Here is a 115,343-nt window from a genome sequence, read left to right as displayed (position 1 = left end):
TTGGTGAGATAATTAATATTATGAAAGCCACAGAATATCCAGGCCAACGATTGGCGAGCGGAGGTGGAGTATCGGGTTCTCGCATTATCGCTCATATATTACCATTTTTTACAACAACGCAATTCGCGACGTTTCTGCCTAACTCGAATGAATGCGAAGTCGCGGTTGTGTCCACTCTCATACCTTTGATTTTCCTCTGTTTTGTTAACCTTGCTAAAGCTATTGATTACGTAAGGGGGAATGTAAAAAACGTAATTATAGCCATCATTGGACTATCGATGATGTTTTCATGGATGGTCTTTCCTATACCTGCGGAGTACGGGCGTCTTCTAATGTGGACGAATGTGCCTGGGACCAGAATGGTTTGGGGTTTTGGACTTTTCCTGACCATTTATTTGGTCGTTTTATCGTCCACTATTGGTTTTTCGTTCTCTTGGCTGCGGTTTTCGGCTTTCTGCGCCATTTTGATAGGGGCGTGGTTGGCGTCAAAGATTGGCTTTGCAATGACGAGTTCTGTTTACGAGGTCACGCCGCTTCGCGCACTCAAACGCAGCTGGTTCGATTGGATAGCAATTGTTCCGTTTGGCATTATCGGCGTTTTAATAATGAGCAAAATGAGGCTGGCAAAAAAGCCGGAGGTTGCTCTGTTTGTAGGAGCGACACTATCTGGATTAGTAACGTTCGGTACGTTCAACCCGTTACAGCAGGCTTATCCGATCTTTAATCTACCTAACTCAGACTTTCTGGCAAAACTGCGTGCAGATGCGAAGACTAATCCAAATGGCTGGGCAGTTGTGCCAGGTGTGTATGGAGCGACGATCAATGGTGCAGGCATTCCAGCCATAAATCACGTTCTACTGTCGCCACAACAAAAGTTTTTTAAACGCTTTTTCAGTGACTTAGACGATACTGCGTTCAATCACGCTTTCAATAGATATGAACATGTGGTTCCCAAAGAGGGGCTCTCTCAACCACACGTCCCACAAAATGACGTAGTATTGGTACCACTACAACGGTTCACTCGGAGCGTCGAGAAGCCTTAACCGGCTTCTCGAAGTGGCAAATCGGCTAAATAGGTAAGCCATAAGGCTTACAATTGAATCCGCAAGTGGCGTTATAATATAATCCTTGGCGATTTAAAATCGCGGTGGCCAAGCCAACGAAAAGTCAGACTGATCCAGCGCTAGATTGGGATTGTAGGACGGATCTTTCCAGGTATCGGTATTCCAGATTTCTTTCATATATTGGACTTCTGACATAAATCGTCTTTTTTTCTCGGGCGCGTCATCTAATCCGCGGGTTGCTGATTCATGATGGTATAGCTCTGCAAAAGGCGTCCAAATATTTCGATATCCCGCAGATTGAACTTTAAGGCAGAAGTCGACGTCGTTGAATGCAACGGCCAAATTCACTTCATCAAGGCCGCCAACCTCATTGTAAATGTCCTTGCGAATGACGAGACAGGCTGCAGTCACTGCGCTCAGGGTTTGGATCAAGCTTGCGCGTCCAAAGTAACCAAGCTCGGTCCGCTTAATTCGGGAGTGTGCATGCCCAGCGACTCCTCCTAAGCCAACAATGACGCCTCCATGCTGAAGGGTGTCATCTGGATACCAGAGTTTCGCTCCAACAGCACCAACGCCCGGTTGAGATGCGATGCTTAACATCTCGGATAGCCAATTTGGCGAAATGACCTCTATGTCATTGTTAAGGAGGCCGACATACTGACCTTTGGCTTGTTCCACCGCAGCATTATTTAGTGCGGAATAGTTGAACGGGCGCTCGTCACGCAGAACTCTAATCCGCTTGTCATCTTTGATCGCTGCGAAATAAGCAAGTGTATCGGGATCGTCGGAGTTATTGTCGACGATGATAATTTCATAGTTGGTGTAGGTGGTTTTCTCGACAATGCTATTAATGCACTGCTTGATGAGAGAAAGTCCGTTGCGGGTTGGTATGATCAAACTGACCAGCGGCATATCATTTGGTAGTGCATAGTGGGTTCGATACATGCCAAAATCCAGCAATTCAGCTCTGGCGGCAACACCAGTTCGCTCGAAATGGTCATCGAGTGTCTTTTGCCCCGCAAGCAGAGCATAATTCTTGTTGCTGCCCGCCTGCGCAGTGCTGTCCGAGTGGCTTCTCCAATGGTAAAGGATTCTCGGGACGTGGACGATCTGTTCAGGGCTAAGCGTCTCAATCACTCGCATGGCTAGATCATAGTCTTGCGACCCTTCAAAACCTTCACGAAAGCCGCCTATCCGCTGTACTAGGTCTCTCTGATAGGCGCCTAAATGACTGACCATATTATGCGATAGGAAAAGGTCCGGATTCCAGTCGGATTTGAAATAGGGATCAAAACGCCTGCCAGTTTCATCAATCTTGTCTTCATCGGAATAAATAATCCGAGCTTTGGGGTTGGAATTGATCGTATAGGCAATATGATACAGAGCGTCTTCTGGAAGAAGATCGTCTTGATCCATCAGTGCCAACCAATCGCCTGTGGCGCTTTCCATGGCACTGTTTGAAGCTGCTGAAATATGTCCGTTTTTTTCCCGAAAGATGACGTGGATACGTTGGTCACTTTTCTGAAGAGCTTCCAATTCTCGTCTGACGTCGGGATTGGGTGAGCAGTCATCTGCGATGCATAGCTCCCAATTGGGATAAAGCTGTTTCCGTATGGAATCGACTGCTTCTCGCAGCCAATCCAAATTGGCATTATACACCGGCATAATGATGGAAATTGTGGGTTTCACCAGCATGCTGTCGATGCTTTTACCAATCCTGTCTCGATCAGATTGATCCAGCGAACCGTATAAGCGTATCCATTCGAAATAATCATTTCTATCGACGATTTTTCCGTCCAAGGAAACCTGCACCTGGTTTCCAGGGACATTGGCGCGGCGCCAACGTCGCTTGAGACCGGAAAGCCCCTCGGTTTTGTACGTATCCAGCGCCTTGGAAGTAATGGCTTTGAAGCCTCCAGCACGGCTAATGATACTGGGCAGAGTTCGCATTACATGTGCCGTCCGTCGGCTTTGGTGGCCAACGTATCGGTAGGGCGCAGTTAGCTGCCAACTTCTCGATGAGAGCAAATCTTCATATTTTTGGCGCTCCTGTTCGATTTGTTCCTGAAGTGCGTTCCTTTCACTCTCAGATCTCATTAGACCAGCTTTAGCTTCATCAGAGATGGCTTTTTGTTTTTGATGCTCTCGGTTTAAATCGTCATATTGTCTGTCGCGCATCGCAGAAATGCTTTTCACTTCATCGGAATTCTTGCGCTGGATTGACTTAACGAGCTCCAGTGCACTGCTGCGGAGTTTTTTCGTTTCGTCAGCAGTGAGGCCGGCTTGTTCGGTCGCACTATTAAAATCCTTTGCTGTTGTATCAGCATTGAAAAAGACAGAATTTAATTTACCAAGACGTGCGTAAAGCTCTTGGATCAAAAGCTTGTCTTTTGGATTGGCATTGTTGATATCAGACAGAAGTTCAGGAGCCTTCGCTCCTACCATCAGAACACCAAGCCCGTTGCCGTGAGAGAATTCAAACGCTGGGTACTGCGCTTCTAACTCTTTCCAAAATTTCCAGACGCCAAAATCAGAACGCTGAACGCGTGTGTCGTGAAAAAGCACGACTCCGCGATCAGACAATGAGCTTTTCCAAGTCTCAAAATCTTCTGCTACGTCCTCATATCTATGCCGACCATCAATATGTAGTAAATCTACTGATCCGTCTTTAAATTGTGGCCTGGCATCATCAAATCTGGACCGTATCATGACTCCAATGTCAGGATATTGGGCTTGGAGTTCACTCTTCAGTGAATCATGGATTTGAGATGAGTAAAATCCAGCGTGCTCGTCCCCTTCCCAGGTGTCAATCGCGTAGATTTGTGTTTTCAATCCAGTAGCCTTGGCGGCTTGACACATAGAAAGAAACGAAAATCCGTTGTGGGTGCCGAGTTCGACGGCGCTTCGTGGCTTCAAAATATCTATTAGCCAAAATACAAAAGGAGCGTGTTCTAACCATGCAGAAAGGCGAATATGCTCAGACGGCATGAGCGATTTAGAGTTTAAGTACATAACGCCCCTATGTGCGAGTGGTGAAGTCACGTTGAAAAGTATCGCTACAATGTTGAAAAAAGTAAGTGTCTATTTTTAGACCAAGTGAATGCCGTGATCTTTATAAAATTTTAAACCAGATCGCAAAAATTGCCATATATGCCAATGGCCTTTTTTTGCCGCGTGGCCGCCCATATGGACGATTTCGACGCTGGGAACGTACGCTATCTTTGTGATGCGGCTTGTTCTCACGGACAAATCGAAATCCTCGAAATAGAGGAAATACCCGGGATCAAAACCACCCGTCTTCACGAGTACATCACGACGAAACAGCATAAAGCACCCGCTCACGATCGGTGGATTCCAAAATAAATCGTTCTGGGTTTCCATGCGCATCTCGTAGCGCTGCAATCTGTTATCGAAAAAACTCTGAATGCTTTTCGGCGCAAAACCACGGAGCAGGAGATCAAAAACCGCAGGGTAACGTTTGCACAGATACTGACGTTTGCCGTCTGGCCAGAAGGCGCGCGGTGAAAGCAGTCCACAATCGGGGTGTGTCTGCATGAAGTCGATGGCATTGCGTAGGGCTAGATGGTCCATCTGAATGTCGGGATTAAGGATGAGATGAAACTCGCCCATATCCGATAGAGCCAGATTGTGCGCGCGACCGAAGCCGACATTACCTTGCCCATGAAAAACACGCGTCGGCCAGCCTGGGAGCTGCTCTTCAACAATTGCAGAGACGCTATCTTGGCTCGAATTGTCGATGATAGTGATAACAACGGATGTTGGATCGAAGGGGGCTAAAGCATCTGCAAGCGCTGCAAGCGTGGCGCGAAACTCGTTTAAATCCGGGTTGAATGTCACGATTGAAATCGTGAGCATCTGGGTTTTATTCAAGTCTTGCCGGGCAGCGGTTTCTATCAAGGCGTTACTTTCGACCCATTCGGTTGATGACGCCGTGCCACAGACCCAGCGTCATCATTTTCGCGTGGCGCATTCCATGCGGGACAAAAAAGGTGAAAAAGAGATACTGGCGAATTAGGCGCCAGAGAAGCACAATTTTCCACGAAAAAGACAGCCATGGCCGGCGGCAAAGCCAGACGGCATTGCGGAAATGATAGTAATGTCTGAGAGGGCTATGAACGGGGATACGTCGACCACGGAACTTTATCCACTGGTCTCCAAGCGTGTGTTCCATTTTGGCATCGAAAACGCCGAAACAGTAGTAGCCTTTTTCGCGTGCGCGCAAACCCCATTCGATATCGACGTAATCGATGAACATGCCTTCGTCCATGAGGCCGACGGCGTCGAAGCTTTCTATCGGCGTTAGGCAGCCGGAGGCGATGAGGAAGTCGGTTTCCACAAACGCATCAAGGGGCTGCCGTTCGCGACGCTTCAGCTTCAGCCCATCCAGATATACGAAGGCTGCGGCCTCTCCTTGCCGGACATCGATGTAAGACGGTCCGACACCCGCTACGCGAATGCCTTTTGCAGCCAGTGTTTTCGCCACGTTCACAAGCTCGGCCACCATGTTCTGGGCAGGAATGCTGTCTTGATCAAGAAGAAGTACGTAGTCAGAGCCAATTGCTTTGGCGCGTTCGATGCCGACATTTTGCGCCTTTGCGATGCCGAAATTCTCACCGAGTGAAACCAGTTCAATGTCGGGCTGATCTTTCAAAATGAGCGCGAGATTGTCGTCGGATCCGTTGTCTACGACAATGAGGTGGCCTAATTGAGGAGTGACAGCGCCGATTAACTTCTTTAACGCTTCGATATCGGGATTGAATGTGACAATAATCCCGGTCACTCGAGTTGTAGTATTATCGCATTTTTGACAATCAATAATCATGAATGTTGTTCGTTCGTCGCTCGCTATTCAAGGCAGCATAATGGTTCGGTATTCCAAAAAAAACTTGCCTACAAGCTTCTTTGCGTATTCCGTCGCCAAATCATGGTCAAAGTGCTAGGGCAATAGCCAGCATTCCAATGTTGTTAAGGGAAGTTACATGAAGGGCATTATTCTGGCCGGAGGAAGCGGCACACGGCTATATCCTCTCACAATAGCCGTTTCTAAACAAATCCTTCCGATCTACGACAAGCCAATGATCTATTATCCGCTGAGCGTTCTCATGCTCGCGGGGATTCAGGATATTCTGATCATCTCAACACCGCAGGATCTGCCGCTTTTCCAGAAGCTCTTGGGCGATGGCAGCGAGTTCGGCGTGAACTTCTCCTATGCCGAACAGCCGCATCCTAACGGTCTGGCCGAAGCCTTCATCATCGGACGCGAGTTCATCGGCAATGACAGTGTCGCGATGATTCTCGGCGATAATATCTATTTCGGTGATGGCCTGTCCAAGCTCTGCGAGATTTCGGCAACCGCGACCAAGGGCGGCACCGTCTTCGCCTATCACGTCGATGACCCTGAGCGCTATGGCGTCGTGGATTTCGATAAGGCGACGGGCAAGGCCCTTTCGATTGAAGAAAAGCCTGCAAAGCCGAAGTCGCACTGGGCGGTTACCGGGCTTTATTTCTACGACAATCAGGTTGTCGATATCGCCCGTTCGATCAAGCCGTCAGAACGCGGTGAGCTGGAGATCACGACGGTCAATAATATCTATCTCGAGCGCGGTGAACTGAATGTGCAGCAGCTCGGACGCGGATATGCCTGGCTTGACACCGGCACGCATGACAGTCTGCACGAAGCATCGTCGTTCGTGCGCACCATCGAGAAGCGCCAGGGAATCAAGATTGCCTGCCCCGAGGAAATCGGCCTGGAAAAGGGCTGGATTTCGGGCGACGCCGTGTTGGAACGCGCTGGCAAACTGGGTAAAACCGAATATGCGGCCTATTTGCGCCGCCGTGTAAACGAACTGGGAAATCAATAATGGAAGTCCGCTCGCTTGGTCTTGATGGAGTGTTCGAAATCATCCCGCGTAAATTCGGTGATGATCGCGGCTTCTTCTCGGAAACCTACAATGCCAAGTCATTTGCCGAGGCCGGGATTGATCTGCAATTTGTGCAGGACAACCACTCTTTTTCGGCAGCGAAGGGCGTGGTTCGTGGTCTTCACTACCAGTTGCCGACGCGTGCGCAGGACAAGCTTGTCCGTGTGATTCGCGGGGCGATCCTGGACGTCGCTGTCGATATCCGCAAAAGCTCGCCGACATTCGGTAAGTGGGTCGCGCTGGAAGTTTCCGCCGAAAAGTGGAACCAGATTCTGGTGCCCAAGGGCTTCGCGCATGGTTTCATGACGCTCGTTGAGAACACCGAGGTCATCTACAAGGTTACGGATTACTATTCGCCGGAGCATGATCGCTCGATCCGCTTCGACGACCCGGCTATCGGTATTGAATGGCCGCTTCCTTCTTCGGGCGTCCAGCTTTCCGACAAGGATCAGAAAGCGCCGCTTTTCGCCGATGCAGAAGTTTTTGCTTGAGGAATGATATGAATATTCTCGTCACTGGCGGTGCAGGCTTCATCGGTTCGGCTGTATGCCGTCATCTGGCTGCCGATCCGAAGGTCAATGTTCTCAATCTCGACAAGCTGACCTATGCGGGCAATCTCGCATCGCTGCGTCAGATCGAAAACCATCCGAACTATAGTTTCCTGCAGGCCGATATCTGCGACGACAATCTCATTCTCGATACGCTGCGTTCGAATGATGTCGATATCGTCATGCATCTGGCCGCTGAAAGCCATGTCGACCGTTCCATTGATGGCCCGGCGGCGTTCATCGAAACCAATATCATCGGTACGTTCCGCCTGCTCAATGCGGCTCTCGCCTATTGGCGCGAACTGCCGGAACCGCGCAAGTCGAACTTCCGCTTCCACCACATCTCGACCGATGAAGTGTTCGGCGACTTGCCGTTCGACAGCGGCATTTTCACGGAAGAAACGCCCTATAAGCCGTCGTCGCCCTATTCGGCATCGAAGGCTTCCTCCGATCATCTGGTCCGCGCATGGCACGAAACCTATGGTTTGCCGGTGGTTCTCTCGAATTGCTCGAACAATTACGGGCCATTCCATTTCCCGGAAAAGCTCATTCCGCTTGTCATTTTGAACGCGCTCGATGAAAAGCCGCTGCCGGTTTACGGGGCAGGGGCGAATGTGCGCGACTGGCTCTATGTCGAAGATCACGCCCGCGCGCTGGCTTTGGTGGCGACGACCGGTAAAATCGGCGAAAGCTACAATATTGGCGGACGCTCGGAACGCACCAATCTCAATGTCGTGGAAACGATCTGCGCCATTCTCGACAAGAAGCGTCCGCGCGCCAATGGCAAGAAATACGGTAACCTGATTACATTTGTAACGGATCGCCCGGGTCATGATCGCCGTTACGCCATTGATGCCTCGAAGATCGAGCGTGACCTTGGATGGACCCCGCAAGAAACCTTCGAAACCGGCCTTGAGAAGACCATTCAATGGTATCTCGACAATGGCTGGTGGTGGGAGCCGATCCGCAGCGGCACTTATGCCGGTGAGCGTCTGGGCGGCGGTCAAGCCAAAGCAGGTGCGACCAAAGCAGGTGCGACCAAAGCAGGTGCAGTATGAAGATCGTCGTCACCGGGCGGGAAGGGCAGGTCGTTCAGAGCCTTCTGGAAAAGGCCGCAGAGCGCCCGGATCTTGAAGTGATTGCGTTGGGACGGCCGGAACTTGATCTGACCAACCCCGAAACGATCCGCAAGGCGATTGTCGATGCCAAGCCGGATGCCGTCGTTTCGGCTGCTGCCTATACGGCTGTGGATCAGGCTGAGGATGAGCCGGAAATCGCCTTGGCGGTGAATGCGGCTGGTGCTGCTGCCGTCGCCGAAGCTGCGAAGGCATGCGGTGCGCCCGTCATTCATCTGTCGACGGATTATGTTTTCGCCGGCGATAGCGATAGGCCCTATGTGGAGACTGATCCAACTGGCCCTCGCAGTGTCTATGGCAGTTCCAAGCTTGAAGGCGAAAGGCTGGTTGCCGGGGCTAATCCGCAGCATATCATCCTGCGCACGGCCTGGGTTTACAGCCCGTTTGGCAAGAATTTCGTCAAGACGATGCTGCGCCTTGCTGAAACCCGCGACGGCCTGTCGGTTGTGTCCGACCAGTGGGGCAATCCGACTTCCGCGCTCGATATTGCTGAAGCGGTCATCCGCGTGGCGGATCATCTGGCGGCAAAGCCGGATTTTGCTGGCTATGGCGTCTATCATCTTGTTGGTACGGGCGACATCAACTGGAGCGGTTTTGCGCGCGGGATTTTCGCTGAAAGCGCGAAACATGACGGCCCGACCGCAGAAGTGACGGATATTGCCACCGCAGACTATCCCACAAAGGCGGCGCGCCCTGCCAATTCGCGCCTTTCCACGGAGAAGTTCAGCACAACATTTGGCTGGTCCATGCCGCATTGGCAGGCTTCGCTGGCGGATGTCGTGGCGCGTCTGTCGTAATCAATTAAGTCTGAATTTGAGAAACGCGGTGCGGTTGATGTCCGTCACCGCGTTTTTTGCTTTGCGCAAATATGTTCCCTGCCTTATGCCTTAAACACTGACTGAACTGTTAGTGCACAATCACCCGAAAGGTGAAAGCTTTTCGGGCGCGACAGTGTGGTTTGAGTTCAGTGATAGGCATGCGGTCTGGAGTGCCGCGTACAACACCGGTGAGGAGCATTAAACGTGAGCAGCAATGAAACTTTTGCCTCGGGAACATTTGTCGGGCGAGCATGGAGCCCGACGGCCAAGGGGCCGGTTCTGGTGACTTTGCGCGAAGGGCGCGTCATCGACATTACCACCAAAGCTGCACCGACAATGCGCGACCTGCTTGAACTTGACGATGCGCTGGCTCATGTACGCGCAACCGCCGGACAGGATATCGGTTCGCTCGAAACGCTTTTTGCAGGCAAACCCGGCAATGACAGCACCCTGCACCTTCTGGCGCCGAACGATCTGCAGTCGATCAAGGCTTGCGGCGTGACCTTCGCCCGCTCCATGATCGAACGCGTGATCGAGGAACGCGCTGCCGGCAATCCCGATCTTGCTTTGAAAATCCGCGAACGCGTGGGTGCAATCATTGGCGACAGCCTGCGCAACCTCAAGGCAGGCTCGGAAGAGGCGGCCCGGGTCAAGGCGGCACTGATCGAAGAAGGCGTCTGGTCGCAGTATCTCGAAGTCGGTATCGGCCCCGATGCGGAAGTCTTCACCAAGAGCCAGCCCATGTCGGCGGTCGGCCATGGCGCCGAGGTTGGCCTGCATCCGATTTCCACCTGGAACAATCCCGAGCCGGAAGTGGTGCTGGCGGTCAACAGCCAGGGCCAGGTCAAGGGCGCGACGCTTGGCAATGACGTGAACCTGCGTGACGTTGAAGGCCGTTCAGCCCTGCTGCTCGGCAAGGCCAAGGACAACAATGCGTCCTGTTCGGTTGGCCCGTTCATCCGCCTGTTCGACGAAACCTATTCGATGGAAGATGTGCGCTCGGCGGAACTGGCGCTGAAGGTCGAAGGACCGGATGGCTATGTTCTCAACGGCCGCAGCACCATGAAGGAAATCAGCCGTGATCCGCTGGATCTGGTTGCGCAGACCATCGGCAAGCACCATCAGTATCCAGATGGTTTCGTGCTGTTCATGGGAACTTTGTTTGCGCCGGTCGAAGACCGTGACACGCCGGGGCAGGGCTTTACGCACAAGATCGGCGATGTGGTCACCATCTCCAACCCGCAGCTTGGAGCGCTGACCAACACTGTGCGCTTGTCGACTGAATGCAGCCCGTGGCGGTTCGGCTCGTCGCATCTGATGCGCAATCTCGCATCGCGCGGCCTGATTTGATTTTATCGATATGCGCGGCGGGTAAGACGCCGCGCATATAGCCCTTAGTAAGGGCTGTCGACCTTGCCCATCTCAACATAGACGGTCTTGATCTGGCTGTAATGCGCAAGGGCTGCAACGCCGTTTTCGCGCCCGATTCCGGATTGCTTGTAACCGCCGAACGGCACTTCCACCGGCGTCAGATTATAGGCATTGATCCAGCAGGTGCCTGCCTTGATCTGGCCGATAACGCGGTGACCGCGCGCGATGTCGGCGGTGAATACGCCTGCCGCCAGACCGAATTCGGTATCATTGGCCCGTGCGATGACTTCATCCTCATCCGAAAATTCCAGAACGCTCATCACGGGTCCGAAGATCTCTTCGCGAGCGATGGTCATGGCGTCGGTCACGTCAGTAAAGACGGTCGGTTCGATGAAGTAACCCTTGTCGAAGCCCTGTAGCTTGGGAATGCCACCGCCGCAGGCAAGCGTTGCACCTTCGGCCTTGCCCTTTTCGATATAGGAAAGAACCTTGTCGCGTTGGGCGCTGTTGACGAGTGGCCCCATCTGGGTGGCCTCATCCAGCGGGTCACCGATACGAATCTTGCGGGTGCGTTCGACCAATCGTTCGACAAAACGCTCGCGGACCTTCTTATGCACGAAGACGCGGGTACCGTTGGAGCAGACCTGACCGGTCGAATAGAAATTGCCGAGCATCGCACCGCCGATGGCGCTTTCGAGATCGGCATCGTCGAACACGATTATGGGCGACTTGCCGCCCAGCTCCATCGTCACATGCTTCAGATGTTCGCCTGCCTGCGCCATAATGCGCTTGCCGGTCGGAACCGAGCCCGTGAGCGAAACCTTGGCTGTCTGGCGATGGTTGACGAGGGCCGCACCCACATCACCGAAACCCTGAACGACATTGAAGAGGCCGTCGGGCAGCCCAGCTTCCTGATAGGCTTCCGCCAGAGCAAGGGCCGAGAGCGGCGTATTCTCTGAAGGCTTGAAGATGAAGGCGTTGCCCATGGCGAGCGCCGGAGCGGATTTCCATGCGGCGATCTGGATCGGGTAGTTCCAAGCGCCGATGCCAACGCAGATGCCCAGCGCTTCGCGGCGGGTATAGGCGAAGGAACCGCCCAGTTCCACGAATTCACCGTTGAAGCCGGAAATGATGCCGCCGAAGAACTCCAGGGCATCGGCAGCAGAGGCTGCATCCGCAACCAGCGTTTCCTGAAGCGCCTTGCCGGTATCGAGCGTTTCGAGCTTGGAGAGCTTCTTGTTCTTCTCGCGCAGGATTTCGGCGGTGCGGCGCAGAATGCGGCCCCGTTCGACAGGCTTCAGCGCCGCCCATGCTTCCTGCGCCTTCATCGCCGCCGCATAGGCAGCTTCGATCACGCTTGGCGTGGCGGAATAAAGCTTGGCAATTTCTTCGCCGGTCGCCGGATAAATGACGGGAAGCGGCTTGCCAGCCTTGTCTTCCACAAACGAGCCGCCAATGAAGTGCGAGGCTTTGGGTTGTGCTTTCATGGTGTATTCCTTCGAAACTAGGGCAGTAAGGCAGTATGTTTTAAGAGCAGGGAACACGACCTAACATATTGCCCTATTGCCTTACTGCCTTATTGCCCTGGACCGCCTCAGCGGTCCGAAACCTGCCAGCGCGGATTGATCCACGGCTCCTGATTGGAGCGTGCAAGCGGTGTGCGGCCAAGGATATGATCGGACGCCTTTTCGCCGACCATGATCGATGGCCCGTTGAGATTGCCATTTGGGATACGCGGGAAGATGGATGAATCCGCCACGCGCAAGCCATCGACGCCGATCACCCGGCATTCAGGATCAACCACCGCAAACGGATCGTCAACCGCGCCCATCTTGACTGTTCCGCACGGATGGAACGCGCTTTCGACATGCTCGCGGATGAAATTGTCGATTTCATCATCGGTCTGCACTTTCGCACCGGGCTGGATTTCCGCGCCGCGGTAGGGGTCGAAGGCCGCTTGCCCGAAGATCTCGCGGGTCAGCCGCACGCAGTGGCGGAAATCCGCCCAGTCGTCTTCATGAGACATATAGTTGAATTTGATGACAGGCTTTTCACGAGGATTGGCCGTGCGCAATGTCACGCTGCCACGCGACTTGGAACGCATCGGGCCGACATGGGCTTGAAACCCGTGGGATTGTGCTGCCGCCTTGCCGTCATAGCGGATCGCCACCGGCAGGAAGTGGTACTGAATATCAGGATATTCTACGCCCGCTTTCGAGCGCACGAAGGCTGCGGATTCGAAATGGTTGGTCGCGCCGTCACCGGTTTTGAAGAACAGCCATTCGGCCCCGATCTTTGCTTTCGAAAACAGGTTCAGCTTGGAATAAAGCGTGATGGGTTGGGTGCATTCCTGCTGGATATAGACTTCCAGATGGTCCTGAAGGTTCTGGCCCACGCCGGGACGATCAGCCACCACTTCAATCCCGTGCTCCTTGAGATGCGCCGCCGGGCCAATGCCGGACAACATCAACAGCTTCGGCGAGTTGATCGAGGAAGCAGCAATAATGACCTCGCGACGCGCGCGAATGGTCGAGAAGCTGCGCCCCGATTCGATCTCCACACCGACAGCACGTTTGCCTTCAAGGACGATCTTGCGCGCCAGCCCTTTGACGAGCTGCACATTCGGGCGTTTCAGGGCCGGTTTCAGATAGGCATTGGCGGCGGACCAACGACGACCATTATAGATCGTCTGCTCCATGGGGCCGAAGCCTTCCTGCTTCTCGCCGTTATAATCTTGGGTCACTTCGAACCCGGCTTCATGGCCTGCTTCGACGAAGGCGTGAAACAGCGGATTGTCGCGCTTGCCCCGCTGGACATGCAACGGCCCGTTGGTTCCGCGCCAGCCTTCCTGCCCACCTTGCGCGTTTTCCATGCGCTTGAAATAGGGGAGCACATCGGCATAGGCCCAGCCTTGCGCGCCGCTTTCCGACCAGAAGTCGTAATCGCGCGCATGGCCGCGCACATAGACCATGCCGTTGATCGAGGACGAGCCGCCAAGCACCTTGCCACGTGGCGTGACAAGGCTGCGCCCGCCAATATGCGGTTCAGGCTCGGTGGAAAAACCCCAGTCGTAGGTTTCCATATTCATCGGAAAGGAGAGGGCGGCGGGCATCTGGATCAAAGGTCCGACATCCGGCACGCCATATTCAATGACGATCACCGAATAACGCCCGTCTTCCGACAGGCGATAGGCCATGGCCGAACCGGCGGAGCCTGAGCCGATGATGACGAAATCCGCTTCCATACTCATGTCTCCACCGAAAGCTGAATAGAAATATAATCTTCCACCAATGTGACGGCGGATTGGGCATCGGGCGCGTCAGCGCCGAGCGCATGGCGAATGTAAAGCCCGTCGATCATCGCGCCCGCACCTTCGGCGATGCGGTGTGCCCGATCCCGCCCCGTGAGCTGCTCCAGCGCAAAGACCAGATTGGAATGCAGGCGGCGCGCATAAATGCGCAAAAGCCGCCGCGTGTCCTCCGACTGCTGGGCGTGGACATAGAAAGTCAGCCAGGCGGCGATGGTTTCCTGCGTGAACTGCGAGGCCGAAAAATTGACGGCGATGATGGCCGCGATCCGCTCGCGCGGCGTCTCGGTCTGCTTCACCGCCTCATTGAGATCATGACCCAGTTCACGCAGCAAATGGCGCATCGTGGCAAGAATGAGCTTGTCCTTGCCGCCGAAATAATGATGCGCCAGCGCAGGCGAGACACCCGCTTCATGGGCGATCTGCGCAACGGTCACGTCCAGCGAACCGCGCTGTCCGATGGTGCGTATCGCAGCGTCAATCAGTTCGCGCCGCCGCAAAGGTTCCATCCCGATCTTCGGCATTGTCTCAATCCCTGTCCGGTTTTCAGGTCTGTTGCTGCCATTTTATCTTTGATTGACTCATCAATCAATAAAAACTCCGGCCTGTGGGAAATGGGGTTTGAATGCTTAAGCTTGAGCGGGGAGAAGGCTTGCGGGGGCGCTATGTGCCGCTTACATTCATCAAATGAGCAGAGCTTTTACAAAAGAACAGGATGATGCGCCGACCGATCTCGGTGAACGTCCGGTCAGTCCGCACCGCAATCTCGTTACGCCGACCGGCCTGAAGATGATGGATGATGAGATTGCGCGTCTTCAGCGCGAGCTGGCGGAAGCGAACGTCGCCGCTGAGCGCTCGGCTATCGCGCGTATCTCGCGTGACCTGCGCTACTGGACGGTGCGCCGCGAAACGGCGGAGCTGTCCGTGCCGGATGCCGATAGCGACGTGGTGCGGTTTGGTATGACGGTAGAGCTGGAAAATCTGGACGACGGCCAAACCCGCATCTGGACGATTGTCGGCGAAGACGAAGCCGACCCATCGAACGGAAAGATTTCGCATGTCGCGCCGGTCGCCATCATGCTGTTCGGCAAACCGGCTGGTGATGTGTTGAAGATTAACGGCAAGGATTGGGAAATCGTGTCGCTGAAAGCCCAGGCTTAGCCTTCCAGCGCCACGCTATGATCGCGGAAGAATGCAGCAGCACCGCTTTCGTCGATTTCACTGGTTGACACCATTAGAACCAGTTGAATCACATCTTCTTGCTCGGCCTCAAGGCTGTAGCCGTTGAAATAGAGAAACAAGTCCGCTGCGGCGAGGCCTGTTCGTTTGTTGCCGTCTATAAACGGATGATTTTTCAGTAAGCCAAACAGATATGCCGCTGCCAGATCGAAGAGATCGGGCGTGCCATAGGCTTCTTTTTGAAGTGGACGGGCGAGTGCAGAATCCAGCAAGCCAGAATCCCGTATGCCCGCCGCACCGCCATGCAAGCGCAGCTGCTCCTGATGCAGCGCCTCGATAAAAGACCGCGAATGAAAATCAATCATTTCGCGAGGACGCGATAGGCCGTTTCGTACTTCTTCATCCGCTCGCGTGCGACCTGCATCTTTTTCTCAAAGACATCCGGATCATCTGCGCTGCGCGTCAGTTTCAGACCGTTCTCGTCTTCGATCAGAACGAGCGTATCTCCCGCTCTCAAATTAAGCCGGTCGAGTACTTCCTTGGGCAGGATCACGCCTTCGGAATTGCCGATCTTGCGCAAAGTGACGTTCATGGCTTTTCTCCTATGTTATAACCAATGATATAACATGGTTGCGCCCTTGTCGAGCTGGCCGCTTACAGCCACCCCTTGCGGCGGAAATAATAGAGCGGCAACAGGGCCGAGGCGATCATCAGTCCGAGCGCCATCGGATAGCCCCAGGGCGACGTCAGTTCCGGCATGAAGGAAAAGTTCATGCCGTAGATGGAAGCCACCAGCGTTGGCGGCATGAAGCCCACGGCGGCCACCGAGAAGATCTTGATGATGGCGTTCTGCTCCACGGAAATCAGTCCGACGATGGTGTCGAGCAGGAAGGTGACTTTGTTGGATAGAAAATCCACATAGGCGGTCAGCGATTGCATGTCGCGCTCAAGCGACTTGATCCAGGAGCGCGTTTCCTTCTTGCCGGTGGCGGGATTGCTGGTCGCTGATAGATAGACCAGCATGCGGCTGATGCCTGCAAGACTTTCACGCATGCGCGACAGAAACGTTCCCTGACCACCGATCTGGGTCAGGATGTGCCGGAAATCCTGCGTCGTCATCGGCCGTGCCTTTGGCTGGCGGCGATAGATGGAATGCGATGCGGCGTCGATTTTACCTGCCACGCCTTCCAGAATATCCGCCAGGCGGTTGGTGGTGGCTTCGGTGATGCCGAGCATGATCGAAAGCCCGGTGCATTTGGCGGAAATCAGCCCGTTGCCCGGCTTGGTGGAACGCAGAATATAGGTCGTGAAGGATTTGGGGTCCGCATAGCGCACAGTGATCAGGCGCGAACCGTGCAGAATAAACGTCACCGGCGCGAGTTCGCGATGGTCGAGATCGACCGCATGCAGAATAGGCACGGTGAGATACTGCGCGCCATTCTCCATATAGAAGCGGCTGGATTCCTCGATTTCCGTCATGTCTTCACGAGTGGGTATGGAGATACCCGTCCACGCTTCGACAATGTGATCTTCATTGACGCCGGGTGTTGAGAGGTCGATCCAGATCACGTTGTCCGGCAATGGCGTGCCCGGTTCGACTTCCGTTTTTTCGAGATGGTCACCGGAAAGGCTATAGAGCGTGATCATGCTGGCACCTGCTGGCTGCGTATGAAAATCCAATCTGCGCGAGAATTCTTAGAGCATTTTGAAGCCAATTGAAAACATTTGCCTGCACACAAATGTGGGATTGGCGCCGGACTGTGGCTTTCACAGCAGCAGGATATCCCCGTCTGTTGACAGTTCCATCCGCCTCCTCTAATTCATCAAGTCATCCGATGAATTTGGAGCGCCTATGAAGACGGTTTCCCGCAAAAGCCTGACGGAAGCGGCGACGCAATCCATTCGTTCCGAAATCACCTCGGGGCGCTGGGCTGTGGGCGAGCAATTGCCGAATGAAGCCCAGCTTTCGGCGCGGCTTGGCGTCAGTCGCGGCACGGTGCGCGAGGCCGTCAGGGCGCTGGTGGCGCAAGGCATGCTGGAGACGCGCCAAGGCTCGGGCACCTATGTCCGCTCGAAGACGGACACGGCGCGCAGCCTCAATCGCATACGCCATACGAGCCTGCGCGACAGGCTTGAAATGCGCGCTGCGCTGGAAGTGGAGGCCGCACGCCTTGCCGCGCAGCGCGTCACGCCGCAGACGATTGCTCATCTCGAAGCCGTGCTGACCACACGGGGATTGCGCGAAGATACCGACCGGACGACATTCGTTGAGCGCGATTTTGCATTTCATGAAGCCATCGCTGCCGCTTCCGGCAATCATGCGCTGATTGAGGTCTATGGCTTCTTTTCTGCGTCGATCCGCGAATCCATTGAAGCCACGCTTGATGGCGAGTTGCCGGAGCCGGACTTTGAGGCGCATCGGCAGATCATCGAAGCCATTGCCACCGGCGACCCGGACAAGGCCAGCGCGACGGTTCGTCGTTTTCTGGCGCCCCTGATTGAAGAACTGGAAAGGTTGCTCGCATCATGAGCCGCATAAACGCCGTGCCGCCCACAGCACGGGAGGAACACACCATGACATCTCAGGCAGAGCAGCCAGAACCGCTTGTCGACGCTGAAGCGGATAGTGTGCCGCCGCCATCCGTGCCGCAAACGCCGAGCAAGGCCACGCGCATCCTGCTGGGGTTGAGTCTTGTGCTCATTGCCGCCAATTTGCGTCCGGTTTTTTCCAGCGTTTCGGTGCTTCTGCCGGAAATCATCGATGGTACCGGCATGTCATCGCTCGCCGCAGGCGTGCTGACCACATTGCCGGTTGTCTGCCTTGGCGCATTTGCTCCCTTCGCGCCGCGTCTCGCACAACGTTTCGGCGCTGAGCGCGTACTTCTGGCGGTGCTCGTGGTCTTGACCATCGGTACGGCGCTGCGTGGTGTCGGATCTTTCTGGTCGCTCTATATGGGCGCGACACTTGCCGGCGCGGCGATTGCCATGGGCAATGTGCTGCTGCCGGGTGTGGTGAAACGGGACTTTCCAAAAACCGCCGCGATCATGACCGGCCTTTACACTATGGCGCTTTGCGGCGGGGCGGCTTCCGCGGCTGGCTTCACGATCCCCATCAAGAACATGCTCGGCGGTTCGTGGAATCTTGCTCTGGCGTTCTGGGCGGTTCCGGCTGTGCTGGTGCTCGTGCTATGGCTGCCGCAGGCGCTGCGCAGCAAGCACAATGTCGCGCATTCGGGTTTCCGCGTCGTCGGTCTGTGGAACGACGCGCTTGCCTGGCAGGTGACGCTGTTCATGGGGCTGCAATCGTCGACGGCCTATATCGTATTCGGCTGGCTCGCGCCAATCCTGCGTGAACGGGGCATGAGCCCGGCTGCGGCGGGCGGTCTGGTGTCGTTTTCGATCATGGCGCAGGTCGTGACATGCCTGTTGATACCGTCGATTGCCGTGCGTCAGAAAAGCCAGAGCTTCATCAATGTGTTCCTCTGCGCCTGCGCATCGCTTGCGCTGATCGGCTTTCTCTATCTGCCGGAATGGAGTTTCTGGCTTCTGGCCATCATTCAGGGGATCGGGCAGGGTGGGTTGATCGCTGCTGCTATGATGGTGATCGTGCTGCGGTCGCCGGATTCGCACACGGCGGCGCATCTGTCCGGTATGGCGCAATGCGTCGGCTATATTCTCGCGGCAATCGGCCCGCTGCTGGTTGGCGTGATTCACAGTGCCACGGGGAGCTTCGCCGCCTGCGGTCTGTTCTTTGTGATTCTTTGGATCGGGGCCAGCATCAATGGCTGGCTGTCGGGGCGCGCCCTCCATGTCGGGGCGAGAACCATACACAAAGACGCATAGAGCGCATCCCGAAAAGTGTGAAACGTCTCCGCAGGAAAATCAGTCCACTGGACTGATTTCTGATCCTGCTTCGATCAGAAAAGATGCGCGTTAAAACAAAGAATTAGAGCGCCGATCTGATCCAATCAGATCGAAACGCGCTCTAAACAAAAACCCCGGCCGTCGAGCCGGGGTCTTTCGTTGCGAAATGTATTCGCTCAGATGAACTGACCGAGACCCGGGATCGAGCCGATCACGGCATCGACCGGTGCGTCGCCAGCCTTTTCCTTGGCGAAACGGATGGTTTCCTTGGCAACGCCGGAAATTTCACCCATGCCGAGGCCAGCGCCCATGAGCTGCGAGCCGAGGCCCATCACGCCGCCCATCAGGTTGGAAAGGAAACCGCCGCCCTTGACCTGTGCAACGGCTTCGGCAGCACCCGGGATAGCGGCGAGAAGCTGCTGAACCTGATCCGCCGGACCTTCTTTCTGAAGGAATGCGAGGATCATGCCGACAGACTTTTCCGCCGTCGCGGCATCGATGCCGACATTCGAGGTGATACGTGCGATCAGTTCTTCCATGGAAACTCTCCCAAAAATCTTACGTTTACGTAATATGCATTCTCGCTATCGCTTTGCAAGCAGGTCCGGATCAAAATTATAGGGAATTTTTTCAGCGCTTATGACAGCAAAAATGGTTCTCTATCCGCAGCGTGGGCTTTATCGTTGTCGCATGACGGGACGGCGGCTATATCTGACAAGAGTGCGGCTCTGGATGTGCCGGTCGAAATAAGGAGCAAATCGCCTGATGACTGCTGACGACGCTATTTTTCTTGGCGCAAGCCGCAAGCCTGACGATTCCTACCAGCAGCCGGAATATCTGGCGCTGAAATATGGCAACAGGCACGGTCTGGTCACCGGCGCGACGGGTACGGGTAAGACCGTGACCCTTCAGGTGCTGGCGGAGAGTTTTTCCGCTGCTGGCGTTCCGGTCTTCTGCGCAGACATCAAGGGCGATCTATCCGGCATTGCCGCAATTGGCCTCGAGAATGACGGCCTGACCAAGCGGGCCGAGGAAATCAAGCTCGATCCTTATCAGCTGCGCGCATCGCCGGTTATTTTCTGGGATATTTTTGGCGAGCAGGGCCACCCGGTTCGCGCCACCATTTCGGAAATGGGGCCGTTGCTGCTGTCGCGTCTCATGAACCTGACGGAAGCGCAGGAAGGCGTGTTGAACATCGCATTCCGCCTGTCCGACGAAGAGGGGCTTTTGCTGCTTGATCTCAAGGATCTTCAGGCAATCCTCAAGGAAATGGCGGAGCGTTCCGCCGAGCTTTCGGGTAAATACGGCAACGTCAACAAGGCGTCGGTCGGCGCAGTGCAGCGGTCGTTGCTGGTGCTGGAACAACAGGGCGGCGCGAAGTTCTTCGGCGAACCGGCTTTGACCATTGCCGACCTGATGCGCACGACGACGGACGGGCGCGGTGTGGTCAGCGTGCTTGCCGCCGACAAGCTGATGATGAGCCCGCGTCTTTATTCGACTTTCCTGCTCTGGCTGATGTCGGAACTGTTCGAGGCGCTGCCGGAAGTGGGCGACCCGGACAAGCCGAAGCTCGTCTTCTTCTTCGATGAAGCGCATCTTCTGTTTGATGAAGCGCCCAAGGCGCTGGTCGATCGTGTCGAACAGGTTGTTCGCCTCATCCGTTCCAAGGGCGTTGGCGTCTATTTCGTCACGCAGAACCCACTCGATGTGCCGGAAACCGTTCTGGCGCAGCTCGGCAATCGCGTGCAGCATGCTCTGCGCGCCTATACGCCGCGCGAGACCAATGCGGTGAAAACCGCCGCCGATACGTTCCGTCCCAATCCAGACTTCAAGACGTTCGATGCAATCACCAATCTGGCGACAGGTGAGGCGTTGGTCTCGACCTTGCAGGCCAAAGGCGTGCCGTCCATGGTGCAGCGGACATTGATCCGCCCGCCATCGTCACGCATCGGCCCGCTGACGCCGGAAGAGCGCGCCAAGATCATTGCCGCAAGCCCGGTCTCTGGCCAGTATGATACAGTTGTGGATCGCGACTCCGCATTCGAAATGCTGGCGCGCAAGGCGCAGAATGCAACGGCAGAGCAGCAGAAGACCAAGCAGGAGGAAGAAGGCGGCGGCGGTATGCTGGGCGATCTCCTCGGCACGGCACTCGGTACTGGCAAGCGCTCCAGTCGTCAGACCGTCGCGGAAACGGCCATGAAGTCCGTCGTGCGCTCGGTTGGCAATTCGCTGGGTCGCGCATTGGTGCGTGGCATTCTCGGCAGTTTCAAGAAATAAGGGAGTAGGGGAATAGGGGAGTAAGGCAGTAGTGCTGCTCCCCATTCCTTCGCGCTGGTGTTCCGAAAGAGCCGAGCGAATCCACCCAATAATGGGTTATTCGACATTGCTAATGTCGATTTACGGCAGAGATTTTTCTGCCTAATGTCCGCCTGCCCAATCTTGGGCGGGGCGGGATAACACTATGAAACTATTGAAAATTGCAGGCATGGCGTCAGCCGTGCTGCTGACGCTTGCCGGCGTTTCGAAGGCCGATGATCTGGTCTTCAAGCTGAAGAACGGCACCAATTCCACATTGACCCATTTTTATACGTCGCCGGTTGGCGTCAACAATTGGGAAGGTGAGGTTTTCGGCGATCAGGTTCTGGAGCCGGGCGAAACCATCGAAATCACCATCGCTGACGGTCGCCGCGTTTGCAAATACGACATGCGGTTCGAATTTCAGGATAGTGACGACCTCGACACCACCACCGACACGCAAGATTTGTGCGAACTCGGTTCCTATACGATCGAGGAATAGTTTAATTTAGGCGGGGGCGCCGCGGCTGGGTCGAAAGACCCAGCCGCTTTTTTATGTGTCGAAGAGTTTTTTGGCCGCGCCGTGCATGCCCTTGCTGATCGCCGCAAATTTGAGTGCTTGCCACTGGCGGTAATCCTGCACGAGCGTGGCGGAGATCCAGCAATCGCCGCGATTGCCGGGGCGTTCCCAGCCGATCAGCCCGGCATCGCGCGCCCGCGCCAGAATGCGCGCCGTATTGCTCTGCGACATGCGATAGCGCGTCGATATGCCGTTGGAAGTGACTTTGCCGATCCACGCCCGGTCGCCGGAGAATGTCCATGGCGCGCGGGATGCAACATCGTGCAAAATGTTGTTGCCGGATTCCGAATGGGTGAAATTCGCAATGCTGGGCTGCGGGCGGCACCAGTCGCTGTTGTGCAGCACATCGCGCGTCATGATCGGTTGGGCATATCTCAGCATATCGGGATGGCGGAGCATGAGTACCGCCCGGTTGCCGTTATCCATCCGGTCGATTGCGATGAGATGGGTGGTTAGCCACAGGCGGATCAGCTCTTCCGTGGTAGTGCAGGCGCGAAAGAGATTTTGCCTGCGATCCCGGGTCGGGAGCGGTTCGATGAAATTGTAGTGCCGGGTTACCTGAAGAAAGGCCAGCGTGGTGTTCTTGCTGGCAATCGGCGTCCCTTTCAGGAAGTTCAGCAGATTGGTTGGCGAGATCGCCGGATTGCGCGGATCGGTCTGATGCTCGAAATGAATGGCGAAGGTCGCCTGGCTCAAAAGCCATTTCTGCATATCTGAAAGATAACGTACCTCGCGCGGTAACTGGCCGGTAATGGCTAGAAGCTCACTGGCGGTCGTTTGCAGGCAATCGTGAAAGCGCTCGTTCCGGACAAGGTCCGCAGGATCGAATATGGCCGGTATGTCGGTATCGGTGAGAGCGACAGTTGCTGTATGCATGATGATAAACTTGCATCAGGTGGAGTTTATTGCCGCTAATATATTTCCCCGTTCTGAACAAGGTGAAAACGCGTGGGATCGCAAGTCTTTCTGGCGCAGCCTGCTTAAAAGAAAACCCCGGAGCAGCGGATGCTCCGGGGTTTTCGATAGGAATTCTCTCGTCCGTCTTCGTCTTACATGACGAGGATCGGCGACTTCGGCGGCACGCGATCATAAAGATCGATGATATCCTGATTGAGGAAGCGCACGCAGCCCGACGAAACTGCCTTGCCGATGGACCACCATTCCGGATTGCCGTGCAGGCGATAGAGCGTGTCCTTGCCGTCCTGGAAGATATAGAGCGCACGGGCGCCGAGCGGATTCTTGAGGCCTGGAGCCATGCCGCCATTGGCAGCGCTGTACTGGACCAGTTCCGGCTGGCGGGCGACCATTTCATCCGGCGGCGTCCAGCGCGGCCACTGGCGCTTGTACTGGATCACAGCGCGACCGGACCATGCAAAGCCTTCGCGGCCGATGCCGACGCCATAGCGCAGCGCCTGGCCGTTATCGAGCACGAGATAGCAGAAGCGGTTGGCAGTATCGATGACCAGAGTGCCGGGCGTTTCGCCGGTAGGGTCCTGCACGACCTGACGCAGATAGCGCTTGTCCATCTTCTGGATCGGAATTGCCGGAAGCTGAAAGCCGCCGTCATTGACGGAGGCATACATCTGCTCCCAGCCGCCATAGGACGAATCCACATTGGCCTGGGGCGTCCTGTTGATCGGGTTGCCGGACGCATCGACATCGATGATGGGAACATTCTGTCCCAACTGGGCGCAACCGGCGAGACCGGCAGCCGCAGTGGCAGTCATTGCCGTCAGGAAAGAGCGGCGGGTGAGGGTCGTTTGCATAAGAAAACCAGACTAGTGACGGGAGGGTTATGAATACAACAATCAGGGTTAACGAAGTGCGACCAAACCAGATGTGGTAGAGGCGCCATGGGGGAAGGCACTGACTTGGACGGTGTTTTTCGCCAAGCATCGAGTTTCGACTGATCGGAAAACGCCCTAGAAATGTGGCGTCGAGCCGGTCTGAATACGGCCTAAACGTGGCGAAAAGCCACCCGCAGGGCGCGTGTTGCAGCCACGACACAATTTTGCGGGCAATCAGTCTGTTTGACTGTAGCCGGATAATTCAAATTTTAGTGAAATGCTCAATTAGTTTTGCGCGGCTGTCCGCGCGTTCAGTCGAGAAGCTGGAGACTCGGTAAAATGAGGGCAGGCGGGAACGCCCGATACTCGTCCGGCTGGTTGGACCGATTGACCCAGACGCCGCGCATGCCGAACTTGACCGCGCCTGCCACATCCCAGCGATTGGAAGACTGGAAGGAAATTGCGGAAGGATAGAGCCGCCATTGCATGGTGATCAGCTCATAGGCTGAAGGCGACGTCTTGTATTTGCGCACGACATCGACGGAGATCACGTCATCCAGCAGAACGTCGAGTGCAGCCGACTTCACGGCGGCTTCCAGCATGGCTGGCGAGCCGTTGGACAGGATGGCAAGCCGCGATCCGCGATCCTTGAGGTGCTTCAGCGCGGCAGGGACTTCCGGATAGCAGTCGAGTTTCCAGTAAGCGTCGAGCAGCTCGTTGCGCAGCGACGGATCGACGGACGGATAGCGCGCAAAGGCGAAATCGAGAGACTCTTCCGTCAACTTCCAGAAGTCGCTGTAAGCGCCCATCAGGCTCAACACCCAGGAATACTCAAGCTGCTTGGCGCGCCAGAGTTCGGAAAAGGCGCGTCCATCGGGGCCAGCCTTGTCCGCATGCCGCCGAACTGCCGAATGGACATCGAACAATGTGCCATAGGCATCGAAGACATAGGAACTAATTGGGCCGGACACGGTTACTCCTTTACCGATGCGGTGATGCGGAAATTCTCAATGGGGTTCATCCTACTGTGATTTCAATAATATTTCATTGCCGCTCACGCGGTTGGGGCCTATGTAGAGTCCGCACGCAATTTTTCGGGTAGGCAACACATTGCCCGCCGCGCGATGAGAGATAAAGAGGAGAGTTTCCAATGGCTTTCGAACTGCCCGCCCTTCCATATGACTATGAAGCACTTGCACCGTTCATGTCGCGCGAGACGCTTGAACTGCACCATGACAAGCACCATCAGGCTTATGTCACCAACGGCAACAAGCTGCTCGAAGGTTCCGGCCTCGAAGGCAAGAGCCTGGAAGACGTAGTCAAGGAAAGCTACGGCAAGAATCAGGGCCTCTTCAACAATGCTGGCCAGCACTACAACCACATCCATTTCTGGAAGTGGATGAAGAAGGGCGGCGGCGGCACGAAGCTGCCGGGCAAGCTTGAAAAGGCAATCGAATCCGATCTCGGCGGCTACGCCAAGTTCCGTGAAGATTTCATCGCAGCTGGCGTCGGTCAGTTCGGCTCGGGCTGGGCATGGCTCTCGGTCAAGAACGGTAAACTGGAAATCTCCAAGACCCCGAACGGCGAAAACCCGCTGGTTCACGGTGCAAAGCCGATCCTCGGCGTGGATGTGTGGGAACACTCCTACTATGTCGATTACCGCAACCTGCGTCCGAAGTATCTCGAAGCTTTCGTCGACAGCCTGATCAACTGGGACTACGTTCTGGAAATGTACGAACAGGCATAATGCCAAGGCATTGATGTTATCAGATGAGCCCCGCTTCGGCGGGGCTTTTTCTTTTTCAGATTTTGAAATAGTTATGAGTAATATATTGGTTAGACCTAATTATTATATAAAAATATTAGAGATATGGAAAAATTTATTTGTAAATAAACATTGGGAGTTCTTTATTTTGAATAAGATTTTGGCATTTGCATGCATTATTGCTTCGCTTGCGGCGAGCCCTTCTTACGCCTGCGTCATGATGGGAATGTCCGACGGTGGTGGAAGCTGTCTGAAAGATTGCGAGGATCATGCAACTTGGGTGTGGCTTTGCCGGATTGGGCAATCAGCGCCACAGCCAGTCCCTGAAAATAAATAATCGACGCTGAGGTGCGGGGGGCATCTTGGCATAAAAGTATAGATGGGCACTCCGTTTCGGCGGAGTGTCTTTAAGAATAGTAATTAACTCATGTTTTTCACGTTATCGTGATGAAAATGTATAAATCTCCGTAAAGAACACGTTTTACTTTCCGCAAGCGCGATATGTTCGGTCCGATCATTGCAATGACAGGAATTGTATCGGATATTTGGCCAAGGGATGAGTTTTGTTCACTTAAATGCGGAGGACTACATGCGTATGTTTTTTCTTACGGTTGGTTCTGCGGCAGTTCTCGTCGCCAATATGGGGCTGGCTCAGGCCGATGCGATTGCTGATCGTCAGGCTATCATGAAAGATTTGGGCCGTTCGGTGGGTGCAATCGCACCGGTCGTCAAAGGTGAGAAGCCGTTTGATGCTGTTGCTGTTTTGACTGCGCTCGAAAAGATCGACGCCGACGCCAAGAAGCTGGATGTCGATACGCTGTTCCCTGCTGGTTCGGATAAGGGCGATACGGAAGCGTCGCCGAAAATCTGGGAAAAAAAGGACGATTTCGTCAAGCATGTCGAGAAGTTCCGCGCCGATGCCGCAGCTGCTGTGGCTGCCAAGCCGCAGGATGTCGATGCGCTGAAAACGGCGTTCCAGCAGGTTGCCGCCAATTGCGGTTCCTGCCATCAGGCCTTCCGCGTCAAGAAAAACTGATAGGCTTCGATAAAATCGGCAGTTTCGTTTGATAGTGAAACTGCCGCAATGGAATGGGTAGGATGGTCCGCAAACTGGCATATGCCGCGGGCGCTGTGCTTGTCATCGGCGCTGCCGCCTTCTGGATTCTGACCACGCCGCAAAAGGTGGATAGCGCGGTTCTGGCTTCAGTGAAGCCCGGCGATGCTGTCAAAGGCGAGCAGGTTTTCTGGGCGGGCGGTTGCGCATCCTGTCACGCTGCGCCGGGCGCTGCGGGCGATGCGCGCAAGGTGCTTGCGGGCGGCCACGAGCTGGTCTCGGATTTTGGCACTTTCATCGTACCGAATATCTCGCCTTCCGAGCAGGGGATCGGCACCTGGACCATTCAGGATTTTGCCAATGCGATGCTGAAAGGCGTGGGCAAGCAGGGCGAGCATCTCTACCCTTCTTTTCCTTACACATCCTATATCCGAATGAAGCCCCAGGACGTGGCCGATCTCTATGCCTATATGAAAACACTGCCGCCATCGGATAATGTGGCGGCACCCCACAAACTTGGCTTTCCGTTCAACATCCGTCGCAGCCTCGGTTTCTGGAAGCATCTCTATTTGTCGGATACCCCAGCCGTTGCTATCGCCGACGCATCGGACCTCGTGAAGCGCGGCCAATATCTGACCGAGGCGCTCGGACATTGTGGCGAATGCCATACGCCGCGCAATATCATTGGCGGGTTGCAAACCGGCCAATGGCTGGCGGGCGCATTGTCGGCAGAGACGGGCAGCGATGGCAAAAAGAGCGTCGTGCCGAATATCACAACGGGCGAGGGCGGCATCAGCGACTGGAGCGAAAAAGACATCGCCTATGCGCTGCAGAGCGGCTTCACGCCTGACTTCGATTCGCTTGGCGGATCAATGACCGACGTGGTGTCCAATATGGCGCATCTGACCGAAGCCGATCGCAATGCAATCGCGGCCTATCTGAAAGCCATTCCCCCGCACGCGAATGGCTATCAAGCTCAATAGCCGAGTTTAAGCGGTCTTTATTTCTTCCAGCTCCAGTTCTTCGATCATGGTCTGTCGCATGACGAACTTCTGGATTTTTCCGGTAACGGTCATGGGGAATTGATCGACAAAGCGGATATGCGCCGGAATCTTGTAATGGGCGATCCGCTGCTGGCAGAAGCTGACCAGTTCCGCTTCATTCAGGCGTCCATCCTGACTGAGTTTGACCCAGGCGCAGATGACTTCACCGAACCGGCGGTCAGGGATGCCGAAAATCTGCACATCGCTGATCGCTGGATGGGTGAACAGGAACTCTTCAATCTCGCGCGGATAGATGTTCTCGCCACCGCGAATAATCAGATCCTTGATGCGCCCGACTATGTTGCAATAGCCTTCTGCGTCGATGGTGGCGAGATCGCCTGTATGCATCCAGCCTGCGTCGTCGACAGCGCCAGCCGAGCTTTGCGGATCGTTCCAGTAGCCGCGCATGACACTGTAGCCCCGCGTCAACAGCTCGCCCTTTTCGCCACGTGGCACAATCCGGCCATCCGCATCGACAATCTTGACTTCGAGATGCGGGTGAATGCGGCCAACAGTTGAAACACGCCGTTCCAGCGGGTCGTCGGTCGAACTCTGGAAACTGACGGGGCTCGTTTCCGTCATGCCATAAGCGATGGTGATTTCGCTCTGGTGCATTTCGCTGATCACCCGGCGCATGACTTCGACCGGGCAGGGCGATCCGGCCATGATGCCGGTGCGCAGGCTCTGGAGATCGAACTTTGCGAATTCCGGATGATCCAGCATGGCGATGAACATGGTTGGCACGCCATGCAGCCCGGTGCACTGCTCATCTTGCACAGTCTGCAACGTCAGAAGCGGATCGAAACTGTCATTTGGGATGACCATGCAGGCGGCATGGGTCATGCAGGCAAGATTGCCGAGCACCATGCCGAAGCAATGATAGAACGGCACCGGAATGCACAGCCGGTCCTGTTCGGTCAGGCGCATCGCCTCGCCGACAAAGAAGCCGTTGTTGAGAATATTGTGGTGGGAGAGGGTGGCACCCTTGGGGCTGCCCGTGGTGCCGCTGGTAAACTGGATATTGATCGGGTCGTCGAATTGCAGGTCTTCCGAGAGCTGTTGCAGTTCGTCCCGCGCCGCCTCATCACCCGCAGCGGCGACTGCATCGAAATTCATCATGCCATCGGTCTGTTCGTCGCCAAAGCGGATCACGCAGCGTAAGGCTGGCAGGCGCGCTGACACCAGATGGCCGGGTCGGGCGCTATCCAGTTCTGGCACGATAGAGCGCAATATATCGAGATAATTGCTGGTCTTGAGCGATGGCGCGAGGATGAGTGCCGAGCATTCGACCTTGGCAAGCACATATTCCAGTTCATGCGCCCGGTAGGCGGGATTGATATTGACGAGGATCAGGCCCGCTTTGGCCGTGGAAAATTGCGTCAGTATCCATTCGAGATTGTTCGGGGACCAGATGCCAACCCGCTCGCCGGGACGCAGGCCGATGGCGAGAAGACCTGCCGCAAGGGCGTCAACGCGGGCGTTCAGTTCTTCATAGGTCAGGCGGATATTCTGGTGGCGCACGACCACGGCTGGCCGGTCAGGGTGCTGTTCTGCGATGCGGTCGAGATGATTGCCAATCGTATCGCCGATCAGAAACCGGTCACTCGCGCCATGAACATAGCTCGCCTGCTGCATATTCGATCCTCCCAAATCGATTTCAGCCCCCCGATAGTGTTCCGCTCTTTCCCGTTACGCGGCCCCGCGTTGATCCTCCGACAATGATATTGCCATTTTATGGTGCTGCAAAAAATTGCAGTTTCTTGGACGAATTTTAGCGTTTGGTGCAGCGGGCAACCGTTGCCGGGCCGGCATTGGTGTATTTGCTCTGCATTGTGTAGAGCCAGCCCTTGCATTCGGACACGCTGGTAAAACAGCGCACGCGATCAACCGGAACAATCCCGTCCATGCTGACCATAGGGGAATCGTCCACACCGCTGAACTGTCCGAAAATAATGCCGCTGCCACGCGGCGGCGCACTGCAACGCCGTCCGGCATATTCGCTCACATCCTTGCGCACTTGTGCCTGTGCGCCTGTGGTGGCGGGCACAAGGGCTGGAAGCGCCAGTGCAAGGCTCGTCAGAAAAGTCACGCATCCGGTTTTCATGATCCAATCTCCGTGACGATATTCAATAGGCTACAGTATAGGGCGTTGATGGCCGAACGTGTAGCTTATTTTAACTTGCTCCAGCGAGGTAAACCCGCTGGAGCCAGATATGTGTTTCAGCCTTCGAAGCCTGGAACCTTACCAACGACTTTCAGTGCAAAAGCCTGCGTATAGGCGACTTCTTCCAGCCGCGAGAAGCGCCCTGAAGCACCGGCATGACCCGCATCCATATTGATGCGGAACAAGACCGGATGGTCATCGGTTTTCAGCTCACGCAGCTTGGCGACCCATTTCGCCGGTTCCCAATAGGTGACACGGGGATCGGTCAGGCCTGCGACGGCCAGAATGGCCGGATAGGCCTGGGCTGTCACATTGTCGTAAGGCGAATAGGCGGCGATGGTGCGATAATCCGCTTCCGAGGCAACCGGGTTGCCCCATTCCGGCCATTCCGGCGGGGTGAGCGGCAGCGTATCGTCGAGCATGGTGTTCAGCACATCGACGAACGGAACTTCCGCGATAATTCCGCCGAAGGCTTCCGGCGCGAGATTGGCAATCGCGCCCATCAGCATGCCCCCAGCCGAGCCGCCATGGGCGACGATGCGGTCATGGCTGGTGAAGCCTTCACCAACTAGATGTTTTGCGGCTGCGATGAAGTCGGTGAAAGTGTTCGTCTTCTTGTCGCGCTTGCCGTTTTCGTACCAGGCGAAACCCTTGTCCTTGCCGCCGCGAATATGCGCGATGGCGTAGACAAAACCGCGATCCACCAGCGACAGGCGTGATGTGCTGAAGCTTGCCGGAATGGTGATGCCATAGGAGCCATAGCCATAGAGCAGGCACGGGGCCGAACCGTCCAGCTTGGTATCCTTGTGATAAAGGATCGAGACTGGCACTAGTTCGCCGTCGGCTGCGGGCGCAAGAATGCGGCGCGTCACATAATCGTCGATCACATGGCCCGATGGCACTTCCTGCGTCTTCAAAAGCGTCCGCTCGCGCGAGCGCATATTGTAGTCGAAGAGCTGTTCCGGGGTCGTCATCGACGAATAGGAGAAGCGGATGACGTCGGTGTCATATTCGGCGCTGCCGTGCAGGCCAAGCGAATAGGCTTCCTCATCGAAGGCAATGGCGTGTTCTTCACCCGTCTTGCGGTCCCGGATGACGATCCGCGGCAGGCCGTTATCGCGCTCGATCCAGACGAGATGATGCTTGTAGGCGGAATGGGACAAGATCAGCCGTCCCGGCTTTTCCGCCACCACTTCCACCCAGTTTTCCGGCTGCGGCGCGGTGGCTGGTACTTTGCAGATCTTGAAATCCTTGGCGCCATCGGCATTGGTCAGAATGAAGAATTCGTCACCGCCCGGCGCGATATCGTATTCCGTGCCTGTTTTGCGGGCCATGATGAGTTGCGGCTTTGCCGCCGGATTATTGGCGGGCAGCAGCCAGCATTCCGACGTTTCGTGGTCGTGAATATCGATGAAGATATAGTCGTCCAGCGCGGAGCCGCCGACGCCGAGGAAGAAACCCGGATCCTGTTCTTCATAGATCAGCTGGTCCTCGGACTGGTCGCTGCCGATGCGGTGATAAAAAACCTTCGATGGGCGATGGTTTTCATCGAGGCGTGTATAGAAAAAGCCTGCGCTTGCCGCATCCCATGTGCCGCCGCCATTCGTATCGGTGATAATATCCGAAAGCTCGGCCATGGTCGTGAGATCACGAACCTTAAGCTTGTAGAATTCCGATCCCTTATCGTCATATCCCCAGATCAACAGATTGTGATTGGGGGCGTGATCCGCCGAAGCAAGCCGGAAATAGGCCTTGCCTTCGCCTTCCTTGTCACCGTCGAGCAGGATCGTTTCCGCGCCGCCATCGCGTGGCGTGCGGATGAAATAGGGCTGCTCGCCGCCGGTGCGATAGGACACGCCATAGGCGTAAGGTCCATCTTTTGAGGGGATGGAGGAATCATCCTCCTTGATACGCCCGCGCATTTCCGCGAAAAGCTCTTTCTGGAGCGCTTCAGTGTTCTGCATCAGGCTTGCCTGATAGGCGTTTTCGGCATCGAGATGCGTGCGGATTTCCGGCGCCAGAACCGACGGGTCCTTGAATACTTCCTGCCAGTTGTCTGCACGAAGCCAGGCGTAGTCGTCTGTGCGGGTAATGCCGTGACGGGTGTCCTTATGCGGATGTTTCGGGGCGTGCGGAGGCTTTGGCAGGGAAGAGTTCTCAGGCATTCAAAAATCCAACGAACATTGTTTCAAATTGTTGCGGGTCGCTTTAATGACCCTTTTTAAGGCGGATATTGATGCATATATAGTTTCGAGCACAGCCGAAAGCGAGTTGATTTCAATGAAATATATTTAACTTATGCCTTTTTCACGCCCGATTTCAGAGGCAGTGCTGCAATTGGTGAAATGAGTTTGTTTCGACTCGTCAGATCATAGCAACAAGCAAAAAGCGGTTGTTGATTTTGGTCATACAAATTATGCGTGCCGTACCGAAAGACTATATACGGTTGCTTTATCGGTAATAAACGATGCGCGTCATGATTGAACCAATGAAATTGCCGAGGGCGGACTTCCATGGAAAGGCTTTGTTTTCACTCTTTTTATTTGTGGCGTGAAGAATAATAGGCTATTATTAATGTAGTTTCGCGTAACAATTCTATTGCAAAAGACGATAGCAGTTGTTAAGTGCGCTCATAAATGAGCTAGGCAGAGTTCTGAGATACGCAATCACGACTTCAGATGTGTCATCGATGCCGAAAGTTGCGGAAAAACAAAACGATAAGAAGTAATAAAAGGAAAACCGATGGAAAATCTGGATACGCACGACGAAAGCGCAGAACTGCTTCTGAGCCTGACCGCGGATGTTGTCGCTGCTTATGTTGGCAATAATTCGATTCGTGCGGGCGAGTTGCCGCTGTTGATCGCCGATGTTCATGCCGCTTTCAAGCGTCATGTTGAACGCGAAGAAGCGCCGGTTGTCGTTGAGAAGCCAAAGCCAGCCGTCAACCCGAAGAAGTCGGTTCATGACGACTACATCATCTGCCTCGAAGACGGCAAGAAGTTCAAGTCGCTCAAGCGTCACCTGATGACCCATTACAGCATGACCCCGGAACAGTACCGCGAAAAGTGGGATCTCGATCCTAACTATCCGATGGTTGCCCCGAACTATGCCGCCGCTCGTTCGCGTCTGGCAAAGAAGATGGGCCTCGGCCGCAAGCCGAAGGGCGCCTAATCAGCGATCCTGTCGGCGCATCGCGAGAACTGTGAAACGGTTTTCGTGTAACGATGTGCTGGACTTAAAAATAAGAGCGCGCCCTGTTCTGCCGGTAGCAGATCGGGGCACGCTCTTTGCGTTTCTAGGATGGCTGTTTCGACGAATATCCCGTCGCGCAGTTTATCTTTGTGAGATGGCGAGGGTCGTCTCATGCAATCTCGCACCTTTGCTTATGATTGCCGTTCGACGCTGTCGTATGAATGCGTTTTCTTTGACCATAACCTTGTCGTGCGCCACGCGCCGCGTCGCAAGCACCAAGCCGCTCTTTGACTTCAAGCTTGTCGAGTGCCTGCTTCAAGGCGATATGGCAATTGAGATCGTAGCTCCAGTGGCCGTTAGTGCCCTTGAGGCGCTCACGTTCGATCAGTCGTGTCAGGCGGCGCACCGCATGCTGCTTTTCTGCCTCTGATGCTTGCTCAAGCCGGTCAATGTCGATCCCCGCCATGATTTGCAGAGCCACACGTTGCATGGCGCTCATCCGGTCTCGTTCACGCTCAGTAAGAAAGGTTTTTCGGGCCTGTTCCAGCGCTATTTTCATGAGGCTCATCCTTGTTTGTTGCTGCAAACAGGATGGGTGGATTCTGAATAGTGGAGATAATATTCCTACAACCTGAGAAGCCTATTTGACGGGGGTGCAGCTATACCGTTTATTGTTTGCGTTTGTGCGCATCCAGATGGTTAGAGAAAATCTCTATAGAAAGCAATTAGGTAGATATTTTTACCGAGATAAGTGGTGTGTGTCTCTTGTCTGGATAGCGAAAAGCATTCTTTAGCAGCCCTGCGTCGGTCATCCCAAAGTCTATCCTGCAAACTTATCCTCCCTTGCAATTTCCTCATTATAAGAAGATATTCCTATTCAGATGAGGGAACATGAATGTCTTTGGAACTATCGGATGTCATTCATACACGGGCGGATGCTTTTGAAGCGTTGCGGTTGATCGCGGCCCGGCATGGGAGGCCCCTTCTTCTCGACACGGTTGAAGGATCGACGGATCGCAAGCGGGAGGAGCACAGTATGCAATTGTGCGAGACGCTGATCGACCTTCTGGTGGCGTCGTTCGGTGTGGACGGCAAGGAGCTGCGCGCTCCGACGCGCTGTCGGCGCAATGTGGCACGCATCCGGCAGATCGGGATGTATGTGGCACATACATCGTTCGGTCTGGCGATGCGGGAGGTTGCGGTGGGCTTTGCGCGGGATCGCACGACGGTGATGCATGCCTGCCATCTGGTGGAAGATATGCGCGACGATGTCGATTTTGACGCCATCGTGACCGCCTTTGAGCGCATCGTGAATTCGGCTTTTTCGACCTGGAGGATGGCGGCATGACCACACAGTTTTCGGCCTCGGAAATGCGCGTGCTGCGTTTCTTGAAGACAGGAGCCTGCGAGATGCAGGATTCGGTTCGCGACACGCATATGCTGCTGGTCGGCGAGCAGGGTTCTATTGCTGTCGCCCGGAGTGAGATTGCCGCCATGTGCGGCAAAGGCCTGCTGCAAATGGACGGTCAGAAGCTGGCGCTTTCCGGCAAGGGGCGTGGGAGCACAAAATCCGCCAGAAAGGCGATGCACGAGCTGGCGCGTATCACCGCTTCGGTTGAAACGGCTCCCGGCGAGACAGTCGAGGTCAATCTGGCGGAATCGCCGCTGGCCATGCTCTACAGGCGCAAAGGCGCGGACGGGAACGCCTTTATTTCGGACGATGAGTTCCACGCCGGGGAGCGCTTGCGGGCGGATTTCACGCGGGGTTCGCTGATGCCGTCGATCACATCGCGCTGGGACATTGGCGTCGGTGGCGGTGGACGCGGTGGGGCAGGCGGCATGGCGGAATTGACCGATATTGCCTTGGCCAGCCGGATGCGGGTTGAGCGAGCGCTGGAAGCAGTCGGGCCGGAATTGAACGGTGTGCTGGTCGATGTCTGCTGTTTCCTGAAAGGGCTGGAGCGCGTGGAGCGCGAGCGGCAATGGCCGGTGCGCTCTGGCAAGGTCGTGCTGAAAACGGCCCTTGCCATGCTTCACCGGCATTACAATCCGCCGCGCGAAAGCGACCGTCGTCGGGGTGTGGTGCTGCATTGGGGAGCGGATGGTTACCGCCCGGCAGCGCGGCCCCAGGCGAGGTGAGGCTGCACGCGGATCGGTCAAACCGTCTTGCCTTTCTTTGCGAGATTACCAGCGATAATCAGCTTCTGAATATCGCTGGTTCCCTCGTAAATGCGGCAGATGCGGGCATCGCGATAGATGCGTTCGACAGCGAAATCCTTGAGATAACCATAGCCGCCATGAACCTGAATCGCTTCCGAGGCGACTTTTTCGGCAATCTCGGAGGCGAAGAGTTTTGCCATCGCGGCTTCCGTCTTGCAGGGCTGGCCTGCATCGCGCAACCGGGCGACATAGTGCAGATAGCTGCGCGCCACCTCAATCTGCGTCTGCATTTCAGCGAGCCGGAAGCCGACAGCCTGATGCTCGATGATGGGTTTGCCGAAAGTCTGCCGCTCCAGCGCATAGGCATGGGCATGGTCGAAGGCAGCCTGCGCCAGCCCTAGCGATTGCGCCGCGATGCCAAGGCGACCGAGTTCCAGCGTGCTCATCGCCAGAGCATAGCCGCCGCCGACTTCACCCAGCACATGATCATCGGCGACAAAGACATCGTCGAGCTGCACCTGACAGGTTTCCGACGCGGCAAGGCCGAGCTTGTCTTCGATGCGCACGCAGACATAGCCCGGTGCTGTTGGCGAGACCAGAAATGCGGTGATGCGGCGGCGCGGATCGTCGCTCTCGGTTGCCGCAAAAATAATGGCGATATCGGCGGATTTGCCATTCGACATGAACTGTTTTGCGCCGGTGAGACGAAAGCCGCCGTCGACCTTGATCGCTTTGGTGCGGATCGCAAAGGCATTGGATCCGGCTTCCGGCTCGGTCAGGCCGAACGCACCGTTGAAGCGACCTTCCGCCAGCGGGCGGAGGTACAGCTCCTTCTGCCGGTCGCTCCCATGCACGCGCAAGGGTGTTGAAATGAGACCATTGTGCAGCGCCATCATCGCGCCGATGCTGCCATCGGCGGCGGCAATTTCTTCCAGCGCCAGTACGTAGCTCAGATGGTCGGTTGCAACGCCACCCCATTCTTCAGCAACGAGCATGCCGAGAAAGCCCAGCTCTCCCAGTTCCCGCATCTCGGTGCGTGGGAAATAGTGGTGCTCGCGGTCGCGCATGGCTGCGGTCGGGGCCAGTTTTTCACGGGCATAACTGCGCGCACTGTCGCGGATCATCCGTTGTTCATCGGTCAGCAGGCAATCATGCGTCATGGTTGGTTTCCTTCAAAAGCGGCTGCGGTTGCAGTGTCAGGCCGTGCAGCACGCCGTCGCGCACAAGGCTTTCGATATCGTTTGCAGAGAGTTCCAGTTTTTCATGCAATATGTCGGCGGCATGCGCCCCCAGCGCTGGCGGCGGTGTCGGGGCGGGGCAATCCATGCCGGAGAACTTGGCCGGCTGGCGCAGAACACGGACCGGGCCATTCAGAGAGGTGACTTCTGGCAACAGCCCACGCGCACGCACCTGTTCACTGCCGGTCGCATTAGAAACGGTAAGCACCGGCGAGCATGGCACGTCATGAGCCTGCAAGGCGTCGATCACCTGTTCGACATGCAGGGCCGTGCTCCACGTCTCAATGATGGTCTTCAGTTCGGCATTGTTGTCGTTGCGCGCGGTCGCCGTGGAAAAACGGTCGTCGGTCGCAAGCTGCGGTTGGCCGAGAGCCTCTGCCAGACCGGCAAACTGTTTCGAACTCAAAACGGCAATCGTCAAATAGCCGTCTGCAGCCGCAAAGACCCCGAAAGGTGCGCTCAGCGGATGGCGGTTTCCTACCCGCTTCGGCGACTTGCTGCCATAAAGCTGCTGGGTCAGTGCCGCAGGCAGAAGATTGAACAGGCAATCATACATGGCCACATCAACAAACTGGCCCTTGCCGGTGCGCTCTCGGGCGAGAAGTGCGGCCAGTGCTGACCAGGACGCAAAAAGCCCGGCTGTCAGGTCTGCGACGGATTCGCCGGTCATCATCGGCGGTCCATCCGGTTCGCCGGAAATATCCATGAAACCGGTCACCGCCTGCACGACGAGATCGTAAGCCGGCAGATTGCCCATCGGGCTTTGCTGGCCGAATCCGGAAATTGCGACATGGATCAGTCGCGGATTGTCTTTGGCAAGCTCGGCATGCCCGAGTCCTAGCCGGTCCATCACGCCGGGGCGGAAATTTTCCACGATGATATCGGCATTCTTTGCCAGCTCGCGAACGATGTGCCGCCCGCGTTCCTTGCGCAGATCAATGGAGATGCTTTTCTTGTTGCGGTTCATCAGCAGGAACAGCCCGCCGCCATCGGCTGTGCCGGGCGTGATATGGCGATAGTCGTCGCCTTCCGGGCTTTCGATCTTGATGACTTCCGCGCCAAGATCGCCAAGCAAGGCGGTGCAGAATGGCCCAGCCAGAACGCGCGTGAAGTCCAGAACGCGAATTCCGTCGAGGCACGGAGTCCTTTCGTTGAACATGTTTTTATCCCCTTATTGTTTAGTTTGAGGGGAGGCTAAACGCAGTTCAGTATCGGAAAAAGAATTGAAATCGAGCAGTCATTATAGGAAAATCCTCTAATGATATCGCTTCGCCAACTCCACTATTTCGTCACTTCCGCCGAGGCTGGCAGCGCGACGGGTGCTGCTGAAAAGCTCAATGTTTCTCAGCCCTCCATATCGGCGGCAATCCGCGATCTGGAACACGATCTGGGGCAACAGCTTTTCGAGCGACGGCAGGCCAAGGGACTGGAACTGACGCCTTTCGGCAGCCGCAAGCTGCAAGAGGCGCGGCTGCTTCTGGCTGGCGCTGAAGACTTCGCCGTATCGGGTAAGGGCGAGGGCGGGGCGCGGCTGACGCTTGGCTATTTCAGCACGCTGGGGCCGGTCTGTATTCCGGGGATATTGGGCCATTTGAAACAGGTGTTTCCCGATATGCGTGTGAAGCTGCGCGAGTTCGATCTGGAAGGCATGGCGCGGGCGCTCGAAAAAGGTATTGTCGATCTCGGCATCACCTATGATGTGGGTCTGCCGGAGACGGTCACATGGGAAACCATGCTGTCTTACGCACCGCATGCGGTGGTTCCACCGGACAGCCCGCTGGCTGCAAAGAAAAGTGTGACGCTGGCGGAACTTGCGCGCTATCCGTTCATCCTTGTCGATCTGCCGCTCAGCCGCGAATTTCTGCTGGTGCCGTTCTGGCAGCAGGGTCTGTCGCCGAACATCGCGCTGCGAACCACGTCGGTGGAGATGGTGCGCGGTATGGTGGCGAATGGCCTCGGCGTGTCGCTGCTTTTCACGCGGCCCGGCCATGATTTCAGCCATGATGGACGAAAGGTTGTGTGCCTGCCCATCGAAGATGAAACGCTACGCCAGCGTCTGGTGCTGGCGTATCCGTCCGGTGGGCCAGCCACGCTAACGGCGCAAGAGGCCATGCCCGTAATCCGCGACTGTTTTGCCGCACGATCATTTCAGGCGGGGCCGGATAGCTCCGATTGACAGTGACTGGATGCCACCTTATCGCAAGGGCAAAGCCGGTGCGATCTGATGGAAAAATTGGGGAGAATTTGCATGTCGTCGAATGTCCGGGATCGGCTGGAAACTGTGCTGGCGCGGCTTGAAGCCCGCAGCGATCATGAGCATGTTTTCAGCAAGATTTATACGGAGCGGGCGCGGGCGGAAGCAGATGCCACAGATGTGCGCTTTCGGACGGGGCAGGCCCTTGGTCCGCTGGATGGCCGCATAGTTTCGATCAAGGATCTCTTCGATGTCTCAGGCGAACCGACGCTGGCCGGGTCGGTGGTTCGGCGCACAGCCGCGCCTGCGGTCAAGGATGCGACGATCGTGCAACGCCTGCGCGATGCGGGCGCGGTGATCGTCGGCAAGACTCATATGACCGAATTTGCCTTCACGCCGGTCGGTCTCAATCCGCATTATGGCGAGCCGGGCAATGCCGTCGATCCGACGCGCATTCCGGGTGGGTCGTCGTCCGGCGCGGCGGTCTCGGCGGCGGAAGGCACCAGCGAAATCGCCATCGGGTCGGATACGGGCGGCTCGGTGCGCATTCCCGCAGCACTGAACGGTATTGTCGGTTTCAAGCCGACGGCGCGGCGCATTCCGCTGGATGGTGCATTTCCACTGGCGCCGTCGCTCGATTCCATTGGGCCGCTCACCAGAACGGTTGCAGATGCCATTTTGACCGATGCCGTAATGGCGGGCGAAGCACCGGTCCTGCCGGATGCGGTGCCGCTGTCCAATCTGCGCATCGCCGTGCCGAGGGGCTATCTTCTGGACGCGATGGAACCGGATGTGGCTGCGCATTTCGAAGCGTCGCTGGCAACGCTTGAAAAGGCAGGCGTGACGCTTGTCGATATCATGCTGGATGATCTGATCCAGCGCTGGCGTGAGGCAAGCACGTCCGGATCGATTGTCGGCATTGAGGCAAGCCGCGTCCATGCTGACACATGGCTGCGCGACCCCGACGCCAATGTCGATCTGCGCGTGAAGCGTCCGCTATCGGTGCGCCTGCACGTGCCGGACGAGACCTATCAAGCCATGGTCGAAACCCGAAATCAGCTGATCCGCGAGATGGATGATCGGTTGAACGGTTTCGATGCATTCGCCACGCCAGCCACACCGATTGTTGCGCCGACGATTGCTTCGGTCAGCCACGATGAGGACGAATATGACCGTGTGGAAGGTCTGACGCTACGCGATACACAGGTCGGCAACCAGTTTGACTTGTGCAGTATCACGCTGCCCATGCCGGGCATGAAGCTGCCAACAGGCCTGATGCTGACCGCACGCGGCGGCACCGACAAGCATCTGCTCGCACTCGCTCTGTCGGTGGAAAAGGTACTAGGCTGACAGCTTGGCCGCTTCCGCTTCACGGCGGATGCGGGCGACCATGGCGCGCAGGCCGTTTGAGCGCTGCGGCGTGAGATGCTCGTCAAGGCCGAGCGTCTTCAATACGCTTTCCGGCTCGATGGCGAGAATTTCCGAAGCGCGTTTGCCGGAATAGAGCGCAAGGACAATGGCGACGAGACCGCGCACGATATGCGCATCGGAATCGCCCAGAAACTCGATCACCGGGTCTGCACCGCTATGCGGCATCGTCTTGAGCCAGACCTGGCTGACACAGCCCTGAACCTTATGTTCCGCATCGCGGGCATCGTCGGGATAGGGTGACAATTCCTTGCCGAGATCGATGACATAGCGATAGCGATCTTCCCAGTCGTCGAGAAATTCGAAGTCGGACATGATGCTATCGATTGTGGTCGTCATGATACTCACCTGAAATGCCGTCTTTGCGGTGTTGTGCCGCTTATATAGTCATGAATGGCGGCAAGGTCACGGGAAAGATCACTGTTTTGCAGGGATCGCGCCTGTGGTCCGGCGATCCAGCGCCCGCAAGGCTGCCGCACGCGAGGTCGGGATCGGGATGTTGCTCAAACCGGCGGGTTGAGGGGCGTTCTGCCCGGACAGAATTTCGGAGACCGTCATTTCGGGCTTTTCAACTTCGGCTTTGGGCTGCGCTTCAGCAGGCGCGTCTTTTTTGTTACCGAAACGCTGGCTGAGATAATCGAGCATCTGCCCGCTGCCCTTGAGCAAACCACTGCCAGCGCTGGAAATCAGCGACGTGCCATTCTCGCAGAAACTTGGATTGTCCACGCAAAGCTTGCCGATCTCAATGGCCGTTTTGCCATTGGCCAAAAGCTGATCCACGGTGCTCCGCTCACCATTCGCCGCACCTTGCGCCTCGCCACGTGTTTGGGAGACTGCGGCAGGCTTTTCGGCGATGTTATTTTCCTGTTCCGCTGGGAAAAAGCGCGGCATCACAATGAATGCCAGAGATAGCCAGAATACGGATTTGATGAGGAAGCGGATCATGGCCTTGTTGCTGTGGCGCGCCTTTAATTAATCGAACAATGTCGCCAATGTCCGATGAAATCGAAAAGATTCCGTAACCGCGCGATTCGCAATTCTGTGATGTGTGGGTTGCGAGGCGGAAGATTGTGCCATCTTCGCGCTTTCGTACAAGCGATCGCTACCCTCTGTTTACCATAGGTCGAAAAGCACGGCCCTGATGATGCTTATCTGCATTCATGGGCATCGTTTTATCGTTTCCTTAAAGCCTCACCTGCAATCTGAGGCTCGCCGGGAATGTTCCCTTCTGAATGTTGCTGGCCGATGAGTATGTGTATGAGTTTGAGTGAGTAGGGCACGTTGAACGCCATTCTTTTGAAAGCAGCTAAGACCGTTCGCACTGGCGTGCAGACGCTCGGCCGTTTTTACGAACGTTTCTGCCGCCGCTGGGTAATCAAGCCCGATGCGATGGCCATGCGCGTTGTCGGCTCGGTCATTGCCGTGCCGGTGCTGCTTGTCGCTGCCGTGCTGGCTTCCGGCCTTGCGCCGAACCTGACCGAATTTGCCATTCTCGCCGCCAGCTTTGCCGGTGTGGCGATGATTTTCTGCGCTCTCTCACTGATGGGATTGAGCGCTGCCATCCTCGGAACAGTAAACTTTGCCGCCTATGGCGCTGGACTTGCTACGATTGGCATGGTCTCCAGCAGCAATGCCGCCTTGTGGCTGATGGCAGCCGCCTTGCCGCTGGAAATCTGGCTTGTCAGCCGCAAGCCTGCTGCCGCAATTGCTGGCGCTGTTGCAGCCCTTGCCATTGTCAGCGCTTTTGCGATGACGAGCGGCGGTGTGATTGCCGGTGGTTCGCTGGCATCTGTCACGGTGCTGGTTCTCTATGCGGCCAGCCTTGTCGCACGCAGCGTCGGTCTGGCCGTCAAGCCGCAGCATAGCGAAGCGGTGGCGCCGCAGGTCGCTGTTGCCGAAGGCGACGTGCAGTTCGTGCTCGATGCAGAAGGCGTCATCGCATCTGTGGGCAACAAGACTGCAAAGCTTCTTGGCATGCAGCCAAAAATGCTGGAGGCGACCGCGCTGGTCGATCGCGTCCATGTGGCCGACCGGGTGCACTATCTTTCGCTTCTAGCTGATCTGCGTTCGGGCATCGCGTCTCGCTGTGTCGATATCCGTTTGCGTTCCATCGAAGCTAGCAGCCCGGTTTTCCGCGCCTATCGTCTGGAAGGCCTGAATGCTGCTGGCATCATCACGCTGGTGGGTCGGTCGCTGGAAGGCGAACAGAAGCTTCTGGATGAAATCGCAACACTGAAGGCCGAACTGGAATCGGAGCGCGTCGGCAAGGGCCGTCTGCTGGCTTCGGTCAGCCATGAACTGCGCACGCCGCTCAATTCCATTATCGGCTTCTCCGACATGCTCTCGCATGGGGTGGGCGGTCAGCTCGCCAATGAAAAGCATCGCGAATACGCCGGTCTGATCCATCAGTCGGGGCATTATTTGCTGGAACTGGTGAATGCGGTTCTCGACAATTCGCGGCTTGAAACCGGCACTTACGGTATTGCGCCGCAGAGCTTTGCCTTCCGCGACGCGGTAGAAATGTGCACCTCCGTGCTGCTGCCGCAGGCGGAAAAGAAGGGCGTTGCCTTCTGCCACCGCGTTGGCGCTGGCGTTGGCGAACTGACGGCAGATCGTCGTGCGGTGCAGCAGATCCTTCTCAATCTGGCGGCCAATGCCGTGAAGTTCACCGAGACCGGCGGTTGCGTCACCATCGACGCCGCCCGTGTCGTGGCTGACGGTCGCGCCATGCTTGAAATCAGCGTTTCGGACACTGGTATCGGTATCGAGCCGGAAGACTTGCAGCGCATCGGCATGCCATTTGTGCGCGCCGACAACAGCTATACGCGCGCGCAGGAAGGAAGCGGCCTTGGACTATCCGTGGTCAAGGGCCTTGTGGAATTGCATCAGGGATCGATGAACCTCAAGAGCTGTCCCGGCGAAGGCACGGTCGTAACGATCCGCCTTCCGGTGGCAGGTCCGCAATATCTCGCGGGAGATGACGAACAACAGGAACTTGGCACGGTGATCGATATGCACCGTCACCAGGGAGAAAGGCGCAATGACTGGCAGAACGACGAAGACCGGGAGCAGAACCCAGAGCGGGTCGCAGAACAGATCCACACGCAGACCCGCAAAACAGCGTAGTCTGGGGGCCAGGCTCCTTAAATTCTTCTTCAACTCGGCCTCGGCACTTGCCATCGTTGCCGGTGACTTTGTCGTGCGCAATCCGGTTCTGACCGGCGGGGCGACGGCGTTTCTCGTGGTGATGAGTTTCGTTTCCGCCAATGCGCTCTGGTATCAGCCAGAGGCGCACAATGCCGTGTTCTTCCGCACAAGACCTGATTTCGTGTTCAAGCCGACGCCGCGCGCAGTTCTGCCCGGCGCTGCCGCCAGTCAGCCGGAAGCAAAGCCCGTCGAAACGGCAACGGTCGAACCGCAGCCTACCGGCAATACGACCGCGCAAGGCGTGAACGGTGCCGACCTGTCGGCAGATCGCATGCATGTCACTGCGACGGACGATATGCTGCCAGCACTTGCGCCGAACGCCGATCTGGAAATTGCCCGTCTGCAGCAGCGTCTTTCCATGCTTGGCGTCTATAAGGGCCCGGTCGATGGCTTTACCGGCCCGCAGACCCGCGAGGCTGTGGATCGCTGGCGCGCTTTGCAGCAGAAGCTCGGCGTGCAGCAGGCCAGTGTTCCGGCTCAGGTCGAAAGCCCAGCGCCCGCGCAACAGGATGATGTCGCCAAGGCTATCGAAGTGGTGGCTGTGCCGACGCCGCGTCCGCAATTATCAGCGCAACCGGCTGTGTTGAAAAACGAAACACCTGCAAAGACGAAGCCTGATCTCGCGAACTATCAAAAGCCGGTTCAGAAGAAGGAACCGGCTGGTGCACCGGCAGGTCCGGCGGAGAAAATCTCATCGCAGGATATCATCCGCGTGCAGGCCGGGCTGAAGGCTTTCGGCAATGATATGGTGCCGGTCAATGGCCAGCAGGGCAAGGCGACGGAATCTGCCATTCGCGAGTTCCAGAAGTTGTTCAACATGCGTCAGACAGGCGAAATCGATTCCACGCTCATCGCCAAGATGCGTGAAATCGGGCTCATCAGCTAGAAGCATTTCCAGCAAAAGTGCGAAGCGGTTTTGCGTCGGATAATGTTTAAGAAAAAAGTATTTACGCGACCATGCGACTGACTTCGGATTTCTGGGTTTCCGCATTGATCCGCCGGGTGCAGGGTGAGGGCGGCTTTGCCTATCTTGCCCGCCGCGGATCGACGGAAGCGGGCGCGATCTTCATCAAGGTCAGCTCGCGTCTTGGCACGTGCGATCTCTATTCGCCAGCGCCGCAGACGTCCTATGAGGAAGATAATGATGGCGAGCGCAAGTTCCTGCGCATTCTCCACGATGCCGATGACATGACGGCAGGTGACAGGATGCAGAGGGAAATCCGCTTTGATCCGGACCTATGGCTGGTCGAACTGGAAGATGTGGCCGACGCGTCTCTGTTCTTCGCCATCGCGCAGGACGGCGAGACTTTCTAACTTTACTTGACGAGCCTGTTATCCGTAGCCGGTGCATCGCTATTGGCGGCATCCGCCAGCGGCTCGTCATCATCGGCCATTTCACGCAGTTTGCTGCGCAGCATGGCCGACATGTCTTCGGCTTTCCAGCGGCGCACGAGAGCCATGGCTTTTTCCCGGTCGATGGAACGGTAGATATGCACGAATTCGCGCAGGCCATCGCGGTCGGTGTCGATGGTGCCAAGAACGGCGGTCATCACCAAAAAGCATTCGGCGGCTGGAAGGCCAAGCGCCTTCAGCGCGATAGGCAGATGTGATTCCGGCCATTTCCCGATAACGGCATCGGCGCGCTCGAACGACAGATCAAGCGCGTCAGCAAGCGCGTTGCGGAAAAACTGGCTGTCGATCAAAAGCGAGGTTTCGATCAGCCGGTCGGAGCCGAGCAAGGTTCCTGCATTGAAGAACGGCTGTTGCAGCGCACGGGCCAGACGTTCCGAACTGCCGCCGCTCATCAAAGGCGCTTTGGCCGCCGACAGATCGGGTATTTGCGGTTTTTCGAGCGGCTCGGCTTCGATGTTCGCGAGATTGTCTTGCAGCGTCAGTGTGCGATCGATCACCGGGTCGGCAAAGCTGCGCAGCACGCCTTGCAGCAGAATATCGCCGGACTGGCGACGGGCAATGGCGCGGGCATGGGCAAGGCCATGTTGGCCGATGAGATCAATCAGGTCGCCCGGACGCAGCAGCGGCGAGCGCAAAAGAATGGGAGCGGAGATTTCCACCGGCTCGGCGGCAAGTGCCAGCACGACGCGGCGTGGGGCTTCTTCCAGCTGGGCGAGGGCATTGGCCGCGTGACGTTTGCCGCGCGTGGTCGCGCATTGCAAAAGCGGCATCACCAGATCTTCGAGCTGCTGCATGTCCTGACGACCGGGGCGCGTGATACCGGCGAACGCAGAAATAGCGGCGGCCAAAAGGTCGTCCGCCTTGCTCCCCGCTTTTGAATTCGACGGGCTCCGGTTGCCTGAAATTTCCTCCAGGGCGCGGAACTGATCATTTGTCACGCAGAATACTCCGGTAGGCATACACTCGCTGCCATCAAACGTCCCCGCAATGGCCAGCACACCGGATAATAGGCACCAAGCCTTAGCAACTCATTAACCGTGCCGCAGAAGATGTGGGATCGCGGCAGGCAGCATTCAGCTGCCCTCGAAGGGTGCGCAACGGGCTGCGTCGAAGAAGCGTTGCACCTCTTCCTTCCAGGTCGCATCCGGCATGAAGACACGCAGAACGGCGGCGCCTTCGCCGATATTCTGCTCGACCGCCAGAGACTGCGCATCGATCTGCGAACCATCCGCCTTGAGGCTCGCCATGCCGACAGGATCAGCGATGATGAGATCGAGCTTGCGCTCGTTGGAGACGTTATCGTTGATGCTGTAGAGATTATCGCCGTTCGGCGCATAGATCGACAAAGACCAATAGGGGACAATGCCCGTGGTGGTCATATGAACGGGCCCATCGGCCAGATCGAAGCGGCAGGTGGCCTCCTTGACCAGCGGGTCTCGATCGCTGACCGGGCCCTTCTTTTCATCAAGCGCGACAAAGCGATATGGGCTCGTCGCATTTTCAATGCGCGCCCAGGCATTCGTATCCGAGTAAACCGGAACGAGAAACAGCACGCAGATGTGGACGATGGCCGCACCGACGAGACCAAGCAGGATGAGGCGGATGAGACTACCCATGATTGTCATCCATGGCAGTCATCCCCTGTGCGCACAAGGGCGGGCATGACGAGATCGGACAGGCCGGACGAGCTTGCGGCGGGCGTGTCATAGAGTGTCATGACGAGGACCAGCCCGCCTTGGCCCTCCACCGGCAGCCAGTTTCCTGTGCGGGCATCGGGACCGATGGTGATGGAAACGCTGCCGTCGCTATCATACAGGGCTTCCTGCGAATGAAGCGCTGCTTGCAGGCCATCACGCGGCTTGATGGGATTAAGGTTGGCCGTGGCCGGATAGACAGTCCAGAACCGGGCCGGCGGTGTGGCTCCCGTCAGGCGATAGGTGCAGCCGCGTTGCAAGTCGCGCCCGCTGCTGTCCCGGCGCGCATAGAAAGGCAGGCCTTCCGCTGTGCCAAGCGCCAGATAGGCCTTGCGGGCGGCGCGAGCGCGGGAATAGGGGTCGGCATCGGCAGTTCCATCGTCGGGGAATGCCGTCCATGCGCCAACCTGCAATTCCCCGAAGCCGTTGAAACGGTCGAGGATGAAATGGACGCTGAAAATGCCTCCGCCGAGCGCAAGCGCCAGTACAAAAGCGGCTTTGAGAATGGTTTTAAGCATGGATTGCGAGCTTACATCCTCAAAGTACCGAAATCTTGGTCCGCTCGGCAATCTTTGGCAGAGGCGGTGCGGCCATGAAACGCTCATGCAACTCCTTGAGAACCTTTGTTGCCATCGGTGAAAGAACCCGTGGCGGCGCGGCCATGGTTTCTTCCGGCTTGGCGTTGGCCACCTGCGGCGCCGGATTTTTCGGCGGGGCGGGGAAGGGCGGCGTCACGCCGGGGATCGGCTTCAGTTCGACGTTTTGATGCGCATAGGACATCATGCGCTGCCAAGCCATGGCAGGCAGAATACCGCCGGTCATTTCCTTCATCGGCGTGAAGTTGTCGTTGCCGAACCAGACTGCCGCCGTGAAATTGCCGGTGAAGCCGACAAACCACGCATCGCGATAATTCTGCGTTGTGCCGGTCTTGCCGCCAACGCGTGTCATCGGCAGCGCTGCACGGCGGCCCGTGCCGCGTTCCGGCACCTGAACCAGCATGGAATTCATTTCGAAGGCGGATTTTTCCGACAAAGCGCGGTGCGGTTTGGGTGCGTCACGGGTGAAATCCCACAGCACGCGACCGTCCGAAGAAACGATCTGCGTAAAGGCGTGGCGATTGCCTGCCATGCCGGCATTTGGAAACACATTGAAGCCGGTGGCCTGATCCATCACCGTCATTTCGGATGTGCCGAGCACCATCGTCTTGTGGGATGAGATCGGCGATTCCACACCCATAGCCTTGGTCAGTGCCACGACCGGCGCGGTTGTCAGATAGTCCTTCGCAAGACGCACGGGCACGCTGTTCAGCGAACGCACGAGCGCCGTCGTCAGATCGACCCGGCCCGCAAAACTGCGGCCATAGTTGCGCGGTGACCAGTTACCCCAGCTGACCGGCGCATCGGAAACGATTGTATTGGGCGTAAGGCCTTTTTCCATCGCCGCTGCATAGACATAGGGCTTGAAGGACGACCCTGCCTGACGCAAAGCCCGGGTGGCGCGGTTGAACTGGCTTTCGCCATAATCGCGCCCGCCGACAAGCGCCCGCACCGAGCCGTCATTGGCGAGAACGACAGTTGCGGCTTCCGCAACATTATATTCCTTGCCGAACTGGCGCAGGTGATATTCGAGCGATTCCTCCGCCGCCCGCTGGATATTGCTGTCCAGTGTGGTGCGCACGATCAGTGTGTGCTGCGGCATGTGCCCCGCAACCCGCTTGACCTCGTCGAAGGCCCAGTCGAGGAAATAATCGGGGCTTTCATTCTTGGCGCGGTCGATAACGCTTGCCGGATGCCGGCGCGCAACGGCGACCTGACCTTCGCTCAGGAAACCGCTTTCAACCATATTGGACAAGACGACATTGGCGCGTGCACGCGCGGCAGGCAGATTGACATGCGGCGCGAATTTGGCAGGCGCCTTGAACAGGCCTGCCAGCATGGCGGCTTCGGCGAGCGAGACATCCTTGATGTTCTTGCCGAAATAGAATTCCGACGCGGCTGCGATACCAAATGTGCCGCCACCCATATAGGCGCGGTCGAGATAGAGCTGAAGGATTTCCTTCTTGCTCAGATTGCTTTCCAGCCACAGAGACAGGAAGGCTTCCTTGATCTTGCGCTCCAGCGTTCGTTCGTTGGAAAGGAACAGGTTTTTCGCAAGCTGCTGGGTGATGGTCGAACCGCCCTGCACAACGCCATTGGCGCGCATATTCTGGCTGAGTGCACGGCTCAGGCCCCAGAAATCGATGCCATAATGATCGAAAAAGCGGCGGTCTTCGGTGCCCAGAACTGCCTTGATAACGTGATCCGGCAATTCGTCGATGGGAACGGCCTGACGGTGCAAAATGCCGCGCTGGCCGATTTCATTGCCGTATCGATCAAGGAAAGTGACGGCGTAGTCATCCTGCGAGCGCCAGTCTTTCTTGGTTTCCTCAAAGGCGGGAAGCGCCAGCATGAGAAGCACCACGGAACCCGCAACGCCAAGCGTAAAGCCTTCGTCCAGAACCTCGACGACAAAACGCCTGAAGCCGCGCACGCGAAAGCGGCGCGAAAAAATGGTGATGTTTTCCCACCATTCGCCAAGACGGAAATGCAGATTGTACAAGCCTGAATCAATCCAGGCGTCGAGCCCAATCAGGCGTGAAACCCGGAAGGGTTTCCGCTGCTTTTTTCCGGAATCTTTGTCTGCCGTATGACGCATAAACTCTGACTTCGGCACTAGAGGATCGGGAAATACAATGAACTTACTCTTATATTATAGCAAACTAATAGGCCACGAGCCTAGTGGGTGGAAGTTGACGTTTGGTTGCCAGCCGACAGATGAGCAAAAATTTAATGGCAATCGTGAAAAGAACGCAGAAACATGAAGTTGCCAGATATTTTTTAATCCTATTGTTTGTCCCGCCGATGAAACAGGTACTCAGTTTGCGCTCATTGTTTAGTAACAGCTCAAATGCCAAATTGAACCATGCTATCAAAAATAGGAATATAATCCTTGACTGCGTAACGGTATTTTTGTAGCCTTTAGTCAGGGTCGAAGAAGTGTTGGCCCTGATGGATGAATGCCCGGAGCTAATGGGATCTGAAGTATTTGTAACCCCGCAGGCGCACTTGCTAGCGGGGTTTTTCGTTTTGGGTGTGTGGCACCGCAGGCCTCCAACATAAAATGAGCTCCTGCCGTCCGTTGCGGATATCGGCCACCCGTCGCGTATCACTCGTCAAGAGTGTGGAAGCTCCAGGAACTTGATCAATATTGGGGATTCTCATGAGCAATTTGAACGATATGCTTGTTTTTGCCATGGCATCGCCATGGTTTGCCAAAGTGACAGGTGCAGTTGCAGGGGCGGTGGTCTCACTTGTCTATACTTTTCCCCGAAGTAGACGCGAAATGGTCGCTCGCCTGGTCGTTGGTGTAATATGTGGGGTGATTTTTGGCGGGGCGGTTGCAGTTAGAATTGCTAACTCATTTGGCCTCACGGTGACATTTGATAAAACCGAGCTGATGTTGATGGGATCGGCGTCAGCCAGTTTTGCTGCTTGGTGGACGCTGGGGCTTCTCAAGTGCTTCATAAAGCGGCAAGCACCCCCATCTCTGCTGCATGTCCCTTCTGACAAAAACGGCATGAACGGCAATGTGTGAATAAAGTTGGATGATAATCGCAGCTGGTGGTCTTAAAGATGCCAGCAACTATGCCTCCTTTGAGCACTCAGGCGAGGTATTTTAAGTTATCCTCCAAAACTTGTTATGGTGTGATACTCTCTTCGTGCGATATGTTTCTTCTCCAGACTGGGCAAGATGCAGCGTTATCATGCGGACGGTCCGTTGTTCTGATACACGCGTTTAACGATGTGACGTTCTTAATCTTTTGAAGAATTTTGGGTTTAGCGGAGGAAGTAGAGAAGCTCTCTCGCGCCGAGCCTTTGCCTATGTACGGTTAATGGCAGCGTCAGGTGCCGCTGTGCGGCGCGAGCAGGTCACTTCTCGGTTGGGATTTATGCCAAAGCGATTCGCACCACCGACGTGGGTGTCGGCGCGTTTGAGCTGCGCGTTGCGATGGTCAGCACAAAAATCGGGGCCGGTGATGTGGCTGTACTCAATCTGGCGGCTGGCTTATAATTGGAGAAACAAAATGACGGACGACAAGGCCTGGTATCTTTCCCGCACCGTCTGGCGGGGCTAGTCTCGATTATTCTAGGGCTGGCGGGGGCTTTCGGGGTCGCGGACAGTGCTGTCGATCAAGTTGCGCTAACGGATGTTTTACTGCAACTAGCCGCTGCAATCGCTGGAATTGTTACGATATTCGGTCACATCACGGCAACTTCACGCATTTCATAATTTCACAAAGCGTGATAGCAAAGGGAAATTATCCTTTAAGGTCTATAGCGAGAACAGCCTGTTCATGCATCGTTCAGCTGTCGTGCGCTATATAAGGCGGCATGATGAAAAAGAACTCTGCACTCAAAGTTTTCGCGCTTCTCGCGGTGAGTTTTGGCTTGTTGCCCATCGGCGGCATTGTCGATGCTGGCGCCATGCCGATTGCTGCGCCGCAGACCTCCAATCTTCTGATTGCGGCTGCCGGTGACTGTGCCGCCGTGGGCGAACAGGTTGCCGCCAAACAAGGCGGGCAACTTGCCAAGGCCACGCCTTCTACCCAGAACGGCGCGCCGGTCTGTGTTGTCGTCGTGCTCGTTCCGGGCCGCGATGGCGAACGTCCGCGCCGCGTCGAAGTGGCTGTGCCCAATCGATAAAAATTCCCGGCATGGGTTTTGAAGCCGGTTTGCATTGTCACAAGCAGACCGGCTTTTCCGTTGCATATGATCCGTTGAAGGGAGACAGCCCGCTTGCGTATCCTGATTGTTGAGGACGACAAGGACCTGAACCGGCAACTTTCCGATGCGATGGTTGCCGCAGGTTACGTGGTCGATAGCGCCTATGACGGCGAAGAGGGCCACTTTCTGGGTGATACGGAACCGTATGATGCGGTGATTCTCGATATCGGCCTGCCGCGTATCGACGGCATCAGCGTTGTGGAACGCTGGCGTCGCAACGGGCGCGCCATGCCTGTCCTCATGCTCACCGCTCGTGACCGCTGGAGCGACAAGGTTGCCGGTATCGATGCCGGTGCGGACGATTATGTCGCCAAGCCATTTCATATTGAGGAAGTTCTTGCCCGGCTTCGTGCGCTCATCCGCCGTGCTGCCGGACATGCCTCGTCGGAGATGGTCTGCGGTCCGCTGCATCTCGACACCAAGACCTCCAAGGCCAGTGTCGATGGCGTATCGCTGAAGCTGACCTCGCATGAATACCGGCTTTTGTCCTATCTCATGCATCATATGGACGAGGTGGTTTCCCGCACGGAACTGGTGGAGCATCTTTACGATCAGGATTTCGATCGCGATTCCAATACGATTGAAGTTTTCGTCGGACGCCTCCGCAAAAAGATGGGCGTCGATCTCATCGAGACCGTACGCGGCATGGGCTATCGTATGCGCTCCGATGCCGGTGCTGATCCGAAGGGGAACGACAACTGAAGCGTTTTCGCGTCATCCCATCGCTCCGCTCTCTCGCCGTTCGCGTTGTCACATTGTCGACGCTATGGGTGATTGCGGCGCTGGTGGTGGTCGCTACCCTTATCGGGTCGCTTTATAGCGATGCCGCCCGCAGTAATTTCGAACGGCTTCTCACCGCACATCTGTTCAGCCTCGTCGGCGCTGTCAGCGTTTCGGCGGAAGGTGTGCTTCAGGGACGACCGGAGCTGGGCGAATTGCGCTATTCCAGCCCGCTTTCCGGCTGGTACTGGTCGGTGGATCCGATCGCACCCAATATGAGCGGAAAGCTGGAATCGCCATCGCTGATTGGACGCATCGTCCCGGAAATGCCGATAACACAGGCGCCTTTCGACAGTTCCTTCATGCGCAGCTATTCCTTGCCGGGGCTTAACGGCGAAGAGCTTTTCATCGTCGAAACGGAAGTTGTGCTGGACAATTCTGGCCGCGTGGCCCGTTTCCGCGTTATGGGCAATCTCAGCGAAGTCATGAACGAGATTTCTGATTTCAAGACCAAGCTTGCCGCATATCTGGCGGTGTTCGGCATCGGCAGTATCCTGATCAATGCGGCAATCATTCTGTTTGGTTTGCGCCCGCTGGATAAGGTGCGTCAGGCGCTTGCCGATATTCGCGAGGGACGCTCATCGAAGCTCGATGCCTCGCTGCCGATGGAAATTGCGCCGCTTGCCCGCGAAATGAATGCGCTGATCGAAAACAATCGCCGAATCGTTGAACGATCCAGAACGCAGGTTGGCAATCTCGCCCATTCGCTGAAGACGCCGCTCTCTGTGCTTGTCAATGAAGGTCGCACCATTGGTGGCGATCAGGGACGCGTCGTGCAGGAGCAGAGCGAGGCCATGCAGGTGCAGATCCAGCATTATCTGCAACGCGCGCGCATTGCAGCGCAGCGGGATAGCGTGGTTTTCCGCACTTCTGTCGCGCCGGTGATGGAGCGCATGCATCGCGTAACTGCCAAGCTTAACCCTGCACTCCATGTCAGCTTGCGCAATGATCTCCCGCACGCGATCTTCGCTGGCGAAAAGGAAGACCTTGAGGAAATCGTCGGCAACCTTCTCGAAAATGCGGGAAAATGGGCGAGCCGCCGTGTGAGTATTACTCTGAGGTCAGCCTCGGATGCCCAGCGGCAGTTCGAAATCGCGATCGAGGATGATGGGCCGGGGCTAGAGGCTGACAAGATCGAGGCAGCGTTGAAACGCGGTAGCCGCGTGGACGAAACGAAGCCCGGTACGGGCCTTGGTCTTGCCATCGTGCAGGATACGGTTCGCGAATATGGCGGGCAGCTGCATCTGGACAAAAGTCCGATGGGAGGCTTGCGTGTTCGTACCGTGTTGCCGCTTGCGGAAGATTAAGGTTGCGATTTAAGTTAAAGCGATGTCTTTGCTTTTTAGCATTTGCGTATGCAAAACGATTTCGCACTTTTGCTGAAAATGCTCTAAGAAGCTGACATTTAGAGAGCGCATGATGCGATAATATGCAAGCTCATTGGTTCATGAGGGCCGGTTTGTTATGATGATGAAATTCAGGTTTTCTTCTCCGGCTGTGGTTGTTCCAACCCTGATTGCCCTGTCGATGGTCTTGTCGGCATGCGGGACATCGGGCGGTGGCAGAGGGCTGACCTCGCTTGGCGGTTCGTCATCGTCAGCGAAGCCGGAATCGAGCCTGCTCGCATCTCTGGGCAACGGCCTGCTCGGCAACACGGCAAACCAGCTCAGCCCGGGCGACCGGAGAAAGGCGCTGGAAGCCGAATATCGCGCTCTCGAATATTCTCCGGCGGGCAAAGCCGTTTCGTGGAGCGCCGGATCGAATTCCGGTGATGTGACGGCGGCGCAGCCTTATCAGGTTGGCTCACAGAACTGCCGCCAATATTCGCATACTTTCGACATTGGCGGTTCGCAGCAAACCGTGCGCGGCACTGCCTGCCGCAATACGGACGGCAGCTGGACACCGCTGACCTGATCTGTCGCAAACAGGCCATTGGAACCGCGAGCGCGCCTTTGCGGCGAATTGCCCTAGGCGGCCAGTTGTGACAGGTATTGGTTGGTTTTTCCCATGCCTACGCTTAAGTCGTAGCCATGGGATTTTGGTTGATTGCAGCATTACTGACGTTAGCAGCCACTTTGGCTGTCTTGTTGCCTCTCACGCGGCGCAAGCAGGCTTTTTTGCCTGCCGAAAAGAATGATCTCGAGGTCTACCGCGATCAGCTGCGCGAACTCGAAGCAGATGCCGCGCGCGGCATGATTGATGCGCAAAGCGCCGAACAGGCGCGGATTGAAATCTCCCGTCGTATTTTGAGTGCCGAAAAAGAAAGCCAAGACGCTGCAAACGCAGCGCAGTCTGCGGGTTCAGGCCGCGTTCTGGCACTCATCGCCGTACTGGCCGTGCCGCTGATCGCATGGGGCGTCTATCCGCTGTTTGGCAAGCCCGACGTACCCTCCATGCCGCTTGCCGGGCGTCTCTCTGACAATCCTGATCGCGGTTCGGTCGATGAACTCGTCGCGCGGGCGGAAGCGCATCTGGCGAAAAATCCTGATGATGCACGCGGCTGGGATGTGCTGGCGCCGATCTACATGCGTCTTGGCCGTCCGGCTGATGCGGTGAATGCCTATCGTTCGTCCATCCGTATCGACGGTGAAAATTTCCCACGCCTGCTGGGGCTGGCGGAAGGACTTGCCGCAGTTTCTGGCGGCACAATCACTGCCGAGGCGGAGTCGTTTCTGAACAAGGCGGTTGAGCTTGAGCCGAACGATCCGCGTCCGCAGTTCTATCTTGCGCAAGGCGAAATGCAGGACGGCCGCCCGGATGCTGCAATTGCCCGTCTTAGGACACTTCTGGACAAGGCTCCAGCCGATGCTCCCTGGCGTGGTCAGGTCGAGCAGGCTATCGCGCGGCTGAGCAATCCTTCGGACAATCAGTCGACCCAGCAAAAAGGCCCGTCATCCGACGATATCGAGGCGGCTTCGTCTCTGTCGGCGGAAGATCGTCAGGCCATGATCGAGGGCATGGTTCAACGTCTGGATGAAAGTCTTCGCCAAAATAGCGGGGATGTCGAAGGCTGGAAGCGTCTCGTGCGCTCCTATATGATCCTGCATCGCCGCGATGCGGCGCTTGATGCCCTGAACCGGGGCATGACCGCCCTTGCGGAAGAACAGCGGACCGAGCTTCGCAGCTTCGCATCCGGCTTGGGCTTAGAGGCACAAAAATGAGCGCGACCGCAGAAGAAAACGCACGCAAGCCAAAGCCGGCCAGCAGTCTTGCCCGGACAATTGGCCAGAGAAAACGCAAGCGCCTTATGCTGATCGGTGGCGCGCTGGCGGTTCTGGCCGTGGCGGTGGGGCTGATGCTGATGGCCTTCAATCAGGACATCCGGTTCTTCCGCACGCCCGCCGACCTGACGGAACAGGAATTGACCTCGGGCTCGCGCTTCCGCCTTGGCGGTCTGGTTGAGGAGGGCTCGGTCAGGCGCGATGGCAGTGAGCTGTACTTTACGGTCACCGATACGATCAAGACTGTGAAAGTGGTGTTTGAAGGCATTCCGCCAGACCTGTTCCGCGAAGGGCAGGGTGTGGTGGCCGAAGGGCGTTTCGGACAGGACGGCGTGTTCCGCGCCGACAACGTGCTTGCCAAGCACGACGAAAATTATGTTCCAAAAGACCTTGCCGACAGCCTGAAAGCCAAAGGCGTCTGGGAGGGCAAATAACCATGCGTGAGCGTTTGGACAGATCGGGAGACTGCCTATGAGTGTCGAGATCGGCCATTTCGCGCTGGTGCTGGCGCTGGCTCTATCGATTGTTCAGTCGGTCGTGCCGGTTATCGGTGCGCGCCGACGCGACACGCAGCTCATGTCGGTGGCCGTGCCAACGGCGATTGCAGTCTTCGCGCTGGTCTGCCTGTCTTCAGCGGTTCTGGTTCACGCTTATGTCGTGTCGGATTTCTCTGTGCTGAATGTCGTCGAAAACTCGCATTCGCAAAAGCCGCTCCTCTACAAGATCACCGGCGTTTGGGGAAACCACGAAGGCTCCATGCTGTTGTGGGTGTTCATCTTGACGCTTTTCAGCGCGCTGGTCGCAGCATTTTCCGGAAACCTGCCTGAGACTTTGCGCGCCAATGTTCTGGCCGTTCAGGGCTGGATCGGCGTGGCCTTTCTGGCCTTCATCATCTTCACGTCGAACCCGTTCACGCGCATCCTTCCGGCTCCAATGGAAGGCGGTGATCTCAATCCGATCTTGCAGGATATCGGCCTCGCCATTCATCCGCCGCTGCTTTATCTCGGCTATGTCGGCTTTTCGGTCTGCTTCTCCTTTGCGGTTGCGGCCCTTCTGGAAGGTCGTCTTGATGCGGCCTGGGCGCGCTGGGTGCGACCATGGACACTGGTCGCATGGACGTTCCTGACCGGCGGTATCGCGATGGGTTCCTACTGGGCCTATTACGAGCTTGGCTGGGGCGGCTGGTGGTTCTGGGATCCGGTCGAAAACGCGTCCTTCATGCCCTGGCTGGTCGGCACTGCCTTGCTGCATTCCGCGCTGGTCATGGAAAAGCGCTCGGCGCTCAAAATCTGGACAGTCCTGCTGGCGATCCTGACCTTCTCGCTGTCGCTGCTTGGAACTTTCCTTGTCCGCTCGGGCGTGCTGACTTCGGTACACAGTTTTGCGACCGATCCCGGTCGCGGGCTTTTCATTCTCGCCATTCTCGCCATTTTCATCGGCGGTTCTCTGTCGCTGTTTGCCCTTCGCGTGCAAAGCCTGACGGCGGGTGGCATTTTCCATCCAATCTCGCGGGAAGGGGCGCTGGTCTTCAACAACCTGTTCCTGACCACTGCCGCTGCGACTGTTCTGATCGGCACACTTTATCCGCTGCTGCTTGAAGTCATGACCGGCGAAAAGATTTCCGTCGGCGCACCGTTCTTCAACATGACATTCGGGCCGCTGATGATTCCGCTTTTATGTGCGGTTCCGTTCGGCCCGCTTCTGGCCTGGAAGCGCGGCGATCTTTACGGCGTTTCCCAGCGCTTGATGACGGCTTTCGCTCTGGCGCTGGTGGCTGCCGGTATCGTGCTCTGGACCACTTCGGCAAAATCGCTGCTGGCGGCTTGCGGCGTGGGTCTCGCTGCCTGGTTGATTTTCGGCAGCCTCACCGATCTGGTGCAGAAGGCTGGTATCGGCAAGGTTTCGGCAACGAAAGCATGGGCCCGTTTCAAGGGCCTGCCGCGCTCGGTTTTCGGAACAGCTCTGGCGCATATCGGTCTTGGTGTGACGCTGCTCGGCATTGTCAGCGTGACGACCTTCGGCACCGAAAATGTACTCATCATGCGTGCAGGCGACACGGTTAAAGTTCAGGACTACACATTGCGGTTCGAAGGGCTTCGGCCTTTGACCGGTCCGAACTTCACAGAAAATCGCGGCACGTTCACGCTGCTCGATTCGAGCGCGCGCGATCTTGGCCGGATAGAGCCATCCAAGCGCTTTTTCCCCGCACGCCAGATGCCGACGACAGAATCGGGCATTCGCACGCTCTGGTTCAGTCAGGTCTATGTGGCGCTTGGCGACGAGCCGGGTGACGGTTCGGTGGTTGTCCGTATCTGGTGGAAGCCGCAGGTGACGCTGATCTGGTATGGCGCATTGGTCATGATGCTGGGCGGCCTGTTTTCGCTCGCCGACCGCCGTTTGCGTGTTGGCGCACCCGCGTCCAAGCGAAAGACCTCGCCGCAGGAAGCGGAGGCTGCCGCATGAAGATGTGCAAACTCTTTGCCATGTGCTTCTTCGCTATTGCTCTGGTATTTCAGGGCACGGCAGCCTTTGCCGTCAATCCGGATGAGGTTCTGCCCGATCCGGTGCTTGAAAAGCGCGCCCGCACCATTTCCGGCGAATTGCGCTGCATGGTCTGCCAGAATGAATCCATCGATGATTCGAATGCGGAGCTTGCCCGCGATCTGCGTCTTCTCGTCCGCGATCGTCTGAAGGCAGGCGATACGGACGCTCAGGTGCTGGACTTTGTCGTCGCCCGTTATGGTGAGTTCGTGCTGTTGAAGCCGCGCCTGTCGGCCCGCACCGTTTTGCTTTGGGGTTTCCCGGTCATTGTGCTTGTGATCGGCGCTGTGGCGCTTGTCTTTGCATTTCGTGGACGACGCAGGCTCGGCGAAGCAGCGCAGCCGCTTTCTGAAAGCGAAAAAGCAGAACTCGCCCGTCTTCTGAATAATAAATAGTTTTCGATATTTACGAGCGATTTCCTCCCTCGCTCACGGTGAACCTTACGAAACTTTCATGTTGCGGAAATTGAGCGGTAAGGTAGCTCTAACTATCTTGCGCTCTATAAAGGAATTACAGGGCCTCGTTTCCCAAGACGAGAGCGAAGGCCGGATTACCGCTCGTAAGGAGAAATAGATGTCCAGAGCTAGCACTTCCCATTATCGCAAGAGCGTTGCAGCTGTCGCAGTTTGCGCTGCCCTTGCCGGCGCGTTCGTTGCGACTGGCCCGCTTGGCGCGCTCAATGATGCGCGTGCGGAAGCCGTTCAGGTGACGCCGCCGCAGCAGACTGTCGGCTTTGCAGATCTGGTGGCAAAGGTACGTCCAGCTGTTGTCAGCGTGACCGTGAAGAAGAATGTGCAGGACGCAGACAATAGCGGCGGCGGCCAGAATTTCGGATCGCGCGGTTTCGACCAGCTTCCCGACGATCATCCGCTGAAGCGCTTCTTCCGTGATTTCGGCATGGAGCCGCCACGTGGCGATGCGCGTCCAGGTGCACGTCCTGATCGCGGTCCCGGCAAGCGTCCTGGCCGTCCGGGCCACGAACGCCCATATGCACAGGGTTCCGGTTTCTTCATCTCTGAAGACGGTTATGTCGTCACCAACAACCACGTTGTTTCCGACGGTGACGCCTATAGCGTCGTCATGGATGACGGCACCGAACTCGACGCCAAGCTGATCGGTACCGATCCGCGCACCGACCTTGCCGTTCTGAAGGTCGATGACGCCAAGCGCAAGTTCACCTATGTCGCTTTCGGCGATGACAATCAGGTTCGCGTCGGCGACTGGGTTGTCGCAGTCGGCAATCCGTTCGGCCTCGGCGGTACGGTGACTTCGGGTATTGTTTCGGCCCGTGGCCGTGACATCGGCGCTGGTCCTTACGACGACTTCATCCAGATCGATGCGGCCGTCAACAAGGGCAATTCGGGTGGTCCGGCCTTCAACTTGTCCGGTCAGGTCGTCGGCATCAACACCGCCATCTTTTCGCCGTCGGGCGGCAGCGTCGGCATCGCCTTCGCAATCCCGTCGGGCACCGCAAAGCAGGTTGTCGATCAGCTCATCAAGAAGGGCTCGGTTGAACGCGGCTGGATCGGTGTGCAGATACAGCCGGTGACGAAGGATATCGCCGCTTCGCTTGGTCTGGCCGAAGAAAAGGGCGCAATCGTCGCTTCGCCGCAGAAGGATGGTCCTGCAGCCAAGGCTGGCATTCAGTCCGGTGACGTGATTACCGCCGTGAATGGTGAGCCGGTTCAGGATCCGCGTGATCTGGCCCGTAAGGTTGCCGGTATCAATCCGGGCGAAAAGGCTGCACTCAGCGTCTGGCGCAAGAACAAGGCTGAAGAAATCAGCATCACCATCGAAGCCATGCCGCAGGATCTGAAGCAGGCCGGTGGCGCGACTGATGAAGGCAAGGGCAGCCAGCAGAATGAAACGCTCGACAGCTACGGCCTGACAGTCACGCCTTCGGAAGATGGCACCGGTGTTGTGGTCACTGACGTCGATCCCGATAGCGATGCCGCTGATCGTGGTGTGCGCTCCGGCGATGTCATCGTCAGCGTCAACAATCAGGCTGTGAAGACTGCCAAGGATATCAACAGCGCCATTAGCGAAGCCTCCAAGTCGGGTCGCAAGGCTGTGCTGCTGCAACTGCAGAGCAACGATCAGAGCCGCTTCGTGGCCCTGCCGATCGATCAGGGTTGATGACCGGCATCCGCAGCGACTTTTGATGAACTGGATGCCAGGCGGGTAACTGCCTGGCATCATCTTAGAGCGCGTTTCGATCTGATTGTATCAGATCTGCGCTCTAAGTTTTTGTTTGCGCACATCTTATCCGAAAACCGTCTTACACTTTTCGGGATGTGCTTTATCTCCGAATGTAATTTATAAGTGGCGCCATGAAAATTCTCGTTATTGAAGATGACCGCGAAGCTGCTCGTTATCTGGAGAAAGCTTTCAGCGAAGCCGGGCATTCGGCAGATATCGCCGGTGACGGCGAGACCGGCTACACATTGGCCGAAAACGGCACTTATGATGTGCTGGTCGTAGACCGCATGCTGCCGAAGCGCGACGGGCTTTCCGTTGTGGCTGGCCTGCGTGCCAAGGGCATGGAAACGCCCGTGCTGATTCTATCGGCGCTCGGTGAAGTGGATGATCGCGTGACGGGCCTGCGTGCCGGTGGCGACGATTATCTGACCAAGCCTTATGCGTTTTCTGAGCTGCTGGCGCGTGTGGAAGTGTTGCAGCGCCGTTCCAGCCCACGCGAGGCCGACACGATTTATCGCGTCGGCGATCTCGAACTCGACAGGCTAGCGCATACCGCGCGCCGTCAGGATGTTGACATCACGCTGCAACCGCGTGAATTCCGTCTGCTTGAATATCTCATGCGTCATGCCGGTCAGGTTGTGACCCGCACCATGCTGCTTGAAAATGTCTGGGATTATCACTTCGACCCCCAGACCAATGTGATCGACGTGCATATTTCGCGCCTGCGCTCCAAGATCGAAAAGGGCTTTGATGGCCCGCTGCTGCATACGGTGCGCGGCGCCGGTTACATGTTGAAGGCCGGGCGTACAAAACAGACCGCCGCCAAGGTGGACTGATGGGTCGGTTTTCTGCGCTTATGCGCACCACGGCGGTGCGTCTGTCGGCTCTTTATCTGCTTCTCTTTGTCGTCGGCGCTGTCGCTTTGGTCTTCTACATGACCAATCTGTCGGCTTCGATTCTCACAGCCCAGACACAACAGGCGTTGGGTGAAGAAGTGGCGAGCATCGGCAAGAGCTATGCGCGCGGCGGTATTCCGCAGCTTGTGCGCAGCATCGACTATCGTTCGCGCCAGCCGGGCGCCTATCTCTATCTGGTTGCTGATCCATCGGGGCGCATTCTGGCGGGCAATGTCGAAAGCGTAGAGCCCGGCGTGCTGGACACGGATGGCATTGTCGAGCGTGCCTTCGTCTATAAGCGCTATGGTGAGCAGGGGACGGAAAGCGACCACCGCGCCGTCGCCGTGGTGATTGCTCTGCCGAACGGCATGCGTCTGCTGGTCGGGCGCGATCTTGGTGAGCCAGAGCGGTTTCGCGATATCATCCGTAGCTCGTTGATGCTGGCGCTTGGCATCATGGGGGCAGGCGCGCTGCTGATCTGGCTCTTTGTTGGACGCCGCGCCTTGAAGCGTATCGATGACGTGTCCAAGGCTTCGCAGCGCATCATGGATGGTGACCTGACCGGACGTTTGCCGGTCAACGGTTCCGGCGATGAGTTCGACCGTCTATCAGGCAATCTCAACGTGATGCTCGGGCGCATATTGGAGTTGAACGAAGGACTGAAGCAGGTTTCCGATAACATTGCCCATGACCTCAAGACGCCGCTCACTCGTCTGCGCAACCGCGCCGAGGAAGCTTTGGCTGGCAAGAAGGCCGGGCCCGAATATCGCGAGGCGCTTGAAGATATTATCAGTGAGTCGGATCAGCTGATCCGCACCTTCAATGCAATCCTGATGATCTCGCGTCTGGAAGCCGGTTATTCGGCGGAAAACCTCGAAGATTTGCCCGTCGCGCCCATCGTGCGGGATGTGGCGGAAATGTACGAACCGGTTGCCGAAGATGCGAATGTAAAGCTGACGCTTGGTGCCTTGGACGAGGTGGTGCTGCATATCAACCGCGAACTGGTTGGTCAGACGGTTTCCAATCTCGTGGACAATGCGATCAAATATGCCGGTGGCGAGGAGCGCGAGGCCAATGTGTCGCTTGCCATGGAGCGCGACGCCAACTGGGTGCGGATCATCGTTGCCGATAACGGGCCGGGCATTCCGGAGGAAAAACGCGAACAGGCGACAGAACGTTTCGTCCGTCTTGAGGAAAGCCGCACACAGCCGGGTTCCGGCCTCGGTTTGAGTCTTGCCAAGGCGGTCATGAAGTTGCACGGTGGCGCGCTTCGTCTTGAAAGCAACGAACCGGGATTGCGTGCCGTTCTGGAGTTTCCGTTGCCGCATGGTGAGGTGAAATAGCAAAATGTAAGAGGGGATCATGGCGGCTGACGATACAAAGGAACTGTTTTTCGAGAGAGACCTTTGTGCGCTGACGCCGCTCGATCCTGATCGGGCGCGATCCTTCCTCGCCGACCTGATAGAGCGGTCCCGTGAGGACGAACTGTCAGATGTCGCCGCTCTGCTGGAAAAGAAGAAGGCTTCGGCCTTCCTGTCGGCGGTGCTCGATCTGTCGCCGTTCATTCGCGAAGCGCTGACCCGGCATCCGTCTATTCTGAGCCGCATCGTTTCTGCTTCGCCCGAAACCGCGTTGCACGACATTCTCGCGACGGTTTCGCTCTGCGGCATGGAGGAGGGCGCGAGCGAAGCATCGCTCATGACCGATCTGCGCCGCTTCAAACGCGAAGCGCATGTGCTGATCGCGCTTTGCGATCTGGCCCAAATTTTCAATACGGAAGCCACCACCGGCTGGCTGACCGATCTGGCTGAAGCCTGCACCGGCGCTGCCGTGCGCTTTTTGCTGCGCGATGCGGATGCTGCTGGAAAAATAAATCTGCCCGACCGCAACAAGCCTGACAAAGATTGCGGCTGGATCGTGCTGGGCATGGGCAAGTTCGGCGCGCGCGAACTGAACTATTCCTCCGATATCGACCTGATCGTCTTTATCGACGAAACCAAACCGGCCATCGGCGATCCGTATGAATGCGTTGACACGTTTTCGCGCCTGACGCGGCGGCTTGTCCGTATCCTTCAGGATCGCACGGCGGACGGCTATGTCTTCCGCGTCGATCTTCGCTTGCGTCCTGATCCGGGGTCGACGCCGCTTGCGATTCCCGTTGGCGCAGCGCTGCATTATTACGAAGGGCGCGGCCAGAACTGGGAGCGCGCCGCCATGATCAAGGCGCGGCCCGTCGCCGGGGATCGTGCCTCCGGTCGTCAGGTGCTGGCCGAACTCTCTCCTTATGTCTGGCGCAAATATCTCGATTATGCGGCGATTGCCGATGTTCATTCGATCAAGCGCCAAATCCACGCCCATAAGGGCCATGGCGACATCGCCGTTCGCGGGCACAATGTGAAGCTTGGGCGCGGGGGTATCCGCGAGATCGAGTTCTTCGTCCAGACACAGCAGCTGATCGCTGGCGGGCGCTTTCCGGAACTGCGCGGCAATCAGACTGTGCCGATGCTGGGCCAGTTGGCGGAGCGTGGCTGGATCACGGAAAAGGCACGCGATGCGCTGGCCAAGGAATATTACTTCCTGCGCGATGTGGAACACCGCATCCAGATGATCGCCGACGAACAGACCCATATTCTTCCCGAGGACGATGAAGGCTTTGCCCGTGTCGCTCATATGATGGGCTATGCCAATCCGGCTGAGTTTTCGGAAGTTTTCCTCGACGCGCTCAAGATCGTTGAAAAGCACTATGCGGCTCTTTTTGAGCAGGCGCCGGAACTTGGCACCTCGACGGGCAATCTCGTTTTCACCGGCGATGTGGATGATCCGGGTACGCTGGAAACGCTTGTTGCCATGGGCTATGAGCGCCCAAGCGATATCTGCCGGGTTATCCGCACCTGGCATTTCGGGCGCTACCGCGCCACCCAGTCGGCGGAAGCGCGCGAGCGCCTGACCGAACTGACACCTGCGCTCCTCAATGCCTTCGCCGAGACCAAGCGCGCCGACGAGTCGTTGTTGCGTTTCGACAGTTTTCTGCAAGGTTTGCCTGCGGGCATCCAGCTTTTCAGCCTGCTTCAGTCCAATCCGCGCCTGCTCAATCTGCTCGTGATGATCATGAGTGCTGCGCCACGGCTGGCCGAAATCATCACGCGCAATCCGCATGTTTTTGACGGTCTGCTCGACCCGGCAATCTTTTCAGAAATGCCGACCCGCTCTTATCTGGAAGAACGGCTGCGCGTGTTTCTCGGGGCCGCGACAGACTACGAGGAAGTGCTGGATCGGCTGCGCATCTTCGCTGCAGAGCATCGTTTCCTGATCGGCATTCGCTTGCTGACAAGCGCGATTGACGGCGTCCGTGCCGGGCGCGCTTTTTCCGATCTGGCTGAGTTGATGATCGGTAAGGCATTTGAGGCTGTGGAAGCCGAATTGCAGCGTCGCCACGGCAAGGTCAAAGGCGCGAAATCGGCGCTGCTCGCCATGGGCAAGCTCGGCAGTCGTGAACTGACTGCGGGTTCCGATGTCGATCTGATCCTGCTTTACGATCACGACACGGATGCCGATGAATCTGACGGTGAAAAGCCGCTCGCTCCGTCGCAATATTATATTCGCCTGACGCAACGCCTGATCGCCGCTCTGTCCGCACCGACGGCGGAGGGTGTGCTCTATGAAGTCGACATGCGTTTGCGCCCTTCGGGAAACAAGGGGCCTGTCGCAACTCATATCGAGTCCTTCGGCAAGTATCAGCGGACAGAGGCCTGGACCTGGGAGCATATGGCGCTCACGCGGGCACGCCCGATCCATGGCGACGAGAGCTTTATTACGCATATCACGGCGGAGATCGACGAGGTGCTGTCAGCACCGCGTGACGTGAAGAAGATCGCCAAGGACGTGCGCGAAATGCGCGACCTGATCTATCAGGAAAAGCCGCCGCGTGATGACTGGGATTTCAAGCTGAAGCCCGGCGGCATTGTCGATCTGGAATTCATCGCGCAATTCGCGGTTCTGGTTGGGAACGTTACCAAGAAGCCGCGCCCGCTGGGAACGGAAGAGGTTCTTGGCTCGCTCGACCCGGCCTATGCCGAACCCGCGCTCGCCGACAGTCTGGTCGAAGCGCATCGGCTTTATACGAATTTGAGCCAGACGATTCGCTTATGCCTCGGCAGCGATGCGCCGCGAGACGAGTTCATTCCGGGTATGATCGATCTTCTCTGTCGCGCTGCCGATATGCCGGATATCAAGCGCGTTGAACATCATCTGACCGAACTGGCGAAGGAAGTCCGCGCGAGTTTTGAAACGCTTGTAAGCGCTTGATTCTTTAATTAACGCGCATCTTTTCCGAAAACCGTTTCACACTTTTTTGGATGCGCTCTAAGCTGCGTGGATAGCGGCGCTGTGCCCGCTGATCTGCACGGCCTTGCGGTCAGGTATGCTGACCGCAACCACCGTGCCGACGCCTTCGGTCGAGCGAATGCGCAGCCAGCCGCCATGCAGTTCCGCCAGCGAGCGGGTGATGGCGAGACCGAGGCCTGACCCGCTATGGGTTTTGGTGAACTGGTTTTCGACCTGTTCAAACGGCTGGCCGATCTTTTTCAATGCGGATTTTGGAATGCCGACGCCGGTGTCCTGAATGGTCATGAACAGGGCCGATCCGGTCTTGCGGGCGCGCACTGTGATATGTCCGTTATGGGACGTGAACTTGACCGCGTTGGACAGGAGATTGATCAGCACCTGCTTGACCGCACGGCGGTCGGCATAGAGCTGCATGGCGTCTTCGATCCGCGTTTCGACCGTAATGTTCTTCTCATCGGCTTGCAGTGAAATCATGCGCACCGTCTCATTGATGAGCGGGCAAAGATCGATCTGTTCGCGGTCGAGCGAGAAATGACCGGCTTCGATCTTCGACATGTCAAGAATGTCGTTGATGACGTTCAGCAGGAAGTTACCGCTGGTGTGAATGTCGTTGATATATTCCTCATAGCGGTCGGAACCGAGCGGCCCGAAAGTGCCCGCCTGGATCATTTCCGAAAAGCCGATGATCGCATTGAGCGGCGTGCGCAGCTCATGGGACATATTGGCGAGGAATTCCGACTTGGCGCGGTTGGCCGCTTCGGCGCGTTCCTTTTCCTGACCGTATTTGCGCGCGAGTTCCGACAGTTCGCGCACACGGTCGCGCTCACCCTTACGGGCAATCGAAAGGTCGTGGATGGTCGCCATCAGACGGCGTTCGCTATCCACCAGACGTTCCTGATGCAGCTTGAGCTGGGTGATATCGGTGCCGATGGAAACCAGACCACCATCCTGCGTGCGGCGTTCGTTGACCTGTAGCCAGCGGCCATCGCTGAGCTGGCGTTCGAAAGTCTGCCCGCCAGCGCGATTGTGTTCGTTGGCCATGCGGCGTTCAAAGGTGAATGGGCGCGTATGAGCGTCGACTTCATTGCGTGGCACGCCGGGTTTCAGCGTCCAGACCGGCAGTCCGGCATATTCGCTGAACTTGGAGTTCGCCATAACCAGACGGTTGTTGGCATCCCACAGAATGAAGGCTTCCGAGATGTTCTCGATGGCTTCGCGGATGCGCATGTCGGCTTCTGCCGTCGCTTGCGCAAAACGGTGCTGCTCGCTGACGTCGAAGGCGATGCCGACCAGATGGAGGTCGCCTTCAGCCGCAATATCGGCACGCACACGCATCCAGACCCACGATCCATCCGCATGACGCATGCGGAACACGCGGTCCACGTGAGAGAAGTCGCCAGCCGCCGCCTGTTCGGCGAGAGAATAAAGATCGCCATCTTCCGGGTTGATGATTGCCGCGACATCGCTGAACGGCAGCACAGCGTCCTGCGCTTCATAGCCCAGCATTTCATACATGGAGCGCGACCAGTAGATGCGCCCGCGCGCCATGTCCCAGTCCCAGAGACCGCAGCGTCCGCGCGCCATGGCGAGATCAATCCGGAGCTGGATCTGATTGGAAAGGTCGTCGGCTTCGCGGGCCCGCGCCGCCTGACTAAAATAGGCGTAAAGAATGGCGAACATGACACCGGTGGTGCCCGCAAAGAGCGTGACATTAAGCGACACCGCTCGACGCCATTCGGCAAAGATCGTATTTTCCGCTTCCGTCGCGATGATGGAATAAGGCGCGGTCAGCGGCTTGGACAAAGCGCCATAGGCCGCTTCGCCTTGCAGGAGAATTTTCAGCACGCCTGCGCGTTCAGCAAAGAGGAACAGCGGCTGCGCTTCCGACAGGATCGTATCAATCGGCTTGCCGGATAAATCGGAGAGGGGGCCGGAAGCCGCGACCACCGACGACTGGCCGTCAACGATGGCAACTGTCATGCCGGACGATGAAAGGCCGCGCGAGCGAAACTCCGCAATGGTGTCCTGCAAGTCCTTGGCGGAAACCTGCGCGCCTGCGCTGGTTCCATTCGCCACGCGCTCGATCATCTGCGCCAGATTGGCGGTCGCTGCCGACAGCGAAGCCTTGTGCTGCTGCTCGATGTCGTCGTGCCAGGCCAGCATGGAAAACACGCGGGCGACGCCGAGAATGATAAGGAAGATGATGATCAGCGCGGGAACGAGGCGGCGCAGAATAGGTTCCATCGAGATGAATTTGCCATAGGCCGGACCCGCGAGAAGACGGACATGGCCCGAGACCTTGCCTTTCCTTCTCTTCCGACCGGATTCGCAATGCGTCCCCGCCGGCGCGCCATACGCGTCGGTGCTCGCCATCTGATGGTCCCTCGTGAAATGCCTGCGAGTGAAGTGATTCGGAATACACCACCTCCGAATACATTCAATGAATCAAAAGTGATTCGCGCTGTCCAGCGATTTCGTTAACGAGACGTAAAAAAGGCCACTCGCCGGTATTGATTTTCTTATGAATCTCAAGCCTTTATCCGGAATCAGTTCCTTAGCCGACGCGCTTAAATCCATGAAAAGACTCATGAAAAACCTGGTCGCTTCCGAAGCGTGCCAGAGCAGGGCGAAAGCGCATAGCTGTTCACCCTGTCAGCCGCAGAAAGGCGGCTAGCAGGAGCGAATCAGATTGCTTCGATTGTCGCCCGCGAATCAGGCGAGAGTGCGATCCACGATGTCGCGCAGGTCGGTTGAAAGTTTGGGCATGCCCGATATGCGGGCGAGAGCCGCACGGGCATGTTCGCGCCGCGTTTCTTCCAGTGACCGCCAGGACCGCATCGAGGTCAGAAGCCGCGCAGAGAGCTGCGGGTTTTCGGGATCGATAGCGAGGATCGTCTCGGCGAAGAACACATAGGCCGCGCCGTCCTTGCGATTGAAACCGGTCGGGTTCGACGCCGAGAAGGAGCCGATCAGCGAGCGCACGCGGTTTGGATTGTCGAGCGAGAACAGGCGGTGGACGGCAAGCTGGCGAACGGTCTTCAGCGCGTGTTCACCGGGGCGGGTCGCCTGAACATTGAACCACTTGTCCATGACAAGCCCGTCGCTGCCGAAACGCTGTTCGAAGCTGGAGAGCGCTTCCCGCGCTTCATCCGTATCGCCGAAGCGGTGAACGAGAACCGTCAGCGCGGCAAAGCGGTCGGTCATGTTGTCGGCTCCCACATATTGCAGGGCGGCACGACGCTGGTTGCCTTCGTGGCGGCTTAGATAATCCAGCAGCGCATTGCGCAAGGCGCGCTTGCCTGCCGCTTCCGCATCGGGGGTAAAAGCGCCAGTCTGCTTAAGCCCGTGATATAGCTTGGCGAAATCACCCGCATAGGCTGATGCAATAGCGGCGATCAGGTGGTCGCGGCTGGCAAGGATGGCGTCGGGATCGACATTATCGCCCATTTCACGGGCCACGTCGCTTTCGCTTGGCAAGGTCAGGCAGAGCGCGCGGAACGCCGGATCAAGTGTCTCGTCGGATGCGACGCGACCGATCAGTTCCACCACCTTAGCATTCAGCTCCGGCTTATGGCCGCCACGAACGCGCTTGGCGCCCTCGAGCAGGGTGCGGGTGAGAATGCTGTTCATGGCCTGCCAGCGTGCAACCGGATCGCTGTCATTCAATGCGAGGAATGTGAGGTCCTCTTCGGAAAGCGGCGAGGTCAGATTGACCGGCGCGGAAAAGCCACGCAGCAGCGAAGGAACCGGACGCGCCTTGATGCCGTGGAAAACAATGGTCTCCGATGAGTGGTGCAGTTGAATGACATTGTCATGCACATCGCCGCCTTCAACCGAAGTCGGCTTCATATCCTTGCCGTCCGGGCCGATAAGGCCGAATGCGATTGGAATATGCATCGGCTTTTTCACTGACTGGCCGGGTGTTGGCGCCAGCGCCTGACGCAGGCGGATGGTGAAGGTTTCAGCCGTCGCATTGTAGTCGAAATCCGCATCCACTCGCGGTGTGCCTGCCTGATCGTACCAGAGCGCGAATTGCGCGAAATCCTGCCCGGAAACGTCGGCAAAAACCTTGATGAAATCTTCGATCGTGGCAGCATCGCCGTCATGGCGCTCGAAATAGAGGTCCATGCCCTTGCGGAACAGGTCTGGCCCGATGATCGTGCGGATCATCCGGACGACTTCCGAGCCTTTTTCATAGACCGTCGCCGTGTAGAAATTGTTGATCTCGCGATATTCACGCGGACGCACCGGATGGGCGAGCGGGCCGCCATCTTCGGGAAACTGCTGCGCCTTCAGTATCTTCACTTCGGCGATGCGCTTTACTGGACGCGAGCGCTGATCGGCGGAGAATTCATGATCGCGATAGACGGTCAGTCCTTCCTTGAGGCAAAGCTGAAACCAGTCGCGGCAGGTGATGCGGTTGCCGGTCCAGTTGTGGAAATATTCGTGCGCGATGACCGCCTCGATGCCGGCATAGTCCACATCGGTCGCTGTTTCCGGATCGGCCAGCACATATTTGTCGTTGAAGACATTGAGGCCCTTGTTCTCCATCGCGCCCATGTTGAAATCTGACACGGCGACAATGTTGAAGACGTCGAGATCATATTCGCGCCCGAACTTTTCCTCGTCCCACTGCATGGAGCGCTTCAGCGCGTCCATGGCGTAAAGTGCGCGCTGTTCCTTGCCGTGTTCGACATAGATGGCGAGATCAACCGGGCGACCGGAAGCGGTTGTAAAATGATCTTTCACAACACCGAGCGAACCGGCAACAAGAGCGAAGAGATAGGACGGCTTCGGATGCGGATCGTGCCACACCGCAAAATGCCGGTCGGCGCTGCCTTTTGTGGTTCCGTTTTCAACCGGATTGCCATTGGAAAGCAGGATCGGCGCGGCATCACGGTCGGCTTCGACACGCACCGTGTAGACGGAAAGCACGTCAGGGCGGTCATAATAATAGGTAATGCGACGGAAGCCTTCCGCCTCGCATTGTGTGCAATAGACGCTGCTGCTGCGATAAAGCCCTGAAAGCTGCCGGTTGGTCGTCGGATTGACGGCGGTGACGATTTCCAGTGTGAAGCGCTCACCTTCCGGCAGATCGCTGATGGTCAGGAGATCGGGCGTTGCGACATAACTATTATCGGCAAGCGGGGTGCCGTTGATGGCAATGCTGACGAGCTTGAGTTCGTCGCCATCGAGGACCAGTGGCGTGCCGGGCGCGGTGCCCGGGCGGCGCTCGATTATCAGCTCGGCACGGACAATGGTTTTCTCCGGCTCCAGAGTGAAGTCGAGCTTCGTTTCCGGTATCGCGTAAGGCGTCGGGCGGTAATCTTCGAGACGAAATGTCTGGCCTGTTTCTGTACGCATCGCGGAACTCTTTCTGTGAAGTCTTGTGCTGGATTCGTACCCGGCTTTTGCCGAAACGACAAGAAACGAGCGCTGGGCAAATAAATTTGCCGAACACAACGCTATGGCTGGCAGTTCATGGCAAACAGGCATAAGAAAACAATGTGGTCATACTATTTGGCCGCAAGTTTTACGCGGTATATGTGGGGAATTGCATCGTGAACGCTCGTGCGAGCGCAGCTGTTGAGGCGGCAGGGCTAGATTCAAATCCGATGCTTGGTATCGGTCTCAAGATTGCTTCCGTTGCCGTCTTTGTCGGCATGTCCACAATGCTCAAAGCTGCCGATGGTGTGCCGCTCGGGCAGCTTATTTTCTTCCGATCCTTTTTCGCAGTCATCGCTGTTCTGCTCTATTTGCAATGGCGTGGGCAACTCTCGGGCGCGTTTCGGACACAGCATGGCTTCAGCCATTTCTGGCGTGGGCTGGTTGGCGTCTGCGCCATGACAATGAGCTTCTTTGCGCTGATGAAACTGCCGCTGCCCGAAGCAATCGCCATCAATTATGCCTCGCCGCTGATCACGGTGATTCTCGGCGCTGTTATTTTGCACGAAGTGGTGCGGTTTTATCGCTGGAGCGCGGTTCTGATCGGGCTCTTCGGCGTGCTGATCATTATATGGCCGCGCCTGACGCTGTTTTCTGGAGGCAATGTCGGACAGGACGAGGCCATTGGAGCCTTGTCGGCGCTTGGAGCGGCTTTCATGGCCGCTATCGCCATGCTTCTGGTGCGGCGGCTTGTGCAGACGGAGCGCACGGCAACCATCGTGATCTATTTCTCGCTATCGGCCAGTGTCATTGCGCTGGTCAGCCTGCCTTTTGGCTGGATCGTGCCCAGCTGGACGCAGCTGGCTCTGCTCATCGGTGCCGGATTTGCAGGCGGCATCGCCCAGATTCTGCTCACCGAATGCTACCGTCACGCGCCGATGTCTACCATTGCGCCATTTGAGTATACGTCGATGCTGCTTGGCCTGTTGATCGGCTTTCTGCTGTTTGGCGATGTGCCGACGCTGGAAATGCTGGTCGGCAGCGTCATCGTCATGGCGGCTGGTGGCTTCATCATCTATCGCGAACACAAGCTTGCGCTCGAACCGCACAAGGTTAACGCGCCGCAAGGGCAGTAATTAGAGCATTTCCAGCAAAAGTGCGAAGCGGTTTTGCGTCGGATAATGCGTAAAAAATAGCTAGCTCGTCGTTTCCTGCGGTCCTTCCGAGCGTGGATCAAGCTGCATGGTCTCCGGCGTGGACTGACCGTCCGGCGTGTGGAACTTGTATTCGGTCTTCTGTTCGCTGATTGCAGGACGTTGCAGCCTGCGAATGCGCCAGAAGGCGTGCAGGCCGTAAACGCCAAAGGCAATGGCCATGGTCACGAAGAAGCCGGAAGGGCCGATGGCATCCATCAGCGGACCGGAAAGTGCTGGCCCCACCACGCTGCCCGCGCCATAGATGATCAGCAACCCGCCGGAGATTTTGACGAATTCGCTGGCATCGGCATAGTCATTGGCGTGGGCGACGTTGAGGCTATAGATCGGATAGATCACCGAGCCGAACAGGAACATCATTGCGTAAATCGCATAAGGTGTGGTCGGGTGAAACAGCACCATGACCAGTGACAGGGCAAAGCCGATGAGGCCTGCCAGCACCATGACATAGCGCCGGTCCACGAAGTCTGATGCGCGGCCGAGCGGATACTGGAAGATGGCGCCACCGATCATTGCAGAAGCCAGCATGGTCGCGATACCGAAGGTCGAAAGCCCATTCATTTCGCCGTAGATAGCAGCAAGAAAGTTCCATGTACCGGCGACGATACCGGCGATAAGCGAGCCAACGGCTGCGGCTGGCGAGCGGCGGTAAAGCCCCTTAAGGTCAAGCGAAACCTGCGTCAGCGGGTTTGGTGACTGGGCGCTGGACAGGGCAGTCGGCAGCAGGGCGCTGGCATAGATGATCGCGCAGATGATGAACAGCGTCTGGGTCATCGCATCGCCGAAGGGCAGAATATACTGTCCGCACATCAGGCCGAGCATGGTGATGATCATATAGATCGAGAAAATGCGCCCGCGCGATTCATTGGTCACGCGCTCGTTCAGCCAGCTTTCGATGATCATGTAAGCGCCCGCGAGCGAAAAACCCGCGACGCCGCGAAAGATCATCCAGGCTACCGGGCTGACCACGAGCGCATGAAACAACAGCGCCATCGACAATAAGGTCAGCAGAGCGGAAAACACGCGCACATGTCCGACGCGCCGCACCAGATGTGGCACCACGATACAGCCGATGGTGAATGCCAGCGAATAGCTCGTGCCCATCCAGCCGATGGTTGTGGTGGACCAACCCTCCATTCCGCCGCGCAACGGCAGGAGAATACCCGCGAGGCCACCGGCGAGCAGCATCAGGAACGTGCTTGCAAGCAGGGCGGCGATGGGCAGGAGCTGGCCAGCCATGAGGTACTCCAATGAGATGAATTCGGAATCTAAGAGCCTGTTCCAAAAGTCGCCTTGTGTGGCTGCAAATGGCAATTTTCTACATTCCGGTGCTCACGTACCTTTAGTACGCTCCGCTCCGGTACTCGAAAATCACCATTTTCGCACACACAAGCCGCTTTTTGATTCAGGCTCTAAAACTACTTGTCGCCGTCTGGCGCTTTGGCAAGCGGCGAAATAGAACAAGTTTGCGGCATGTTGGTGATAAGCATTGTTCTGATGAACGAGCCGATGCCACCGAAAGGCCGGAATATCAATTGCGTATTTCGTCTAATTTCAACTTTACGGACAGAAAGTCACGCCAGGCAAAACGCTTCTGTGCGGGTGTGCGCAGAAGATAGGCGGGATGCAATGTCGGCAGAACCGGAATTTCCATTCCGGACGGCGTGCGATGGATTTTCCAATTGCCCCGAAGCCGCAATATGCCCTCGGTTGCACCCGTCAGCGCCTTGCCGGCTGGCCCGCCGAGCGCGACCAGTATTTTCGGCGCGGCAAGCTCGATCTGCCGCTCGATGAACGGACGGCAAAGCTCGGTTTCCAATGGCGTTGGCGTGCGATTACCCGGCGGACGCCACGGGATCGTATTGGCGATATAAACGCTTTCGCGCTTGAGACCGATGGATTCGATCATCCGGTTCAGGAGTTGGCCGGATTTGCCGACAAAAGGCAGGCCTTCCATATCCTCATCCCGTCCCGGCGCTTCGCCGATGAACATGATATCGGATGAGGGATCCCCGTCGGCAAAGCACAGGTTCTTCGCGGTGAGTTTCAGATTGCAGCCGTCAAAGGCCGCAAGCTTCTCGCGAAGTTCATCCAGTGTCGCAGCTTTTGCTGCGGCCTCACGGGCCAGAGCGATCTGGGCCGTATCGGGCACGTCGGCTGCGGCCTGGACAGGTCTGCTTTCAGGTGAGGGGGTTGCGGCGGCTGAGGGTTGTTGCCAGTTCTGCGCACGGCTTGGCTGATTGGGCTGCTGCTGTGGGCGAGGGCGCTCGGCTGCCTGCGTGTCCTGTCGCGGTGTGGCAGGTGCACGCTGCGGTTCGGCAAAACGGTCGATAGGCGTGTCCGAGAGCGGCATGTCAACGCCCGCTTCCGCATAGAAGCGGAGCAAGCCTTCCATATCCAGTGTCTCGCGGCCATCAGTCATCTTTGTACCTCGAACATTGAGGTGGCGAATTTTGGCGGTGAATGCAAGAGCGCGTCGCGCTTTTCGCGATCAAACCACGGACTAACCACCGGAAGCTTACGCTGGGCGCGAGAAATCATGCCAATCCCGACAGGTCGCGACAAAAAATCCCCACAGGCCATTTTCAAACAATTGAAATTGACGTTTACGTCAAAGTAAATATCATTAAACGCACTCAGACGCCGATTTTGGACAATTCGACGCATTTGCGACAGTTGCTAACTCTGTAAGAGGATAAAGGCGAATGACGGGAACAGGCAAATCCTATTGCATGCTGCCCAGCGCTGGCCAAACAGCCTGTTGATGGGTATTCGCAATGGGATTATGCGTAAAAACAATTGGATGCATCATCCGCACTATCGTAGTGAAACGATGATGTCATACCGAACGGAGGGATGAATGTCCGAAGCCCCAGAGCATGCGAACCAGGAGCTTCCCGAACGCGAGAGCATGGAATTTGACGTTGTGATCGTCGGCGCAGGCCCCGCGGGCCTTGCTGCAGCGATCCGCCTGAAGCAGGTCAATCCAGAGCTTTCAGTGGTGGTCCTTGAAAAAGGCGGGGAAGTCGGTGCGCATATCCTGTCTGGCGCCGTTGTCGATCCGGTGGGTATCGACCAGCTTCTGCCGGACTGGCGCGACGATGAGGGGCATCCTTTCAAGACGCCGGTGACGGACGATCAATTCCTGTTGCTGGGTCCCGCAGGTTCAGTGCGTTTGCCGAACTTTGCCATGCCGCCTTTGATGAACAATCACGGCAATTACATCGTGTCGCTCGGTAATGTCTGCCGCTGGCTCGGCACGAAGGCCGAAGAGCTGGGCGTCGAAATCTATCCGGGCTTTGCTGCGACCGAAGTTCTGTATAATGACGAAGGCGCTGTCATCGGTGTGGCCACCGGCGACATGGGCGTTGAGCGCGACGGCACGCATGGGCCGAACTATACGCGCGGCATGGCGCTGCTCGGCAAATATACGCTGATCGGCGAAGGCGCACGCGGTTCGCTGGCCAAGCAGTTGATCTCGAAGTTCAAGCTGGATGAAGGCCGCGAGCCGGGCAAATTCGGTATCGGCCTCAAGGAATTGTGGCAGGTCGATCCGTCCAAGCACAAGCCGGGTCTGGTGCAGCACTCGTTTGGCTGGCCGCTCGACATGAAGACCGGCGGCGGTTCGTTCCTCTATCACCTCGAAGACAATATGGTTGCGGTCGGCTTTGTGCTGCACCTCAACTATAAGAACCCGTATCTGTCGCCGTTTGAAGAATTCCAGCGTTTCAAGACGCATCCGGCCATCAAGGATGTCTTCGAAGGCGGCAAGCGTCTGTCCTATGGCGCACGCGCCATTACCGAAGGCGGCTTCCAGTCGGTGCCGAAACTGTCCTTCCCGGGCGGCGCGCTGATCGGTTGCTCGGCAGGCTTCGTAAACGTGCCGCGCATCAAGGGCAGCCATAATGCGGTTATTTCCGGCATTCTCGCCGCCGACAAGCTGGTGGAAGCCATTGCAGCCGGTCGTGCCAATGACGAGCCGGTCGAGATCGAGAACAGCTGGCGTTCGAGCCTGATCGGCAAAGACCTGAAGAAGGTTCGCAACGTCAAGCCGCTGTGGTCGAAGTTCGGCACGGTGATCGGTGTCGCTTTGGGCGGTCTCGATATGTGGACCAACCAGTTGTTCGGCTTTTCGTTCTTCGGAACGCTCAAGCACGGCAAAAACGACGCGCAGTCGCTCGAACCGGCGGCAAAGCACAAGAAGATCGACTATCCGAAGCCCGATGGCGTTCTGACGTTTGATCGCCTGTCGTCGGTGTTCCTGTCGAACACCAATCATGATGAAAACGAACCGATCCATCTGCAAGTCCGCGACATGCAGTTGCAGACGTCGTCGGAACACGATGTTTTCGCTGGCCCGTCGACGCGCTATTGCCCGGCAGGCGTCTATGAATGGGTTGACAAGGACGGCAACTCGGCTGCTGATCCAAGCGCCAAGGATGTTCGTTTCGTCATCAACGCGCAGAACTGCGTGCATTGCAAGACTTGCGACATCAAGGACCCAAACCAGAACATTAACTGGGTGCCGCCACAAGGCGGCGAAGGACCGGTCTATGTGAACATGTAAATGTTCACATGAGGCGTCTGTTTCGGCCAGACACACTACCTAGCAGTCGAGCAACTGCTAGGTAGCATCCGGCAGGAAAATCGTGGCTTCCATAAATGTCACGGCGTTGCCGCGCAGGATAACGCGGTCCCCGACCAATTCGCAGTCGAGCCATCCTCCACGCGCCGACGCCTGATAGGCGGTCAGCTTGTCGCGCTGCAATCGCGAAGCCCAGTAGGGCACAAGCGTGGCATGGATGGAACCTGTCACCGGATCCTCCGGAATTCCCGCCCCCGGAACAAAATAGCGTGACACAAAGTGTGCCTTTGCGCCGTCCGCTTCCTGGCCTGTCACGACAAGACCGACGGAGCCGAGAAGGGCGATGGCCGCCAGGTCTGGAACGAATTTGCGCACAGCCTCGGCGCTGCCAAGATCGGCAAAGAAATTTTCGAAGTTGCGAAAGATGTGAACCGGCGGTTCAACGAAAATATCTGCAATTTTGTGTGGCAGCGCATCGATAGGTTCTGGCGACAGACGGGGAATGTCGAGACTGTATCCGTTGGTCTCTCGCGATACGCTCAGTTCACCAACCCGCGTGTGGAAGACGAGCAATGTGTCCGCCCTTTCCGTGGTGAAGAGGACATGCGCTGTTGCGAGGGTGGCGTGGCCACAGAAATCAACCTCAAGCGCCGGGGCGAACCAGCGCAAATCCCATGCGCCATCGGGGCGGGCTTTGACAAAGGCGGTCTCGGCGAGATTATTCTCCTGCGCAATCGCCAGCATTTGCGCATCCGGCAGCCAGTCTTCAAGGATGAGGACAGCAGCCGGGTTTCCTGCGAAGACTCGATCGGTGAATGCATCGACCTGATACATTTGCATGCGGAAAGCTCCTTGCTGTGGATGATGCTGCCGTCGCACGTGAAATTCAGCAGCAGCATCCACTGGGATTCCGCATCTTAGTCAAGGTCTGAGCCGTGAACTGCTCGTTATTGAAGCATAACGGACTGCGTTTCCGATTCGTCTTCGTCCGGGCGCACCGGGGCTGGAACGGAGAAGTCCAGCCGCACCGGCAGATGATCCGACCCGGCGTCTTCGCGGGCTGAAACCTTGGGCGAAACAATATCCGCGCTGGTGAAAATCTGATCGATAGGCAGGCCGAGATAAGGCGCCAGTGACACCGGCAGGAAGGACGGGAACCATGTTCCGCCAATGCCGGTCATATGCATGGTCTTCGATGCGACCTCGACCCGGCGAACGGCATTGCTCCACGGCACGGCGTTCAGATCACCAGCGATGATTGTCGGCCCCGCCAATTGCTTCAGGCCCGGTTCGATATAGCCAAGCTGATAGGGCTGCCAGCGCGGCCATGGCCATGAAAAATGCAGCGAGGCCACATTGATATGCGTGCCACCGAGATCAACGGGAGCGATGGCGAGCAATCCGTCACCGATGCATACAGGCTGACCGCCTTCAACGAAGGGACGGCGGGATAGAATGCCGACCCCCCAGGTTCGCGAATCTTCACGGCAGCTGAGACGATAGGGATAGGTGGCCTGAAGAATATCCACCCACTTTGTCCACTGCTCGCTGGCTTCCTGATAGGCGATGATATCCGGCTTTTCGCGGGCGATCATCTGCAAGATGCGCTTTGGCTCCGGATTGTCCTCGCGCAGATTGATCTGAACGAGGCTGTAGCGCGGCCCCGTAGTTTCGGCAGTCGTCGCGCCTGCAGAACCGCTGAGAAAATCACGCGCCATGCCGAATGTAGTGCTGAGGGCCATGATGGCGAACAGCAGCAGCATTGCGCCTTCGCGCCGCATCTTCGTGAAGAGCAGTGGCAGGGCGAGCACGATCATCAAGACGGCAAGATGCGCGCGAAAATGCGAAAATGTATCAAGCGCAGGATGAACCGCGCCGAGAAATCCCAGCACGAGCGGGACGGACACGGCCACGGCGGCAAGCAGCAACAGGAAGGGGATATTCTCACGGCTTTTCGACATGAGATGCCTCTAGCGATTGAATACGGCGCGATGATGGAAGGCGAAGGGAAGGGAGTAGGGGAATAAGGGAATAGCGGAGTATGTTTTTGCAAGAAGGTTTCTTGGCGCTTCTGCATGAAACAGGGCTCCAACATATTCCCTTACTGCCCTATTCCCCTACTCCCTTAACCTCACTGGAACGCCGTTTCGTAGAAGCTTCTGAGCTTGCGCGAATGCAGACGTTCATCCGGCATGGCGGCGATTTTTTCGACCGCGCGAATGCCAATCCGCAAATGCTGCGCCACCTGCCGCTTGTAGAACTCGGTGGCCATGCCCGGCAGCTTCAGTTCGCCGTGCAGCGGCTTGTCCGAGACGCAAAGCAGGGTGCCGTAGGGCACGCGGAAACGGAAGCCGTTGGCGGCGATGGTGGCTGATTCCATGTCGAGTGCAACCGCGCGCGCCTGCGAAAGACGCTGTACCGGGCCGCGCTGGTCGCGCAGTTCCCAGTTGCGATTGTCAATGGTGGCAACGGTGCCCGTGCGCATGATGCGTTTGAGATCATAGCCTTCGAGGCCGGTGATTTCTTCAACCGCTTCTTCCAGAGCGACCTGAATTTCCGCCAGCGCGGGCAGGGGAACCCAGACCGGCAGGTCGTCGTCCAGTACGTGATCCTCGCGCATATAGGCGTGGGCCAGCACATAGTCGCCAAGCTGCTGGCTGTTGCGCAGGCCTGCGCAATGGCCGAGCATTAGCCATGCATGCGGACGCAGCACGGCAATATGGTCGGTGATCGTCTTGGCATTGGAAGGCCCGACGCCGATATTGACCATGGTGATGCCGGAATGGTCGGAGCGCTGCAAATGATAGGCAGGCATCTGCGGCAGACGCGCCAAAGGGGTGCCCTCGCTTGGCGCGGTTTCGCCTGCACGGGTAATCAGATTGCCCGGTTCCACGAATTGTTCGTAACCGCCGCCGCCTTGCGCCATCAGATCGCGGGCATAGGCGCAGAACTCGTCCATGTAGAACTGATAGTTGGTGAAGAGCACGAAGTTCTGAAAATGCGCCGGGCTCGTCGCCGTATAATGCGCCAGCCGGTGCAGCGAATAGTCGATGCGCTGTGCCGTGAAAGGCGCAAGCGGCATAGGTTCGCCGGGCGCTGGTTCAAAATCGGCATTGACGATCTTGTCGTCGGTCGCAGCCAGATCAGGCACGTCGAAAAGATCGCGCAGCGGATGCTGGAAGGCGCTGGCAACGGACGCCTCCACATAGGTGCCTTCCATGAACGCGAAATGGATCGGGATCGGCGTGGACGACTCGCGTACCGTCACCGTCACGCCGTGATTGCGCATCAGCAGGCGGATCTGTTCGTTCAGATAATGATCGAACAGATCGGGACGGGTAATGGTCGCGGAATAGTCGCCCGGCGTTGAAACATGGCCATAGGCCAGCCGCGAATCCACATGCGCGAAGCTCGATGTGGAAAGGCAAATTTCGGGATAGAAGGCGCGGTATCGTTGTGCCGGGATTTCGCCGCGCGCCACTTTTTCGAAAGCATCGCGCAGGAAGGCTGTGTTGCGATCATAAAGCTTTTGCAGGGCGGCAACCGCCGCACTCGCGTCGGTAAACACCTCTGGCTCGATCGGCGCTGGTGTTTTGATTTCGTTGAGAAATGGCTGTTCGATTCGCTGTGTCATGGCTCAGTATAGCAGAGTTCACGACGATGGAATGACGCAGTTATGCGGTTCGTTGCAGGCTGACATAAAGCACAAGGCCAATGCCGCTCATCTTGCTGTGCTGGCCGATTTGCGTATAGGCGAAGGTGGCGGCCGGGCCGGTAAAAATTGCAGTGAAGAGGAATACCCGCAGGGCGATGCCCGCAGTCGAGCGAATGTTGGCGATCATGGCCGTGGCCCCGGCTTGACCTGGGCGGAAGCCAGCGGACCAAACGCCGTCTGGTCACGATAGGTGTCGTGTTTCCTGTCGGCGAATACACCAGCGACAATCGCCAGTCCGGCGATCAGTAGCCATACAATCGTCAAGCGTCTCAGCAACATGAAAGCCCCCAAAAGGTTGAAATCCGTCCTTGTTGCTGCCCAGTTTAGCGAGCGCGCCTGAACCACATCTGAGGCTGCCGTTCATGCGCGGTTCAAAAATATTGATGTTCCGTTAAATGCGCCGCATTGGCCTTGTGCCTGTCGAAATGGGTCTTATGTTTCCCATCATTGGAATGCGGGAAGGATCCCTCCCAAATCCGCCGCACACTCTCGAACGAGTTGGAGAAAGCCCATGGTTGAACAGACAAAGCCCATCGAGCTGTATTATTGGCCAACGCCGAATGGCGTCAAAATCAGCATCATGCTGGAGGAACTTGGCGTTCCCTACGAGGTCAAATACGTCAATATCGGCAAGGGCGACCAGTTCCAACCGGACTTCCTGAAGATTGCCCCGAACAATCGCATGCCGGCGATCATCGATCCCGAAGGTCCGGGCGGCGAGCCGATCTCGGTTTTCGAATCCGGCGCCATTCTCCAATATCTCGGACGCAAATTCGGCAAGTTCTACCCGACGGACGAGCGCAAGCGCGTGGCTGTTGACGAATGGCTGATGTGGCAGATGGGCGGGCTGGGCCCAATGTCGGGTCAGGCGGGGCACTTCCGTCTCTATGCGCCGGAAAAGGTGCAGTATGGCATCGACCGCTACACCAACGAGGTCAATCGTCTCTATGGCGTGCTCAATCGTCAGCTCGAAGGCAAGGATTACATCGCGGGCGAATATTCCATCGCCGACATGGCCAGCATTGGCTGGGTGAATGCTTTCAAGAACTACGAGCAGAATCTCGATGAATTCCCGAATCTGAAGCGCTGGCACGACACCATGAATGCGCGTCCGGCCGTCGCGCGCGGTCTGGTTGTCGGGAAGGAAGAGCGGGAAAAATCCAATCTGGCCAACGACAAGGAAGCGCAGAAAATTCTCTTCGGTCAGAAGGCGCGTTAAATAAGCGATTGTAACAAGGGCGGCTGTTCAGGCCGCCCTTTTCGTTTGGAAACCGTTGTCGGCGATTATTGGCGCGTCAGGCTTTCGCTCTTGCAGATCAGTCCGCCGAGCACACAGCCCGACAGAGACAGCGTGTTGCCCTTGACGGAAGCTTTGCCCGTATAGGTCTTGCCTTCGTCAAGCTTGTTCACTTCGCCCTTGTAGCTGCCATCCGTGCCGGACATGGTGCCGATGGACTTGCCCTTATATTCGCCGGTCATGACCGTGCCGCAGAACTTGTTGCCGCCGCAGGAAGCATAGCTGATGATCGTGCCGTTCGGGCGCTTCCAGCTGCCCACGATTGCTTCGTCAGCAAGAGCTGGCGCGGCGAAGCTGGCTGCAAGTGTCATTCCAAGAACAAGAGTGCGGATCATTCATTCCTCCCAATGCGCGCCAGTCCCCTCTATCGGGCGGTGGCGCAAGCCGCTTCATTCATTTGCCGTGGTCGCCGTAACCGGGGCCTTCGCTTGATCTCCGGACCCAGATCGCGCCACTCACCAAGCCGACAGTGTTCTCCCCATGTCGTCATGATTTACGCAAACGTAAACGTAAACGAGATTTCGCGAGAGCGGAAGCGGAATTTTCGCATTCATGAGAGCGCTGGGCGAGGGGGTTCCATGCCGTGTGTAAACACCGCAATGCACCATTTCTGCCGACCCCGATTGTCCTATGGTTATCATCCGGTTTCCATGCATTGAGCGGATCTGGATCGATTTTCGGAAAAATCCAGCAATCCGCGAGGCTTGGATGTTTAACAAAATCCCAAGTTTACACGTTGTTGGGATTTTGTTGGTCAGACGTTAAGCATCTGGTTTAACGCGCATTTCAGCCCTGAGGTCTATTCTCTACATCATGAACGGAACGACAGAGACGGCAGTTTCAAGGCGATAACAACCGCCACGAAATAAAGACCGGACGGTTCTCGGGATTTAACAGGGACAAAGAAAAATGGCACAGTTTCAGAGCTTTACGCAGCAGCAAAAGATCGCATCGCAGGACCGCATTCTTCTGGAAATGGGCATGAAATATGCGATTGGTCGCGATTGCGAGATCGATGTGATCGCAGCCCATAAGTGGCTCAACATCGCCGCCATTCGGGGCAACGAAAAGGCCGCTCGGATGCGCAATCAAGTTGCCGCCACCATGAGCAAGACTGAACTGGCCGCTGCCCTTCGCGATGCGCGCGAATGGATGACCACGCACTGAGACTGCGAAACGCATGACCGAAACAAAAAGCCGCCTTCGAAGGCGGCTTTTGTGCGTCAGCTCATGCCGAGATAGCGGCCTGGCTTGTGATTGATTGCAACGATGAGATTCATCGCCACGGCACCGAGCAGTGACAGCATCATATTCTGCCATGGAATGAAAAAGAGTGACGCCAGCATGATCACCAGATCAAGGCCAAGTTGGAACCAGCCCGCCCGAATTCCGTATGCGTCTTGAAGATAGAGCGCCAGAATATTAACGCCGCCGACGCCGGAGCGGTGCCGGAAGAGGGACAGCACACCCATTCCCATCAAGGTGCCGCCCATCAGCGCGGCAAACAGCGGATTAACAGCACTGAAGTCAACGCTCTGCGGGATCAGCCACGCGAAACCTGACAACATGCCAACCGCTACGAAGGTGCGGATCGTGAATGGCCATCCCATGCGCCGCACGGCGAAATAGTAGAAGGGCAGGTTGATCAGGAAATAAAGCAGCCCGAAACTTGTTCCCGTCGCATATTGAATAAGAAGGGCGATGCCGGCTGTGCTGCCGGTCATCAAAGTTGCGTGGCTATAGATATTGATGCCAAGCGCGATGAAAGACGTACCAATCAGCATGGCCATGGCGTCTTCGTACAAGTGATGGCGGTCGAGGCTTGCAACACTGGGCGTGTCAACAAGCGGAGCGGGGCTATCTGCGAGATCTGCCACGTTTAGACTCCAACAGCGATAGCCGGAATTCCGGCTCAAAAAAGTCAAAAACCGGATTGGAAGCCGGCGCTCATTTCAACTGATCTTTGCGCTGTGCGGAGGTGTCGTTGCTTCGATGATCGCACACGAGCGTCAAGTCTTGGGAGACCTCAACAATATAGCAGCGTGAAAGCGCCTTGGCACCATTTGCAATATTGCTATTTTAAGCCTTCCTTTATCGGCTCCCTACAATTTTAGGGCGGTATGCTTTTGATTTATTTCGTCACGAATGCCGTCGAGAAATACGTCTACTTCCCGTGGACTACATAAATGGCGCTTTATGAGATGGTTTGGGGCCTGTTTCATGAATTTGAGTGCGCGAATCCGCCCATTTTTACGATAATCGACCACCCATTTAATGAAATCCCAGTCGAAACGCTCCGGGCAGCCATCGCCCATATCCGGTCACGTGCGGCCATGATATTTCAGGATGCGTCGGACTACCCGCACAAGACGTCGTCCGGTCGAAATGTCGAGGAAAATGAGCATGTCGGCGCGTGACGCACGATGGGACATGGTATGGCTGTGATTGCCTTCGAAGACCCAGCGATTACCATCCGCCGCCTCGTTGGTCATACGGGCGATTTCATCAAGCGGACGCATGACCCATCCGGCTTGCCAGTAGATGGTGTCGATGTGGATGACGGGCAGGTCCAGCAGCTGGCCCAACTCCCGCGCCAGTGTCGATTTTCCCGAACCGGCGCCGCCGATGATCATGATCCGCTGTATCATTCCCCATTGTCCTTAATGCAGTTTCCGCTTAAATACAAAACGGTCAATTTGATGACGTTACTATGTCGTTACTATGAAGGGGGTAGCCATAACGGGCCGAAAATGACCGTTAGAAAATTTGTATTGCTCGCACCTGTAATATTAAGCAAACGATTGACAGTCAATTTCGCCAGGAGCAATGTTGGCGCGGAAAAGGAATGAACGGGAGCAACAGGTTGAGCCTGATTTCTTCTTAATTCCGGCATATGCGGAGAAAGATGAAATTTCCGACATATGCAAATGAGATTGGTCGTGAAGCATCAATCCGGTGCCTTACGATCCAAGGGCCGTATTCGATAGGGAGTGACGCAATGTCCATTCGAACCATCACAGCTTTGGCAGGCACCGCCATTATTATGGGTGCAGCGGCTTTCACCTTCTCTTCGCCCGCAAGTGCGTTGACGATGAAGGAATGTAGCACCAAGTATCAGGCCGCCAAAGACGCCGGAACGCTCGGCAATCTGAAGTGGAACGACTTCCGTAAAGCCCAGTGCGGTGACGATGCCGCAGCCGCACCGGCTGCTGCTCCGGCGAAGCCTGCGGCGGCAGCGCCAGCAGCCAAAACTGCAAAGACGGCAGCTCCTGCGGCTGGTGACAGCGCCAAGGGCCTGACGATGAAGCAGTGCAGCACCAAATATCAGGCTGCAAAGGATGCAGGCACGGATAATGGCGTGAAGTGGAATGATTTCCGCAAGGCTGAATGCGGTGCCGGTGCCGATCCTGTTGCGCTGAGCACGGATGGCAATTCGGAGCCTGCAGCACCGACCGCTGCTGCTCCGAAAGGCATGAAGTTCCCAACCGCCGTTTCTGCGAAATATTCGAGCGAATCGGCTGGTAAGGCACGCATGCACACCTGCCTCGAGCAGTATCATGCATTGAAGGATGCCAATGCACTTGGCGGCCTGAAGTGGGTGCAGAAGGGCGGCGGTTATTACAGCCTTTGCAATGCACGCCTCAAGGGCAATTCCTGATCGATATCGACTCGATATCGCTGAGAAAAAGAGGGGCCGTGAGGCCCCTTTATTTTTGTTTCGAGAACCATCCGGTCAAAGCGACACTCAACCAGCCGAGGATCATCAGGCTTCCACCGGTTGGTGCAGCAAGTGGAAAGAGCCGGTTACCCGTGATGTCGCGCATGAAAAGATCGCCGCAGAAGAGCGCCAGGCCGACGACCAGAAGCGCACCGCCGATTGTGGCTGCACGGCTGGCGGGGGCAAGCAGAGCCAGCACAAGCAAGGCTGGCGCATGGCCCAGCAGCAAAGGTGCTATGCTGCCGAGATGGTTTTCGCCGCCATGGGCCGCCCCGGCATAGGCTGCGATTGCCAGCGCGCCGCACAATCCGCCAAGCGTGCTGAAAAGTACGTTATGGGGTCTGCCATTCGATAAGCTTGGCATGATGGCTCACTATTCAAACAGTTTCGGTGCTTTTGATGGATTGGCGGGCGTCTTCCAATGCGCCGGGCAGGGCGGCTTCGAAAACATCCAGCTGTTCTTCGATCCCCACACTCACGCGAATGCAGCGGTCAAGAACCGGCGCGCCCGGCTTGCGCACGAAAACATCGCGCGCGATCAGTCCATTCATTATGGCCGTGGCAAATGCCGCGTCGCGGCCGCAATCAATAGCCACGAAATTGGTTGCCGAAGGAATAGCGCTCAAACCGTTGGCTGCCGCATAGCAGCGATACGGTCGCGACCTGCATGGATTTTCGCGACAACATCCTTGAGATAGGCCCGATCTTTAAGCGCCGCGATAGCGGCCGCTTGTGCTACGCGGTTCACGGCAAAATGGTCACGAATCTTGTCGAAGGAGCGGATCGCTTCGGCGCAGCCGACAACATAACCGCAGCGAATGCCAGCCAGCCCATAGGCTTTTGAGAAGGTACGCATGCGGAGGATATTCGGCCGATCTGTTTCAAAAGACGGGAACGCCGAATCGGGCCCAGTCTCGCAATAGGCTTCATCCAGAATGAGCATCGTCGTTTCAGGAATGCCCTCGATGAAGGACAGGATATCAGCCCCTTCATGCCAGGTACCCATCGGGTTGTCGGGATTCGCGACATAGAGGATGGCGGCGTTCTCGCGCTTTGCCGCGGCGAGCAGGCCGTCCAGATCGGATTTATCGTTGCGATAAGGGACGGTGACCAATGCGCCGCCGTAACCTGCGACGTGGTAATTGAAGGTCGGATAACCGCCAAGCGAGTTGATAACCTTATCGCCTTCGCGAACATATTGCCGAACGACCAGCCCAAGCAGAGCATCAACGCCAGCGCCGGGCATGATGTTTTCCGCTTTCACACCATGATGGGCTGCAATGGCGTGGCGCAGTTCGTAGTTTTCGGGGTCGCCATATTTCCAGACCTCGGCGGCTTCGCGTTGCATCGCCTCAATCACCGATGGTGCCGGGCCAAAGCTGCTCTCATTCGCACCGATGCGGGCTTTGAAAGGCTTGCCACGCTGCAATTCCAGCGTTTCTGGACCGATAAACGGCACGGTTGAAGGCAGCTTTTCGACAAGAGGGGTGAGGCGGGGTGATCCCATGGCGATATCCAGTCAGCTTTCAGTCAGGCAATGAAGGCGGCTTGCTCAGGCGAGATGGTCCGCAGCTGTTACCACGTGGCCGTTCGTCCTCCCGATTAAAAGGCATAGCAAGTCATGTCCGTTGGTTCCACCTGAATGGTGAGAAAAGCGTCTGTCGGATGTGCGGCAGTTTGTTTGCTGGCTGTAGCGACGCGAAAAGTTGGGATTATGCCAGTGGACTGTTCGGGCGAAGGCGTTTCACCGACCTCAATCGTTTATCAACATGCTAACTAACGAATGCGTTGAATATTGGTGGTGCTGAGCATCGGCCGCGGTCGAGTTCGTCTGTTTCATTGCGGTTGCTGACATTCCGATCAAGTGTCTATATCCATGGTTCGAAATCATAATCAGGATTGGCTAGATAAGTCCGGCGTTTTGTCCGAACAGGTTTGATAGTTTGATCAGTGCAGGCGCGACAGACCGTACTTGCCGTGTCAGTTGCTCTCCCGTTTCAAGCGATCAATATGCGCGAGAGACTGTGTGGAAGCGGCAGGAAACTCAGAATCTTAAATGATTGGGGGAAGGCATTCCATGACGGCACATGCGTCAACCTTTCTAGCCTGCAGTGCAGCAACGGAAATACCAGGTGCTATGGGCTTGAAGTTCGCTTGCAGCTTGGCGCAGGAAGCAAGCAAGGAAATGCCGCTGTCAACCTGAGACAGTGGTGCCCGTTCAAGGGGAATCGAACAAGGCTCGGTGTGCTGATTCGTCTGGCACAATAGCGATTAAAGCACTGAATTTCGTCTTCTCTGTCCCTTACAAGCAGGGCTTGCAAAGCACAGCGAATTGTTTTCGCGTGTGAGCGCGCTGAACTAAAGCTGGAAAGCCCCTAGTGGACTTCCAGCACTTTCACGCAAGAATCGAGATCATTTGTTGCCAGATGCGCGTATCGCATGGTCATTTGCAGTGTCTGGTGGCCAAGCCACATCTGGACACGGCGAATATCAATGCCGCCGCGAACAAGGCGGGAAGCGCAGGTGTGACGCAGAATATGCGGTACGACCTGATCGTCGGTGCCCAGACCGACTTGCATCTTGGCGTCATTCCAGATCTGTCGAAACCGGACTTGGTTGAGCATCGCAAATGGCCCTTTGAGCCGCTCATGCGGAATCTTCGTCGCCTTTCCCGCACGGCGGGTGAGGGGGACTGTTCGGCTTCTATTGGATTTGGTGAGCCAGAAGGTGACGCGATGATCCTGCAAATCATTCCACGTCAGTCCAATGGCCTCGCCAAGACGGCAGCCTGAATCGACGAGGAACACTGCAAGCCGGAAGCTGTCTTCGCAGCGCGATTTGATCGCCGCGAACAGCCGCTTTTCTTCCTCATATTCGAGAAAGCGGATGCGTCCCACCCGTTCTTTCTGTCGGACAAACTCCGGCAGACTGTAGATATCCCCCATTTTATGCGCCTTTCGCAGCAGCTTGCTCAGCGCAGCCATCTTTCTGTTGATGGTTGCATTGCTGTTGCCGCGCTCACGAAGCGTGCCAATAAGGGAATCAAGCATTTCCTGATCGAAACCTGAAAAGCGTTCGCCCTTCAAAATTTCGTCGATCTCGCCGAGAAACGACCTAACATTATATTTGTGCGAGCCGTCATCCCACAGAATGTTTATGTATTTTCCCGTCAGCTCAGCGATAGAGAATTTCTCTACGAGCCTATGGTTTTGGCTTCTGTCGGATGCGTAATTCAGATTGTAGTCGATGATCGGCGCGTATTTGTCACCAGTACCAACTACCGTTTCCCCAATAGTTATCATTTTGTGCCCCCCGGCATTCTGCGGGTTGCACAACTAATGGAATAATTAAAGAAGCACAAGATAAGTAGGCTAACTTTATGCAGAGACATGGTGCGATCCTTGTTTCAGGCCCCCGTTTGTCCCCAATTTCCAGTTTCTCGATAACTCCCCTTGTCGCCGCCCGTTCAAAATCCCCATTTTGGCGCGGGTGACTTCACAGCTCTGTGAACACTGATCCTATGATTGCAGACGCCAGCGGTTTCCCGCTGGCGTCTTTGATTCAGACGTTGGTCTGATTAGAATGAACGCTGGAAGCGAACCATGCCGCCAAGGGCATCCTTGTCGCCAGCGTAGTCGCGCCATTCGCCACCGAAGCGGGTGTACGAAACTTCTGGCGTGATGGTGAAGCCAGGGACCAGCTCGTAAGCGACGTTAGCCGTAACTGCGGTCTTGCCCCAGTCGTCATGTGCGCCCTGAATGTTGATGACAGCCTTGTCGGTTGCCTTGAACTTCGCGCCACCCCAGACAGCCCAATCGCCGCCCCACTGGCCGTACATCTGCAGCGGAGATTCTTCCGAAGCGTAACCACCCTGCAACCAAACCGAGAAGCGGTCGGTGATGTTGATGTCGCCGCGAACTTTGGCTGCCCACTCTTCGATAACCGAGTCGTAAGCTACGACGCCAGCGATTGAACCCCAGCCGCCAGCATACTTCAGGCCACCAACAACATGCGGCATGTAGCCGTCGATCGTGAAGCCATCGTCACCCTGTTCGAGAGCGATCACAGCCGAGAAGCCATTGCCGCCAGTGAAGGTGTACGAGATCTTACCGGTCTGGTATCCGCCAGCTGCGACCACGTCATCGTTGATGACATCGCCGAGGTAGCCGGTGAAGGTGTGGAACTCCGACTCATCGATGCCGACCTTCAGGCCGCCGAGTTCGATATAGGCGAACTGCAGAGCAACGTCAGAACCGGTGAAGCCGTAGTCGCCGTCATGACGCGAGTTAGCTGCGCCATAGTTGAAGCGGGTTTCGGTATAGGTCTTCAGCGTACCGAGTTCGGTTTCCGAAGCGGTCGAGGTGCGAAGCGCGAAACGAGCGCCCTTGTCCCAGCCCTTGCGGTCGAAACCGGTGTAGACGTCATCGCCGCCCTTTACGTCGTAACGGACGTAACCATGGATGCGCAGGCAGGTTTCGGTGCCTGGGATGTAGAAGTAGCCAGCGCCGTATGCGTCGCAAACGCGAACATATTCAACGGCTTCGGGCTCTGGCGCGACGATTGCGTCGGCAGCCTGAGCGCCGGAAGCTGCAACCAGAGCTGCAGCGGAGCCGAGAAGAAGGCTCTTGATGTTCATTTCTGACCTCCAGTCAAGAATCGACATCATGTCAAAAAACTATTTTAATTCAGATACTTATGGATTTTTCTGATTCAGCTTGTCAAAAGACAAGATCAACACGCCGTCGATGGAGAGCGTGAGAATCGGCCCAACGCGGAGATAATGTCTGCATTTTTGATGGAAGGATTGGTGTGCGCTGGCAGCGCAGTGGCGGAGAGGATGGGATTCGAACCCACGAGACCCTTATGAGGTCTACTCCCTTAGCAGGGGAGCGCCTTCGACCACTCGGCCACCTCTCCGGTAAGGGCGAGATAGCCGGTACGTGGCGGCATTTCAAGCGATTTACGCAGTAGCTGGTAAAATTTCCTGAGAATTACACCCTTTATATATAAGGCAATCATGGTTCAGGCCCGATTTGCGGCGTTTCAACGACGAATCCTTCATTGCTCTGTCGCATAATAATGCCATTGGAAATGAAAGAGATTCGGACTCTTTAAAGAAGAATCGCTCGTTCCTTGCCATCTGGAGGACACTTTCCAATCCCCAGGCCATAAACAAGGGAATCTCGAGCCGTGTTAAGCTTCCAAACTGAAAAAACACACGTTTTCAATCGTTAAGATCGATTAATTTCGATTTACTAATGTTAATAAAGACTAAAGAACCTCACTCAAAGCTGACAATTTCGTGTCTTTTCTGCAACAACCATTCTGCATAGAGGCCTTGCTGGGGCAGGTAAGCCGTATTCGGTGTTGAAACGAAAGAGCGGGCGAGTATCTTCACATCCAGAAGAAGGAGCGCTTCGGGGCGACTTTTTCACAAGGGGATGGGGACAGGTTGTCCTTCAGCCAAATCAGAATGCCCAGACCCATTTTTAACTTTGACTGGAGGTCAGAAATGAACATCAAGAGCCTTCTTCTCGGCTCCGCTGCAGCTCTGGTTGCAGCTTCCGGCGCTCAGGCTGCCGACGCAATCGTCGCGCCAGAGCCCGAAGCCGTTGAATATGTTCGCGTTTGCGACGCATACGGCGCTGGCTACTTCTACATCCCAGGCACCGAAACCTGCCTGCGCATCCATGGTTACGTCCGTTACGACGTAAAGGGCGGCGACAACGTTTACTCGGGTACGGATCGTGAAGGTTGGGACAAGGGCGCTCGTTTCGCTCTGCGTACCTCGACCGCTTCGGAAACCGAACTCGGCACGCTGAAGACGTTCACTGAAACCCGCTTCAACTATGCTTCGGCTAATTCCCGTGAAGACGGCGTTTATGGCTCGAACTCTTCCGACGTCGTTATGCAGTTCGCCTATATCGAACTCGGCGGCCTGAAGGTCGGTATTGATGAGTCGGAATTCCACACCTTCACCGGTTACCTCGGCGACATCATCAACGATGACGTGGTCTCGGCTGGCGCATATCGCACGGGCAAGATCTCGTACACCTTCACTGGCGGCAACGGCTTCTCGGCTGTAATCGCTCTTGAACAGGGTGCGGACAACGACGGCGGCTTTACCGGCGCTGGCGACTATGCAATCGACGGCTACATGCCGCATGTTGTTGGTGGCCTGAAGTATGCTGGCGGCTGGGGTTCGATCGCTGGCGTCGTAGCTTACGACTCGGTCATCGAAGAGTGGGCTGCTAAGGTTCGCGGCGACGTCAACATCACCGACCGCTTCTCGGTTTGGTTGCAGGGTGCATATGCTTCGGAAGAAAATCCGGACCAGATGTACGGCCAGTGGGGCGGCGATTGGGCTGTCTGGGGTGGTCTGAAGTTCAAGGCAACCGACAAGGCTGTCTTCAACCTTCAGGGCGCGCATGACGATTGGGGCAAGACCGCAATTGCTGCTAACGTTGCTTACGAGCTGGTTCCTGGCTTCACCATCACGCCGGAAATCAACTACACCCGCTTCAGCAACGACTGGCGCGCCTATGACGGTGGCATCACCGAAAAGGACGCGATCGGCGGCACCATCCGCTTCCAGCGTTCGTTCTAATCCTTTACGGATTGGCTACAAGAAACCCGGCAGCTCAGCTGTCGGGTTTTTTGTTGTTCTCTGATTTGAACGGCTCTTGCATTTGTTGAATGTCCTGTCTTTGTACGAATGATCTATCGCAATGCGCTGCTTCGAAGAAGCGGATCACAGACACGGAAGGTGAGGCGACATGAAAAGCTGGTTCTGGCCGGGTGTAACGTGGACCGCAACACTGACGGCTCTGGCTCTGTGGTTCGGGGTGGATCGGGTTCAGACCGATATTTCCACTCGCACGTCCGAAGCATTGGCACCCTATGTCTGGACTGGCTTCGATATTGAAGGCCGCGACATTACAGTGAAGGGCATTGCGCCTGATCCCGCAGAGCAGGAAGCGGCGCGTGCTGCTTTGCGTGCTGTATGGGGAATCAACGACATCACGGATCTCACATCTGTTCTGCCTGCCACGTCGCCTTATGTTTTTAAGATCGAAAAGAGCAATGACGCCCTGGTCTTTTCAGGCTCCATTCCCGAAAATGCGCTCCGTGACCAGATCATGGAAGTCGCAGAAGGTGTCGCGCCCGGCTCGTCGCTTGATGACGAAATGGCCTTGGCGCGCGGAAGCTGGCCACAATTTTCTGACAGTGTTCTTTTCGCTCTCACTTTGACCAAAACGCTTGCGGATGGCGAGGTAACGATCACCGACGGGTCGCTTTCGATCAAAGGGAAGGCGGCAAGCGCCGAGCAATATCAAGCAATGACCGATATATTGGCCAAGCCGTTGCCATTCGGTTTGAATCTGGCGGCATCCGATATAGCCCAGCCGTGATTCTATGGGATTAAGCTTACGCTAGGGCAGGGATTCGGGTGACTTTCCTGTTCGAAGTTGACAGTTTCGCTGTTTCAAATTTTGCTTTCTTATTATGACTAATGCGTGGGGCTGACCCATGAAACCCAGTGCAGGTTTTGATGCTTTATCTTGCTGAAACATTCTGGCCCGTTCTTCTCGCGGCGATATTGATCGGGATCGTCGTCGGATGGCTGAGCGGTCGTAAATAAAGCAGCCGCCGAACTGGCTCGGCCTGCAAGAGATAAGATGCGCTTAATCAACAGGTTATGGCGCGTGTAGTATAGAGTACGAGGGAAACCGACATGCCGTTGCTGATCATTCAACTGGCGATCCTTGTTGCGGTGGCGTTTATCGTGGGATGTGTTCTGGGCAAATTGTTCCGGGGCAAAAGCAAGGCCATGACCGACGAGGAACGTATAATCGTTGCGGCTGCGCTCTCGACGCCTCCTGCCGTGGACGAGAAGCCCGAATCCGTTCAGCCTGTCGCTGCTCCGGTAGAAGCGGCGTCGCTGCCGAAAGACAAGAAGCCACAAAAAGTCAGTGCGCCGAAGAAGGCGCCTGTGCCGGACGCGGAAGTCGTAGGCGGACCACTGCCGGTTCCGGCTGCAGAACCAGAAGAACCGCGCGAGCCGAAAGATCCGGGCCGTCCTGAACTGCTCGATGCGCCCCGTGAAGACAAGACGGATGATCTGACCGTGATCAGCGGTATCGGCAAAGCCATCCAGACGATGCTCAATAAGCTCGGCGTTTATCATTATGACCAGATTGCAAGTTGGTCAGACGAAGAAGCCGCGTGGATCGAACGTCACATTGGCTTCCCGCGCCGAATCGCACGCGAAAACTGGATCGCGCAGGCAGCAAAGCTCACAGAAGCCACGAGCAAGCCCGCGGCCAAACGGCCAGTCAGAGCCAAGAAAGCTCCTGCAAGGCCGAAGGCCAAGCCTGTCAAGAAAACTGACGCTTGATGGAGTTACGGGATGATGTTTTGTAGCGCATCCCGCAGAATTTGAAGCTGTCTATCGACGCCCGTAAACCAGATCGGTTTCGATATCGGCAGAACCGGTCAGGCGAGCTTTATAGACCTCGTAATTTTCCATAACGCGCTGCACATAATTGCGCGTTTCCGAATAGGGAATGCGCTCGATCCAGTCCACGATCTCTTCGATCGACTGACCGCGCGGATCACCATATTTCTCGACCCATTCTGAAGCGCGGCGCGGCCCGGCATTATATCCGGCAAAAGTCAGCACATAGGAACCGTTGAACCGGTCAAGCTGTTCGCCAAGAAAATGCGCGCCGAGCGTGGCGTTATAGCCAGCGTCGCTTGTCAGTCGCGGTGCGGAGAAAGCCATGCCGTTGCGTGTGGCGACGCTTTTGGCGGTCGCTGGCATCAGCTGCAACAGACCACGTGCTCCAGCCTTGGAAACGGCGCCGACATTGAATTCGCTTTCCTGACGCGCGATCGCATAGGCAAGCGCCTTGCCTGAGCCGCTGATATTGGCGCTGGCCGGGATGGCGCCGAGCGGATGAGATAGTGCGCCGACATCAAGCCCGCGCATCGCGGCGGTTTTGCCGACGCGCAGCGCCAGATAGTGGTTCTCGTTGCGCTCGGCCATGACGGCCAGCAAGGCGAGCTCGCCGACACTGTCGAGTTCCTGCGAAAGCTGCGTATAGATGGATATCGCCTTGGCGGCATAGCCGATCTGTTCCAGACGCTTGATCGCCTGCACCGCGTTCCGGTTGGCAAAGCGAGCGCGATCCGTATCACTTGGTCGCGGATAGATCAGCTCCGGCGCTTTCTCATCCAGCTTGGCGGCGGAAAGCTGACCATAAAAGGTCGTGCCGAAATGGGCGGAGCGGCGATAATAATCGCGCGCATTGCCACCACTTCCCGCGTCCGCGGCGCGTCCAAGCCAATAATAGGCGCGCGATGCGGAAATCGGCCGGGCAGAAATCTCAGCAATTCTGGCGAAATGCGGTGCGGCCGTTTTCGGCTGCTTGAGCGCGCGCAACGCATACCAACCGGCATGGAATTCCGCTTCGGCTGCAACCGTTGGCGATTCGGCGGCGTGAGCCGCGACCACCTTATAGGCAAGCTGCGGTTTACCGAGGTCGAGCAACTCCCGCGACAGAATCCGCCGTTCGGTCCACCAAGCGTCAGGATCAACCAGCATGGCGGCCTGACGCGGCGCCTTCAACATCAGATCGGTGGCGTCGTCATAGCGCTCAGCGCGACGCAGATAGCGAATCTTCAGGAACTGATAGGCTGCATTCGCCTGCCAGGAGCGATCCACGGCAGCAATCGTTGCCGCTGCATTGGGCGACTTCTGAGCGACGGCTGCAAAGGCATTGTAAAGCGACTGCGCCTGTGCGGGACCGGCAAGCAGCTTGGCTGACTGTGTGCGGTCATTATAGATCGCGCGCAGAAAACGCCGCTGGTGATCGTCCCGTGTCAGGACACCGTTGAATTCCTTCAGCACTTTCTGCTCGTCATCCGACGACAGACGCTGTGTTGCCCACCAGGGCGACAGGAGTTCACGCGCCTTCGCAGGATTGCCAATGCTGACATAGGCGCGCGCCAGCACGATCATACCTTCGGTGGTCACTGGGCGACGGTTGCCAAAGGCCGCCATCACCGTTCCAGCAGGCGGGTTTTCCTTGAATAGAGCCCGTTCCGAACTGCGCTGAAGCGTGGAAATGCCGGGCCAGCCGGGCAATTCAGCGGTTGCGGCAGCAATTTCACCGCTTGAAACACCGTCAATGCCCGAAGTCGCAATCGCCCAGGTCAGAATCTGCCGGTCAAGCGAACCGCGCGGCATGCCGTTACGAAAGGCAACCGCACTTGTCACATTGTTCGAATACAGCGCATCGAGGCCGCTTTTCAGCGTGCCGCCAATGGCAGCCGGGTTTTCAACACGGCTGAATGATGAGGTGATAACCGGATCCGGCGGTGTGGGACGCGGTGTCGGCGTCACCAGATTCATTGGCGAAGCGGGAGACTGCGCTGCGGCAGGCGCAAAGGGACGCGCAAGAGGTGTCGGCACTTCGCTCGGCAGTGACGATTGCGCAAACGAAGCCGTCGGCTGCACCGCAACCGCAATAAGGCATCCTGCAAGCAGGGCCTTTCGTCTGATACTGATCGCTACGACTTCTTTAGACATCCACACTCTGAAACAAAAATCCGGCCATTCGGGATACTGGTTGCAGTGAAATATGTTAGCAAAATCCGGCTTTTGTTAGCCTTCCATTTTGCCCGCAGGTTTCGATATTCATGATACGCCTCAGGAATGAAACTATGATTAACAAAATCTTTATAATATCGCACCGCAGACGCCGAAACGGCTGGTGGACATACCCATCCCGGACAGCTGTCGGGACCTGCGAGGTAGTTGCTAAAATAAAGCCGGGATTTTCGTCGCAAATCTGCCGTATTACCCCTGTTTTCCGCTTGCAATGTGCTTGCTCCATTTCTGCTGCAAGACTATTGTTCATCGCCTCCGCAAACCGCAACACAGGTCGAGTGCCCCTTGAGGTTTGAGGTTCCGTCTATCTTTTTCAGGAGTTACTGATGCTGAAGGGCTCAATTACCGCGCTTGTCACGCCATTCGATCGTGAAGGAGCGTTCGATGAGAAAGCTTTTCGTGCATTTGTTGACTGGCAGATAAAAGAAGGCACCAAAGGTCTCGTGCCCGTTGGCACCACGGGCGAAACGCCGACGCTTTCCCATGATGAGCACAAGCGCGTCATCGAGGTTTGCATTGAAGTCGCCGCGGGTCGCGTGCCGGTCATCGCCGGCGCAGGTTCGAACAACACGGTTGAGGCGATTGAACTCGCCCAGCATGCGGAAAAGGCTGGTGCGGATGCCGTGCTGGTGGTTACGCCTTATTATAATAAGCCGAACCAGCGTGGCCTCTACGAGCATTTCTCGCGGGTTGCCCGCTCGATCTCGATCCCGCTCATCATTTACAACATTCCGGGCCGTTCGGTCATCGACATGACGCCTGAAACGATGGGTGCTCTCGTGCGCGATCACAAGAACATCATCGGTGTGAAGGACGCGACTGGCAAGATCGAGCGCGTTTCCGAGCAGCGCGGCACCTGCGGCAAGGATTTCATCCAGCTTTCGGGCGAGGATGCAACGGCGCTCGGCTTCAACGCCCATGGCGGGGTAGGGTGCATTTCGGTGACATCGAATATCGCGCCGCGCCTGTGCGCCGAGTTTCAGGAAGCTTGCCAGGCTGGCGATTACGCCAAGGCTTTGGAGTTGCAGGATCGCCTGATGCCGCTGCACAAGGCGCTGTTCATCGAGCCGAATCCATCTGGCCCGAAATATGCGCTGTCGCGTCTTGGACGTGTCGAAAACAGCCTGCGCTCGCCAATGGTGCAGGTCGAGGAGTCGACCGCCGAGAAGATCGATCAGGCCATGAAGCATGCAGGCCTCATCAACTGATCCGGCAATTGCCGTGTTGTCAGTTGAAGAAATGGCAAGCTGGTGATTTTTACGCTCCCGCCGTCGCGGGAGCGTTTTCATTTTAAATGCAACGCATTATATAGTGCAGTTATGAACAAGCCGAAGAATTCCCCTGCGCGCAAGATCATCGCGGAAAACCGCAAGGCGCGCTTCAATTTCGAGATTTTGGACACGCTTGAGGCCGGTCTGGTTTTGACTGGCACCGAGGTGAAGTCTCTGCGCGCCAATCAGTCGAACATCGCCGAAAGCTATGCCAGCTTCGAGAACGGCGAGTTCTGGCTGATCAATTCCTATATTCCGGAATATACGCAGGGCAATCGCTTCAACCACGAGCCGCGCCGTTTGCGCAAGCTTCTGGTCAGCCGCCGCGAAGCCTCGCGTCTGTTCAACTCGGTCTCGCGCGACGGTATGACTGTCGTTCCGCTGAAACTATACTTTAATGATCGCGGACGCGCGAAGCTGGAACTGGCCGTCGCACGCGGCAAGAAGAACCACGACAAGCGCGAGACGGAAAAGAAACGCGACTGGGGTCGTGAAAAGGCCCGTTTGCTCCGCGACCGGGGCTGACCTTATGCCAACGAAAAAGAGCGCTGTGAGGCGCTCTTTTGATTCATGCGGAAGAGTGGATATTCTTAACAACCGAACCGCAAACGTTGCGTAGTTCGAAGAGGGCTCGGTTTCGAGCCCTGACTGATATCAATAGCCTTCGTCGAGATCGTCGTCCTGGCGGCGCGGTGCGCGCTCAGACGGGTCGCGACCAATTTCGGCCTTCAGCGAAACAAGATCGATGAAATGATCGGCCTGACGGCGCAGTTCATCGGAAATCATCGCGGGCTGCGTGGTCAGCGTCGAAACGACGGAAACCTTGCGGCCCTTGCGCTGCAGGGCTTCTGCGAGCGAACGGAAATCGCCGTCGCCGGAGAAAATAACGAAATGGTCAACCGAGTCGGTCAGCTGCATGGCATCGACGGTCAGTTCGATATCCATATTGCCCTTCACCTTGCGGCGGCCGGTCGAATCGGTGAATTCCTTGGCGGCCTTGGTGACCACCTTGTAGCCATTGTAATCCAGCCAGTCGATCAGTGGACGGATCGAGGAATATTCCTGATCTTCAATAAGCGCAGTATAGTAATAAGCGCGCAGCAGATAACCACGCTTCTGAAATGCCTTCAAAAGCTTGCGGTAATCGATGTCAAAGCCCAGGGTCTTGGATGCTGCGTATAAATTGGCGCCATCAATAAAAAGCGCAATTTTTTCACGAGAATCGAACATCGTGTAATATATCCATTTTACAGCCTAACGGGAGTGGACCGTCGACCGCGTATTCAGATTTGTTTCACAAACGTCGACTGGCGAAAATATTTCTACCAATAGCGTTTATAGCGTTTCTAAGGAGATATTATAGAAAGACAAGCAACCATAGGTTGTTATTTTAGTGAGCTAATTTATCCTGTGTAGCAATTCAGGTATGGGAACGAGTTTTGGTCTAGTTAATATTGTTCCATTCTGAACAGGAATGAGCTACTATACGGTATATCGTTTAAAATCGAGGACATAACAGCGGATAAGGGCTTTTAGATGCCTATAATCCCGCTTTCGCTTGTAATTTCGCCCAACAGGCGTTATGTCCAGAAAAAATCCGTTAAAGTTCGAAAATGAAAGGGACCGCGTATGGCCCGCGTCACCGTTGAGGACTGCGTAGACAAAGTCGAGAACCGATTCGAGCTGGTTCTGCTCGCCGGTCATCGCGCCCGCCAGATTTCTCAGGGCGCTTCGATCACTGTCGACCGCGACAATGATAAGAACCCGGTCGTTGCATTGCGCGAAATCGCCGATGAAACGCTTTCGCCGGACGATCTGAAGGAAGACCTGATCCACTCGCTGCAGAAGCATGTGGAAGTGGACGAACCGGAAGCTGCTGCTCCGGCCCAGATCACCTCGTCGTCCGACGAGCTCGTTGAAGGCATTGCCGAAGCAGCCGAGGAAGATGTTGTGTCTTTCGATCGCATGTCGGAAGAAGAGCTTCTGGCCGGTATCGAAGGTCTGGTTGCCCCGGAAAAGAACGACGACTTCTAAGGCTCGTTCGGGTTATCCATTTTATACGCGCTGCGGCTCATCTGGCTGCGGCGCGTATTTTGACGCGCGTGAACATAAAATGATCGCTGCGGCGGCTTGCAGGAAGTCAATTTCTGTCTGAAATTAATCCTGTTGGCAGATAATCGGTGCTAAAGCTCGCAAAACACTCGATAATTTGCGAAGTTGTGCTCGATAGGGGTGTTCAGGTGTTGCGATATGGCCGCTGATCGCCCGACATTGGTTTGAGGAGTTGTTGTAGATGATGCGCCAGTATGAGCTTGTGGAGCGTGTGCAGCGATACAAGCCGGATGTAAACGAGGCGCTTCTTAACAAGGCATATGTCTATGCCATGCAGAAACATGGCAGCCAGAAACGTGCTTCCGGCGACCCTTATTTTTCCCATCCGCTCGAAGTCGCAGCCATCCTCACCGACATGCATCTCGATGAGGCGACGATTGCCATCGCGCTTCTGCACGATACCATCGAAGACACGACCGCGACCCGTCAGGAGATTGATCAACTGTTCGGGCCGGAAATCGGCAAGCTCGTCGAAGGTCTGACTAAGCTCAAAAAGCTCGATCTGGTTTCCAAGAAGGCGGTGCAGGCGGAAAATCTGCGCAAATTGCTTCTGGCCATTTCCGAAGATGTCCGCGTGCTTCTGGTGAAGCTCGCCGACCGTTTGCACAATATGCGCACGCTCGGCGTGATGCGCGAGGACAAGCGCCTGCGCATTGCCGAAGAGACCATGGATATTTATGCGCCTCTTGCTGGCCGCATGGGTATGCAGGACATGCGCGAAGAGCTGGAAGAGCTGGCTTTCCGTTATATCAATCCCGATGCATGGCGCGCTGTCACGGACCGTTTGGCCGAACTTCTGGAAAAGAACCGTGGTCTTCTGCAGAAGATCGAAAAGGATCTGTCCGAGATATTCGAGAAGAACGGCATCAAGGCCAGCGTCAAAAGCCGCCAGAAGAAGGCATGGTCGGTGTTCCGCAAAATGGAAACCAAGGGTCTGTCCTTTGAGCAGCTCTCCGATATTTTCGGCTTCCGCGTCATGGTCGATACGGTGCAGGACTGCTACCGGGCGCTGGGGTTGATCCATACGACATGGTCGATGGTGCCGGGGCGTTTCAAGGATTATATCTCGACGCCGAAGCAGAACGATTATCGCTCGGTACACACCACGATCATCGGGCCGTCGCGTCAGCGTATCGAACTGCAAATCCGCACCCGTGCGATGGATGAAATCGCCGAATTCGGTGTGGCTGCGCATTCGATCTATAAGGATCGCGGCAGCGGCAACAATCCGCATGCCATTTCGACCGAAACCAATGCATATGCCTGGCTACGCCAGACCATTGAACAGCTTTCCGAAGGTGACAATCCGGAAGAATTTCTGGAACACACCAAGCTGGAGCTGTTTCAGGATCAGGTCTTTTGTTTTACGCCGAAAGGCCGCCTGATTGCACTGCCGCGCGGTGCGACGCCGATCGATTTCGCCTATGCAGTTCACACCGATATTGGCGACAGCTGTGTCGGCGCAAAGGTCAATGGCCGCATCATGCCGCTGATGACCGAGCTGAAAAACGGCGATGAAGTGGATATCATCCGCTCCAAGGCGCAGGTGCCGCCCGCAGCATGGGAATCTCTGGTTGCAACCGGCAAGGCGCGTGCCGCCATCCGTCGCGCAACGCGTTCGGCTGTTCGCAAGCAATATTCCGGTCTCGGTATGCGCATTCTGGAACGCGCGTTCGAGCGCGCCGGAAAGCCATTCAGCAAGGATATTTTGAAGCCGGGCCTGCCACGTCTGGCGCGCAAGGATGTGGAAGATGTGCTGGCCGCCGTCGGGCGCGGCGAACTGCCGTCCACCGATGTCGTGAAAGCCGTTTATCCCGATTATCAGGATACCCGCGTCACCTCGCAAAACAGCCCCGCCAAGACCGGTGAGAAGGGCTGGTTCAATATCCAGAACGCCGCTGGCATGATCTTTAAGGTGCCTGAAGGCAGCGAAGATCCGGAAGGCGGCAAGGATAAGGATCAGGAATCCGCGCCAAAGCCGGGCAAACGTGCTTTGCCGATCCGCGGCACCAACTCCGATCTGCCGGTGCGGTTCGCGCCGGAAGGTGCTGTTCCGGGCGACCGCATCGTGGGCATTCTCCAGCCGGGCGCCGGTATCACCATCTATCCGATCCAGTCACCGGCGCTGACCGCCTATGACGATCAGCCGGAACGCTGGATCGACGTGCGCTGGGATATCGATGAAACGATGCATGAGCGTTTCCCGGCCCGTGTGAGCGTTTCTGCGATCAATTCCCCCGGTTCGCTGGCGGAGATTGCCCAGATTGTTGCGGCCAATGACGCCAATATTCACAATCTCTCCATGGTGCGCACAGCGCCGGACTTTACCGAAATGATCATCGACGTTGAAGTGTGGGATCTGAAGCACCTCAACCGCATCATTTCCCAATTGAAAGAAAGCGCGAGCGTCAGCGGCGCAAAGCGCGTGAACGGATAGGACCAAGATGAACACCGAAGGCGTGCTTGCCGTCTTCCGCGAAGCGGGAGCGATCCTCGAAGGCCATTTCATTCTCACTTCCGGCCTTCGCAGCCCCATTTTTCTGCAAAAGGCGCGCGTGTTCATGCATGCCGACAAGACGGAAAAGCTCTGCAAGGCACTGGCTGAGAAGATCAAGGCGGCAAATCTCGGCCCCATCGACTATGTGGTCGGTCCAGCCATTGGCGGTCTGATCCCGTCTTACGAAACGTCGCGTCACCTTGGCGTGCCGTCGGTGTGGGTCGAGCGCGAAAACGGCGTGTTTCGCCTGCGTCGCTTCGATGTGCCCAAGGGCGCGCGTGTCGTCATCGTGGAAGATATCGTGACGACGGGCCTGTCGATCCGCGAAACCATCGAATGCATGAAGGAACTCGGCATCGAAGTTGTGGCAGCGGCTTGTATCGTTGACCGCTCTGCCGGCAAGGCGGATGTCGGCACCAAGCTGATCGCGCTTGCAGAATATGAAGTGCCCGCTTATCCGGCTGACAATCTGCCGCCGGAACTGGCCGCCATTCCGGCGATCAAGCCGGGCAGCCGCAACATCTGACCATTCGTTGTTGCCAGAAAGTGCATATGCATCCGCGTATCTTAAAAGACCTTCTGGCGGGATATAATGTAAAAGTTGATGCCGTAGAGCTATTACAGTTCTGCGGCGAAATTTCCCTTTACGAATGACCTTAGGTTTACGTACTCTCCGCCGTTAACGAAAGAATTCGTTCAGTTCTCGCCGACAGGAAAATCCATCGTGGCTGTAACGACCGTAGTTTTCGATCCGAAATCACCATTTCGCGCGCCGTGCGGCATTTGTGTCGACTGCGATGTGCGTCGGATGGCGGTTTGCGCTGCGCTCGACGACGGTGATCTCGGCGCGCTGGAAGCGATCATGACGTCCAGAAGGCTGGATGCCAACGAGATGCTCGTGGAGGAGGGGGAGCCTAAGGCTCGGGTCTACAGCCTGACCTCCGGCATGTTGCGCATCTATACCTCTCTGCCGGACGGGCGCCGCCAGATCGCGGGCTTCCTGTTTCCCGGAGATTATCTCGGTCTCGCCGATGACGACGTCTATTCGCAGTCTGCGGAAGCGGTCGTGCCTTCAGTTCTGTGCGCCTTTTCCACGAAGGAAATGGACAATCTGATGGAGCGCTTTCCAAAGCTCAAGGAAAGACTGCACCAGATGACCCGCGCCGCATTGCGCACAGCACGCGACAACCAGCTCGTTCTCGGTCGTCTCGCGCCTGTGGAGAAGCTTGCGAGCTTCCTGCTGGTTCTGTCGGCGCGTGCTGAAAAGCGCGGAGAACGCGCCAATCCCGTGCATCTGTCGATGAACCGCACCGATATTGCGGATTATCTCGGTCTCACCATTGAAACGGTGAGCCGCAGCTTCACCAAGCTCAAGAGCCAGGGGCTGATCCAGCTTATTGACGCCAACACGGTCGAGATCATGTCGCGCCGTTCGCTCGCAGCTGTCGCTGGCATGGATCTGGACGCGTTCTAGTCTAGCGCCTCACATTCCCAATCCTCTGCTCATTCGTCGTCACCCGTTGATTCAAATCAATGCGGGGTGCCGCTTTGCCCTGTAATTTTTACCGTAAAGATTGATGCGGCTACAAAGGGACGGCCGCGCGGTGAATGGGGAGAAAGACGGGTGCTCTTGTGTCTGGTCACTGCAACATTGGCTGTCATTCATGCGGGGTGCCTTGCCGCCTCACGCCGTCCAGTGCCGCAGGCTGCAACGCGGGTTCCGGCATCAGCTTCTCCATTCGCTCTGGCAGAGCTTCGCCGGTCCGCGCGCCGCGCGAGGTGGATGTGCCATGCATGAAGAAACGATAAAGCGTTACGCAGCACTTGCAGTTCCGCGTTACACGTCTTTTCCGACGGCCGCCGATTTCGTCCCCTTTGAACCGGAGACCACGCATCGCTGGTTGCGCCAGATTAGCCCGGGTGAGGGCATCTCGGTCTATATCCACGTACCTTACTGCAAGCAGCTTTGCTATTATTGCGGCTGCCATGCCAAGGTGGCCATTCGCGACGATGTCGTCGAAAGTTTCTATCATTCGCTTTTGAATGAAATCGAGACGGTGGGTCATGTGCTGACCGGTCGTCCGCGCATCACTCATCTGCATTGGGGCGGCGGTACACCGTCCATCCTGAATTCCTCCCAGTTTATTGAAATCATTACTGCCTTGCGCTCGGTATTCGAGTTTTCGCCGACGATGGAACATGCGATCGAACTTGATCCGCGCACGGTCACGCCGGACTTGGTCAGGACGCTCGCTTTCATGGGTGTCAACCGGGCTAGCCTTGGCATTCAGGATGTGGATGTTAGCGTGCAGAAGGCCATTGGCCGCGTGCAGATTATGGAAACCGTGTCGGACGCCACGTGGCTTCTGCGTGGCGAAGGGATCGAGAAGATCAATTTTGATCTTATCTACGGCCTGCCGATGCAGACCGTGGATAGTTTGCGCCGCACCTGCTCAATGGTGGCCTCGCTCCGCCCGGACCGTGTTGCCTGCTATGGCTATGCACATCTGCCGCAGCGACGCGCCAATCAGCGTCTGATTGATGCCAGCCTGCTGCCGGATGCGGAAGAACGCTTTGCGCAGTCGCGTGTTGTCGCCGAGTGTTTCTCCGGTCTCGGCTACGAGCCGGTGGGTATTGATCACTACGCTTCGCCGCAGGACGCGCTGGCCGTTGCTGCCCGTAAGGGCCTGTTGCACCGCAATTTCCAGGGTTACACGACGGATAGAAGCCAGACACTGATTGGCTTAGGTCCTTCATCCATTTCGCAATTTCCGGGTGGTTACGCGCAGAACATTCCGGATATCGGGCAGTATCGCAAGAAGGTCGATGCGGGCGAACTTGCCACGATGCGCGGCTATACGATGCGCGAAAGCGACCGCCTGCGTGCGGCAATCATTACCGATCTGATGTGCAATTTTCAGGTTGATCTGGATGAAGTGGCGCCGGGTATGGAGTTTTCCGACGAACTCGCCCTGCTGCGCCCGCTGGTGGCCGATGGTCTGGTCGATGTGAAGGGGAGCGTCATCCGCGCTACCGAAGACGGCAAACCGCTGATCCGCCTCGTGGCGGCTGCCTTTGATGAATTCCGCAGGGAAACGGTGCAGGGCTTCAGCTTCGCCGTTTGATCCTGCGCCTAGAGCATTTCCAGCAAAAGTGCGTAGCGGTTTTGCTTAGGATAATGCGCAAAAACAAATAGCCTGATCGAGCGGTTCTAGAAGAGCCGTTTCAGAAATGCCGCTGTACCGGGCCGTCAAGAAGGTCAGTGGCATGGGAGCGCCGCCGTTGGGGGACGTGCGGCGCTCCCCCTTTTCAGGGGAACCTTTTCAGATTCAGGCTTTTGCTTTCCGGTTCTTTTCCAGCTTTGGCAGGAAGACGGTCAAAAGGCCGAGCAATGGCAGATACGAGCAGATCGTATAGACGAACTCGATACCCTTGCGGTCGGCGACGATGCCGAGAACCGCGGCTGCAATACCAGCCATGCCAAAGGCAAAGCCAAAGAACAGGCCGGACACCATGCCCACGCGTCCCGGAAGCAATTCCTGTGCAAAGACCACGATGGCTGGGAAGGCCGAGGCCAGGATGAAGCCGATGATCACCGTCAGCACAGCCGTCATCTCAAGATTTGCATAGGGCAAAGCCAGAGTGAATGGTAGCACGCCGAGGATGGATACCCAGATCACCTTGCGCGTTCCGATGCGATCACCGATCGGGCCGCCGAAGATCGTTCCCGCAGCGACAGCGCCGAGGAAAAGGAACAGCAGGATCTGCGAGGTCTGCACCGACACACCAAAATGATGGATTGTGTAGAAGGTGTAGTAGCTCGTCAGGCTCGCCATGTAGATGTACTTTGTGAAGATCAGCAGCGCGAGCACAGCCACGGTGGCGATCACCCGGTTACGGGGCAGCGGCAGCGTCTTGTCAGGCTGCGCCCTGCGAGCATTGGCCAGCCGGTAGCGATTGTACCAGTTGCCGACATACCAGAGCAGCAGCATGCCTGCCAAAGCGGCAACCGAGAACCACGAAACACTGATCTGGCCGAAAGGCAGCACGACAAAAGCTGCAAGCAGCGGTCCGATGGACGAACCGAAATTGCCGCCGACCTGAAACAGCGATTGTGCGAAGCCGTGCTTGCCACCCGATGCCAGTCGCGCAACACGTGACGCTTCCGGGTGGAAGACGGACGAGCCGAAGCCGACGCAGGCAGCGCCCATCAGCAACACCGAATAATGATGCGCCGTGGCCAGCAGCACGAGGCCGACAAGGGTGCAGCCCATGCCGAAGGACAGCGAATAGGGCATCGGCTTGCGGTCGGTATAAATGCCGACGAGCGGCTGCAAGATGGATGCCGTCATCTGGAAGGTGAAGGTAAGAAGACCGATCTGCCAGAACGACAGGCTGTAATTCTCCTTCAGCATCGGATAGATGGCCGGAAGGAGCGACTGCATCATGTCGTTCAGGAAATGGCCCATGCTCGTGGCCAATATGATGGTGAGGACCGTATTGTCCGCACCGCTGTTGGACGGCTGCTGCGCAGCACTCATGCTCATAATGCTACTCCTTGAGCACATCCCGAAAAGTGAAACGGTTTTCGGGATGTGCGTTAAAATAAACGTCCAGAGCGCCGATCTGATTTAAGCAGATTGAAACGCATACAAAGAAGGCCCGGTCTGCTGCTCCAATCATCCCGTTGATCGGAAAGAAAAGATAGCGTGTGGATGTTTTGAAACGGAGATTTCGTCGAGCGTACTCTCCGGTTCTCTCCTCATAAGCGTATTGCGTGTCGCCCGCTTTCGTGATTTGGTCCATTACTTGTTTGAGTGGGCCAAGCTGAGCCGATTGAGTTTGATTTTAAGATGAAACCGCCATCGCCATCACGCCTTTTCTTACCCGAAAGCGAGGAGCTGCAACGCTTTCACGAAGACCGTGTGGCGATGCTGGAGACCATGACCGGACCGGTTGTGGCGCTTCCGACGAAATATCCGGATGGCTATTTCGTACCTCGCCATAGCCATTCGCGGGCGCAGCTCTTGTGTGCTTCGCAAGGCGTGGTTCTGGTGACGACGAATGCCGGGCGCTGGATGATCCCCGGTGATCACGCCATGTGGATACCGGCTGGCATCGAGCATTCGGTCGAGATCGTGGGCGATGTCTATATGCGCTCGATCTATATCAGCACAGATGCCGTGTCGGGCGTGCCCGACCATCTGCATGTGGTGGGGCTGACAAACCTGATGCGCTGCCTCATCATCGATGCGACGACGGTCGACAGCATACCGGAGGCGGGCAGCCGCGATGCGCTGGTTATCGAGCTGATCCTGCGGGATTTGCATACGCTGCCGCAAAGGTCGCTCGGGCTACCCATTCCGAACGATCCGCGCCTTCAGAAGCTGTGCCGTGACTTTGTGAAAAATCCGTCCTCGCGCGTCACCGTCGATGATTGGGCGGACAAGCTCGCCATGAGCAGGCGCTCATTCACGAGGCATTTCCAGCGCGAGACGGGGGTGAGCCTTTCGGTATGGCGGCAGCAGGCCTGTCTTTTCGCTGCCGTTCCCCGGCTTTCGGAAGGGGAAGCCGTGACCAGTGTGGCGCTCGATCTCGGTTATGACAGCGTTTCAGCCTTTACGACAATGTTTCGCCGCATGCTGGGCGTATCGCCTCGTCATTATCAGCCAAGACCGGACCTCGCGCCTGCGGAATACCGCGATGCATGATCGGTAGGATGATCTAATAATAGCAATTGTTTCCGCTCGAGGAGAGCAGTATTAAGGGCCCATGTTATTCCAACGCCGACATCCACTGACCCGACGGGAGCGCCTGAGACTTATGGTCTGGCCGCGCCGTTCTTTTTCCCGTTCCTTCAAATACGGGGGTAAGAGGATTCTACGTATCACCGCGTCGCCGCATGCGGTGGCAGCGGGGCTGGCCGTTGGCGTTTTCTCGGCATTCACGCCGTTCTTCGGCTTTCATCTGATCATCGCGATTGTGCTGGCCTATTTTCTGGCCGGCAATATTGCGGCGGCCGCAATCGGCACCACGCTGGCCAATCCGCTCACTTTGCCTTTCATCTGGGGAAGCACGTTCGAACTCGGACGCTTCGTCATGAATGGCAGCGTGGACTCGGCGCCTCCGGTGCATCTTGGTCGTGCTCTCGAAACGATGCATTTCGATGAGATCTGGACGCCGCTTTTGAAGCCGATGCTGTTCGGTTCGACCATTCTGGGCGCGGCTTGCGCGGTGCTGGTCTATTTCGTGACGCGCTATGCCGTGTCGGTGTTTCGCCGTCGCCGTCTGGAGCGACTGGCTGAAAAGCACAGGCTGCACGGTGAGCGGGGGCTTCAGCAAATATGATCGTCGGCATAGGCAGCGACCTCATCGATATCCGGCGTATCGAAAAAGCGCTGGAGCGGCATGGCGACCGTTTTCGCAATCGGGTCTTCACCGAGATCGAACAGAAGAAATCGGACGGACGCCAGCAGCGTGCTGCGTCCTATGCCAAGCGTTTCGCCGCCAAGGAAGCCTGTGCCAAGGCGCTTGGCACCGGCATTGCGCGCGGTGTGTTCTGGCGCGACATGGGCGTGGTCAATGCGCCTTCCGGCAAGCCCACCATGCATCTGACAGATGGTGCAGCCAAACAGTTGCAGAGACTTCTGCCGCCGGGAACACGCGCTGCCATACATCTGACAATTACCGATGATTTTCCTCTCGCGCAGGCTTTCGTGATCATCGAGGCGCTGCCAGATTCAAGCGGGCCGAAATAGGTTCCTGAGCAGGATCAGGTAAAATTGATCGGCTCTGACGAAACTTGTTGGGGTTGTGACAGGTAAACTCCTGCTCATAATCGTGCGAGAAAGCAGTGCGCGGATTGCCTCACGCAATCCAAGCCGTTATTAGATCGCGTTATCGCAAGCGGAGAGACAATGAGCGTGTCCAGCAAGAGTGAAACCAAGAAGTCCGGCGGCCTAGGCGAAACCATCAGCGTTATCGTGCAGGCGCTGCTGCTGGCGCTGGTCATTCGTACCATTCTTTTCCAGCCATTCAGCATTCCTTCGGGCTCGATGCGCCCGACCTTGCTGGAAGGCGATTATCTGTTCGTGTCGAAATACGCCTATGGCTATTCGCGCTTTTCGCTGCCCTTCGGTCTCGACCTGTTTTCGGGCCGTATCTGGAGCGCGGAACCGAAGCGCGGCGACGTGGTGGTTTTCAAGCTGCCGAGCGACACTTCCATTGATTACATCAAGCGTGTGATTGGCCTGCCGGGCGACCGCGTGCAGATGCGCGGTGGTGTGCTCTACATCAACGATCAGGCTGTGAAGCGCGACCGCGTCGGCACCATCGACAATCCCGATGTGACCGAAGTGAACCGTCCGGTCGAGGTTTATCGCGAGACGCTGCCGGAAGGCGTGACCTATGACACGCTCGATCTTGCACCGAATTCTATCGGCGACGATACCCGCGTCTTCGAAGTGCCAGCCGGCCATTACTTCATGATGGGCGATAATCGCGACAACTCGCTCGATAGCCGTTTTGGCGTCGGCTATGTGCCGTTCGAAAATCTTGTCGGTCGCGCCAACATCATTTTCTTCTCCATTGCGGACAAAGCCAGTCCGCTCGAAATCTGGAAATGGCCGACCGATGTGCGCTTCAGCCGTCTGTTCAGCTCTGTGAATGCCGCGCCGCACACTGCCGTCACCGGAAACTGAGATGGTTTCCGCAGGCCAGGCAGCATCAATTCTCGAGGAGCGCACCGGACACCGTTTTCTGAATTTGAAACGGCTGGAACGTGCGCTCACGCATTCAAGTGTACAGGCCCCTTCGCGGGCGAATTATGAGCGGCTGGAGTTTCTCGGCGACCGTGTGCTGGGTCTCGCTGTCGCAGAAATGCTGTTCGAAGCATTTCCCGAGGCTTCCGAAGGCGAATTGTCGGTGCGCCTCAATGCGCTGGTCAATGCCGAAACCTGCGCGGCGATTGCCGACGAAATCGGTCTCGCCAATTTCATCCATACCGGCTCCGATATCAAATCGCTGAACGACAAGCGCCTCATGAATGTGCGGGCCGATGTCGTGGAAGCGCTGATCGCCACCATCTATCTCGACGGCGGCCTTGAAGCAGCGCGCTCTTTCATCAAGCGTTACTGGAAGAAAAGGTCGCTTGAAACCGGCGCAGGACGCCGCGATGCCAAGACAGAGCTGCAGGAATGGGCGCATCAGCAGGGCAATGTGCATCCGTCCTATTCCGTGTTGAGCCGCAGTGGCCCGGACCATGACCCGCTCTTCGTGGTCGAAGTTCAGGTGCAGGGTTTCGCGCCGGAAAATGGCGAAGGACGCTCAAAGCGCATCGCCGAACAAAGCGCTGCAGAAGCCATGCTCTACCGCGAAGGCGTGTGGAAGCGCGACGAAACTGTATGACGCAAGAACTCACGTTTTTTCAATCGAGATCGGTTATAATCGATCGATTGCGACAAATTTCGTTGTGATGACGACGCTGTTGCACAAAGGGGGCGTGCCAAGGGGACCACGCTCTATCAAAATATCGTCTGGAAGGATGGACAATGAATAATCGGACGACACCGACAGAAAGCGAAACGGAAACCGGGCAGACTCGCTCGGGCTTCGTTGCGTTGATCGGCGCGCCAAATGCGGGGAAATCCACACTGGTCAACCAGCTCGTGGGTACAAAAGTATCGATTGTCACGCACAAGGTGCAGACGACGCGCGCGCTCGTGCGCGGCATTTTCATCGAGGGGCCGGCACAGATCGTTCTGGTCGACACCCCTGGTATCTTCCGCCCGAAGCGCAGGCTCGACCGCGCCATGGTCACCACGGCCTGGGGCGGCGCAAAGGATGCGGATATCATTCTGGTGCTGCTGGATGCGCAGGGCGGTCTGAATGAGAACGCCGAAGCGCTGCTGGAAAGCATGAAGAATGTGCGCCAGAAGAAGGTGCTGGTGCTTAACAAGGTCGACCGGGTTGACCCGCCAGTCCTGCTGACGCTGGCCCAGAAGGCCAATGAACTCGTGACCTTCGACCAGACATTCATGATCTCGGCGCTCAACGGTTCGGGCTGTAAGGATCTGGCGAAGTATCTGGCTGAAAACGTGCCGAACGGTCCATGGTATTATCCGGAAGACCAGATTTCCGACATGCCGATGCGCCAGCTCGCAGCCGAAATCACCCGCGAGAAGCTTTATCTGCGCCTGCATGAAGAACTGCCTTACGCATCGACGGTGGAAACGGAACGCTGGGAAGAGCGCAAGGACGGTTCGGTTCGCATCGAACAGGTCATCTATGTCGAGCGCGAAAGCCAGAAGAAGATCGTTCTCGGCCACAAGGGCGAGACCGTGAAGGCTATCGGCCAGTCGGCGCGCAAGGAAATCTCGGAAATTCTCGAGCAGACGGTTCACCTGTTCCTGTTCGTGAAAGTGCGCGAAAACTGGGGCAATGATCCCGAGCGCTATCGCGAAATGGGACTTGATTTTCCCACCTAGCAGTCAAAACTGACGTCTATGGAATGGCATGATGAAGGCATAATTCTCGGCACACGTCGTCATGGTGAAACCAGCGCCATTGTCGAAGTGATGACCCGTGAACATGGCCGACATCTGGGTATGGTGCGCGGCGGGCGATCCCGCCGCATGCAGCCGTTGCTTCAGCCCGGCAACCATGTCGATATCGGCTGGTGGGCGCGGCTGGACGAGCATATGGGCAGTTTCACCATCGAGCCGCTGGGCTTTGCCGCAGCGCGGCTCATTGAAACGCCGGTCGCGCTTTACGGCATCCAGCTTGCAGCCTCGCATTTGCGGCTATTGCCGGAACGCGATGCGCATCGCGGCCTTTATGAAACGCTGCGGCTTATCATCGAACATTTTGACGATCCGCTCGCATCCGGTGAATTGCTGCTGCGGTTCGAAGTCATGATGCTGGAAGAGCTGGGCTTCGGTCTTGATCTCAAGGAATGCGCCGCTACGGGCCGTCGTGAAGAACTGATCTATGTCTCGCCGAAATCCGGGCGGGCCGTCTGCCGCGAGGCAGGCGCACCATGGGCCGACAAGCTTCTTGCCTTGCCTGCTTTCGTCAACGACACGGCAGTGCGTGCTTCGTCTTATGAAGACATCGACCATGCGTTCAAGATGACGGGCTATTTCTTCCTGCGCCATGTCTGGGAACCGCGTGCGCAGACGCCACCCGATTCTCGCGGGGGTTTTTTGAACGCGCTCAAACGCGGGCAGGCAGGCTAAAAACCTCGCCTTCGAACGCTTCCGCACCGCGCCCGATCAATTTGATCGCAGCAGTCATCCGGCCATTATGGCCCAGAATTTTATCTGCAATCTCGATCAGGCGAATATTCGGCGTTGCGGAAGGCGATTGTTTCCGCAATTCGCGTGCCAGTGCTGTCTCGTCGCTTTGCGGATTGAGCGCCATGGCCGCGATATAGGCGGCAGCGGTTGAACGGGAAATGCCCGCATAGCAATGGATGAGCAGCGGCGCGTCCTTTTGCCAGCCATGCACAAAGTCTAGCAAGGCTTGCACATGGTCTGCATCGGGCGCGACCATGCCTTCGCGGGGTTCGACGATGTCGTTGAATGTCAGCACCAGACGCTGTACAGCGCAGCTTTCAGGCAAGGCCGGAACTTCACCGCTGGTCAGCGTCACCACATGGCTCGGCCTGTGGCGCTCCAGCTGTGCAGCCAGCTGGGAGAGGGGGCTGACGACAATCAGCGGCATGAAGCACTCTTGCGTTTCTCTTCCAGCAAAGCAAAGCGCGCCAGAAAGTCACTCTGCACATTTTGGGTCGGGCGCGGGGTCAGGTCCAGTTCGGCGGGATAGAAATCGCGCGGACGACCGAAATATTTGATGGCTTCGCCTTCGCTGAAACCGGCCAGCCGTGTGGCCTCAAAATAGGCCGCGATCTGGTCAGCGCGTTTTACGAGTGGTTTGAGCTTTGCCGACAATGTTGCCGGCAGGGAAAAGCGATGGTGAATAGCGGTTTGCAACCGTGTTTCAATCAGCTTGTAATTGCCGCCCATCACAGCCTTGAACGGCGAGATCATGTCGCCGATCACATATTCAGGCGCGTCATGCAGCAGGGTGAGGATTTGCCATTCGGCGCTTGCATCCGGCTGAAGGCGGTTGAAAATCTCTTCTACCAGCAGCGAGTGCTGCGCAACGGAGAAAGCATGCTCGCCAATGGTCTGACCGTTCCAACGCGTCACGCGGGCGAGGCCATGCGCAATATCCTCAATCTCCACATCAAGCGGCGAGGGGTCGAGCAAGTCCAGCCTGCGGCCCGACAACATGCGTTGCCAGGCACGGGCTTTGCCGGATGATTTATCAGCAGCCGCCATCAGGCATTGCCTGCTTCGGCTTCAGGGAAACCAAACCGGACGTGCGGCGGGAGGCTCAGTTCAAGCGGCGTTTCGCCAGCGAGAAGAGGGGTGCCTGCATCCATCGCATCCTTGACGCGGTCGATGCGTACAAGCGCGATACCGATGCCGTTCGCAGAACTGCCGAGATTGCCGACTTCGCGTCCGTCTGCCGTGATGGGCGTGCCGAGCGGCGGCAGATTGCCTTCCGCTCTGGCGACCAGAACACGGCGTCGCGGCGTGCCGCGATGCTGCATGCGGGAGACAACTTCCTGCCCGATGAAGCAACCCTTCGGGAAGGTGACGCCGCCGATCTGGTCGAAATTGACGTCATGCGGAAACACATCGCTATAGGCAAAATCGGCTTCGCCTTCCGCGATGCCATATTCGGCACGCAGCTTCGTCCATGCCGATGCATCGGCATTTTCACCGGCCTGACCATAGGTGCGCAGCACGTTCAACTCAGCTGGAAAACGGGAATCGCGCTTCGTTGAATCATCTTGTGAAGGAGCGGAATCAGTTTGCGAGGAAATGCTGACAAGTGATTCCGGCAATTGTGTAATTTCCGCTTTGGCGCGCAGGCGATAAAGCGTGATGCGCTTGCAAAAATCAGCTGCAATGCTTGCAGGCATGTCGAAGCGCAGGCCGTTTTCGATGCGCGAGACAAGGAAATCGAACAGGATTTTTCCCTGTGGTGTCAGCAGCGCACCCGGTTTGGCTTCATCAGCGCCGAGCTTGTCGAGATTGGTCGTGATCACCGCCTGCAAAAACTTTTCCGCGTCTTCGCCAGTGATGTGGACCAGTGCTCTGTTGGAAAGATTTACCGTTTCGGCTGCCGTTGTCATCGCTTCTTCCTTGCGTTTCGCGCCTTCGTTACGTAATCCCCATTGGAAAGGCTCGCAAGTCCCATCCCAATCCAAGGAGACCATAATGGCCGAGACGTTCGACACGATTCTGAAAGGCGCAACCATCGTCAATCATGATGGCACCGGGCAGCGCGATATCGGTATCCGCAACGGGCGCATCGCTGCTATCGGCTCTCTGGGGCAGGCTTCGGCAGGCGAAGTGATCGACTGCACCGGCCTGCATATCCTGCCGGGCGTCGTGGACAGTCAGGTTCATTTCCGCGAGCCGGGCCTTGAGCATAAGGAAGATCTGGAAACAGGTTCCCGCGCTGCCGTATTGGGCGGCGTGACGTCTGTTTTCGAAATGCCGAACACCAAGCCGCTGACGACGACTGTCGAAACGCTGGAAGACAAGATTCGTCGCGGTCATCATCGCATGCATTGCGATTTCGCCTTCTGGGTTGGTGGCACGCGTGACAATGCGAAAGACGTCGGCGAGCTGGAACGCCTTCCGGGCGCTGCTGGTATCAAGGTGTTCATGGGCTCCTCGACCGGTGATCTGCTGGTTGAAGACGATGATGGCGTTCGCTCCATCCTGAAAAATACACGCCGCCGCGCAGCCTTCCATTCGGAAGACGAATTCCGCCTCAAGCAGCGTGAAGGTTTGCGTGTGCAGGGCGATCCTTCCAGCCACCCGGTCTGGCGCGACGAGGTTGCCGCACTTCAATGTACGGAACGTCTGGTACGCATTGCGCATGAAACCGGCGCACGCATTCATGTGCTGCACATCTCTACGGCTGAGGAAATCGACTTTCTGCAGGCGCACAAGGACGTTGCAACCTGCGAAGCGACGCCGCATCACTTGACGCTTTCCGCTGACGACTACAAGACGCTGGGCAATCTCATCCAGATGAACCCGCCAGTGCGCGACAAGCGCCACCGCGACGGTGTCTGGAAGGGTATCGATCAGGGCATCGTCGATGTGCTCGGTTCCGATCATGCGCCGCATACGCTGGAAGAAAAGCAGAAGCCTTACCCGGCTTCGCCATCCGGCATGACTGGCGTGCAGACGCTGGTGCCAATCATGCTCGACCATGTGAATGCAGGCAAACTGTCGCTGGAGCGCTTCGTCGATCTGTCGAGCCATGGCCCGAACCGCATTTTCGGCATGTCGCGCAAGGGGCGCATCGCTGTCGGCTATGATGCCGATCTGACCATTGTGGACATGAAGCGCCGCGAAACCATCACGCATGAACAGGCTGGCTCGAAGGCTGGTTGGACACCTTACCATGGCAAGACTGTCACCGGCTGGCCGGTCGGTACGATTGTTCGCGGCATCAAGGTGATGTGGGACGCCGAAATCGTGAACCCGCATCAGGGTGAGCCGGTCGAATTCATCGAGGCTCTGCCGCGCGGATAATG

General features: G+C 56.6%; 103 protein-coding genes, 1 tRNA gene and 5 pseudogenes (1 of these 109 cut by a window edge). 61 read left to right on the top strand and 48 right to left on the bottom strand.

The window, feature by feature from the left end; genetic code table 11:
- On the top strand, positions 1-1,043 hold the 3' portion of the coding sequence (locus FHW00_RS17620; RefSeq protein ID WP_139364423.1) for a DUF7657 domain-containing protein. Its footprint begins 778 nt before the window's first position; 1,043 of the gene's 1,821 nt are visible here — the last part of the coding sequence; its start codon lies off the left edge, out of view; its stop codon occupies positions 1,041-1,043.
- A 93-nt stretch (positions 1,044-1,136) separates the two neighbouring features.
- On the opposite strand, the gene FHW00_RS17615 is transcribed toward FHW00_RS17620, so the two are convergent.
- The 3 genes from FHW00_RS17615 to FHW00_RS17605 all read right to left on the bottom strand — a co-directional run bounded on the left by FHW00_RS17615 (position 1,137) and on the right by FHW00_RS17605 (position 5,907).
- Positions 1,137-4,052: a glycosyltransferase gene (locus FHW00_RS17615; RefSeq protein WP_182514675.1), complete on the bottom strand. Its 2,916-nt coding sequence runs from the start codon at positions 4,050-4,052 to the stop codon at positions 1,137-1,139.
- Between the two features lie 99 nt (positions 4,053-4,151).
- Positions 4,152-4,982, bottom strand: a complete 831-nt coding sequence (locus FHW00_RS17610; RefSeq protein ID WP_445557976.1) for a glycosyltransferase — start codon at positions 4,980-4,982, stop codon at positions 4,152-4,154.
- Between the two features lie 4 nt (positions 4,983-4,986).
- Complete coding sequence (locus tag FHW00_RS17605; protein WP_210276575.1) at positions 4,987-5,907, bottom strand: glycosyltransferase family 2 protein; 921 nt, start codon at positions 5,905-5,907, stop codon at positions 4,987-4,989.
- A gap of 157 nt (positions 5,908-6,064) precedes the next feature.
- Between FHW00_RS17605 and rfbA the strand changes: the two genes are divergently transcribed.
- The 5 genes from rfbA to FHW00_RS17580 all read left to right on the top strand — a co-directional run bounded on the left by rfbA (position 6,065) and on the right by FHW00_RS17580 (position 10,858).
- A complete protein-coding gene (gene rfbA, locus FHW00_RS17600; protein WP_078340208.1) occupies positions 6,065-6,946 on the top strand; it encodes a glucose-1-phosphate thymidylyltransferase RfbA in 882 nt (293 codons plus the stop codon).
- Positions 6,946-7,497: a dTDP-4-dehydrorhamnose 3,5-epimerase gene (gene rfbC / locus FHW00_RS17595; protein WP_171058808.1), complete on the top strand. Its 552-nt coding sequence runs from the start codon at positions 6,946-6,948 to the stop codon at positions 7,495-7,497. The genes rfbA and rfbC overlap by 1 nt, the downstream gene beginning before the upstream one ends.
- A gap of 8 nt (positions 7,498-7,505) precedes the next feature.
- Positions 7,506-8,612, top strand: a complete 1,107-nt coding sequence (rfbB, locus tag FHW00_RS17590; protein WP_078340206.1) for a dTDP-glucose 4,6-dehydratase — start codon at positions 7,506-7,508, stop codon at positions 8,610-8,612.
- Positions 8,609-9,487 carry a dTDP-4-dehydrorhamnose reductase gene (gene rfbD / locus FHW00_RS17585; protein WP_078340205.1) on the top strand — a complete coding sequence of 293 codons (879 nt, stop codon included), beginning with the start codon at positions 8,609-8,611 and terminating at the stop codon, positions 9,485-9,487. Before rfbB ends, rfbD begins: the two co-directional genes overlap by 4 nt.
- Before the next feature lie 225 nt (positions 9,488-9,712).
- Positions 9,713-10,858 carry a fumarylacetoacetate hydrolase family protein gene (locus FHW00_RS17580; protein ID WP_078340204.1) on the top strand — a complete coding sequence of 382 codons (1,146 nt, stop codon included), beginning with the start codon at positions 9,713-9,715 and terminating at the stop codon, positions 10,856-10,858.
- A 44-nt stretch (positions 10,859-10,902) separates the two neighbouring features.
- Here FHW00_RS17580 and betB read toward each other — a convergent pair whose 3' ends face one another.
- The 3 genes from betB to betI form a co-directional block, all read right to left on the bottom strand.
- Positions 10,903-12,366 carry a betaine-aldehyde dehydrogenase gene (gene betB, locus FHW00_RS17575; RefSeq protein ID WP_078340203.1) on the bottom strand — a complete coding sequence of 488 codons (1,464 nt, stop codon included), beginning with the start codon at positions 12,364-12,366 and terminating at the stop codon, positions 10,903-10,905.
- 107 nt (positions 12,367-12,473) lie between these two features.
- A complete protein-coding gene (betA, locus tag FHW00_RS17570; RefSeq protein WP_078340202.1) occupies positions 12,474-14,123 on the bottom strand; it encodes a choline dehydrogenase in 1,650 nt (549 codons plus the stop codon).
- 2 nt (positions 14,124-14,125) lie between these two features.
- A complete protein-coding gene (gene betI, locus FHW00_RS17565) occupies positions 14,126-14,710 on the bottom strand; it encodes a transcriptional regulator BetI (RefSeq protein WP_078340201.1) in 585 nt (194 codons plus the stop codon).
- A 163-nt stretch (positions 14,711-14,873) separates the two neighbouring features.
- Between betI and FHW00_RS17560 the strand changes: the two genes are divergently transcribed.
- On the top strand, positions 14,874-15,347 hold the full coding sequence (locus FHW00_RS17560; RefSeq protein WP_078340200.1) for a GreA/GreB family elongation factor: 474 nt from the start codon (positions 14,874-14,876) through the stop codon (positions 15,345-15,347).
- Here the strand turns inward: FHW00_RS17560 and FHW00_RS17555 are convergent.
- From FHW00_RS17555 to FHW00_RS17545, 3 genes are all read right to left on the bottom strand, one after another.
- Positions 15,344-15,730: a type II toxin-antitoxin system death-on-curing family toxin gene (locus tag FHW00_RS17555; RefSeq protein WP_078340199.1), complete on the bottom strand. Its 387-nt coding sequence runs from the start codon at positions 15,728-15,730 to the stop codon at positions 15,344-15,346. The two genes, FHW00_RS17560 and FHW00_RS17555, sit on opposite strands and share 4 nt — an antisense overlap.
- Complete coding sequence (locus tag FHW00_RS17550; RefSeq protein ID WP_078340198.1) at positions 15,727-15,957, bottom strand: AbrB/MazE/SpoVT family DNA-binding domain-containing protein; 231 nt, start codon at positions 15,955-15,957, stop codon at positions 15,727-15,729. The genes FHW00_RS17555 and FHW00_RS17550 overlap by 4 nt, the downstream gene beginning before the upstream one ends.
- A gap of 62 nt (positions 15,958-16,019) precedes the next feature.
- A complete protein-coding gene (locus FHW00_RS17545) occupies positions 16,020-17,012 on the bottom strand; it encodes a magnesium transporter CorA family protein (RefSeq protein WP_078340219.1) in 993 nt (330 codons plus the stop codon).
- Positions 17,013-17,217: 205 nt separating this feature from the next.
- On the opposite strand from FHW00_RS17545, the gene FHW00_RS17540 reads away from it, so the two are divergent.
- Together FHW00_RS17540 and FHW00_RS17535 are read left to right on the top strand one after the other, a co-directional pair.
- A complete protein-coding gene (locus FHW00_RS17540) occupies positions 17,218-17,895 on the top strand; it encodes a FadR/GntR family transcriptional regulator (protein ID WP_078340197.1) in 678 nt (225 codons plus the stop codon).
- Between the two features lie 44 nt (positions 17,896-17,939).
- Positions 17,940-19,208: a CynX/NimT family MFS transporter gene (locus tag FHW00_RS17535; protein ID WP_440630486.1), complete on the top strand. Its 1,269-nt coding sequence runs from the start codon at positions 17,940-17,942 to the stop codon at positions 19,206-19,208.
- 197 nt (positions 19,209-19,405) lie between these two features.
- Here FHW00_RS17535 and FHW00_RS17530 read toward each other — a convergent pair whose 3' ends face one another.
- Positions 19,406-19,768, bottom strand: coding sequence for a hypothetical protein (locus FHW00_RS17530; protein WP_078340195.1), 363 nt, complete (start codon positions 19,766-19,768; stop codon positions 19,406-19,408).
- Positions 19,769-19,994: 226 nt separating this feature from the next.
- Here FHW00_RS17530 and FHW00_RS17525 point away from each other — a divergent pair, with 226 nt between their 5' ends.
- A complete protein-coding gene (locus FHW00_RS17525; RefSeq protein ID WP_078340194.1) occupies positions 19,995-21,506 on the top strand; it encodes a helicase HerA-like C-terminal domain-containing protein in 1,512 nt (503 codons plus the stop codon).
- A gap of 208 nt (positions 21,507-21,714) precedes the next feature.
- Positions 21,715-22,026: a hypothetical protein gene (locus FHW00_RS17520; protein ID WP_374843842.1), complete on the top strand. Its 312-nt coding sequence runs from the start codon at positions 21,715-21,717 to the stop codon at positions 22,024-22,026.
- Between the two features lie 51 nt (positions 22,027-22,077).
- Here the strand turns inward: FHW00_RS17520 and FHW00_RS17515 are convergent, their stop codons facing one another.
- The 3 genes from FHW00_RS17515 to FHW00_RS17505 form a co-directional block, all read right to left on the bottom strand.
- Positions 22,078-22,980 (bottom strand): hypothetical protein, encoded by a 903-nt coding sequence (locus tag FHW00_RS17515; protein WP_078340192.1) that lies wholly within the window; start codon positions 22,978-22,980, stop codon positions 22,078-22,080.
- A 173-nt stretch (positions 22,981-23,153) separates the two neighbouring features.
- A complete protein-coding gene (locus tag FHW00_RS17510) occupies positions 23,154-23,870 on the bottom strand; it encodes a L,D-transpeptidase (protein WP_078340191.1) in 717 nt (238 codons plus the stop codon).
- A gap of 332 nt (positions 23,871-24,202) precedes the next feature.
- Complete coding sequence (locus FHW00_RS17505) at positions 24,203-24,862, bottom strand: haloacid dehalogenase type II (RefSeq protein ID WP_445557975.1); 660 nt, start codon at positions 24,860-24,862, stop codon at positions 24,203-24,205.
- 179 nt (positions 24,863-25,041) lie between these two features.
- On the opposite strand from FHW00_RS17505, the gene FHW00_RS17500 reads away from it, so the two are divergent.
- The 4 genes from FHW00_RS17500 (at position 25,042) to FHW00_RS17485 (ending at position 27,693) form a co-directional block, all read left to right on the top strand.
- Positions 25,042-25,638 carry a superoxide dismutase gene (locus FHW00_RS17500; RefSeq protein WP_078340190.1) on the top strand — a complete coding sequence of 199 codons (597 nt, stop codon included), beginning with the start codon at positions 25,042-25,044 and terminating at the stop codon, positions 25,636-25,638.
- Positions 25,639-25,651: 13 nt separating this feature from the next.
- Positions 25,652-25,993: a hypothetical protein gene (locus tag FHW00_RS17495; protein WP_139364420.1), complete on the top strand. Its 342-nt coding sequence runs from the start codon at positions 25,652-25,654 to the stop codon at positions 25,991-25,993.
- A 252-nt stretch (positions 25,994-26,245) separates the two neighbouring features.
- A complete protein-coding gene (locus tag FHW00_RS17490) occupies positions 26,246-26,692 on the top strand; it encodes a c-type cytochrome (protein ID WP_078340189.1) in 447 nt (148 codons plus the stop codon).
- A 62-nt stretch (positions 26,693-26,754) separates the two neighbouring features.
- Positions 26,755-27,693, top strand: coding sequence for a c-type cytochrome (locus FHW00_RS17485; protein WP_078340188.1), 939 nt, complete (start codon positions 26,755-26,757; stop codon positions 27,691-27,693).
- Positions 27,694-27,699: 6 nt separating this feature from the next.
- Here the strand turns inward: FHW00_RS17485 and FHW00_RS17480 are convergent, their stop codons facing one another.
- The 3 genes from FHW00_RS17480 to FHW00_RS17470 all read right to left on the bottom strand — a co-directional run bounded on the left by FHW00_RS17480 (position 27,700) and on the right by FHW00_RS17470 (position 32,082).
- The gene (locus FHW00_RS17480) at positions 27,700-29,388 is read right to left on the bottom strand and encodes an AMP-binding protein (protein ID WP_078340187.1); all 1,689 of its coding nucleotides are present in this window, start codon (positions 29,386-29,388) and stop codon (positions 27,700-27,702) included.
- A gap of 136 nt (positions 29,389-29,524) precedes the next feature.
- Positions 29,525-29,857 carry a metallophosphoesterase gene (locus tag FHW00_RS17475; RefSeq protein ID WP_078340186.1) on the bottom strand — a complete coding sequence of 111 codons (333 nt, stop codon included), beginning with the start codon at positions 29,855-29,857 and terminating at the stop codon, positions 29,525-29,527.
- Between the two features lie 116 nt (positions 29,858-29,973).
- A complete protein-coding gene (locus FHW00_RS17470) occupies positions 29,974-32,082 on the bottom strand; it encodes a S9 family peptidase (RefSeq protein ID WP_078340185.1) in 2,109 nt (702 codons plus the stop codon).
- 577 nt (positions 32,083-32,659) lie between these two features.
- Between FHW00_RS17470 and FHW00_RS17465 the strand changes: the two genes are divergently transcribed.
- A complete protein-coding gene (locus tag FHW00_RS17465) occupies positions 32,660-33,088 on the top strand; it encodes a MucR family transcriptional regulator (RefSeq protein WP_078340184.1) in 429 nt (142 codons plus the stop codon).
- A 313-nt stretch (positions 33,089-33,401) separates the two neighbouring features.
- On the opposite strand, the pseudogene FHW00_RS17460 reads toward FHW00_RS17465, so the two are convergent.
- A pseudogene (locus FHW00_RS17460) lies at positions 33,402-33,668 on the bottom strand (cytoplasmic protein); the annotation flags it as partial.
- Positions 33,669-34,010: 342 nt separating this feature from the next.
- Between FHW00_RS17460 and FHW00_RS17455 the strand changes: the two are divergent.
- From FHW00_RS17455 to FHW00_RS17450, 3 genes and pseudogenes are all read left to right on the top strand, one after another.
- Positions 34,011-34,457 (top strand): helix-turn-helix domain-containing protein, encoded by a 447-nt coding sequence (locus tag FHW00_RS17455; RefSeq protein ID WP_078340217.1) that lies wholly within the window; start codon positions 34,011-34,013, stop codon positions 34,455-34,457.
- Positions 34,454-34,667: pseudogene (locus FHW00_RS24580) on the top strand (DUF6456 domain-containing protein); the annotation flags it as partial. The gene FHW00_RS17455 and the pseudogene FHW00_RS24580, both read left to right, overlap by 4 nt.
- A 59-nt stretch (positions 34,668-34,726) precedes the next feature.
- Positions 34,727-35,248, top strand: a pseudogene (locus FHW00_RS17450) (DUF6456 domain-containing protein); the annotation flags it as partial.
- A gap of 17 nt (positions 35,249-35,265) precedes the next feature.
- On the opposite strand, the gene FHW00_RS17445 reads toward FHW00_RS17450, so the two are convergent.
- Entirely contained in the window at positions 35,266-36,429 is a 1,164-nt protein-coding gene (locus FHW00_RS17445; protein WP_182514674.1) for an acyl-CoA dehydrogenase family protein, read from the bottom strand.
- Positions 36,419-37,666 (bottom strand): CaiB/BaiF CoA transferase family protein, encoded by a 1,248-nt coding sequence (locus FHW00_RS17440; protein WP_078340182.1) that lies wholly within the window; start codon positions 37,664-37,666, stop codon positions 36,419-36,421. The genes FHW00_RS17445 and FHW00_RS17440 overlap by 11 nt, the downstream gene beginning before the upstream one ends.
- Positions 37,667-37,765: 99 nt before the next feature.
- Here FHW00_RS17440 and FHW00_RS17435 point away from each other — a divergent pair, with 99 nt between their 5' ends.
- Together FHW00_RS17435 and FHW00_RS17430 are read left to right on the top strand one after the other, a co-directional pair.
- Positions 37,766-38,683 carry a LysR family transcriptional regulator gene (locus FHW00_RS17435; protein ID WP_078340181.1) on the top strand — a complete coding sequence of 306 codons (918 nt, stop codon included), beginning with the start codon at positions 37,766-37,768 and terminating at the stop codon, positions 38,681-38,683.
- A gap of 72 nt (positions 38,684-38,755) precedes the next feature.
- Entirely contained in the window at positions 38,756-40,051 is a 1,296-nt protein-coding gene (locus FHW00_RS17430) for an amidase (protein ID WP_078340180.1), read from the top strand.
- Here FHW00_RS17430 and FHW00_RS17425 read toward each other — a convergent pair.
- A complete protein-coding gene (locus FHW00_RS17425; RefSeq protein WP_078340179.1) occupies positions 40,043-40,468 on the bottom strand; it encodes a SufE family protein in 426 nt (141 codons plus the stop codon). The genes FHW00_RS17430 and FHW00_RS17425 overlap by 9 nt on opposite strands.
- Positions 40,469-40,546: 78 nt before the next feature.
- Positions 40,547-41,074 (bottom strand): hypothetical protein, encoded by a 528-nt coding sequence (locus FHW00_RS17420; protein ID WP_078340178.1) that lies wholly within the window; start codon positions 41,072-41,074, stop codon positions 40,547-40,549.
- A gap of 336 nt (positions 41,075-41,410) precedes the next feature.
- Here FHW00_RS17420 and FHW00_RS17415 point away from each other — a divergent pair, with 336 nt between their 5' ends.
- The 3 genes from FHW00_RS17415 (at position 41,411) to FHW00_RS17405 (ending at position 44,650) form a co-directional block, all read left to right on the top strand.
- Positions 41,411-43,255, top strand: a complete 1,845-nt coding sequence (locus FHW00_RS17415) for a sensor histidine kinase (RefSeq protein ID WP_078340177.1) — start codon at positions 41,411-41,413, stop codon at positions 43,253-43,255.
- Positions 43,170-44,222 (top strand): peptidoglycan-binding domain-containing protein, encoded by a 1,053-nt coding sequence (locus FHW00_RS17410; protein ID WP_078340176.1) that lies wholly within the window; start codon positions 43,170-43,172, stop codon positions 44,220-44,222. The genes FHW00_RS17415 and FHW00_RS17410 overlap by 86 nt, the downstream gene beginning before the upstream one ends.
- Positions 44,223-44,293: 71 nt before the next feature.
- Positions 44,294-44,650 (top strand): DUF1491 family protein, encoded by a 357-nt coding sequence (locus tag FHW00_RS17405; protein ID WP_078340175.1) that lies wholly within the window; start codon positions 44,294-44,296, stop codon positions 44,648-44,650.
- A 2-nt stretch (positions 44,651-44,652) separates the two neighbouring features.
- Here FHW00_RS17405 and FHW00_RS17400 read toward each other — a convergent pair whose 3' ends face one another.
- From FHW00_RS17400 to FHW00_RS17385, 4 genes are all read right to left on the bottom strand, one after another.
- On the bottom strand, positions 44,653-45,687 hold the full coding sequence (locus tag FHW00_RS17400) for a DUF2336 domain-containing protein (protein ID WP_078340174.1): 1,035 nt from the start codon (positions 45,685-45,687) through the stop codon (positions 44,653-44,655).
- Positions 45,688-45,822: 135 nt separating this feature from the next.
- Entirely contained in the window at positions 45,823-46,365 is a 543-nt protein-coding gene (locus FHW00_RS17395) for a DUF1254 domain-containing protein (protein ID WP_078340216.1), read from the bottom strand.
- Between the two features lie 5 nt (positions 46,366-46,370).
- Positions 46,371-46,961, bottom strand: coding sequence for a DUF1214 domain-containing protein (locus tag FHW00_RS17390; protein WP_078340173.1), 591 nt, complete (start codon positions 46,959-46,961; stop codon positions 46,371-46,373).
- Between the two features lie 19 nt (positions 46,962-46,980).
- Positions 46,981-49,137 (bottom strand): penicillin-binding protein 1A, encoded by a 2,157-nt coding sequence (locus FHW00_RS17385; protein WP_078340172.1) that lies wholly within the window; start codon positions 49,135-49,137, stop codon positions 46,981-46,983.
- A 564-nt stretch (positions 49,138-49,701) separates the two neighbouring features.
- On the opposite strand from FHW00_RS17385, the gene FHW00_RS17380 reads away from it, so the two are divergent.
- The 14 genes and pseudogenes from FHW00_RS17380 (at position 49,702) to FHW00_RS17315 (ending at position 65,208) form a co-directional block, all read left to right on the top strand.
- Entirely contained in the window at positions 49,702-50,076 is a 375-nt protein-coding gene (locus FHW00_RS17380; protein WP_078340171.1) for a DUF6107 family protein, read from the top strand.
- 490 nt (positions 50,077-50,566) lie between these two features.
- A pseudogene (locus FHW00_RS17375) lies at positions 50,567-50,772 on the top strand (hypothetical protein).
- A gap of 104 nt (positions 50,773-50,876) precedes the next feature.
- Positions 50,877-51,185 carry a hypothetical protein gene (locus FHW00_RS17370; RefSeq protein WP_078340170.1) on the top strand — a complete coding sequence of 103 codons (309 nt, stop codon included), beginning with the start codon at positions 50,877-50,879 and terminating at the stop codon, positions 51,183-51,185.
- A 93-nt stretch (positions 51,186-51,278) separates the two neighbouring features.
- Positions 51,279-51,968, top strand: a complete 690-nt coding sequence (locus FHW00_RS17365) for a response regulator transcription factor (protein ID WP_078340169.1) — start codon at positions 51,279-51,281, stop codon at positions 51,966-51,968.
- A gap of 53 nt (positions 51,969-52,021) precedes the next feature.
- Positions 52,022-53,353: an ATP-binding protein gene (locus tag FHW00_RS17360; protein WP_445558213.1), complete on the top strand. Its 1,332-nt coding sequence runs from the start codon at positions 52,022-52,024 to the stop codon at positions 53,351-53,353.
- Positions 53,354-53,510: 157 nt separating this feature from the next.
- Positions 53,511-53,960 (top strand): hypothetical protein, encoded by a 450-nt coding sequence (locus FHW00_RS17355; protein WP_078340168.1) that lies wholly within the window; start codon positions 53,511-53,513, stop codon positions 53,958-53,960.
- 116 nt (positions 53,961-54,076) lie between these two features.
- Positions 54,077-55,207: a c-type cytochrome biogenesis protein CcmI gene (ccmI, locus tag FHW00_RS17350; protein WP_078340167.1), complete on the top strand. Its 1,131-nt coding sequence runs from the start codon at positions 54,077-54,079 to the stop codon at positions 55,205-55,207.
- Complete coding sequence (gene ccmE / locus FHW00_RS17345; RefSeq protein ID WP_078340166.1) at positions 55,204-55,701, top strand: cytochrome c maturation protein CcmE; 498 nt, start codon at positions 55,204-55,206, stop codon at positions 55,699-55,701. Before ccmI ends, ccmE begins: the two co-directional genes overlap by 4 nt.
- A 37-nt stretch (positions 55,702-55,738) precedes the next feature.
- Positions 55,739-57,730, top strand: a complete 1,992-nt coding sequence (locus FHW00_RS17340; RefSeq protein WP_078340165.1) for a heme lyase CcmF/NrfE family subunit — start codon at positions 55,739-55,741, stop codon at positions 57,728-57,730.
- On the top strand, positions 57,727-58,203 hold the full coding sequence (locus FHW00_RS17335; protein ID WP_078340164.1) for a cytochrome c-type biogenesis protein: 477 nt from the start codon (positions 57,727-57,729) through the stop codon (positions 58,201-58,203). Before FHW00_RS17340 ends, FHW00_RS17335 begins: the two co-directional genes overlap by 4 nt.
- A 178-nt stretch (positions 58,204-58,381) precedes the next feature.
- A complete protein-coding gene (locus FHW00_RS17330) occupies positions 58,382-59,944 on the top strand; it encodes a Do family serine endopeptidase (protein WP_078340163.1) in 1,563 nt (520 codons plus the stop codon).
- Between the two features lie 194 nt (positions 59,945-60,138).
- Positions 60,139-60,843: a response regulator transcription factor gene (locus tag FHW00_RS17325; protein WP_078340162.1), complete on the top strand. Its 705-nt coding sequence runs from the start codon at positions 60,139-60,141 to the stop codon at positions 60,841-60,843.
- Complete coding sequence (locus FHW00_RS17320) at positions 60,840-62,246, top strand: sensor histidine kinase (RefSeq protein WP_176168360.1); 1,407 nt, start codon at positions 60,840-60,842, stop codon at positions 62,244-62,246. The genes FHW00_RS17325 and FHW00_RS17320 overlap by 4 nt, the downstream gene beginning before the upstream one ends.
- A 19-nt stretch (positions 62,247-62,265) precedes the next feature.
- A complete protein-coding gene (locus FHW00_RS17315) occupies positions 62,266-65,208 on the top strand; it encodes a bifunctional [glutamine synthetase] adenylyltransferase/[glutamine synthetase]-adenylyl-L-tyrosine phosphorylase (protein WP_078340160.1) in 2,943 nt (980 codons plus the stop codon).
- 57 nt (positions 65,209-65,265) lie between these two features.
- Here the strand turns inward: FHW00_RS17315 and FHW00_RS17310 are convergent, their stop codons facing one another.
- A complete protein-coding gene (locus FHW00_RS17310; protein WP_182514673.1) occupies positions 65,266-67,620 on the bottom strand; it encodes an ATP-binding protein in 2,355 nt (784 codons plus the stop codon).
- Positions 67,621-67,959: 339 nt separating this feature from the next.
- The gene (gene pepN / locus FHW00_RS17305; protein ID WP_078340159.1) at positions 67,960-70,611 is read right to left on the bottom strand and encodes an aminopeptidase N; all 2,652 of its coding nucleotides are present in this window, start codon (positions 70,609-70,611) and stop codon (positions 67,960-67,962) included.
- 251 nt (positions 70,612-70,862) lie between these two features.
- Here pepN and FHW00_RS17300 point away from each other — a divergent pair, with 251 nt between their 5' ends.
- Positions 70,863-71,768 (top strand): DMT family transporter, encoded by a 906-nt coding sequence (locus FHW00_RS17300; protein WP_210276579.1) that lies wholly within the window; start codon positions 70,863-70,865, stop codon positions 71,766-71,768.
- Positions 71,769-71,828: 60 nt separating this feature from the next.
- On the opposite strand, the gene FHW00_RS17295 is transcribed toward FHW00_RS17300, so the two are convergent.
- Complete coding sequence (locus FHW00_RS17295; protein WP_078340157.1) at positions 71,829-73,085, bottom strand: MFS transporter; 1,257 nt, start codon at positions 73,083-73,085, stop codon at positions 71,829-71,831.
- Positions 73,086-73,377: 292 nt separating this feature from the next.
- On the bottom strand, positions 73,378-74,268 hold the full coding sequence (locus FHW00_RS17290) for a uracil-DNA glycosylase (protein WP_078340156.1): 891 nt from the start codon (positions 74,266-74,268) through the stop codon (positions 73,378-73,380).
- A 438-nt stretch (positions 74,269-74,706) separates the two neighbouring features.
- Between FHW00_RS17290 and FHW00_RS17285 the strand changes: the two genes are divergently transcribed.
- Complete coding sequence (locus tag FHW00_RS17285; protein WP_078340154.1) at positions 74,707-76,413, top strand: electron transfer flavoprotein-ubiquinone oxidoreductase; 1,707 nt, start codon at positions 74,707-74,709, stop codon at positions 76,411-76,413.
- Positions 76,414-76,470: 57 nt separating this feature from the next.
- Here the strand turns inward: FHW00_RS17285 and FHW00_RS17280 are convergent, their stop codons facing one another.
- The 5 genes from FHW00_RS17280 to FHW00_RS17260 form a co-directional block, all read right to left on the bottom strand.
- Complete coding sequence (locus FHW00_RS17280) at positions 76,471-77,271, bottom strand: PhzF family phenazine biosynthesis protein (RefSeq protein WP_078340153.1); 801 nt, start codon at positions 77,269-77,271, stop codon at positions 76,471-76,473.
- A gap of 107 nt (positions 77,272-77,378) precedes the next feature.
- Positions 77,379-78,392: an endonuclease/exonuclease/phosphatase family protein gene (locus FHW00_RS17275; protein ID WP_078340152.1), complete on the bottom strand. Its 1,014-nt coding sequence runs from the start codon at positions 78,390-78,392 to the stop codon at positions 77,379-77,381.
- 170 nt (positions 78,393-78,562) lie between these two features.
- The gene (locus tag FHW00_RS17270; protein ID WP_078340151.1) at positions 78,563-80,065 is read right to left on the bottom strand and encodes an AMP nucleosidase; all 1,503 of its coding nucleotides are present in this window, start codon (positions 80,063-80,065) and stop codon (positions 78,563-78,565) included.
- A gap of 40 nt (positions 80,066-80,105) precedes the next feature.
- The gene (locus FHW00_RS17265; protein ID WP_171058772.1) at positions 80,106-80,273 is read right to left on the bottom strand and encodes a hypothetical protein; all 168 of its coding nucleotides are present in this window, start codon (positions 80,271-80,273) and stop codon (positions 80,106-80,108) included.
- On the bottom strand, positions 80,270-80,425 hold the full coding sequence (locus tag FHW00_RS17260) for a hypothetical protein (protein ID WP_176168358.1): 156 nt from the start codon (positions 80,423-80,425) through the stop codon (positions 80,270-80,272). The genes FHW00_RS17265 and FHW00_RS17260 overlap by 4 nt, the downstream gene beginning before the upstream one ends.
- Before the next feature lie 232 nt (positions 80,426-80,657).
- Between FHW00_RS17260 and FHW00_RS17255 the strand changes: the two genes are divergently transcribed.
- Positions 80,658-81,365, top strand: coding sequence for a glutathione binding-like protein (locus FHW00_RS17255; protein ID WP_078340149.1), 708 nt, complete (start codon positions 80,658-80,660; stop codon positions 81,363-81,365).
- Between the two features lie 65 nt (positions 81,366-81,430).
- Here FHW00_RS17255 and FHW00_RS17250 read toward each other — a convergent pair whose 3' ends face one another.
- Positions 81,431-81,778 (bottom strand): DUF2147 domain-containing protein, encoded by a 348-nt coding sequence (locus tag FHW00_RS17250; RefSeq protein WP_182514672.1) that lies wholly within the window; start codon positions 81,776-81,778, stop codon positions 81,431-81,433.
- A 574-nt stretch (positions 81,779-82,352) separates the two neighbouring features.
- Here FHW00_RS17250 and FHW00_RS17245 point away from each other — a divergent pair.
- Entirely contained in the window at positions 82,353-82,610 is a 258-nt protein-coding gene (locus FHW00_RS17245) for a hypothetical protein (protein ID WP_078340148.1), read from the top strand.
- A gap of 56 nt (positions 82,611-82,666) precedes the next feature.
- Here the strand turns inward: FHW00_RS17245 and FHW00_RS17240 are convergent, their stop codons facing one another.
- Both FHW00_RS17240 and FHW00_RS24575 read right to left on the bottom strand, forming a co-directional pair.
- Positions 82,667-83,320 carry a YitT family protein gene (locus tag FHW00_RS17240; protein WP_078340147.1) on the bottom strand — a complete coding sequence of 218 codons (654 nt, stop codon included), beginning with the start codon at positions 83,318-83,320 and terminating at the stop codon, positions 82,667-82,669.
- Positions 83,321-83,764: 444 nt separating this feature from the next.
- Positions 83,765-84,091, bottom strand: coding sequence for a hypothetical protein (locus tag FHW00_RS24575; RefSeq protein ID WP_445557974.1), 327 nt, complete (start codon positions 84,089-84,091; stop codon positions 83,765-83,767).
- A gap of 350 nt (positions 84,092-84,441) precedes the next feature.
- Between FHW00_RS24575 and FHW00_RS17230 the strand changes: the two genes are divergently transcribed.
- The gene (locus tag FHW00_RS17230; protein WP_078340146.1) at positions 84,442-85,101 is read left to right on the top strand and encodes an antifreeze protein; all 660 of its coding nucleotides are present in this window, start codon (positions 84,442-84,444) and stop codon (positions 85,099-85,101) included.
- A 49-nt stretch (positions 85,102-85,150) separates the two neighbouring features.
- Here FHW00_RS17230 and FHW00_RS17225 read toward each other — a convergent pair whose 3' ends face one another.
- The 5 genes and pseudogenes from FHW00_RS17225 to FHW00_RS17205 form a co-directional block, all read right to left on the bottom strand.
- Positions 85,151-85,525 carry a DUF423 domain-containing protein gene (locus tag FHW00_RS17225; protein WP_078340145.1) on the bottom strand — a complete coding sequence of 125 codons (375 nt, stop codon included), beginning with the start codon at positions 85,523-85,525 and terminating at the stop codon, positions 85,151-85,153.
- A gap of 13 nt (positions 85,526-85,538) precedes the next feature.
- Positions 85,539-86,668, bottom strand: a pseudogene (locus FHW00_RS17220) (pyridoxal phosphate-dependent aminotransferase).
- Positions 86,669-87,536: 868 nt separating this feature from the next.
- On the bottom strand, positions 87,537-88,463 hold the full coding sequence (locus FHW00_RS17215) for a tyrosine-type recombinase/integrase (RefSeq protein ID WP_078340144.1): 927 nt from the start codon (positions 88,461-88,463) through the stop codon (positions 87,537-87,539).
- A gap of 275 nt (positions 88,464-88,738) precedes the next feature.
- A complete protein-coding gene (locus FHW00_RS17210; protein ID WP_078340143.1) occupies positions 88,739-89,797 on the bottom strand; it encodes a porin in 1,059 nt (352 codons plus the stop codon).
- Positions 89,798-89,987: 190 nt separating this feature from the next.
- A tRNA-Ser gene (locus FHW00_RS17205) sits at positions 89,988-90,078 on the bottom strand.
- A 595-nt stretch (positions 90,079-90,673) separates the two neighbouring features.
- On the opposite strand from FHW00_RS17205, the gene FHW00_RS17200 reads away from it, so the two are divergent.
- The 3 genes from FHW00_RS17200 to FHW00_RS17190 all read left to right on the top strand — a co-directional run bounded on the left by FHW00_RS17200 (position 90,674) and on the right by FHW00_RS17190 (position 93,559).
- Positions 90,674-91,768, top strand: a complete 1,095-nt coding sequence (locus tag FHW00_RS17200) for a porin (protein ID WP_182514671.1) — start codon at positions 90,674-90,676, stop codon at positions 91,766-91,768.
- Positions 91,769-91,937: 169 nt separating this feature from the next.
- Positions 91,938-92,573: a BON domain-containing protein gene (locus FHW00_RS17195; RefSeq protein ID WP_078340696.1), complete on the top strand. Its 636-nt coding sequence runs from the start codon at positions 91,938-91,940 to the stop codon at positions 92,571-92,573.
- A 323-nt stretch (positions 92,574-92,896) separates the two neighbouring features.
- A complete protein-coding gene (locus FHW00_RS17190) occupies positions 92,897-93,559 on the top strand; it encodes a 50S ribosomal protein L21 (protein WP_078340697.1) in 663 nt (220 codons plus the stop codon).
- 51 nt (positions 93,560-93,610) lie between these two features.
- Here FHW00_RS17190 and FHW00_RS17185 read toward each other — a convergent pair whose 3' ends face one another.
- Positions 93,611-95,755 (bottom strand): lytic transglycosylase domain-containing protein, encoded by a 2,145-nt coding sequence (locus tag FHW00_RS17185; protein WP_078340698.1) that lies wholly within the window; start codon positions 95,753-95,755, stop codon positions 93,611-93,613.
- A 407-nt stretch (positions 95,756-96,162) separates the two neighbouring features.
- Between FHW00_RS17185 and dapA the strand changes: the two genes are divergently transcribed.
- A complete protein-coding gene (gene dapA, locus FHW00_RS17180) occupies positions 96,163-97,044 on the top strand; it encodes a 4-hydroxy-tetrahydrodipicolinate synthase (RefSeq protein ID WP_078340699.1) in 882 nt (293 codons plus the stop codon).
- Between the two features lie 111 nt (positions 97,045-97,155).
- Entirely contained in the window at positions 97,156-97,632 is a 477-nt protein-coding gene (gene smpB / locus FHW00_RS17175; RefSeq protein ID WP_078340700.1) for an SsrA-binding protein SmpB, read from the top strand.
- Between the two features lie 129 nt (positions 97,633-97,761).
- Here smpB and FHW00_RS17170 read toward each other — a convergent pair whose 3' ends face one another.
- Positions 97,762-98,337 (bottom strand): LabA-like NYN domain-containing protein, encoded by a 576-nt coding sequence (locus FHW00_RS17170; protein WP_078340701.1) that lies wholly within the window; start codon positions 98,335-98,337, stop codon positions 97,762-97,764.
- A 399-nt stretch (positions 98,338-98,736) separates the two neighbouring features.
- Here FHW00_RS17170 and rpoZ point away from each other — a divergent pair, with 399 nt between their 5' ends.
- The 5 genes from rpoZ to hemN all read left to right on the top strand — a co-directional run bounded on the left by rpoZ (position 98,737) and on the right by hemN (position 104,841).
- Positions 98,737-99,141 carry a DNA-directed RNA polymerase subunit omega gene (gene rpoZ, locus FHW00_RS17165; RefSeq protein WP_078340702.1) on the top strand — a complete coding sequence of 135 codons (405 nt, stop codon included), beginning with the start codon at positions 98,737-98,739 and terminating at the stop codon, positions 99,139-99,141.
- Between the two features lie 259 nt (positions 99,142-99,400).
- The gene (locus FHW00_RS17160; RefSeq protein WP_078340703.1) at positions 99,401-101,656 is read left to right on the top strand and encodes a RelA/SpoT family protein; all 2,256 of its coding nucleotides are present in this window, start codon (positions 99,401-99,403) and stop codon (positions 101,654-101,656) included.
- A gap of 7 nt (positions 101,657-101,663) precedes the next feature.
- Positions 101,664-102,242 carry an orotate phosphoribosyltransferase gene (pyrE, locus tag FHW00_RS17155; protein ID WP_078340704.1) on the top strand — a complete coding sequence of 193 codons (579 nt, stop codon included), beginning with the start codon at positions 101,664-101,666 and terminating at the stop codon, positions 102,240-102,242.
- Positions 102,243-102,524: 282 nt separating this feature from the next.
- Positions 102,525-103,190: a cyclic nucleotide-binding domain-containing protein gene (locus FHW00_RS17150; RefSeq protein WP_210276578.1), complete on the top strand. Its 666-nt coding sequence runs from the start codon at positions 102,525-102,527 to the stop codon at positions 103,188-103,190.
- A 316-nt stretch (positions 103,191-103,506) separates the two neighbouring features.
- Complete coding sequence (gene hemN, locus FHW00_RS17145; RefSeq protein ID WP_078340706.1) at positions 103,507-104,841, top strand: oxygen-independent coproporphyrinogen III oxidase; 1,335 nt, start codon at positions 103,507-103,509, stop codon at positions 104,839-104,841.
- 204 nt (positions 104,842-105,045) lie between these two features.
- On the opposite strand, the gene FHW00_RS17140 is transcribed toward hemN, so the two are convergent.
- Positions 105,046-106,263: an MFS transporter gene (locus FHW00_RS17140; RefSeq protein WP_078340707.1), complete on the bottom strand. Its 1,218-nt coding sequence runs from the start codon at positions 106,261-106,263 to the stop codon at positions 105,046-105,048.
- 306 nt (positions 106,264-106,569) lie between these two features.
- Between FHW00_RS17140 and FHW00_RS17135 the strand changes: the two genes are divergently transcribed.
- From FHW00_RS17135 to recO, 7 genes are all read left to right on the top strand, one after another.
- A complete protein-coding gene (locus FHW00_RS17135) occupies positions 106,570-107,427 on the top strand; it encodes an AraC family transcriptional regulator (protein WP_078340709.1) in 858 nt (285 codons plus the stop codon).
- Between the two features lie 61 nt (positions 107,428-107,488).
- On the top strand, positions 107,489-108,064 hold the full coding sequence (gene bspA / locus FHW00_RS17130; RefSeq protein WP_078340710.1) for a type IV secretion system effector BspA: 576 nt from the start codon (positions 107,489-107,491) through the stop codon (positions 108,062-108,064).
- Positions 108,061-108,474, top strand: a complete 414-nt coding sequence (acpS, locus tag FHW00_RS17125) for a holo-ACP synthase (protein WP_078340711.1) — start codon at positions 108,061-108,063, stop codon at positions 108,472-108,474. Before bspA ends, acpS begins: the two co-directional genes overlap by 4 nt.
- A 159-nt stretch (positions 108,475-108,633) precedes the next feature.
- Positions 108,634-109,416 (top strand): signal peptidase I, encoded by a 783-nt coding sequence (lepB, locus tag FHW00_RS17120; RefSeq protein WP_078340712.1) that lies wholly within the window; start codon positions 108,634-108,636, stop codon positions 109,414-109,416.
- Between the two features lies 1 nt (position 109,417).
- On the top strand, positions 109,418-110,122 hold the full coding sequence (gene rnc / locus FHW00_RS17115) for a ribonuclease III (RefSeq protein ID WP_078340713.1): 705 nt from the start codon (positions 109,418-109,420) through the stop codon (positions 110,120-110,122).
- A gap of 143 nt (positions 110,123-110,265) precedes the next feature.
- Complete coding sequence (era, locus tag FHW00_RS17110) at positions 110,266-111,201, top strand: GTPase Era (RefSeq protein WP_078340714.1); 936 nt, start codon at positions 110,266-110,268, stop codon at positions 111,199-111,201.
- A gap of 18 nt (positions 111,202-111,219) precedes the next feature.
- On the top strand, positions 111,220-111,951 hold the full coding sequence (gene recO / locus FHW00_RS17105; protein WP_078340715.1) for a DNA repair protein RecO: 732 nt from the start codon (positions 111,220-111,222) through the stop codon (positions 111,949-111,951).
- Here the strand turns inward: recO and FHW00_RS17100 are convergent.
- Genes FHW00_RS17100 through ygfZ form a run of 3 tightly spaced genes read right to left on the bottom strand, consistent with a single transcriptional unit; the run spans position 111,929 to position 114,008 of the window.
- Positions 111,929-112,438, bottom strand: coding sequence for a tyrosine phosphatase family protein (locus FHW00_RS17100; RefSeq protein ID WP_078340716.1), 510 nt, complete (start codon positions 112,436-112,438; stop codon positions 111,929-111,931). The genes recO and FHW00_RS17100 overlap by 23 nt on opposite strands.
- A complete protein-coding gene (locus tag FHW00_RS17095) occupies positions 112,429-113,058 on the bottom strand; it encodes a YfbR-like 5'-deoxynucleotidase (RefSeq protein ID WP_078340717.1) in 630 nt (209 codons plus the stop codon). Before FHW00_RS17095 ends, FHW00_RS17100 begins: the two co-directional genes overlap by 10 nt.
- Entirely contained in the window at positions 113,058-114,008 is a 951-nt protein-coding gene (gene ygfZ, locus FHW00_RS17090; protein WP_445558002.1) for a YgfZ/GcvT domain-containing protein, read from the bottom strand. The genes FHW00_RS17095 and ygfZ overlap by 1 nt, the downstream gene beginning before the upstream one ends.
- On the opposite strand from ygfZ, the gene FHW00_RS17085 reads away from it, so the two are divergent.
- Entirely contained in the window at positions 114,007-115,341 is a 1,335-nt protein-coding gene (locus FHW00_RS17085) for a dihydroorotase (RefSeq protein WP_445558212.1), read from the top strand. The two genes, ygfZ and FHW00_RS17085, sit on opposite strands and share 2 nt — an antisense overlap.
- Positions 115,342-115,343: the final 2 nt, after the last annotated feature.

It is taken from the genome of Ochrobactrum sp. P6BSIII (genome assembly GCF_014138065.1).
GTDB lineage: Bacteria > Pseudomonadota > Alphaproteobacteria > Rhizobiales > Rhizobiaceae > Brucella.
The sequence above is the reverse complement of the archived record's forward strand: the minus strand, read 5'-3'. Positions and strand labels throughout refer to the sequence as shown.

Bases quoted from the DNA above. Each gene is read 5' to 3' on its own strand.
- FHW00_RS17490 (WP_078340189.1), top strand. From the start codon at position 26,246: ATGCGTATGTTTTTTCTTACGGTTGGTTCTGCGGCAGTTCTCGTCGCC.
- FHW00_RS17285 (WP_078340154.1), top strand. From the start codon at position 74,707: ATGTCCGAAGCCCCAGAGCATGCGAACCAGGAGCTTCCCGAACGCGAG.
- pepN (WP_078340159.1), bottom strand. From the start codon at position 70,611: ATGCGTACAGAAACAGGCCAGACATTTCGTCTCGAAGATTACCGCCCG.
- FHW00_RS17535 (WP_440630486.1), top strand. From the start codon at position 17,940: ATGACATCTCAGGCAGAGCAGCCAGAACCGCTTGTCGACGCTGAAGCG.
- FHW00_RS17550 (WP_078340198.1), bottom strand. From the start codon at position 15,957: ATGAACGTCACTTTGCGCAAGATCGGCAATTCCGAAGGCGTGATCCTG.
- FHW00_RS17265 (WP_171058772.1), bottom strand. From the start codon at position 80,273: ATGATCGCCAACATTCGCTCGACTGCGGGCATCGCCCTGCGGGTATTC.
- rfbA (WP_078340208.1), top strand. From the start codon at position 6,065: ATGAAGGGCATTATTCTGGCCGGAGGAAGCGGCACACGGCTATATCCT.
- betA (WP_078340202.1), bottom strand. From the start codon at position 14,123: ATGGAAGCGGATTTCGTCATCATCGGCTCAGGCTCCGCCGGTTCGGCC.
- FHW00_RS17295 (WP_078340157.1), bottom strand. From the start codon at position 73,085: ATGGCTGGCCAGCTCCTGCCCATCGCCGCCCTGCTTGCAAGCACGTTC.
- hemN (WP_078340706.1), top strand. From the start codon at position 103,507: ATGCATGAAGAAACGATAAAGCGTTACGCAGCACTTGCAGTTCCGCGT.
- FHW00_RS17135 (WP_078340709.1), top strand. From the start codon at position 106,570: ATGAAACCGCCATCGCCATCACGCCTTTTCTTACCCGAAAGCGAGGAG.
- FHW00_RS17300 (WP_210276579.1), top strand. From the start codon at position 70,863: ATGCTTGGTATCGGTCTCAAGATTGCTTCCGTTGCCGTCTTTGTCGGC.
- FHW00_RS17390 (WP_078340173.1), bottom strand. From the start codon at position 46,961: ATGCTTAAAACCATTCTCAAAGCCGCTTTTGTACTGGCGCTTGCGCTC.
- FHW00_RS17330 (WP_078340163.1), top strand. From the start codon at position 58,382: ATGTCCAGAGCTAGCACTTCCCATTATCGCAAGAGCGTTGCAGCTGTC.
- ccmI (WP_078340167.1), top strand. From the start codon at position 54,077: ATGGGATTTTGGTTGATTGCAGCATTACTGACGTTAGCAGCCACTTTG.
- rfbC (WP_171058808.1), top strand. From the start codon at position 6,946: ATGGAAGTCCGCTCGCTTGGTCTTGATGGAGTGTTCGAAATCATCCCG.
- FHW00_RS17150 (WP_210276578.1), top strand. From the start codon at position 102,525: ATGGCGGTTTGCGCTGCGCTCGACGACGGTGATCTCGGCGCGCTGGAA.
- rfbD (WP_078340205.1), top strand. From the start codon at position 8,609: ATGAAGATCGTCGTCACCGGGCGGGAAGGGCAGGTCGTTCAGAGCCTT.
- FHW00_RS17310 (WP_182514673.1), bottom strand. From the start codon at position 67,620: ATGGCGAGCACCGACGCGTATGGCGCGCCGGCGGGGACGCATTGCGAA.
- betI (WP_078340201.1), bottom strand. From the start codon at position 14,710: ATGCCGAAGATCGGGATGGAACCTTTGCGGCGGCGCGAACTGATTGAC.
- FHW00_RS17385 (WP_078340172.1), bottom strand. From the start codon at position 49,137: ATGCGTCATACGGCAGACAAAGATTCCGGAAAAAAGCAGCGGAAACCC.
- FHW00_RS17380 (WP_078340171.1), top strand. From the start codon at position 49,702: ATGAGCAATTTGAACGATATGCTTGTTTTTGCCATGGCATCGCCATGG.
- FHW00_RS17425 (WP_078340179.1), bottom strand. From the start codon at position 40,468: ATGACGACCACAATCGATAGCATCATGTCCGACTTCGAATTTCTCGAC.
- recO (WP_078340715.1), top strand. From the start codon at position 111,220: ATGGAATGGCATGATGAAGGCATAATTCTCGGCACACGTCGTCATGGT.
- FHW00_RS17270 (WP_078340151.1), bottom strand. From the start codon at position 80,065: ATGACACAGCGAATCGAACAGCCATTTCTCAACGAAATCAAAACACCA.
- FHW00_RS17170 (WP_078340701.1), bottom strand. From the start codon at position 98,337: ATGTTCGATTCTCGTGAAAAAATTGCGCTTTTTATTGATGGCGCCAAT.
- FHW00_RS17470 (WP_078340185.1), bottom strand. From the start codon at position 32,082: ATGCCTGAGAACTCTTCCCTGCCAAAGCCTCCGCACGCCCCGAAACAT.
- FHW00_RS17510 (WP_078340191.1), bottom strand. From the start codon at position 23,870: ATGCAAACGACCCTCACCCGCCGCTCTTTCCTGACGGCAATGACTGCC.
- FHW00_RS17255 (WP_078340149.1), top strand. From the start codon at position 80,658: ATGGTTGAACAGACAAAGCCCATCGAGCTGTATTATTGGCCAACGCCG.
- FHW00_RS17280 (WP_078340153.1), bottom strand. From the start codon at position 77,271: ATGCAAATGTATCAGGTCGATGCATTCACCGATCGAGTCTTCGCAGGA.
- FHW00_RS17445 (WP_182514674.1), bottom strand. From the start codon at position 36,429: ATGACGCATGATTGCCTGCTGACCGATGAACAACGGATGATCCGCGAC.
- rpoZ (WP_078340702.1), top strand. From the start codon at position 98,737: ATGGCCCGCGTCACCGTTGAGGACTGCGTAGACAAAGTCGAGAACCGA.
- FHW00_RS17355 (WP_078340168.1), top strand. From the start codon at position 53,511: ATGATGATGAAATTCAGGTTTTCTTCTCCGGCTGTGGTTGTTCCAACC.
- FHW00_RS17605 (WP_210276575.1), bottom strand. From the start codon at position 5,907: ATGATTATTGATTGTCAAAAATGCGATAATACTACAACTCGAGTGACC.
- FHW00_RS17245 (WP_078340148.1), top strand. From the start codon at position 82,353: ATGGCACAGTTTCAGAGCTTTACGCAGCAGCAAAAGATCGCATCGCAG.
- FHW00_RS17290 (WP_078340156.1), bottom strand. From the start codon at position 74,268: ATGACTGATGGCCGCGAGACACTGGATATGGAAGGCTTGCTCCGCTTC.
- FHW00_RS17430 (WP_078340180.1), top strand. From the start codon at position 38,756: ATGTCGTCGAATGTCCGGGATCGGCTGGAAACTGTGCTGGCGCGGCTT.
- FHW00_RS17210 (WP_078340143.1), bottom strand. From the start codon at position 89,797: ATGAACATCAAGAGCCTTCTTCTCGGCTCCGCTGCAGCTCTGGTTGCA.
- FHW00_RS17230 (WP_078340146.1), top strand. From the start codon at position 84,442: ATGTCCATTCGAACCATCACAGCTTTGGCAGGCACCGCCATTATTATG.
- dapA (WP_078340699.1), top strand. From the start codon at position 96,163: ATGCTGAAGGGCTCAATTACCGCGCTTGTCACGCCATTCGATCGTGAA.
- FHW00_RS17275 (WP_078340152.1), bottom strand. From the start codon at position 78,392: ATGTCGAAAAGCCGTGAGAATATCCCCTTCCTGTTGCTGCTTGCCGCC.
- FHW00_RS17530 (WP_078340195.1), bottom strand. From the start codon at position 19,768: ATGGAAGAACTGATCGCACGTATCACCTCGAATGTCGGCATCGATGCC.
- FHW00_RS17095 (WP_078340717.1), bottom strand. From the start codon at position 113,058: ATGGCGGCTGCTGATAAATCATCCGGCAAAGCCCGTGCCTGGCAACGC.
- FHW00_RS17540 (WP_078340197.1), top strand. From the start codon at position 17,218: ATGAAGACGGTTTCCCGCAAAAGCCTGACGGAAGCGGCGACGCAATCC.
- rfbB (WP_078340206.1), top strand. From the start codon at position 7,506: ATGAATATTCTCGTCACTGGCGGTGCAGGCTTCATCGGTTCGGCTGTA.
- FHW00_RS17140 (WP_078340707.1), bottom strand. From the start codon at position 106,263: ATGAGCATGAGTGCTGCGCAGCAGCCGTCCAACAGCGGTGCGGACAAT.
- FHW00_RS17465 (WP_078340184.1), top strand. From the start codon at position 32,660: ATGGAAAATCTGGATACGCACGACGAAAGCGCAGAACTGCTTCTGAGC.
- FHW00_RS17335 (WP_078340164.1), top strand. From the start codon at position 57,727: ATGAAGATGTGCAAACTCTTTGCCATGTGCTTCTTCGCTATTGCTCTG.
- FHW00_RS17435 (WP_078340181.1), top strand. From the start codon at position 37,766: ATGATATCGCTTCGCCAACTCCACTATTTCGTCACTTCCGCCGAGGCT.
- FHW00_RS17185 (WP_078340698.1), bottom strand. From the start codon at position 95,755: ATGTCTAAAGAAGTCGTAGCGATCAGTATCAGACGAAAGGCCCTGCTT.
- acpS (WP_078340711.1), top strand. From the start codon at position 108,061: ATGATCGTCGGCATAGGCAGCGACCTCATCGATATCCGGCGTATCGAA.
- FHW00_RS17525 (WP_078340194.1), top strand. From the start codon at position 19,995: ATGACTGCTGACGACGCTATTTTTCTTGGCGCAAGCCGCAAGCCTGAC.
- FHW00_RS17520 (WP_374843842.1), top strand. From the start codon at position 21,715: ATGGCGTCAGCCGTGCTGCTGACGCTTGCCGGCGTTTCGAAGGCCGAT.
- FHW00_RS17160 (WP_078340703.1), top strand. From the start codon at position 99,401: ATGATGCGCCAGTATGAGCTTGTGGAGCGTGTGCAGCGATACAAGCCG.
- FHW00_RS17545 (WP_078340219.1), bottom strand. From the start codon at position 17,012: ATGATCACGCTCTATAGCCTTTCCGGTGACCATCTCGAAAAAACGGAA.
- FHW00_RS17405 (WP_078340175.1), top strand. From the start codon at position 44,294: ATGCGACTGACTTCGGATTTCTGGGTTTCCGCATTGATCCGCCGGGTG.
- FHW00_RS17560 (WP_078340200.1), top strand. From the start codon at position 14,874: ATGAGCAGAGCTTTTACAAAAGAACAGGATGATGCGCCGACCGATCTC.
- rnc (WP_078340713.1), top strand. From the start codon at position 109,418: ATGGTTTCCGCAGGCCAGGCAGCATCAATTCTCGAGGAGCGCACCGGA.
- FHW00_RS17250 (WP_182514672.1), bottom strand. From the start codon at position 81,778: ATGATCCGCACTCTTGTTCTTGGAATGACACTTGCAGCCAGCTTCGCC.
- FHW00_RS17420 (WP_078340178.1), bottom strand. From the start codon at position 41,074: ATGATCCGCTTCCTCATCAAATCCGTATTCTGGCTATCTCTGGCATTC.
- FHW00_RS17315 (WP_078340160.1), top strand. From the start codon at position 62,266: ATGGCGGCTGACGATACAAAGGAACTGTTTTTCGAGAGAGACCTTTGT.
- FHW00_RS17085 (WP_445558212.1), top strand. From the start codon at position 114,007: ATGGCCGAGACGTTCGACACGATTCTGAAAGGCGCAACCATCGTCAAT.
- FHW00_RS17215 (WP_078340144.1), bottom strand. From the start codon at position 88,463: ATGATAACTATTGGGGAAACGGTAGTTGGTACTGGTGACAAATACGCG.
- FHW00_RS17370 (WP_078340170.1), top strand. From the start codon at position 50,877: ATGAAAAAGAACTCTGCACTCAAAGTTTTCGCGCTTCTCGCGGTGAGT.
- ccmE (WP_078340166.1), top strand. From the start codon at position 55,204: ATGAGCGCGACCGCAGAAGAAAACGCACGCAAGCCAAAGCCGGCCAGC.
- FHW00_RS17440 (WP_078340182.1), bottom strand. From the start codon at position 37,666: ATGTTCAACGAAAGGACTCCGTGCCTCGACGGAATTCGCGTTCTGGAC.
- lepB (WP_078340712.1), top strand. From the start codon at position 108,634: ATGAGCGTGTCCAGCAAGAGTGAAACCAAGAAGTCCGGCGGCCTAGGC.
- FHW00_RS17200 (WP_182514671.1), top strand. From the start codon at position 90,674: ATGAACATCAAGAGCCTTCTTCTCGGCTCCGCTGCAGCTCTGGTTGCA.
- FHW00_RS17340 (WP_078340165.1), top strand. From the start codon at position 55,739: ATGAGTGTCGAGATCGGCCATTTCGCGCTGGTGCTGGCGCTGGCTCTA.
- pyrE (WP_078340704.1), top strand. From the start codon at position 101,664: ATGAACACCGAAGGCGTGCTTGCCGTCTTCCGCGAAGCGGGAGCGATC.
- FHW00_RS17410 (WP_078340176.1), top strand. From the start codon at position 43,170: ATGACTGGCAGAACGACGAAGACCGGGAGCAGAACCCAGAGCGGGTCG.
- FHW00_RS17475 (WP_078340186.1), bottom strand. From the start codon at position 29,857: ATGAAAACCGGATGCGTGACTTTTCTGACGAGCCTTGCACTGGCGCTT.
- FHW00_RS17555 (WP_078340199.1), bottom strand. From the start codon at position 15,730: ATGATTGATTTTCATTCGCGGTCTTTTATCGAGGCGCTGCATCAGGAG.
- era (WP_078340714.1), top strand. From the start codon at position 110,266: ATGAATAATCGGACGACACCGACAGAAAGCGAAACGGAAACCGGGCAG.
- FHW00_RS24575 (WP_445557974.1), bottom strand. From the start codon at position 84,091: ATGATACAGCGGATCATGATCATCGGCGGCGCCGGTTCGGGAAAATCG.
- FHW00_RS17260 (WP_176168358.1), bottom strand. From the start codon at position 80,425: ATGTTGCTGAGACGCTTGACGATTGTATGGCTACTGATCGCCGGACTG.
- FHW00_RS17395 (WP_078340216.1), bottom strand. From the start codon at position 46,365: ATGGGTAGTCTCATCCGCCTCATCCTGCTTGGTCTCGTCGGTGCGGCC.
- FHW00_RS17515 (WP_078340192.1), bottom strand. From the start codon at position 22,980: ATGCATACAGCAACTGTCGCTCTCACCGATACCGACATACCGGCCATA.
- FHW00_RS17325 (WP_078340162.1), top strand. From the start codon at position 60,139: ATGAAAATTCTCGTTATTGAAGATGACCGCGAAGCTGCTCGTTATCTG.
- betB (WP_078340203.1), bottom strand. From the start codon at position 12,366: ATGAAAGCACAACCCAAAGCCTCGCACTTCATTGGCGGCTCGTTTGTG.
- FHW00_RS17495 (WP_139364420.1), top strand. From the start codon at position 25,652: ATGTTATCAGATGAGCCCCGCTTCGGCGGGGCTTTTTCTTTTTCAGAT.
- FHW00_RS17225 (WP_078340145.1), bottom strand. From the start codon at position 85,525: ATGCCAAGCTTATCGAATGGCAGACCCCATAACGTACTTTTCAGCACG.
- FHW00_RS17195 (WP_078340696.1), top strand. From the start codon at position 91,938: ATGAAAAGCTGGTTCTGGCCGGGTGTAACGTGGACCGCAACACTGACG.
- smpB (WP_078340700.1), top strand. From the start codon at position 97,156: ATGAACAAGCCGAAGAATTCCCCTGCGCGCAAGATCATCGCGGAAAAC.
- bspA (WP_078340710.1), top strand. From the start codon at position 107,489: ATGTTATTCCAACGCCGACATCCACTGACCCGACGGGAGCGCCTGAGA.
- FHW00_RS17500 (WP_078340190.1), top strand. From the start codon at position 25,042: ATGGCTTTCGAACTGCCCGCCCTTCCATATGACTATGAAGCACTTGCA.
- FHW00_RS17485 (WP_078340188.1), top strand. From the start codon at position 26,755: ATGGTCCGCAAACTGGCATATGCCGCGGGCGCTGTGCTTGTCATCGGC.
- FHW00_RS17100 (WP_078340716.1), bottom strand. From the start codon at position 112,438: ATGCCGCTGATTGTCGTCAGCCCCCTCTCCCAGCTGGCTGCACAGCTG.
- FHW00_RS17480 (WP_078340187.1), bottom strand. From the start codon at position 29,388: ATGCAGCAGGCGAGCTATGTTCATGGCGCGAGTGACCGGTTTCTGATC.
- FHW00_RS17615 (WP_182514675.1), bottom strand. From the start codon at position 4,052: ATGCCGTCTGAGCATATTCGCCTTTCTGCATGGTTAGAACACGCTCCT.
- FHW00_RS17190 (WP_078340697.1), top strand. From the start codon at position 92,897: ATGCCGTTGCTGATCATTCAACTGGCGATCCTTGTTGCGGTGGCGTTT.